Origin of the sequence: Desulfovibrio desulfuricans, from assembly GCF_024460775.1 — a bacterium.
Classification (GTDB): Bacteria; Desulfobacterota; Desulfovibrionia; order Desulfovibrionales; family Desulfovibrionaceae; genus Desulfovibrio; species Desulfovibrio desulfuricans_E.
The window spans coordinates 56,744-141,900 of record NZ_JANFYZ010000008.1; the positions used below are offsets into that span (position 1 = coordinate 56,744).

Genomic DNA, 85,157 nt, shown 5'->3' on the forward strand with positions numbered 1-85,157 from the left:
ATTGGCCTTGTCATTCTGGCCCGCTGGACCGGGTTGTACTGATGCCGCGCGCACGAGGGTCCGCTTCCGGGCCGCCTTCCCTGCGCGAAAGGCGCAAACCGGCTCCAGCACTGCCGCCGCCAACACGCAGCGCCAGCCTTTTGGTGCGCATTGCGCCGGAGCATACGGGGCTGTTCCGCTTTTTGCTCGAAGCTTATGAGCACATTGCCTATTTTACCGTGCTTGAAAACAAGACCGCCCTGCTGCGGGTTATTTATTCCCCCCACAGGGAGCGAGAGGCGCGCGAGGCTCTGGGCCAGATGGCCCAAAGCCTGCCCTTCACCGTGGAGGAATGGCCCAAGCAGGCATAATCGACGCTCTCAGGCTGCGTCTGTAGCATCTGCGCAGGACGGCTCAGGACTGGCCGGGACTGCTGCCGCAAAAACACTTTGAGCTGCGCGCAAATTCTGTTACAATTCTTTCGTTTTGGGGCAGGGCCAAAAGTCCAGCCCTTTTCCTGCGTCCGGCGAAAGCCCGCAACACCTCAGCCTTTACCAAGGCGGACTCATGCCCACACTGAAATACAAGCGCGTGCTGCTCAAGCTGAGCGGCGAGGCCCTGGCCGGAGAGAACAAGACCGGCATTGACCCGGAAACCGTAGCCACCATCTGCCGTGAAATCGGCACCGTGCTCGAAATGGGCGTGGAAATGGCCCTTGTAATTGGCGGGGGCAATATTTTTCGCGGGCTTTCCGGCTCGGCCAAGGGCATGGAACGTTCGTCCGCCGACTACATGGGCATGCTGGCCACAGTGCTCAACGCGCTGGCCGTGCAGGATATGCTGGAAAAGCTGGGTTACCCCACGCGCGTGCTTTCGGCCATCACCATGCAGGAAGTGTGTGAACCCTTCATCCGCCGCCGCGCCCTGCGCCACATGGAAAAGGGCCGCGTGGTCATCTGCGCCGCAGGCACCGGCAACCCCTACTTCACCACAGACACCACCGCCGCCCTGCGCGGCATGGAACTGAAGTGCGACGCCATCATCAAGGCCACCAAGGTTGACGGCATCTACGACAAAGACCCCAACAAATATTCCGATGCCGTCAAGTACGACAGCATCACCTATGACGAAACACTGGCGCGCCATCTGGGCGTCATGGACGCCACGGCCTTTGCCCTTGTGCGCGACAACAACGTGCCCATCATCGTGTGCCGCATGTTTGGCGGCGACATCTGCCGCGCCGTCACCGGCGAGTCCGTAGGCACCATCGTTCAGAACTGAGCCCCCCAAGGAGAATACTGATGGATATAGACAGCATCCTTCTGGACGCCGAAGACCGTATGGAAAAGGCCCTTGCCGCGCAGGAACGCGATTTTTCCAAGCTGCGCACGGGCCGCGCCTCCACCGCCCTGGTGGACGGCATCAAGGGCGACTATTACGGCACCCCCACGCCCATCAGCCAGATGGCCTCCGTTGCCGTGCCCGACAGCCGCACCGTGACCATCCAGCCATGGGACAAGGGCGGCATTTCTGTGATTGAAAAGGCCATTCTGAAGTCTGACCTGGGCCTTACGCCCATCAATGACGGCAAGGTCATCCGCATCATGATTCCGCCGTTGACTGAAGACCGCCGCAAGGATCTGGTCAAGGTGGCCCGCAAATACACCGAAGACGCCAAGGTGGCGGTGCGCAACGTGCGCCGCGACGCCAACGACAGTCTGAAAAAGCTGGAAAAAGACAAGGCCATCAGCGAAGACGAACAGAAGAAGGCTTCTGAAGACGTGCAAAAGCTGACGGACAAGTTTGTGGCTGATGCCGACAAAAAGTGCGCGGCCAAAGAAAAGGAAATCATGGAAATCTAGCCCGTGGCGGATTTTCCGCCCGGGTTGTGCGCGCCCCGCAAGCACTTTGCGGGGCGCGGCTTTGCCGCCGCAGACAAGGCCGCAGACCCGCAGGACTTTTCACCACAGGCTTTTGCATGACGGATCATCCAGACAAACTGCCCACACACCTCGCCATCATCATGGACGGCAATGGCCGCTGGGCTCAGGCGCGCGGGTTGCCCCGCGAAGCAGGTCACCGCGCTGGCGCGGAAACCGTGCGCAACATAGTGACCGAATGCCGGTCACTGGGAATACGCCACCTCACGCTCTACACCTTTTCCAGCGAAAACTGGAACCGCCCCAAGACAGAAATCAGCGCCCTTTTCAGCCTGCTGATGGAATTTTTGAGCCGCGAGGTGCCGCGCATGGTCGAACAGGGTATTTCCATGCGTGTTCTGGGCGATCTTGAATCCATGCCCCTTGCCCAGCGCACGGCTCTGCGCCATGCCATCAAACGCACCGAGGGCGGTAAGGACATGATCTTGAACCTCGCCCTCAACTATGGCGGCAGGGGCGAAATCGTGCGCGCCGTGCAGACCATGCTGCGCGAGGGCCTGCGCCCTGAAGACGTGACTGAACAGGCCGTTGCCGACCATCTTTACACTGCCGGGCAACCGGACCCTGACCTGCTTATCCGCACTAGCGGCGAACAAAGGCTGAGCAATTATCTGCTCTACCAATGCGCCTACAGCGAGCTGTATTTCACGCCCGTGCCATGGCCGGACTTCGACGCTGCGCAGCTCCGCATGGCACTTGACGCCTATGCCGCCCGTTCGCGCCGCTTCGGCAAAACACAGGAGCAAATTGATGCCCATTGATCCTTCAACGCAATCCATCGATATCCGCCGTATTTTCACAGGCCTTGCCCTTGCCGCGGTCCTGCTGCTGGCACTCTGGTTCAGGGGCCTGCCCTTGCTGTTCGTTATTTTGCTGGTATGCGCCCTCGGCCTGTGGGAATTCTACTCCCTGTTCTGGGGTTCCAGCCGTGTGCCCAGCCGCATTTGCGCCATCGTGCTTGGCTGGTGCATGATCTGCCTCACGTGGCTGCACAGGCCGCAAGATGCTCTGGTCTGCCTTGGCGCTGGCTTTGTGCTGGCCTCCATGAGTTTTCTTTTTCGGTGGGATGTTGTTGAAGACGACAATGCCTTTGCCTCCAGCGGCATCTTCATGGCGGGGCTGGCCTATGTGCCACTGCTGCTGCTTCCGGCGACCTACCTCTCCACAACCAAGCTCATCTTTGTTATTGCAGCGGTGGCTATTTCAGACACCACCGCCTACTTTGTGGGGACCCGATTCGGCCACCACAAGCTGTGGCCCCGCGTCAGCCCCAAGAAAAGCTCGGAGGGCGCGGTGGGCAGCCTTGTTGGCTGCGTGATCTTTTGCGCCATTTACGGCGAAATTTACGGCAAAACCGGCTGGTTCTCCTTTGCTCTGCTGGGCATTGCGGTCAATGCCTTCGCCCAGTTGGGCGACCTCTTTGAATCCGCCCTCAAACGCTCGGTGAACATCAAGGATTCCGGCAACCTGCTGCCAGGGCACGGCGGCATCCTCGACAGGGCCGACAGCCTGCTGTTTGCCATGCCCATGGTGGCCGTTGTTGACCAGTGGTTTTTCTTCTTTTAAGGCCTGTTGGCACTATGACTCTTTTGCCCCCTGCTTGCGCGGGGGGCGAAGCTTCTCATAGTGTTAATGGCCCTTAGAGCCTCTTTATTTTGAAATCCTCGGTTATCCCCACCGGGGAGCTTGAATTTTTTGCCGCAGTACCAATCTTATGCGCACACGCGCCGCGAACACCTGCGCGCGCCCATTAAAGGACAACGTCACCATGGCGCAACTCTGGCCCGGCCTGGGCGGCCCTTCCATCAATTACATTTCTGACGCCCCCGGTGAAAGCTGGCAGCAAACATGGCCGCGCAGTCTGGTGCTGCTGGGTTCCACAGGCTCCATAGGCCGCAGTACGCTGGAAGTAGCCGCGGCGCATCCGCAGGCCTTCCGCATGGTGGGTTTTGCCTGCGCCCGCAACGTGCAACGCCTTGCGGAACAGGCCCTCACATGGAGGCCGCCGCATCTGGCTGTGCTGGACGAGGAATCCGCAGCCAAACTGCGCGCGCTTCTGCCTGCGAACTACCGCCCCCGCATTCTTGTGGGGAGCGAGGGGTACGCGGAACTGGCCTCCCTGCCCGAGGCTTCCACCGTGCTTTCCGCACAGGTGGGCGCTGCGGGCCTTGCCGGAACGCTGGCGGCGGCTCTGGCAGGCAAGGTCATCTGCCTTGCCAACAAGGAATCACTGGTGCTGGCTGGCGACCTTGTGCGCCGCGTGTGCGCCCGCACAGGGGCCGTTGTGCTGCCTGTGGATTCTGAGCACAACGCCATTTTTCAGTGCCTTGCCGGGCGCGGGCAGGAAGTGGAACGGCTCATTCTCACAGCCTCCGGCGGGCCGTTTCGCGGCTGGACACTCGAGGCCCTGAGCGCCGTCACGCCCGAACAGGCGCTCAAGCATCCCAACTGGAGCATGGGGGCCAAGATCACCATTGATTCGGCCACGCTCATGAACAAGGGGCTGGAGGTCATTGAGGCTTTTCACCTCTACGGCGTGCCTGTCGAGCGCATCAAGGTGCTGGTGCATCCTCAGTCCGTGGTGCATTCGCTTGTGGAATTTCACGATGGCAGCCAGCTTGCCCAACTCGGCACGCCGGACATGCGCATGGCCATTGCGGCCTGCCTGCTCTGGCCGCGCTGTGTGCCGGTCAACGTACCGCCGCTTGACCTTACGGCGAAGCCGCTTACTTTTCATGAACCGGACGAAAGTGCTTTCCCCTGTCTCGGGCTGGCCAGACAGGTGCTGGAAAACCGTGGCGGACGTTGCGTAGTGCTCAACGCCGCCAACGAGGCCGCAGTGGATCTTTTTCTTACAGGCCGCTGCGCGTTTATGGACATCCCCCGGCTGATAGCCGCCGCACTGGAGGCGCACGGCGCTTCCAACCCTGGCCATCAGCCTTTATGCGCGCCTCTTGAAGGTGCCGCTTCTGCAACTGACAGCGAAGCCGCACTGACAATGGAGGCGCATACACTGGCGGAGCGCATGCAGCGTCTTGACTGCCAGAGCCGCGAGCTGGTCTACGGGCTGGCCCGTGACGGAGGTTCCTTGTGCTGACAACAATTATTGCAGTAGTGGTCGTTCTTGGCGGCCTGATCTTTTTCCACGAGCTGGGGCACTTTGCCGTGGCGCGTGGTCTTGGCATGGGCGTTTCCACGTTCTCGCTGGGCTTTGGCCCCAAGATTCTCAAATACCGCAAGGGCAAGACGGAATACGCCCTGTCGCTGGTGCCGCTTGGCGGCTATGTGGCCCTGGTGGGCGAAAGTGACCCCAAGGACATTCCCGAAGGCTTTACCGAAAAAGAAAGCTTTGCCCTGCGCCCCGCATGGCAGCGTCTGCTTGTGGTTGCCGCCGGCCCTGCCGCCAATATCATTCTGGCGTGGCTGCTCTGCTGGACCCTGGCCCTTGGCTGGGGCACCCCCGTGCTGCTGCCGCAGGTTGGCGGCGTTGTGCAGAACGGCCCTGCGGACAAGGCGGGCATTCAGCCCGGCGATACCATCGTGAGCATCAACGGCGCTGCCGTTGCCAACTGGCAGGCCATGGCCGACGCCATCACGCAGAGCAACGGCAAAACGCTTGCCGTCACGCTTTCGCGCCCGGACACGGCCCCCCAGGCTGACGATCAAACCCGCGCCGATGAAGCCGCGCAGCCCGAGCAGGGCATGATCATCAGCGTGGAACTCACGCCTGAACGTTCTATCCGCAAAACCATCTTTGGCGAAGAAGAAAGCGCATGGCTTATCGGCATCCGCAATTCCGGCGCAGTGCGGCTTGTGCAGCACGGCTTTGCCGACGCGGCCATTGCCGGAGCGGGCCAGACCGCAGACATGGTTTCGCTCACGTGGCAGAGCTTTGTAAAACTGGCCGAGCGTGTGGTGCCTCTGGATCAGGTGGGCGGACCCATCATGATCATGCAGATGGTGGGCAAGCAGGCCCACGAAGGTCTTGCCGGGCTGCTGGCGCTGGCGGCGCTCATCAGCATCAACCTTGGCATCCTGAACCTGCTGCCCATCCCCGTGCTGGATGGCGGGCAGATTGTTTTTTGCCTGTGGGAAATAATTTTCCGCCGTCCGCTCAACGCCCGGTTGCAGGATTACGCCATGCGCGCGGGCATTGCACTGCTGGTGGCTCTCATGCTGCTTGCCACCTATAACGACCTGTGGCGCATCCTCAAGAATACCGGCTGGTTCGGGAGCGGCTCATAATGCAGAACGGCACCGGGCTTGAGCTTGTCCTCAATGCCGCAGAGGGCGCGCTCCAGATCATTGTCACCGAAGACGAGCGGCTGATCTGCGTGCAGGAATGGCACAAGGCCGACAGAGCTACGGAAATTCTGGCTCCGGCCCTGGCAGAGATTTGCAGCAGCCTTGGCATCAAGCCCGCCGACTTTCGGCGCATTGCATGCGTGCGCGGGCCGGGTTCCTTTACCGGCATACGGCTGGTGCTGACCACCGCCGCAGCCTTGCGCCGCGTGGGGCAGGCCCGTCTGGCGGGCCTGGACTACATGCAGGCTCTGGCCACCAGCGCCGTGCTCCAGCACAACCTGTTTTACGGCACCCCAGTATGGGTGCTCACACACGCCCGCCGCAATCTTGTGCACTGCCAGCCCTTCATGTCGTATGGGCCGCAGATTCCGGCCCAGTCCACGCAGGCTGTTGACCTCTGCGCGCCGCAGGAGGCCCTGCGCCGTATCGAGGCCGCACAGGAAGCGCCCCTGCCGGATGGCACAGACAAGCACCGCCGTACGCACATCTGCGGCAGCGGCCTTGCCCGCAATGCAGATGTATTTGCGGCTCTGGAAGGCATGCGCATGGTTCCCGTAGGAGAGGAAACGGACTCTCCATTCGCCATGCCCCGGCTGGTCTGCCCGAATACGGACTCGCTGTGCCTGCTGGCCCGCCACGGCGATTATTTTGATGCAGATGTGGAGCCGCTCTATGTGCGACCCTGCGATGCCGTTGAAAATCTCCCCCAACTGGCCCCGCGCATGGGCATGACCGGCGAACACGCTGTCGCCGCGCTGGACACCATGCTGGAGCGCTCCCCCAAAAGCGAAATCTGAGCATTCTGTTGCAAAGGCATGCTTGACCGTGCGCGTTTGCGGAACAGGAATCTTGCCTGTATTTCATAGCGAACCGCTACTGGTACAAACCCAACCACCACACGGAGAACACCCATGATCCGTACCGTCAGACACTCACTGTCCCTATTGCTGTCATTGGCGGCTCTTGCGCTTATCCCCGCCGCTCCCACAACTGTGAACGCTGCGGACAGCAACGCCCGCATGGAGCTGCCCGCCCCCAATAAAACCGGCGGCATGCCCCTGATGCAGGCTCTGGCACAGCGCCGCTCCATAAAAACGGGCTTCAGCGGAGCGGCCCTTTCGCCCCAGCAGTTGAGCGATCTCTTGTGGGCTACCTGGGGCGTCAACCGCGAAGATGGACGCAGAACCGCCCCCACGGCCATGAACCGTCAGGATGTGCGCCTGTACGTGGCCCTTGAAAGCGGCGTATGGCTCTATGAACCCGCCCACGCCCTCGTCAAGGTGCTGGATGGCGACTGGCGCGCCCAGATGGGCGGCGGCTCGCTCACCCTGCTCTACGCCGTTCCGCAGGGCAATGAATGGGGCGGGGCGCATGTGGGCTCCCTGTATCAGAATGCCGGACTTTTCTGCGCATCAGCAGGCCTTGGCAACTATGTGCACGTGTCCGGCCTGCACGCGCTGGACGGCAAGCTCCCGCTGACCGAAGGCTGGAAGATATTTATTGTTCAGACTGTGGGCCTGCTGAAATAAGGCTTTGCCGGACACAAAAACGAATCCCCGTTCTTCATGCGAAGAACGGGGATTTTTCATGTCTTGCACACGCAGAGATGTGAGTAAAAGGGGCCACTAGGGCTAGAACGACAGTTCCCTGCGCTCGCGGGCCACGCAGATGCGGCTACGCGTAAAACCAAAGGACGCGGCATAGGCCGCCAATTCCGTGAAGTGCGAACCCGTGTCTTCCATATTGTGCGCGTCTGAACCAAAGCTGATGCGCAGGCCCAGATCTGCCGCCAAGCGCATGATGACCGGGCCGGGGTAGGGTTCGTGAAATGGTTTGCGCAAGCCTGCCGAAGAAACTTCCATGGCTGTATCTGTGGCGCGCATGGCCTCAAGCACAGCTGCTATGCGCTCTGTGCTGCCCGGCAGGGCCAGCCAAGCCTGAAAATCATCAAAGCAGCACACCTTGATGAAATCCGGGTGGGCCACCACATCCACCATGCCGCTGGCAGCCAGCCCCCGCATGACATCATAGTAGGCATCGTAGCGCGCAAAGCGCTCTTGGCGCTCAACCTCCGGCCCCCAACTGCGGGGAGAGCCTACAGGCACGTCGTCCACAAAATGCAGCCCGCCGATAATGTAGTCAAAGGCATAGCGGCTGACCATATCGCACATCCAGGGTGTGTTGACCGGCAGCCAGTCAAGCTCCATGCCCAGCAGCACACGCGGTTGGGCATGCGCGCCGGATCTGGGGCTGGATGTCTGCTCTCTCAAGGCCAGCACTTCGTCGGCATAGGCTGGGAAGGTCACAACGAGGTCGCCCTTGTACAAGGGGCAGGAATAACCGGGCGGCAGTGGGGAATGCTCTGAAAAACCGTACCAGACCAGATTACGCGCCTGTGCGGCAGCAAACATTTCGCCCACTGTGGCAAGGCCGTGCGAAGCAACGGTATGGTTATGAATGTCGGCGCAGATCATGGTTTCTCCAGCCGCCCCCGGCCCTCCTAAAATGCAGCCTGTGCAAGCAGGGAACGGGCGTCCTTCACGTCCTGGGCAATGCGCTGCTTGAGGGCGTCCACCGAAGCAAAGCGTTCTTCACCACGCACACGGCCCACAAACTCCAGGCGCATCATCTGACCATAAAGGTTTTTGCCGTCTTCCAGCAAAAAAGTTTCAACACCAAGCTCGTTGTCGCCAAAGGTGGGTTTGCGGCCCACGCAGGTCACTGCGGGCCATGCGTGGCCCTCCAGGGTGGCGCGGGTGGCGTACACGCCTTCCACAGGAAGCACCACTTCGGGCTTGCGCTGGTTGGCGGTGGGAAAGCCCAGGCCAGCCCCGCGCCCATCGCCGTGCACAACTTCGCCGCTGAAACCGTGGAATCGCCCAAGCAGGCGCGCGGCCCTCGCCACATCCCCCTGGCCTATGAGCCCGCGCAGAGACGTGGAGCTGACAACCGTGCCTTCTACCAGCACGGGTTCAAGCTGCTCCACGGTAAAGCCGGTCAGTGCGCCAAGCTCGCGCAGCACCGTGACCTGCCCCCCACGGTTGCGGCCCAGCGTAAAATCGTAGCCCACCACAAGGCGGCGCAGATGCATGGGTTCAAGAATGGTCTGCACGAATGTTCCGGCATCCAGCGAGGCCAGTTCGCGCGTAAAGGGCAGCTCAAGCACAAAGGGAACACCCAGCGCTTCAAGCAGGGCGAACCTGTCTTCGCGCGTGGTGAGGGGCATGTGCCCGCGCTCGGGAAAGAGCACCTGGCGGGGATGCGGCCAGAAGGTCATGACCACCGGGGTCAGGCCTTCCTGCGTAGCAACCTCGAGGGTGCGGCGGATAAGAGCCTGATGCCCAAGATGGACGCCGTCGAAATTGCCGATGGTGACGGCGGCACCCGCGAGGGCGCCCAGCGCGTCAACTGAATGGACGATTTTCATTATATATGTCGGTTCCCGAACAGATAACGCACGCCCGGCGGCTAGATGAGCCGGTCGAAAACGAGTTTGTAAATCTTGCGGATATGCAGCACCAGCTTGAGATTGATGCTCTTGGCCTGACCGGGATCCTGCGTGGAAAAGGAGCACAGGTGCCGGGCAACTTCGCTGAAGTCGCCATCGCCCCGTGGCTCAAGCATGGCCCAGTATTCATTGGCCCGCTGCACAATATGGCTGCTGTGCTTGTCCTTGTGCGCCTGCACGTATTCCTGCTGAAAAAGCTCAAACATACGCGGAGCGTCAACAGGAAAAGACCGCGCCAGCGCCAGTCGCCACAGGGCCATGTAGAGCCCCATGAGTTCCGACTGCATCTGGCGGCGACGCATGAACTGCATGCGCTTGATGCCCAGCAGTTCAAGCTCAAGGGTAAAGTCGGCATCGGCCAGCAATGCCTTGAAATTCTCCAAAGCCGCTCGCGCGGCTTCAGACGGGGCACCGTCTGTCGATGCCTCCTGCGTGGTGAGATCGTCACTGTTCTGCATGGCTGTCACACTTAACTGTTTGCTCGTAAGATCCCAAAATGCCTAGTCTCCGCCCTCGCGGGACGAACCCTGGCCCTGCCCGTCGGCAGATTGCCCTGCAGTACCCTCGGTTGCATTGCCGCCACGACGTCGCGAGGAACGGCGACGGCGTTTGCCGGAATGCGAAGAATTGCCCTCGCCAGCGCCGGAATCAAAACCGGAATCCGCTGATCCGCCCTGCCCTTCAGGGGCAGCGGGGCTGGCTTCCACTTCGTCCGCGCTGCGGCCACCGGATGGCTTTGGCCGGCCACCGCGTGAACGGCCCGGCTTTGCCTGACGCGACTGACGCTGCTGGCCCTCGGCGGCGCGAGGCCGCCCATCGGGAAAGCGTGTTTCGCGCAGGCTTTCCTGATGGCAGGCATCCAGCAGCATGGCCAGAAGCAGCACGTTGTCTTCCTCATCGCTCTGCGTGGCCAGATCGCGCGCAAGCTGGGCATAGCGCCCAACGCGCATGCGTTCAAGCCCGGTCAGATTGCGGAACCGCCCTTCAAGAATGGCGGTCAGTCTGGCCCCGGCTACCCGCGCCACGTCTTCGTCCGAAGGCAGAGGCAGGGGCATTATGCCGATCTTGTAGTGTTTTGCGATGCGGTCAAGCTCCATGCGCTGCATCACGTCCACCAGCGAAATGACCGTACCGGCGGCACCCGCGCGGCCAGTGCGGCCTGCGCGATGGATGTAGCTTTCGTGATCTTCCGGCGGCTCATAAAGAAAAACGTGCGAGAGCTGCGCGATGTCAATGCCGCGCGCCGCAACATCTGTAGCCACAAGATATTGCAGCTTGCCCTCGCGGATTTTTTCAAGCACGGCCTCGCGGCGCGACTGCGAAAGATCCGCGGAAAGCTCGTCGGCGCTGTAGCCAAAGCCCTGCAAAACGCCCGTCACATAATGAACGTTGGACTTGGTATTGCAAAAAATAATGGCGGAGGCGGGGTTTTCCGTTTCCAGCAGGCGCACGAGCGCCCGGTCTTTATCCATGGGCTTCACCTCGCAAAAGAGGTGCTGCACTTCGGCCACGTGCACTTCTTTTTGCGAGAGGGAAAGCATGGCCGGTTCCGCCATGAATTCACGCGCCAGCTTGAGCACATGGGGCGGATACGTGGCGGAGAACAGGCAGGTATGAATGCGCTTTTGCGGCAGATAGCTCTGGATTTCCTTCATGTCGGGATAAAACCCGATGGAAAGCATGCGGTCGGCCTCGTCAAAAACCAGAACGCGCAGGTCGCGCAGTTCCATGGTGCGGCGCAGCAAATGGTCAAGCACACGACCGGGCGTGCCCACAATAACCTGCGCGCCGTCGCGCAGGGCATCCATCTGCTTTTTATAGCCCACGCCGCCATAAACAGCGGCAGTACGGATGCCTGTTTCTGCAAAAATTACAGCGGCCTCGCGCTCAACCTGAACGGCGAGCTCGCGCGTGGGGGCCAGCACCAGAGCCTGCGGGGCCTTGAGGTCGGCAGAAATATGGGGAAGCATGGGCAAGAGGTAGCAGCCGGTCTTGCCGCTGCCAGTGCGGGACTGCACCATGATGTCGCGCCCGGCCAGCAGATAGGGCAAGGCCAGCGACTGCACGGGCATAAGGCTTTGCCAGCCGGCCCGGCGGCAGGCCGCACTCACGGCCTCGGGCAATTCGTCAAGGGTAACCCTGGGCAGGGCGTCATCGGGTTCGCTGACGGAAATGCCGTGCAACGCGGCGTCAGAAGCGGAATCCGCACACTCATTCACAGTGGAATCGTAATCGGCCATGTATTTTCCCGGCGGCACACCCGCCATAACTAAGAGTTTTGCTAACGTGCCAGCATGCCACACCCGGCATGGATTCGCAAGTTGCGCCTTTTGCGGCAGACCATGCCGCCTCAGGAACGCCGCGCTTGCGTCCTGCGGCTCTTGCAGGTAGATTTAACTGTTTGCGCGGAACAAACCGCACTATTAGACACCGCATTTTGTCGGCACAACGCAAGCGCGCACAGCCCTGCCAGCCGACACAACAAAGGAGGCCCCATGTCCGCTACCCCTGACGGCAGCGCGGCTCTGGAAGGCAACCCCGGGTTTCAGCCCGACTTCAGCAAGGGGCTTTTGCCCGCCATCGCACAGGATTGCGACAGCGGCGAAGTGCTTATGCTGGCCTATATGAACGAAGACGCATGGCGCAAAACCCTTGAAACCGGCGAGGCCCATTACTGGAGCCGTAGCCGCAAGGAACTTTGGCACAAGGGCGGCACATCGGGCAATGTACAAAAAGTGCGTTCCCTGCGGCTTGATTGTGACAATGACACAATACTGCTGCTTATTGAGCAGATCGGCGGGGCCGCCTGTCATACAGGACGGCGCTCCTGCTTTTACAGGGAATTGAAGCAAGGTTCGGTGCGGGAATGCTCCCCGCAGGTTTTTGACCCCAAAAAAGTCTACGGTCGATAGAAGGAAACTGTCATGAGCGCGGATACCATGCCCATCATCAAGCTTGGCGTGCCCAAGGGCTCGCTGGAAGAAGCCACCATCAACCTTTTTGAACGCGCGGGCTGGAAAATCCGCAAACATACGCGCAACTATTTTCCCGACATCAACGACCCGCAGATCACTGCCTCGCTCTGCCGCGTGCAGGAAATCGGCGAATACATCGAAGCTGGCGTGCTGGACGTGGGCATCACCGGCCTTGACTGGCTGACCGAGCGCAACCACGAAGACAAAGTGGTGCGCGTTTCCGACCTCGTATATTCCAAGACCTCCAACCGCCCCTGCCGCTGGGTGCTGGCCGTGGCGGGCGATTCGCCCTACCAGAAGGCCGCCGACCTCGCGGGCAAGCGCATCGCCACAGAGCTTCAAGGCCTGACGCAGCGCTATTTTGACCGCGAAGGCGTTAAGGTTGACGTGTTCTATTCGTGGGGCGCGACCGAAGCCAAGGTCGTGGAAGGTCTGGCTGACGGCATTGTGGAAGTGACCGAAACCGGCACTACCATCCGCGCTCACGGCCTGCGCATTATTGACGAGGTCATGGTTTCCTACCCCGTGCTCATTGCCAATAAAAAAGCATGGGAAGACCCCGCCAAGCGCGCCAAAATCGAACAGCTTGATCTGCTGCTCCAGGGTGCGCTCAAGGCAGAAAATCTGGTGGCCCTCAAGATGAACGCGCCAGCAGACAATCTGGCAGCCATCCTTGAAATGCTGCCCTCGCTCAATTCGCCCACGGTTTCGCCCCTGCGCGACACCCACTGGCTCTCGGTGGAATCCGTGGTGCAGATTGATGTTGTGCGCGATCTGATTCCCCGTCTGCGCCTTGCTGGCGCAGAGGGCATCATTGAATACGCGCTGAACAAGGTCATTTAGCATTAGCCGTCCGCACGGGCGGCAACACAAATAACGGCAAGGCGGCCTGCGCAAGCGGGCCGCTTTCTGCCCGCGCGGCGGGCATTTATTGTTTCCCCGCCCCGCGCCGCCGCGCCACGGGCACGCAACCAGGAGCGCCCATGTCCTCTGACGCCAGCCGTGAACTTCTCGACAGCCTGCCCGAACTGAAACCTGACGAAACCTTCTGCTTCGACTGCAACCCCGATGTCCCCTGTTTCAACCGTTGCTGCGCTGAGCTCACCCTGCCCCTCACCCCATATGACGTGTTGCGCCTGCGCCGCAATCTGGGCATTGGCAGCGAAGAGTTTCTTGGAACCTTTACCACCATGCGTTCCTTTCCCGACACGGGCTTTCCCCTGCCCATGCTGCGCATGCTTGACGGCCCGGACGAACCCTGCCCCTTTGTGACCCCCGCGGGCTGCTCAGTGTACGAAGACAGGCCCGGCGCTTGCCGTTACTACCCCTTGGGGCGCGGCACAAAGATGGCGACAGACGGCGTTTCGGAACGCTTCTTTGTGGTGCGCGAGCCGCACTGCCTTGGCTTTGACAAAGGTACCGTGCGTACCCCCCATCAGTGGCTGGAAAATGAGGAACTAAAACCCTTCAACACTTCCAACGACCGCTATATGCGCCTCATGGCCATGGTGCGGGCAACGGGTCAACCACTTGAACCCCGACTGGTAACTATGATAGTGCTGTGTCTGTTTCAGATCGACAAGTTCCGTGAGCTTATCACAAACATGCGTGTATTCTCGCATGTGGACATAAGCGATCAGCGCAAGGCCGCCATCATGGAAGACAGCCAGCAGGGCGATGAAGCCGCTCTTGATTTCGGGCTGGACTGGATGGAACTTGTCATCTTTGGTCAGAGCCAGGGCCTGGCCAGAAAATAGATTGTTTTGAATTTCACAAATACGGCGAAAAAGCGCCCCCCACAGTAATGCGAGGGAGCGCTTTTTCATATCTTGCCGAGGTTATTGAGCATTCCAGCATAGCGAAAAACTGGCGAATTCCGGGACTATTTTTGGAAAGTTTGCAGACCGAGCAGCCTTGCTCGTGATAAATTTCTTTTACAAATTCCGGCTAATATGTCAGAGTGACTGGGTACAGGATATTTTGAGCTGGAGATTGATAAAAAACCAAAGAATTCAAGCATATCTACTGACAGAACCCAGCTGTGTGTGACGCGACGCACGGCATTGCCTTAGACGGTTTGTTTGTATTGGGGCCACGACCTCGGCCATTGGCCGGAACAATCGTATTGGAGGAGAGTATGAGTTTTGGCAGACAGGTGTATGAGTTTCTGCTGAGCAGCTCCCAGGCTTATGCCAAATGGGATTTGGAAGTCTCCACTTCCATTCTCAAAAGCAGGAAAAAGCTGCTCATCTTGTTGGCTCTTGCAGTTCCCATTCTGGCGGGCTGCCTGGCCGAAGCCTATGAGTATCACGAAATGCTGGGCGGCAAAACCGCCTATGCCCCGGCTTTTTACACCAACACCATCTTTTTGGCTTCCATCGCCGTGGGCCTTGCAGCCGGTCTGATCACCGGGTGTATCGGCGCTGGCGGCGGCTTCATCATCACCCCCGCGCTTATGGCTGCGGGCGTGAAAGGTATTTTGGCGGTGGGCACTGACCTGTTCCACATTTTCGCCAAAGCCATCATGGGCACCACGGTGCACAAAAAACTGGGCAACGTTTCCACCAAGCTGGCCATCGCCTTTCTTGTGGGTTCCGGCGTGGGAACAGTCATTGGCGGCGCGATCAACAAAGGGTTGTACAACTCTGACCCGCTGCTTTCCGAACTGTTCATCAGCACCATTTACGCAGTGCTGCTGGGCTTTCTTGGTTTCTATGCCCTCTTTGACTTTTTGAAGAGCTCCCGCGGCGGCGCCGCAGCAAATCAGGACGCGCACGGCGGCAGCGCCGGTATGACAGGCGTTGCCCTGAAGCTTCAGGCTCTGGCCGTGCCGCCCATGATTACCTTTGACGAAGACCTCGTTCCCGGCGGCCGCCGTATTTCCGGCTGGATCGTTGCCGCGGGCGGCGTCATCGTGGGCCTTTTGGCTGCCATCATGGGCGTGGGCGGCGGCTTCGTCACCTTCCCCATGTTCGTGTACATCTTCGGCGTGTCGTCCATGACCACCGTTGGCACCGACATTCTGCAGATCATCTTTACCGCTGGTTTTGCCTCCATCGGCCAGTACGCCATTTACGGCTACGTGTTCTACACGCTGGCAGTCGGCATGCTGCTTGGTTCGCTGCTGGGCATCCAGGTGGGCGCTCTGACCACCAAGGTGGTCAAGGGCATTCACATTCGCGGTTTTTACGCCATCTCCATCATTGCCGGTTTCATCAACCGTGCGGCCACCCTGCCCAAGAAGCTTGTTGAGCTTGAAGTGCTGAACTGGTCGCCCAGCGTGGTGGGCATTATTGAAGACGTGGGCAACGTGATTTTCTGGGTTGTTGTTGCCTTCTTCGGCATCTGGGTATTCAGCAAGTTCTTCTTCAACCTCGGCAAGCTTAGAGGGGAGGCCTGATCATGCTTATTCATGCCAAAGCCCCTTTCTTCCGGGGCAGCTTGATGCTCATTTCGTTTCTGGTTCTGTTTGCCGCCCTGCTCATGCCCATCTTGCGTGACGAGAACGGCAAGCACGTTACCGGCCTTGAATACGCCGATAACGTCTTCAACGAACTTTCCAAGGGGTCATCCTACTTTATCCCTGGCGTTCGTGAAAACCTGAAAAAGGTTGACGGAAAGATCGTGACGGTTACCGTCAAGCTCAAGAAGGCCGCCCTTGCCCCCGTTGCCGCCATGGCCCTGCAAACTGCGGGAGCCACGGATGTCAGCGCCACTGACGGCAAGGTTACCTTTACCGGCGACCTGGGCAAAATCCTCGCCTCCGCCACTGACGATTCCGATGCCCTGTATCACAACGATGCAGACAAGGTTTCGCAGAAATACGGTGGGGAGAATGCCCTTAAAGTGGCCTCCGCATGGTGGTACCTGCTTTCGCCCAGCATCAAGGAACTGCAGAAGCAGCGCCTGATCGCCGAGTCGCAGGTGGTGGACCATGTGCTGCGCCGCGCCATTGAACCGGGCAACAACTTCTACAGCGTGACCGCCGCCAAGGTGTCCGAGCACGTTATGTTGATGGTTGGCATGCTGGTTTTCTACGTGCTTTACACCCTGTGGTACGGCTTTGCCATCTTCGAACTGTTCGAAGGCATTGGCCTTGCCATGACCAAGTCAAAAGTCAAAAAAGAAGGCTAAGGCATAAATCCGGAGACGCACACATCCCCATAGCTCGCGTCTGCTAAAAAATGGGGATATGCCGGCTTGCCTGGTTGGATATTGAAGAAGGCCGTCTCCCTGTGGAAGACGGCCTTCTGAGCGTTGATGCCATCAACGCGACCAGCAATCTGGAGCAGGCTGAGGCTTGCCCGCGCCGTCGCGACAGATTGATGGCTTCTTATTCCCGTTGACAGCCGTCTTCCTGTGGAAGACGGCCTTCTGAGCGTTGATGCCATCAACGCGACCAGCAAGCTGGAGCAGGTCGCGGCTTGCCCGCGTTCCCACCAAACACAACATATGCAACCTGATACCTTTCACAAAAAGTCTGTTACAAGTAACAGCTTAGGCACAATCGGACTGCATATTATACAAGTAAATACCACTAACACATTGACATAATAACAATATTGATATATCTACACAGCTTTACCAACCCATTCAAGGCTGTCCCATGAATTCAGACGCTTCATTCTGCCTCTGGAACTCAAGCTGCCATGAGGCACTGGCCGATGCACAAAACACCGGGGCCAATGTACACCTTGAATGCTGCCTTATCTGGTGCGGCGAAACTGCCTGCATATCTGTGGAGGGTCTGGTACGCGAGGTCAACGGCCGGGAGGCCCAGCTTGTTGTGCGTTCCATGACCATGCAGACCCAGAACCACAAGGCGGTGGTAAACCAGGGCAAATTTTACTTCAGCGTCAAACGGCATATTGCGCAGGATACGACGGCGCGTCTTGGCGTTTACGGTACCGCGCAAATTCTCGAAACAGCTGTCGGGCCCAGTGGCGAAATGCTGTATTTGAGCCTGCGCTTTTCACGCCATGTGACGGTACGGCAGTTGCGCAGCAGCAAGCGGATACCCTGGCGCGCCGAATACAGCCGCATGTCGAGCGTGCTGCTCGCGCCGGAGCGCCCCGACACCACCAACGATTTACGCATCATGCTCGAGGCGTACAGTCAGGTGGCCCCGCCAGCCACCCGCATTCTGGATGTTTCAGAAGGCGGGGCATGCGTCTGCATGCCGGAAGAACTGGCGATGCCCTCCTTCACCTCCGATGCAACCTACCTGTTTTTTCTCCAGCCCAGCGTAATGCCAGTTACTGTGCCTCCCTACGTTTTTCTTGCCAAGCGGGCAGGTTTTGGCAAGGCCCCTGACGCCCAGGGCGTTGCCGTGCGCCTGCGCTTTCAGGAAGAACTGGACTGGAGCGCCCGCCGCGCCCGGCTGCGCTGGCTCAACGTCAAGGGCGGCTCCCCCCGTTTGCGTCAGTGCCTCACCCAATACACCGATGCGTCAAAGGATCAGCAAGACTCCGCCTAAACGCAAGTACTCGTATCATCCCTGCATTTACCACGGCCTCACCCCCTGTGCTTTCTCCCAATCCGGGGTTTATGGCCCTAAAATTGCATTCATTATGGCAGTATTGCCGCCATGCGGAAAATTTGACCCATGCAGGTCATCAACATAAAGGATACCGCCATGAAAATTTCCGGACTCAACCCCACTCCGGCCTTTGCCTTCCCTGCCATGGAAAAAGATGACAACACAGCTGCCAGCGCGCCTTCCCGCGATGTTGTCAGCCTGAGTGCCCCCAATTTGCTGGCAGATGACGAAGTGGACGGCGTGCTTGACGACACCATGAGCATGATCTCGCAAAATCCCATGGACGCGCTTTCCGTTCACAGCGGCCTGAGCGCCAGCCGCGTCGCCTCCCTGCTGAGCCTGTAGGCTGGCTGATTCTCTGCGGCATGGTTTGACACTATCGCCGCCTTGGGGGTATCACTTTCCGTCTACGTCGGCGCATATTCTTTTTTTGGTCCGGCGTTTTTTACCGAAGCCAGCACAGAGGTAAGGGTGATGACGGATATTGACCGCCAAATGGCCACCATCAAGCGCGGCATGGCCGAGCTGATTGACGAGAACGAACTGCGCAAAAAGATAGCGCGCGGCAAGCCGCTGCGCATCAAGGTGGGCTTTGACCCCACCGCTCCTGACCTGCACCTCGGGCATACGGTTGTTATGCACAAGATGCGTCATTTTCAGGAACTGGGGCACCATGTCATCTTTCTTATCGGCGACTTTACGGGCCGCATAGGCGACCCTTCCGGCCGCTCGGAAACCCGGCCCCCCCTCACTGAAGAGCAGGTTCTTGCCAACGCGGAAACCTACAAAAAGCAGGTTTTCAAGATTCTTGATCCACAGAAGACCGAGGTTGCCTTCAACTCGGCCTGGCTGGGCAAGATGGACGCCACGGGCTTTATCAAGCTGGCTTCCAGCTATACCGTTGCCCGCATGATGGAACGCGATGATTTTGAAAAGCGTTTCCGTGAGCAGCGTCCCATATCCATCCACGAATTCCTGTATCCGCTGTGTCAGGGTTATGACTCCGTCGCCCTCAAGAGCGATGTGGAAATGGGCGGCACTGACCAGAAGTTCAACCTGCTGGTGGGCCGCACCCTCCAGGCGCACTACGGCATAGAAAGCCAGTGCATCCTGACCCTGCCCCTGCTCGAAGGCACCGATGGCGTGCGCAAGATGTCAAAATCTTACGGTAACTACATTGGTATTGACGAAGCGCCTTCCCAGATTTTCGGCAAGGTCATGGCCATCTCTGATGAGCTTATGTGGCGCTACTATGAGCTGCTCTCGGCCAAAAGCCTTGAAGACATTGCAGCCCTCAAGGCTTCCGTGGCCAGCGGCGAGCTGCACCCCAAGGCCGCCAAGGAAAATCTTGCCCACGAGATGGTGGCACGCTACCACAGCGAAAAAGATGCCGATGAAGCAAAGCAGGGCTTTAATGCCGTTTTTGCTGGCGGCGGCGTGCCGGACGACATGCCCGAGCACCAGTGCGCCTGCGGCGAAGACAGCACTCCCCCGTTTTTTCTTGAGGCCGCAGGCCTTGTTAAAAGCCGTGGCGAAGCCAAACGCCTGATGAAAGAAGGCGCGCTCTCCATTGATGGAGAACGCTGCGAAGACGCCATCACCCCGCTTGCAGCCGGGGAATACGTGGTCAAACTCGGCAAAAAGCGCTTTCTCAAGCTGAAGGTGCGCTAAGACGCAATCCCTCTGAATACTTGAAGAAACGCCCTTGCGCGGCAGGTCTGCACCTGCCGCGCAAGGGCGTTCTTTTTATGCGCCAAAACCCTGACCCTCCGAATTATCCACGGCAGGCGGCAACAAATTGTCCGCAAGGCATACGCGATTTCGGCCACTGTTCTTGGCCCGGTAGAGGGCAAGGTCTGCCCTCTTCACCATGTCTTCCAGGGGATTTTCCACATCTGCCTGTAAATCCGCCAGACCAATGCTGACTGTAAAGCGAATGTCCTTTTCGTTGTGCCACACGACCATTTCTTCCACGCGCCTGCGCAACCGCTCCGCAATGGCTTCTGCCTGCTCGGGCACAACACTGGCCAGAAGAATGCCAAATTCTTCCCCGCCAAGGCGTCCCACATGGTCAGAGGTACGCATGGTGTCATGCAGCAGGGCGCCAAGCGCTTTCAGCACGGCATCGCCCGTATCATGCCCGAAAGTATCGTTGATCTTTTTGAAATGGTCGATATCGAGCATGAAGAAGACCATGTTCAGGCCGTAGCGCTTGGCCCTTTCAATCTCGAACTGAATCTTTTCCAGCAGATTCCTGCGGTTGTTCAAGCCCGTAAGCGCGTCTGTGGTCGCCAGCGAGTACAGGTCTTCAATGCGTTTTTCCAGGCTTTGCTGTGTCTGCTTGAGTTCTGTAATGTCAGAGGCAATAACAAAAAAACCTCGCACCTCCCGTCCATCCATATCCGGTATGTAGCGGGACAGCACATAGCCTGTTGAACCGTCGGCCCTGGCCCTTTCCTGTTCAAAATTCTGCGGTTCGCCGCGCAGGGTCGCATCAATGAGGGGGGCGCATTTGGCAAGCAGCTCCTCGCCCAACAGGGATTGCAAATCAATGCCGATGATCTCCTCCTCACCTTTGCCAAACCATGCCCTGTACATTTTATTGGCGTAATGGCACCGCCGCTCCGCATCCCAGTAGGATACCATGATGGGCGCGTGGTCCATCAGGATACTGATGAACTTGTCGCGCGAGCGCATGGCGCTTTGCAGTTTTTCTGTGGAAAGTTCAGAACGGCGACGGCGGCGCGCTTCTATCATCAGGAGTAAAGTCGAAAGCACTGCCGCGGCCAGCCATATCAACACCTGAATGAGCAGGTCGCTATGCCAGTGGGCATAACTGTTCTCGCTGCTGATGATTGTTCCCACCACCAGGGGGCCGCCCGCCAGAAAGGGCGCTGCCGCCTGCTGCAAGGTGAGCATGGACCGCGCGCCATCAGCCCGCAGGGACTGGGTGTGCAACGCTGCCGCATCGGGTGCCATGTTTGCAATACTCTCCGCCAAAAGGGCATTTTCAGCGTTGCCCAGGTTGGCAAAGGGCAGCAAAGGGCGGCCAGAGGCTGTATATACGGCAACTTTGGCATCTGCGCGGTTGAACGCATACGCCAGTTTGTATCCCCAGAATTCTGGTTTCAAGGCAATGCTTACAGATACGGATGGAAGCCCGTCCTTTGCTGTGGAACGGGAGAAAAGGGCTGTGGACGCAGAAGAAATTGCGCCAGTGGAGGCCCGTGGTGCACCGTTGAGCTCGACAGCAATGGCGGCGACAAGGGGGTTATCCCGCACCAGACCTTGCAGTTGGTCGGCAAGCTGGCCTTCGTCCCGCTGGGCCATGACAGCGTTTTCCACCGTGTCCAGCAGATGGGTGATGCCGCCCACTTCCATTTTGACAATATTGACGGCAATGCTGCTTTCAGAGAGCAGCAGACGCAGCTCATTTTCCTGGAGCTGGAAATAACCATCCACCACGTTGGCGCACAGGACGCCAGCAAGCACGACCAGCCAGACACTGTGGATGGCCCAGTGTGACCGGGAAGCCAGCGTTCTGAAAAAGGCCGTGATGCTCATGGCAAAACTCGGCAGGTAAATATGTTTATTGCATGATACTACCGCTATTGCGGGCAGGCAAGGAGCGACCCGCCCCATCCCGCAGAGTTCTTTTATTTTTTTCTCTTTTCTCCTACCATGCTGCAACGGAGGTCGTATGCAGAAACTTTATGTCGCCATGGTCGGTCTGCCCGCAAGGGGAAAATCCACTCTGGCAAAGCGCATCCGCGATGGGCTTGTGACCGAGGGCATTGCCGCAAAGCTGTTCAATAACGGCGACATGCGCCGGGCGCTCATTGGCGCGGAATCCACCGACCCCAATTTTTACGATCCCAACAACAAGCTGGGACGTGAAGCGCGCGAAATGATCTGCATGCGCAACATGGAGATTGCCCGCGAATGGCTGGCCAAAGACGGCGAGGTGGCCATTCTTGACGCCACCAACGTCAGCCGCGCACGCAGGCACCTCATAGAAACCACGCTCACCGACTACCCGGTACTCTTTGTGGAATGCGTCAACGAAGACCAACTGCTGCTCAATGCCTGCATACGCCGCAAGACCACCCTGCCGGAATACGCCTCGTATACAGAAGAAGAGGCCCTTGCCAGCTTCATGAAGCGCATCAGCTACTATGAAACCATCTACGAGCCATTGCAGGACGAAAAATACTGGCTGCGCGTTGATTCCACAGCCAACCGCATTCTGGACGAGCGCCCCTGCGAAAGTTCACCCTACTATCCCGCTATCCGCGAGATGGTTGTCAGCGTGTGGATTCAGTGCCTGTATCTGGCGCGCCATGGGCAGACGGAATTCAACCTGCGGGGGCGCATCGGCGGCGACCCGCCGCTCACAGCCACGGGCCGCGCCCAGGCGCTTGCGCTTGCCGCCCACCTGCGCGACAAGCCCATTGAGTGGGTGTTTACCTCCACGCGCATACGCTCGCACGAAACGGCAACACCGTTGCTGACCGAACGGCCAGAAGCGCATGCCATGGCCTTTAAGGAATTTGACGAAATCTGGGCGGGCGATTGCGAGGGCATGCTCTACAGTGAAATCCGCGAACGCATGCCCGAGGTCACCCAAGGCCGCAACGCCTGCAAGTACACCTACACCTACCCCAATGGAGAAAGCTACGCCCTGCTGCGCGAGCGGGTACAACGCGGTTTGCGGCGGGCGCTTTTTCTGGCTGGGGATGCACCCCTGATCATTGTGGGGCATCAGGCCATCAACCGGGTGCTGCTTTCGCTCTTTCTCCGGCAGCGCAACGAAGACGTGCCCTTTATCTACATTCCGCAAAACCAGTACTACCACATCAGCCTGACCCCGCGCCGCAAGGTCTTTGAACGCGTGCCCTATGACGGCGGGCGGGGGGCCAGCCTGCTGGCTGAATAAAAAAGGGCTGCGCCCCGATCTGCCCGCGCGTCCATCAAACGCAGGCAGACAGGGGCGCAGCCCGTGGACAGCCTGTTACGCGAGGCGCGATGTTACGTAGTTACGCACCGCGCCCTGCTCTTATTCAGCATTCAAGGCAACCGGCCAGGCGGTTGAAAACCGTCGGTTCCGCATGCCCCACCTGCACATCCAGCACATCGTGCAGCTTGCGCACCTGCTTTACAATCTGCTCCATACGCCCATCGTCCTTGACCACCAGCCACATGCGGCAGGTATCGCCGTCTGCTTCCGGCGTGACAAGCACGCCCTCAAGGTTGTAGGCGCGGCCAGCAAAGAGGCCGCACACGTGCGAAAGCACACCGGGATGATTGTTGACGCTCAAGTGCAAAGTTGTAAGCGCGCTCGTCACGGAACCGTTCATGCGTTAACCCCCTCTATCATCTGACTGTTTGCCGCTCCTGGCGGCACCATGGGAAAAACCTTTTCTTCTGCGCTCATGCGCACTTCAAGCAGGCATGGGCCGGGCGTGCCCAAGGCCTTTTCCAGCACGGCCCTTGGGTCGCGCTCGTTGTTAAGGCAGATGGCCGGCATGCCAAAGCCCTGGGCAATGCGCACAAAGTCCGTGCCTGCCGTAAAGGTCGAGCCGAACAGCCGCCCTCCAAAGAACAGATCCTGCTGTTGCTGCACCAGCCCCAGTCCATCGTTGTTGCACAGGATAATCTTGACGTTGGCCTGATTTTCAACAGCCGTGGCCATTTCCTGAATATTCATGAGCAGGCTGCCATCGCCGGAAAAACAGACCACGGTTTCCTCCGGCTTTGCCAGCGCAGCGCCTATGGCGGCAGGCAGGCCAAAACCCATTGTTCCCAGCCCGCCGGATGTGAGCCACTGCCGGGGCTGCATCATGGGGTAGGCCTGGGCCACGCGCATCTGGTGCTGGCCCACGTCTGTGCTCACAATGCCCTTGCCGTGCAGGGCGTCCGCCACGTGCCTGATGATGCCGTAGGGCGAACAGACCTCATCCGTGCGGTCAAAACGCAGGCCGTGCTCCGCCTTGCATGCTGCCACGCGCTCAAGCCACGGCTCGTGGTCGGTCTTGCGCAACAGGGGCAGCAGGGCCGTGAGAGCCTCTGCCGCGTCCGCTGTAATGCCCACCTGCGGAATGCGCAGCTTGCCCACCTCGCAGGCATCAATATCGATGTGGACAAGGCCCGTCTTGGGGCAAAATCCGTCCAGCCTGCCCGTGGCGCGGTCGCCAAGGCGAGCGCCCACAACCATGAGCAGGTCGCATTCGTCTACCAGCATGTTGGAGGCGCGCGCTCCGTGCATACCCAGCATGCCCACGGCCAGCTCATGCCCATGCGGCACCGTGCCCAGCCCGCGCAGGGACATGACGGCGGGGATGCGGCGAGCCTCCATAAAGGAAACCACCGCCGCCGAGGCCTCGGGAGAAGACGTGCCGCCGCCCAGCAACAACAGGGGGCGCTTTGCGGCGTTCATCATTTCCGCCGCGCGGGCAAGGGCCTGCGGGTCTGGCTGCGGCATGGGCGCGGGGGTTCCGGCGGCGGGCAGATCCTGCAATTCAGCAACAGCCACCTGCACGTCACGCGGGATGTCCACCAGCACAGGGCCGGGGCGGTCGCCAGCGGCAATGGCAAAGGCCTCGGGAATCACGCGCAGCAGTTCGTCAATGGAGCGCACAATAAAGTTGTGTTTGGTGGCGGGAATGGACATGCCGTAGATGTCCACTTCCTGAAAGGCATCGGTACCGATCATGCTCAGGGGCACCTGCCCGGTGATGCAGACCAGCGGCACGGAGTCCATGCGCGCATCGGCGAGCGCCGTGAGCGTATTGGTAGCACCGGGGCCGGAAGTGGCAAAGATAACGCCGGGACGGCCCGTAACCCTCGCCATGCCCTGCGCTATAAAGCCTGCGCCCTGTTCATGACGGGCAAGGATATGCCGGATGGTTCCACTGCGCCCGAGGGCATCGTAGAGAGGAAGATTGAAACCGCCCGGGATGCCCGCAATGTGCGTGACACCCTGGTTCTCCAGCAGGCGGATGGTGAGTTCTGCTCCCGTAAGACGTAACATCGCCGCAAGACTCCTTTTCGATGGTGAGGCTTGTCGGCGGCGGTGCGGACTAAAAAACCCCGCCGACTCGCGCCGGCGGGGTTTGCAATACTACCTTGGATCTTCCCTGCTCAGAACGCGCGCAAAGTGTGACACCGTACTACTACGGCGCACATAATGGATAGCAGCGCTACGTGGCGGAAAGAAGATTGTGTGTTCATGCTCATGTTTGAGACCCTACGCTGGCACCCGGCAAGATGTCAACATATCAGACCAGTGCGGACCAATAATTTTATTTTTTGCGCTTTCTGCCATCGGTATGCGGCAGCAGCAGCTTGACCGCGCGCACCTCGTCAATACGGCGACGATCCATGCGTGTTATCTCCAGATCCCAGCCCTGATAGCGCAGGCGCGCGCCTTTTTCGGGTATACGGCCCAGGCGCTCCATAATGAGCCCCCCGAGGGTGGCGCTGAACAGACGGCGCGGCAGGCTCACCCCAAGCCAGCTTGCAAAAAGGTCAACGGCAAGACGCCCCGGCAGGACCCAACTGCCGTCAGGCCTGCGGCAAACCTCCGGCCCGGCGGGCATATCGCCCATCTGGCCCGCAAGCACGCTCAGCAGTTCCGCGGGGGTGATGATGCCCACAACACTGCCGTATTCATCCCGCACAAAGGCCAGCGGCGCGGGATTTGTACGAAAATCTTCCAGCAGGGTCGTCAGCGGCGTGTGCTCAAATATGGTGGGCGCGGGGCGCACGTAGGTCTTCAGATCCCACTCGCGGTTGCCTATGCCCTGTTGCTCCTGTTGCAGGATTTCACCGGGGTGCACCACGCCCAGCACTTCGTCCGTATCGCGCCGCTGCACAGGCAGCCATGCAAGGCGCGAGGCAGCCGCAAAACGCGTGACCGTGGCGCGGTCGGCATTGCTGTCCAGCCAGTCCACGCGCTGACGCGGAATCATGATAAAACGCGCCGTGCGCCCGCCAAGGCGGATCACACGGGCCACCATGTCCCGCTCCATGGGAGCAAAGAGCTGCCCCCCGGCATCACCAGCCAGCGCCGCCGCCTCAAGCTGGGCCTCGCCGCCGCCGGGTACGCCGCCGCCGAGCAGGTTCAGAATGACCCGCGCCGTGGATTCGCGCATGTCGCGCATGCTGTAGCGCCTGCGGCGGCTGCGCAAGGCCCACTGGTTGCAGGTCTCCACCAGCACGGAAAAACCAATGGCCGCGTACATATAGCCCTTGGGGATATGGTAGCCAAGTCCATCGGCCAGCAGGCTCAGACCGATCATCAGCAAAAATCCCAGACACAGCACAATGACTGTGGGGTGACGCTCCACAAACTCCAGCAGGGGGGCTGCGGCAAGCACCATGATGACCATGGCAGCCAGCACCGCCAGCATCATGATGAACACATGGTCCACCATGCCCACGGAGGTGATGATGGAATCCAGCGAAAACACGGCATCCAGAATGATGATCTGAAAAATCACCTGCCAGTAGCCAGCCTGCGGCCCGCTGGTATCGAACCTGCCCGCATGGCCTTCAAGCCTGTCGTGCAGTTCCATTGTGCCCTTGAGCAGCAAGAACACGCCGCCAGCCATAAGGATAAGATCGCGGGCAGAATAGCCGTGCCCCCCCAGGGTAAACAGGGGGTCGGTAAGGGCAACCAGCCGCGCCATGAAGGCCAGCAGCACCATACGCATGAGCAGGGCAAGCCCAAGGCCGGTCATGAAGGCCTGACGCTTCTTTTCCTGCGGCAGCTTGTTCACAAGTATGGAAATAAAAACCAGGTTGTCTACGCCCAGCACCACTTCCAGCAGCACCAGCGTACCCAGGCCAGCCCAGGCTGCGGGGTCAGTTACCCATGCCAGATCCCACATATTTTCTCCGGCGGCCATGCCGCGTTTCCGTAATAAAAAAGGGGCCAGAGGCCCCAGCAGACAGCAATTCCCGCCTGGCGGGATTTGAAGAAACCATTCGCGCCCGACAACACCGCAAGGCGCTGTCAGTGCATGATTTCTGGTTGCGTTGACTTTGTCAAACGCAATGGGGGGCCAAAGGCCCCCCATAAAACCGTGCTTGGCCAGAAGGCGTACACTTATGTGCCGGAATCCGGCGCAGCGCTGTGCCTATTCGGCAGCAAGCTGGATGCGTTCGAAACCGGTAACCGTGATTTCGTCGCCGATGGTCTTGCCCGTTTCGCGCACGATGTCGGAAATGGTCTTCTTGTCATCGCGGATGTAGGGCTGTTCCATGAGGCACACTTCCTTCTGGAACTTCTTCACCGCGCCGTCGGCAATCTTGTCCACGATCTGGGCGGGCTTGCCTTCTTCAAGGGCCTTCTGGCGGTAAACTTCGCGTTCACGCTCCACAGCTGCCTGATCAAGGCTGGCGGCGTCAAGGGCCAGGGGGCTGGCGGCGGCAACCTGCATGGCGAGGTTCTTGGCCAGTTCCAGCACTTCGGGCTTGGCGGCGCTTTCAGCCTTGCCGCAGGTCAGGTACACAAGAACGCCGATCTTGCTGTTGGCGTGGACATACTGACCCACCACATCGTTGGCGCTCTTTTTGCTGAAGCGGGCAAACTTGCCGAGCTGCATGTTTTCGCCCACGGAGGCGATGAGCTGGGTCACTTCTTCGCCCAGGAGGGCTTCAAGAGCGGCGGCGTCGGCAGGAGCCTTTTCAAGGATAACCTGGGTCACGCGGGTGGCCATGGTCTGGAACTGATCGCCGCGAGCCACGAAGTCGGTTTCGCAAAGCAGCGAACCCATGGCGATGTGCATGTTGTCGGCAGTGGCGGCCACGGTCACGAGGCCTTCGCTGGTGGCGCGGCCAGACTTTTTGGCAGCCTTGGCCATACCCTTCTGGCGCAGCCAGTCAACGGCCTTTTCCAGGTCGCCTTCCACTTCCACCAGGGCTTTCTTGCAGTCCATCATGCCTGCGGCGGTCATGTCGCGCAGTTCTTTAACCAATTGTGCAGTGATAGCCATAGTATACTCCACACGCTGTCCGGCCCCAAGCCGGAGTTTTGTAAATGCCTGATCGGTTGCGCGGCCTCCGCGAAGCGCGGCGCGCAATCTTTCATCCAGACGGGGGCAGCGCAGCCCTTACAGGTTGCGCCGCCCCCAGGATACGGAATATGGAAAGGCCTGCTATTCGGCGGGAGCGGCTTCCGGAGCGGGAGCGGCGGCTTCAGCCTTCTGCATGGCTTCTTCGGCGTTGACGGCTTCGCCCTTGTGATCCTTGTTCATGGCTTCGCCTTCCATGCAGGCTTCGGCGAAAGCAGCCACAAACAGCTTGATGGCGCGGATGGCGTCGTCATTGCCGGGGATGATGTAGTCAATGACATCGGGATCGCAGTTGGTGTCGGTCACGGCCACGATCGGGATGCCGAGCTTGCGGCATTCCTTGACGGCGATGTCTTCACGGTGCGGGTCGATGATAAAGGCAAGCTGGGGAATGCGGTCCATGTTCTTGATACCGCCAAGGGTTTCCTCGAGCTTTTTCATTTCGCGTTCCAGAAGCAGAATTTCCTTCTTCTGGTAGCGATTGATGGTGCCGTCGCCAAACATGGCTTCCAGCTTCTTCAGACGGTCCACGCTCTTCTGGATGGTGACAAAGTTGGTGAGCGTGCCGCCCATCCAACGGTTGGTCACGTGGAACTGACCGGCGCGGCCAGCCTCAGCGGCCACTGCTTCCTGAGCCTGACGCTTGGTACCGATGAACAGCACCTTGCCGCCCTTGGCAACAGTGTCGACCACTTTGTCGTAGGCGACGCGGAACAGCTTGACGGTCTGCTGCAGGTCAATGATATGGATGCCGTTGCGGGCGCCAAAGATGTAAGGACGCATCTTGGGATTCCAGCGGCGGGTCTGGTGACCGAAATGCACGCCGGTTTCCAGCATTTGCTTCATGCTGACATAAGCCATTGGGATTCCTCCAAAGGGTTAACTTCTTCCACCCATGCCCTGACCCTGCAACCCGATGTCCACACCCAGGAGGGACAAGCCGTCCTTGGGCGCAAAAAATGGACGACGCCACACGCGCCGTCCCACCGGGCACCCCGGGCCGCTGCCTTTGGGTGTGCTTGATGGAAAGGGAGTCAATACACTATCACCTTGCGAATAGCAAGCATTGATGCGGAAATTTCCGCGCAAACCGCAGATCAGCCTAACGGCTCAGCCCCTGCACAAGCTCAGGCTGGGTTTCGCTCAGCCCCTTTCCTGCATAAATGACCAGAACATCACTGTTCTTTACGCGGACAAGATCGGGATGCGCGTCAAAAAACGCTGCCGCCCGTTCAAATTCCCCACGTGATACCCCGCCCCCGCCGCCCGCAAGATAGGCCGTGCCCGCATAGGGTGAAATCATCACCACACTGTCGCCTAGCGGCCCGTCCATATGCGATATGTCGGCGATATAGCGCTGATAGGGATAAAATACGTGCGGCCCAAGGCCGGACTGCGCCCACACGCGCACAGTCGGAGGAAAGTTCGGCAATTGCCCCAGAGCTTCGCGCAGGCGCGTATAAGACTGCGCCTCGGGGTGTTGCAGCAGCCGCGCCACTGTCACAGCCGGATTATACCAACCCGTCTGCGTAGCGAGCATGATGACGGCCATCGCCACACCGGCGGCGGGCAGAAGCTTTTTCCACAATGCGGGGCGCAGTTTGCCCTGCACCCACATGCAGGCGTGGCAGATGGCGAGCATCAGAAACACGCCGGGCAAATCCTCATACTGCCCGGCCATGGCCCACATCTGGCTGTAGCCGGAAACAGCCACCATGGCGAGATAGGGCAACGTGCACAGCAGGCAGAGCAAGGCCTTGCGCCCAAGCAGGGGCAAAAACCACGAGTACGCCAACAACTGGATATAGTATCGCAGTTTGAGATCCCACTGCCCGCGCACATCTACAAAATGGCTGAAGGCATAGCCCGTGCCCGCGCCTGCAAGCTGGCGCATGTAGGGCAGCCATACCTTTGTGACCGTGACAAACCACAGGCCGGAACACAGGCATAAAATAGCGCCGACACGCCGCTGCCCCAACAGCAAAAAGGCATACATGCCCAGGCAAAAAATACTGGGCGCGGCGCGCTCCTGCGCCAGAAAGACCACAAGGCAGCATCCGGCTAGCGCCCACCAGCGGCGCTTGTGCAGCATGAGCACGGCCAGCATGAGCATGGGCGTGACGAGCGTTGTGTAGTGAACCTGCCGCGACCACGGCGTGAGCACCGGACGGAAAAAAAAGAAAAGAAGCAGCGCAAAACCTGCCGTCCACACCCAGTTGCCAGAAGGCGTATCGCCTTCCGCTTCTTCATGCAGGGTGCGCACCAGCCGGGGCAGAATAAAGGCCATTGCCCCCACCGCCACGCCTTGCAGAACGCTGAGGGGGTACGGGCTCTTCCACGGCCCCACAAGGGGGGCCAGCAGGGCCGTCAGGGGGGTGCAATGGTGGGCGTAAAAGGGTTTACCCTCATAGACGTTGGAAAAAGGAGCCTGCCAGTCCCAGCCGTTCCAGACCCGCCAGATCTGCGTAATAAAGTAGCCAAAATCCGCATCATTGATGACAAAGCTGCGCATTTGCAACACGCTGCCCCATATGAACAAGGCGGCAAAAGCCAGAGGAATGTACCAGAGCACCAGCTTTTCCGCCAGTGCAGACCCGCCTGTACAGGACTTGCAGTTCATGTTCATATCATCTCGCTCAATCAAAAATTTGCGGCCCCGCGCAAGGGCATGGGCTGATTTCAGTATCACGCCGGGAGCCGGGTCACAAGCCGGGCATGACGCGCCCGCTGGCAGCGCCCCTTTTCAAACGGCGCATCTATACTTATAGTTAGAGTTCACGCTGCGCCTCAAGCGGCGCTGCACATCAACACTTCAGGATTCATCATGAACAAGCACGGATTCACTCTTCTTACAGAACAGCATCTGCACGAAGTGGACGGCACCGCCCGTTTGTGGCGGCACGAGGCCACGGGAGCGCAACTGCTTTCCATTAATAACTCTGACGAAAACAAGTGCTTTGGCGTCAACTTTCGCACGCCGCCAGCCGACTCCACAGGCGTTGCCCACATTCTGGAACACTCCGTTCTTTGCGGCTCGGACAAATATCCCGTCAAGGAACCCTTTGTGGAACTGATGAAGGGATCGCTGCAAACCTTCCTTAACGCCTTCACCTTTCCCGACAAGACCTGCTACCCCATCGCAAGCTGCAATCTGCGCGATTTTTACAATCTCATTGACGTCTACATAGACGCAGTGTTTCACCCGCGCATCGATGAAGATATCTTCCGGCAGGAAGGCTGGCACGTGGAGGCCGAAACGCCCGATGGCCCGTGGTCGTACAAGGGCGTGGTCTACAACGAGATGAAGGGCGTCTACTCCTCGCCCGATTCCGTCCTCGCGGAGCAGAGCCAGCAGGCGCTCTTCCCCGATACGCTCTACAGCCTTGATTCCGGCGGCAATCCGGAAAACATCCCCGACCTCACCTACGAGGCCTTTTACGATTTTCACAGCCGCTACTACCACCCCAGCAACGCCCGCTTTTTCTTCTGGGGCGACGACCCGGAAGACGAACGTCTGCGTCTGACGGCAGCCGCGCTTGAGGGCTACACGGCCCGACCGGTCAATTCCGACGTGCCTTTGCAGCCGCGCCTGGAAACCCCGCGCCAGATTGAAGTGGCCTATGCCGCCTCCAAGGGCGAAAAACGCGCGCTGTTCACGGTCAACTGGCTTTTGGGCGAGCGTGGGGACGTGCATCAGGCCCTGCTGATGGAAATGCTCGAGCATATCCTTGAAGGCCTGCCCGGCTCCCCCCTGCGCAAGGCGCTCATCGCCTCCGGCCTTGGTGAAGACACCACCGGCTGCGGGCTGGAGACTGACCTGCGCCAGATGTACTACTCTACCGGTCTCAAGGGCGTGGCCCCGCGCGATGTGCAGCAGGCCGAACTGCTCATTTTTGACACCCTGGCCCAACTGGCGGAAGAAGGCATCCCCCGCTCGGCAGTGGAAGCCGCCGTCAACAGCGTGGAATTCGCCTACCGTGAAAACAATTCCGGGCGCTTCCCCCGTGGGCTTTCGGCCATGGTGCAGTCGCTGACCACATGGCTGTATGATGGAGACCCGCTGGCCCCGCTGGCGTGGGAAGCCCCGCTCAACGCCCTCAAAGCCCGCATTGTGGCTGGCGAACCCGTATTTGAACAGGCGATTAAGGACTGGTTCCTCAACAACGAGCACCGCGCCACCGTGGTGCTGCTGCCCGACACCAAACTGGGCAAAGCCCGCGAAGACGCGGAAAAGGCCCGCGTGGACGCCGTACAGGCCGCCGCCGGTGCCGAGGCCCGCGCCAGGATGGTGGAAGAAACCACCCGCCTCATGGAAGCCCAGAGCGCGCCCGACAGCCCGGAGGCTCTTGCGACCATCCCGGCCCTGGGGATTGAAGACCTGCCGCGTGAAAACGCCTTGCTGCCCCGCGCAGTGGCAGAACTGCCCGAGACGTTCCTGACGCACGAGCTGCCCACACAGGGCATTGCCTACGCAACCCTGTTGCTGCCCCTTGCCAATGTACCGGACAGGCTCGTGCCCCTGCTGCCGCTCTTTGCCCGTTCCCTCACCGAAACAGGCACCGCCAAACGCGACTTTACGGAGCTTGGCGCACTCATGGCCGCAAAAACGGGCGGCCTTGGAGCAGAAACGCTGGTGGGCCTTGTGCGCGGCAGCCGCAAGACTTTTGGCTACCTTGGCGTGTCTGGCAAGGCCGTGTACGACAAGCTGCCTGACCTCTTTGCCCTGACCCGCGAGATTCTGCTGGAACCCCTGACGGACGCCGACGTGTTGCGCGAACGTCTGGGCCAGATGCTGCTGGAAGGCAAGGCCCGGCTGGAGCACGGCTTGCAGTCCGCCGGGCATGCGGCGGTCAGCGCCCGCCTGCGGGCGCGCTTCAACGGCGCAAGCGCCATTGCCGAGCGCACCTCGGGCCTGAGCTACCTTGAGAGCGTACGCGGCCTGCTGGAACGCATGGACACGGACCCGCAGTCTGTTTTGAACGATCTTGAAGAACTGCGCTCACGCATCATCGCCCGGCCCGGCGCTGTTATGGACTGCACCGCGGAGGCGCAGGGCCTCGCACTGGTAGAAACGGAAGCCCGCCAGTTGCTGCGCTCGCTTTCACCCGCACGGGCAGGAGCGGCAACGGACTTTGGCAACGCCCCTCTGGAACTGCCCAAGGGCGAAGCCTTCATTGCTCCGGCCCAGATCAACTATGTGGGCAAGGCCGCCAACATCTATGATCAGGGCTATGTGTACCACGGCTCGGCCAGCGTTATCCTGCGCAGCCTGCGCATGGGCTACCTGTGGGAGCGCGTGCGCGTGCGCGGAGGCGCGTACGGCGCGTTCTGCAATCTTGACCGCCTTGGCGGCACCCTTGTGTGCGCCTCATACCGCGACCCCAACGTGGACGACACCCTGGCGGCCTTTGACGGCATGGCCGAATACCTGCGCACCTTCAGCCCGGACAAGGCCCAGCTTACCCAGGCCATAGTGGGTGCGGTGGGCGATCTGGACAGCTACCTGCTGCCCGACGCCAAGGGTGCCCAGTCCCTCTCGCGCTGGCTCACGGACGATACCGATGCAGCCCGCGCCCTCATGCGCGAGGAAATCCTTTCCACCACCGAAAAGCACTTCCGCGAATTTGCCGAGGTGCTGGCCGAGGTTGCACGCAACGGATCCACTTGCGTACTGGGTGGCCCCAAGACCGAAGCAGCAGCCAAGGAACACGGCTGGAGCAGCACCAAACTGGTGTAGCCTCCTGCGATTATAGAATGATAAAGGGGGAGATTTTCCAGAAATCTCCCCCTTTGCGCATGGTGGCTGCATGCCGACGCCACATGCCGCCCACAAGGAACACCCCCATGTCCCGAGATTCAGGCGACCAGACGCTCCAGCCAGACACGCCGCATCTGCGGCCCGCACGCTTTGCAGGCCGTCTGGCCGCTCCGTCCTTTGTGCTGCCCGCCGGAGTGGCGGAAAACGCGCGCTTTCTGGCTGGCAAGGTGGACGAGGTAGGTCTGTGTTTTTTTGAAGCTCAGTCCTGCCTGAACTACGGGCCGCAGGACTTGCCGCCCGATCTGGAAACCCTGCCCCTGCGCTGGCATGTGCATCTGCCCGTTGACCTGCCCTGGCCCGCCAGCAAGAGTACTGCCGCCTATCCTGCCCGCGCTGCCGCCCGCCTGGCCCATGCCGTGCTTGGCAAGGCGGCTTTTCTTCAGCCGCGCTGCGCCGTGCTGCACCCGCCCCAAGGATCGCCGCAAGTGCAACGCCGCCTGCTGGCAGGTTTTGCGCATCACTGGAAAAACTGCTGCGATATTCAGTTGTTGCTGGAAAACGTTGCCCACAGTGATATTACCTGCCTTGGACAGGGATTTCTTCAGGATCACGGACTGGGCCTGTGTCTGGACGTAGGGCACCTCCTGGGCTATGGTCAAAAAAACCTGTTGGTTTCGACCCTGCCAGAGCAGGCGACCATGACGCACTGGAGCGCCCCCGGCGACGGCGACCGGCATCTGCCCCTCACGGCTTTTACGCCCGGGCAGGCGCAGACCGCAGCCGTCCTCATGCAGCGCATCCCCGCTGCGGCAGTGCATATGATCGAGATATTCAACTGGAATCGTTTGGCCGCTTCCCTGCCGGTGCTGGAGGCACTTGCGCAACCGCATTCCGGCAGATGATGAACATTCGCGCATAAACGTTTAAGGAGAATCATGGCTGGCGCCACAGACCACATCGCCCTGCTGCAAAAATGGCGGGCAGGTCTCAGCAAGGACGACCACTGGTGCATCCTCATCAATGCCGACCCCGATGCCCTGGCATCGGCGCTGGCGCTCAAGCGTATTATGATCCACAAGGTGCACAGCGTGGATATTGCGCGCATCAATGAGGTGACCCGCCCCGACAACCTGGCCATGATCCGCTACCTGAACATCCCCGTGCGCCCCTGGCAGCCTGAAAATGCCGACCAGTACACCCACCTTGCAATGGTGGATTCCCAGCCGCACCACAGCAAGGCTTTCCAGGGCCTGCACTTTGACTGCATCATCGACCACCATCCCCTGCCCCGCGCCGCCAACAATATTACGGCATGTTCACTGGCTGGCCCGGCTTTGTTGCGCGATATCCGCCCCAACATGGGCGCCACCAGCACCATGATGGCCCGCTATCTCAAGGCTCTGCGCATGCGCCCCGGCCCAAGGCTGGCCACAGCCCTGCTCTACGGCATCCGCACAGATACGGCGGCGTTTGAGCGCTCTGGCGGCGAAGACGATTTCCGCGCCTATCAGTGGCTTTCGCGCCATGCGGATAACGGCCTGCTGCGCCGTATTCTGCGCAGCGAATACCTGCGGGAATGGCTGCCGCTGTTTTCACGCGCATTCCGTTCCCTTGCCGACTGCCGCGGCGGCGGGGCCTTTGCCTCGCTCAACGAGGTCAACAGCGCAGACCTCTTGGTGGCCGTGGCGGACTTTTTCACGCGGGTGCATGGCCTGCGGTGGATAGCCGTAAGCGGCGTGGTGGACAAAACCGTTATCGTGATATTTCGCGGCGATGGCGGCCGGGACATTGGCCGTCTTGCGGACGCCTGTTTTTACGATGTGGGCGAGGCCGGCGGGCACCGCAATCTGGCCCGCGCGGAGTTTCCCCTCTCGGCAGTGCCAGAAGGCGTGAAACCCGGCGACTTTGTGCTCAAGCGCATTGAAACGCGCAAGCTGCGGCGCAAAACAACAGCCCCGGACGCCCCCTCAGACCCCGCAGAGCGTGGCGCAGCCTGACTTTGCGAATAATTTGCATGCAAACTTCAATTTTCTATTGACAGGCTTTTGCATGCCGCGTAGCTTTTTACCTAGAAAATTTTAAGGATACTTTCATGCAGCGCATTTCTTCCAACCACACCTCCTCCTACGCCGCCGGCATCTTTAGCTGGTATTATTTTGCGTACTTTACCGGAGCCTGTGGTCGGGAGCTTTGCTGACGCGTAAAAGTTAGAAAGTTCAACGGGCCGCAGGCAACAAGCCAGCGGCCCTTTTTTTGTATGGGCCGCCGGAAAAGATGCGGCAAACCCCGCTCCATGCGGGTCACCTTAAAGCAGCAGACTGAAAGGAGCGAGCCCATGTACCTTGGAAAAAAAATCCGCCTGGAACGTATCATCAACCGCGCAAATGGCCGTACCATCATTGTTCCCATGGACCACGGCGTGACCATCGGCGCGGTTGAAGGCCTGGTGGACATGCGCGACACCGTCAACGATATGGCCACGGGCGGCGCTGACGCCGTTCTCATGCACAAGGGCCTTGTGCGTTGCGGGCACCGTAACGCGGGCAGCGACATCGGCCTTATCATCCACCTCTCCGCCTCCACCGCTCTTTCCCCCCTCGGCAACACCAAAACCCTCGTAGCCACAGTTGAAGAAGCCATCAAACATGGCGCGGACTGCGTTTCGGTACACGTCAATCTGGGCGACCCCAATGAACGCCTCATGCTGGCCGATCTGGGACGTGTGGCCGAATCGTGCGACAACTGGGGCATCCCGCTGCTGGCCATGATGTACGCCCGCGGCCCCCAGATCCAGAACGGCTACGCCAAGGACGTGGTGGCCCACTGCGCCCGCGTGGGCGTTGAGCTGGGCGCGGACATCGTCAAGGTGCCCTACACCGGCGATGTGGAAAGCTTCTCTGAAGTAGTGGCCGCCTGCTGTGTGCCCGTGGTTATCGCTGGTGGCGAACGCATGGATTCCACCCGCCAGATCCTCCAGATGGTTCAGGATTCACTGAGCGCTGGCGGCGCGGGTATTTCCGTGGGCCGCAATGTCTTCCAGCATCCCAACCGCGTTGCTCTGGTCAAGGCCCTGCGCGCCATCGTTCACGACAACGCTTCCGTGGATCAGGCCATGGAAATTGTAGGAGAATAAGCCGCATGTCCCGCATCTATTTCAACTGCGTTCCCTTTGACAAGGGCGATGTGACACTGGCGCTGGAATCCGGCGTGGACGGCGTTATTGTGCCGCGCAAGCATGTGGAAGAAGTTTCCGGTCTTTCGCGCTGCCCTGTGTGGGCTGCCGAAGATACCGCCATGATGGCGCTCAGCGTCAAGGCTGACGAAGAAGCCGTGCTCGAACGGCTGCATAAGGGCGAGCGTGTGGTTCTGGCTCGCGGCTGGGAGGTAATACCTGTGGAAAACCTTCTGGCCCAGAGCGACAGCGTTCTGGCTGAGGCCGCTACGCTGGACGAGGCCCGCCTTGCCGCAGGAATTTTGGAACGCGGTGTGGCGGGCATTGTTGTATCCAGAGAGGCCGTGGCCGATCTCAAGACCATTGTCAGCCAGTGCAAGCTCGCGCAGGGGCATGAAGAACTGCAGCCCGCCGTGATCACCCGTGTGGAATCCGTGGGCCTCGGGCACCGCGTCTGCGCCGACACGCTCTCCATCCTGCGCAAGGGGCAGGGCATGCTGGTGGGCAATTCCAGCGCCTTTACCTTTCTTGTGCATGCGGAAACCGAGCGCAACGAATATGTGGCCGCCCGCCCCTTCAGGGTTAATGCGGGGGCCGTGCATGCCTACGTGCGCCTGCCCGGCGACAAAACCACCTACCTTGGCGAGTTCAAGGCGGGGCAGGAAGTGCTGATCGTGGACGCCAACGGCGAAACAAGCCTTGCCACCCTTGGCAGGGTCAAGATTGAAGTGCGCCCCATGCTGCTGGTTGAAGCCCAGGTCACCACCGAAGACGGCGTCAAAACCGGCGCGGTATTTTTGCAGAATGCCGAAACCATCCGCCTGACCACCCCCGGCGGCGAACCGGTAAGCGTAGTGGGCCTGAAGCCCGGCGATACCGTGCTGTGCCGCCTGGACGAAGCCGGCCGCCATTTTGGCATGCGCATCCGCGAAGACATCCGGGAGATATAGCATGGACGACAGCAACAGCCACTGGCCCAAAGGCCACCCCGCAGCCGCAGCAGACCGTCAGGCAGCCTCTCCCGATGAGGCGGGCGCGCGCCTTGCCGCCATCCGCCACGAGATTGACGCCGTGGATCAGGATCTGCTCACGCTCTTTAACCAGCGGGCGGCCCTGAGCCTTGAGGTGGGACGTATCAAGGCCGACGTGCCGGGCATTATCTTCAAGCCCCTGCGGGAAAAGGAAGTGCTGGACAGTCTGGCTACGCGCAACCCCGGCCCCCTGCCGGAGGATCATCTGCGGGCCATCTGGCGCGAGATATTTTCTTCCTCCCGTTCCTTGCAGCGACCCCAGAATGTGGCCTATCTCGGCCCGGAAGGCACGTTTTCCTACTTTGCAGGCGTGGAGTACCTGGGCCATGCCGCCCAGTTCCGCCCCTGCAACGATATTACGCAGGTCTTTCAGGAAGTGGCTTCCGGTCAGTGCGAGCTCGGCGTGGTGCCGCTGGAAAATTCCCTTCAGGGAACCGTGGGCGTGAGCTTTGACCTGTTCCTCAAGTACGACGTGCATATTCAGGCCGAGCTGTTTTCCCGCATTTCGCACTGTCTGCTGAGCAACGCGCCCTCGCTGGCCGCAGTGCGTACCGTGTATTCCCACCCCCAGCCCCTGGCCCAGTGCGGCGCGTGGCTGCGCGCCCATCTGCCCGGCGCTGGCCTTGTGCCGGTGGAATCCACCGCTGCCGCCGCACAGTACGCCGCTGGCAAGGAAGACGCAGCCGCCATCGGTCACGGCAAGCTGGCCGACCTCATGGGCATTGCCGTTCTGGCCCGCCGCATTGAGGACGAGCCGGGCAACTGGACGCGCTTTGTGATCATCGGCCCCGGCGATGCACGCTCGGGTAGCCGCACGGGCGGCCCGCAGCCCGGCCATACCGGCGCGGACAAAACCTCGCTGCTGTTCACCACGGCAGACAAAGCTGGCGCGCTCTCGAGCGTGCTTGACCTGCTGGCAAGCAACGGCATCAACATGCGCAAGCTGGAATCGCGCCCCCTGCGCGGCCAGCGCTGGAAATACGTTTTCTTTGCCGATGTGGAAAGTGATCTGGAAGATCCCCGCTACGCCCCCCTGCTGGAAAAACTGCACGAAGTCTGCACCAGCTTCCGCATACTGGGCAGCTATCCCACAGGGCCGCAACTGGACCGTCTTGACCTCCACTCGGAAACACCGGAGCAGCCAGCCTCATGAGCCAGAGCACCATTATCATCACCGAGGCCGAAAAGCAGGCCACGGCAAGCGTTACCGCACCCGCTTCCAAATCCGTTTCACACCGCTATCTTATTGGCGCGGCGCTGGCGCAGGGTGTTTCCACCGTGCGGCATACCCTTGAAAGCCGCGACCTCGAACGCACCCGCGCCATCCTGTGCGGGGCCGGGGCGGGCATGGAAACCCTGCCCGAAAGCACTCAGGCCTCCGGCGCGTGGCGCGTGACGGGCATGGGCGGCAAGCCGCTCGGCGGCGCAGAGGGTGCGCCCCTCTCCTGTGATGTGGAAGAGTCCGGCACCACTTGTCGGCTACTTACCGCCGTGCTGGCCGCTGGCGAGGGCGAATTTCGCATACACGGCGCGCCGCGCATGCACGAAAGACCCATTGCCGAACTGACGGACGCACTCAAAAAGCTGGGGCTTGCCGTCACCTTTGAAGGCAAGCCCGACTGCCCGCCTCTGGTGCTGCACGCCAAGGGCCTCAACCCCGCGCTGTGCGAGGGAGAGGTGACCCTGGGCATGGATATTTCGAGCCAGTATTTCTCGGGTCTGCTGCTGGCTGCCCCCATGGGGCCTGCGCCCCTGTCCGTAACGCTTGGCGGGCAGAAAGCCGTTTCCTGGCCCTATGTGGGGCTGACCCTGCAATGCCTGACCGACTATGGCATCCGCTTTGATGTGGAAACCCGCGCCGAGGCCGATGCCCCGTGGGAAATGCTGCCTCCTGGCGCATGGCGCGAGCTCAAGGCCGCGCATCCCGGCTGCCTGCGCGTGACAGTCCATCCCGGCGCGTACCGCGCGGGCAACTACACAGTTGAAGGCGACTGGTCTGGTGCCTCCTATCTGCTGGCCGCTGGCGCACTGGGCCTTAAGCCCGTGAGGGTCGAAGGTTTGCGCACGGATTCCCTGCAGGGCGACCGCGCCATGCTGGGCATTTTGCAGCGCATGGGCGCGCGTATGACCATGACGGAGGATTCCGTCACTGTGTACCCCTCCGCCCTTCATGGCGTGGAGCTGGACATGGGCGACTGCCCCGACCTCGTGCCCACAGTGGCCGTTCTGGCGGCCTTTGCGCAGGGTTCCACGCGCATCAGCAATGTGGCCCATCTGCGTTATAAAGAGTCGGACCGCATCAGCGCCCCGGCGCAGGAGCTTGCCAAGGCTGGCGTGGTCATTGACCAGCTTTCAGACGGCATGCTCATTCACGGCCTGGCCGGACGCGGCAACGGCAAGCCGGACTGTCCGCGTTTGCCCGAGGGCGTTTCCCTCTCGGCCCACAACGACCACCGCATCGCCATGTCTCTGGCCCTGCTGGGGCTGCGCCAGCCTGAAACAAACGTGCGCGACCTGCTGGACGACCCGCTGGTGGTGCGCAAATCCTTTCCGCAATTCTGGAATATCTGGGAGCAACTGGCATGAACGGCAATCAAGGCAGCAACGGCGTCCCTGCCGCCCAGAACGGCGGGGAATCCGCTGCGGAGGATGGATTTGACGGCTTTACCGGCTTCTGCCCGCGCAATCCCGTAAAAACCGTCATTGTCGGCTCCACCGGCCGCATGGGCGCCATGCTGCTGGCCCGCGCCAAGGCGGCAGGGCTGAACGTGGCGGGCGCGGACGTGCCCCTGACGCCCGAAGCTCTTGCTCCCGCCTGCGCGGGGGCCGATCTGGCCATCATTTGCGTTCCTGCCGCTGTATTCAGCGAGGTTGTTGCTACGGTCTGCCCGCATCTGCTCCCTGGGGCTGTGCTGGCGGACATAACCTCGGTAAAGGAAATCCCGCTGCAACAGATGGAAAAAATCTGGGCAGGGCCAGTGGTGGGCACGCATCCCCTCTTTGGCCCCAAGCCGGATCCGCAGGCAGACCAGCCCGTGGCCATTGTGCCGGGGGCCCATGCGGTGCAAGAGCATGTGGAGCTGGCCTCGGGCTTTTTTACAGCCCTTGGCTGCCGTGTATTCTGCACCACTGCTGAAAAGCACGACAAGGCCATGGCCAGCATCCAGAACATGAACTTCATCACCAGCCTGGCTTATTTTGCCCTGCTGGCGGAGCATGAGGATCTGCTGCCCTTTCTTACGCCTTCGTTCCGCCGCCGCCAGAACGCGGCCCGCAAAATGCTGACAGAAGACGCGCGCATGTTCGCTGGCCTGTTTGAGGCCAATCCATACAGCTATGAGGCTGTGCGCCAGTACCGGCAGATGCTCAACCTCGCCGCCGCTGGCGATATTGACCTGCTCTGCCAGCGCGCCCGCTGGTGGTGGCAGGAGGAAGAGGATCGGCAAACTCCCTGATTTCAAAGAGCTCGCAACAGATGGCGTACATGAGGAGGAAGCCCATGCGCCCAATGACCGTTGCGCCCATATCTGATATGCCCGCCAGTTCTCTGACGGGCATATTTCTTGCTATTGCCAGGGCAAAGCGCTTAACAGCGCCAACCAAGCCAGGGCGGTAAGAGCATGTTCGGTTCACAGCAAGATCCAAGCAGAACAGAAGAAGCCACTCCAAAACGTGTCAGCAAACAGCGTGAGGAGGGCAATGTTCCCAAAGCGCAGGAGCTTGGCAAGGCCGTGAGCCTGCTGGGGGGCATGTGTATTATTTATGCCTGGATCGGCCCTATGGCCGACAACATCAAGCGCCTCTTCCGCCACTTTCTCAGCCACTCGTGGGAGTTCGATCCCAATCCTGAAAACGTCTACAGCCTCAGCATTGACGTCACGCTTGAAATTGCCCGCATGATCATGCCAATCCTGCTGACTCTGGGATTTCTGGCCTTTCTGGCGCAGCGCTTACAGGTGGGCAAACTCTGGACAACCAAGGTGATGCGCCCCAACCTGAAGCGCTTCAACATAGTTCAGGGCCTCAAGCAGATGCTGGCATCGCCGCAAACAGCCCTGCGCACCATCAAGAGCCTGCTGTTTTCTCTTGTTCTCGGCATTATCCCCGGCTGGATCATCTTCAAGGAACACCAGAACTTTCTGCCCATGTACTACGCCAGCACCGAAGGCGTGGCGACCTACATGCTGCAAATGGCCTTCAAGCTGACCAGCTATGCACTTCTGCCCATCATTGCCATTGCCATTTTTGACGTATGGCAGTCGCGCTATGCCTATAACGAAGGCATGAAGATGACCAAGTCAGAAGTGAAGGACGAGCAGAAACAGACCGATGGCGACCCCGTGATCAAGGGGCAGCAACGCAGAAAAATGATGGAAATGATGAGCAAGCGTATGCTTGCAGACGTGCCCAAGGCGGATGTGGTGGTCACAAACCCCACGCACATAGCCGTGGCCCTGAGCTATAATACATCGGAAGCTCCCGCCCCCATCGTGCTTGCCAAGGGCGCAGACCATCTGGCCGAAAAAATCAAGGAAGTAGCCCGCGAAAACCGGATTCCCATTCGCGAAAACGTGCCTCTGGCACGGGCTTTGTATAAGTCCACAGAGGTGGGCGACATGATTCCCGAAGAGCTTTACAAAGCTGTGGCTTCCGTGCTGGCCAGCATCTGGAAGATCAAGCCCAAAGTGGTAAAACACTAAAAAGACATGGACTTTTTCCATCTTGCCCATACGTTCCAGGGTAAACCCGCTTTCGGGAACCAACGCAGAGAGGTGTCATAAAAATGGCTGCCGCAGTAATCCCCCAGCTTGATTACGCTCGATTTTCAAAAAACGGCGAAATATTTCTTGCAGCCGGCGTGGTCATCATCCTGTTTGTCATGTTGGTGCCTCTGCCCACGTTTTTTCTCGATTTCATGCTCTGCGTCAGTATTTCCATTTCACTGCTGGTGCTTGTAACCACCATGTTCATGACCTCGCCGCTGGAATTTACCATCTTTCCTTCGTTGCTGCTGGTCACGACCCTTCTGCGGCTGGCGCTCAACGTGGCGTCCACCCGCCTTATTCTGCTCAACGGCAATATGGGCGCAAACGCCGCGGGCGAAGTCATCCGCGCGTTCGGCCAGTTTGTTGTAGGCGGCAGCTACGTTGTGGGCGCAGTTATCTTTATGATCCTGTTCATTCTGAACAAGACCGTTATCACCGCTGGTACCACGCGTATCGCAGAAGTGGCGGCCCGCTTCACCTTGGACGCCATGCCCGGCAAGCAGATGGCCATTGAAGCCGACCTCAACGCTGGCTTGCTGGATGAAGAACAGGCCAATGCCCGCCGTGCAGGGCTGCGCAAGGAAGCAGATTTTTACGGCGCCATGGACGGTGCCTGCAAATTTGTTTCGGGCGACGTAAACGCAGGCATGTTCATCACCCTGGTGAACCTTGTGGGCGGTATCATCATCGGTATGGTCCAGAAGGATATGGACTGGAACACAGCCCTCACCACCTATTCCCTGCTGACCATCGGTGACGGTCTGGTTTCCACCATACCTTCCATCATTGTTTCCACCGGCACAGGCCTGCTGGTTTCGCGCGCCGCCTCCGAAGCCAAGATGGGCGAAGAATTTCTGGCCCAGCTTACCTTCAACAGCCGCGCGCTCAAGATGGTCTCGGGCGTGTTGCTGTTGTTTGCGCTGGTGCCCGGCCTGCCGACCATCCCCTTCCTCTGCATATCCATCCTTATCTTTGTGGTGAGCCGCCTCACGGAAAACAAGGATCAGGAGGCCGCCAACAAGGCCAAGGCAGACAAGAAAAAGAAGAGCGGTTCAGGCACTGCCGACACGCCGGAAGAGGTTCAGGCACTGTTGCCCCTTGATACACTTGAACTTGAAGTGGGCTACGGCCTCATCCCTCTGGTGGACGAAGAACAGAGCGGCAACCTGCTGGCCCGCATCCGCTCCATACGCCGACAGTTCGCGCTGGACATGGGCGTGGTCATCCCCTCGCTGCACCTGCGCGATAACCTTCAGCTCAAGCCCGGCCAGTACGCCCTGCTTATCAAGGGCAATCAGGTGGCTTCGGCAGAAATTCTGGTCGATCACTTTCTGGCCATGGATCCCGGCAACGTGACCACCAAGATCAGCGGCATTGAAACGCGCGAGCCTGCCTTTAACCTGCCTGCCCTGTGGATTCCCGACAGTCAGCGCGAGGAAGCCATGCTTGCGGGTTACACGGTGGTTGACCCGGCAACGGTTATCGCCACGCATCTGACGGAAGTGTTCAAGCGTCAGCTGGCCGACTTTCTTGACCGCCAGGGCGTGCAGGGTCTGCTGGACACGGTCGCAAAGCATGCGCCCAAGGCAGTGGAAGACCTGGTGCCCAATGTGCTGCCCCTTGGCGTGGTGCAGAAAGTACTGCAACTGCTGGTGCGCGAAAGCGTCAGCATACGCGACATGCTCACCATTGTGGAAACTCTGGGCGACTTTGGCACAAGCGTCAAAAACCCCGACACGCTGGCAGAATATGTGCGCGAAAAACTCTCCCGCGCCATTGTGCGGCCGTATCTGGACAGCCAGGGAACGCTTTCAGTGCTGACCCTTGCGCCCAATGCCGAGCGTATGGTGCAGGAAGGCATTCGCCATGCCGACAACGGCGTAACCTTCCTCTCCATGAATCCGGCGGTGGCCCAGCGGCTGGTGAACAACATCAGCACGGCTGCCGACAATGCGGTGAATACCGATGCCCAGCCCGTGCTGCTGGTGACGCCGCTCATCCGCCCGCATCTGGCCCAGATTGTCACGCGCTTTCTGCCCACGGTGCCGGTCATCTCGCAGGCGGAGATTCCGCCCGACATCCGGCTGCAATCTGTGGGCGTGGTAAGCGCCGAATAATCCGGCCAGCCCCAACGTTGCGCGGCGCTCCGACCCCTTGTGTCAGAGCGCCGCTTTATTTTTTATATTCCTCTCCAGCTATCAGGATTCGTTGCCTTTTACTTTTCCACCAGCTAGTATTGTCTATGCCAAAAGCTGCATTCCCGTGATTGTAACCGCATGGGCCAATACTGGCCAACAAGTTGGCCCCGAATTTGCAACTACTGGTCTGTCGTCAAACAAACGGCACAGATGCGCCGCTGGGCGATATAGAACCGTTAGGCAAAGGAATGGGCCATGCAGGTAAAGACGTTCACAGGGGCCACATCACAGGAAATTCTGGCCAGAATCAAGGCCGAGATGGGGCCTGACGCCGTTATCCTGGGCAACCGCACCTATCGTAAGAACGGTGCCGTCTGCCATGAAATAACTGCCGGGATCGAGCGCCCCAAGGCCGAAGCAGCGCAAGCCGCAGGCGCGCCTGCTGGCTGGGGCGAATGGCACAAGGAATGGATGCATCTCAAGGATCAGATTTTTGCCTTGATGAAGCCAGCCATTCAGCTTGAACGCCTTACGCCCCGCCAGCGTGTTGCTCTGGAATATTTGCAGCGCGAAGGTGTTTCTGACTCTGTGGCGGTTGACCTTTATCAGCGCTTGCTGGCGGAACCCGGAGCCTCTGTGCTTGAATGCCTCTGCGGCATGGTGCCGGTTAAGGCCTGGGGCGCGGAACAGTGGCGGCAGCGCATCCACCTGATGGCCGGGCCTTTCGGTTTTGGCAAAACCACAACGGCCCTGCGCTTTGCACTGCACCTGCGCAAACACGAACCAGAAGCGCGCATTGCCTTTATCAACGCCGACTGCCTGCGCGGCAACGGCAGGCTGATTTTGCGCCACTGGGCGGAACTTTCCAATTTTACGTATATGGAAGCGCCCGACAAGGCCGCCATGGAGCTTGCCCTGGCCGCCACACGAGAGGCCCGCGCCGTATTCATTGATGTTCCCGGCCTTGACCGCAACGGCAATCTTGCCCACTGGCGGGCCGACATGGGCCTGGATACTGTGGAAGCAGCTACGCACCTTACGCTTTCGCCATTTTTTGACGCGCTGCAAACACAGGCGTTTTTACAAAGATATAAATTTGAAGGGCCTGGCTCCCTTGTATGGACCAAGCTGGACGAAGCCGTAAGCTTCGGCAATATTGTGAATGTGGCCTGCGCTGCCGGATTGCCGGTTTCAGCACTGTCGTTCGGCGCGGAACTCAAGGAAAGCCTTGCCCCGGCCACCGAGCCGCTGGTCTGGCGTCTTATTTTCAAAAGGCAACTTCCCGGCCAGGCCGCCTAGCGCGGCATGAGCCATAACATGTGGAGCAGACAGATGAGCGGCACTTTCCCTCTGGTTTTTTCCGTCACCTCTGGCAAGGGCGGCGTAGGCAAGACCAATATCTCGGTCAATCTTGCCATTTGCCTTGCGCAGCTGGGCAAGCAGGTGGTGCTTATTGACGCCGACCTCGGCCTGGCTAACGTAGACGTGGTGCTTGGTCTGACCCCGCAGAAGAATATTTTTCATCTGTTTCACGAAGGGGCCACCATTTCGGACATACTCTTTCCCACGCCTTACGGCTTTTCCATCTTGCCTGCTTCCTCCGGCATGAGCGAAATGCTCACCCTTTCCACGGGTCAGAAGCTTGAACTGCTTGAAGCCGTTGATGAAATGGAAGACGGACTTGACTACCTCATCGTGGATACAGGTGCAGGCATCAGCGACAACGTGCTCTATTTCAACATGGCCGCGCAGGAGCGCCTGGTGGTGCTCACACCGGAACCGACCTCGCTCACTGACGCCTATGCTCTCATCAAGGTGCTGAAAAACAATCACGGCGTTGAACGCTTCAAGGTGTGCGTCAACATGGCCCCGGACCTCAAGACGGCCAAGGACATGTTTGTGCGTCTGCATCAGGCCTGCGACCATTTTCTCAGCGGCGTCTCCCTGGAACTTGTGGGCGTCATCCCGCGCGATACAGGCGTACGCAAGGCCGTGGTGCAGCAGTTGCCCTATTGCATAAGCGAACCGCAAAGCCCGGCGGCAAAGGCCACCATGTCGCTGGCCAAGAACATCAGCGCATGGGAAGCCCCCGAAAACCTCGACGGCAACATCAAGTTTTTCTGGAAAAAACTGCTGTTCCGCTAGAATTGCGGATGGGATTCCGGGCCTGAAAAGCCTTTTGCGACAGAAACAACGCTTCATAACCTCAACGAGTCAATAACGCAGCGCAACCAGCCTTGGCGGGCAGGTGGAGCGAGGCACAACAGGCATCCAGATGCCACGGGGTAGAAGAGGCAAATCCGAAGGAAACCAACATGAAGACCGGCACAGCGCAAGCGCAAGCTCCCTGCCCCTGGGAAGCGCTCGAAACCGGGGCAACCCCTTGGGAGAGCTTTTCACCGGCAGAGCAGGAATCCGTGGTGCGTCACTATGCGCCCAAGATCCGCTTTCTCGCTTTGCGGCTCAAAGCCAAACTGCCGCGCAGCATAGAACTTGGGGAGCTGATCAGCTCCGGCACCCTGGGCCTCATGGAAGCCTTGGGCAAGTTCAGGCCGCAGCTCGGCATCCGCTTTGAAACGTATGCCGAAAGCCGCATCAAGGGAGCCATGCTCGATGAATTGCGCCGCCTTGACTGGTTTCCCCGGTCGTTGCGTCAGCGTGTGCGGGTGCTTGATGAAGCCATGCGCAAGGTTGAACACGAGCAAGGCCGTCAGGCCACCGAGGACGAGCTGCAAAAGATCACCGGCCTCGACATGCGTGATGTGCGGCAGGGGCTTGAAGCCCTGCAAAACCAGCTCTGGATTTCACTTGACGCCATTCAGGACACGATTTCGGGCGAAGGCCCCGAAGGCGGAGAACCCTTCCGCAGCACTGCCCTGCAAGAGCTTGTGGAGCGCGTGGCACCGCTGATCGACCGCTTGACGCCAAGAGAAAAGTTGGTACTCTCGCTGTATTATACTGATGAGTTGAATATGCGTGAAACTGCCGAAGTCATGGGCATCACTGAAGGCAGGGTTTCACAATTACATTCACAGGCCCTGAGCCGCCTTCGCAAGGAATTTCATAATCTCTACGGCGAAGGCACAGAAATATAAGCTTACGACAGACAGTGGCGCACGGCTGCAACGTCTGTTGCAAACCGATATTGACGGCGCTTCAAGGAGTTCTTCTCATGCCTTACAATCCGAATATGCGTGTTCTTGTGGTTGACGATTTTTCCACCATGCGCCGTATTGTGCGCAACATTCTGCGCCAGCTTGGTTTTCAGAACGTGGTGGAAGCCGATGACGGCACCTCGGCATGGGAAGTTCTGAACCGCGAGAAGATCGACTTTATCGTTTCGGACTGGAACATGCCCCAGATGACAGGCATTGATCTGCTCCGCAAGGTCCGCTCAAGCGAGCAGTTTGCCAACATCCCCTTTCTGATGGTCACTGCTGAAGCCCAGCAGGAAAACATCATTGAAGCCGTGCAGGCCAAGGTTTCCAACTACATCGTCAAACCCTTCACTGCGGACACGATGAAGCAGAAAATCGACAAGATTTTCCCCTAGAGCATTCCATGTTGAAAAACTTGCCAGAGGCGATGTGCATTCGCCCGGCAAGCATGCGTGGCGCGGATATACATAAATAACCACGCAGGGCAGCCAGCCTTTTCGCAGGCAACCTGCCTTTGGCCACAGCGCCAAATTTCCCTGGCTTTGACGGCCCGCTCCTGGCCGGGGTCAGCGCTGCATGCGCTCACCTGGTTCGGGGCGGGTTTTTTGTTCTTAGTGGTTGCGGTAGTGTAGTGCTGGTCACGGCATGGAACAGATGAACAGGCCGTGATTGTCAGGAGAGGCGCGTGGCTGAAAAGCAGGATTTGAAAGACGCCCCCGTCAAGGATGAACTTCAGGTTGCGGTCAGCCAGGACACAAGCCTGCGCAAGGTCGAACTTGATCTTGACGATGCCCCGTTCCTTGTGGAACAGGCGCCTCCTCCCCCGGCCAAAACCGAGGAAGCCCCACTTCAGGTAGCCGAAGAAGGGGCCGAACCACCCAAGAAGAAAAAAAAGCTGCTGCTCATTGCTGCCGCTGCTGGCCTGCTCGTGTTGCTGGTGGCAGGCGCTGCAATCTGGTGGTTTGTACTGCGCACCCCCCCGCCGCCGCCTCCGGAGCCAATCAAGCCAGACGTGATCGTGGTGCCTTCTGCGAAAACACCGACTGCCCAGCCTGACAGCGTCAAGGAACTGGCACCCTTCGTTATTCCCCGGCAAACACCTACTGGGGCGCGCTTTTTGATCTGCAAATTTTCAACAGTCAGCCAAAGCCCCAGGGTGGGCATGGAGATTGACCACAAGCTCATCCCTCTGCGTGATGCCCTGTATTATTACCTGAGCAGCAAGTCGGACGAGTTTTTGCTGAATCCGGCCAATACGGCTACCATAAAAAAAGACCTCAGCGGGGTGCTGAACGATTACCTGACGCAGGGGCGCATTGATGACATTTTGTTTGAGAGTTATCTGAACGAATAGCCACAGCAGCATCTGCAGGCCAGTGGAGCCAGCAGACGACAGCGCCCGTGGCCCTACGCAAGGCACACCCGCTGCTGCTGCACAAGCGACCTGCTGAAGGTCGTCAGGCCCCCGGAACCGGCAACAGGAGGCCTCCATGAGCGTTGACGCCACCATGGCCGTGCTGTATGCCCAGACCAGCCTGGCCACATCCGTAAGCAATGCCGCCGCTGTCGCCCCGCAGGCATCGGCTGCCATGTCGCGCGTTCTTGCCGCCGCCATGGCAAAGCAGGAGCAGCAGCAGGTAACGCGCACAGAACCCGGAACCCAGACGGCGCTGAACCCGGATGCCGATCACCAGGGCGCACCCCATTTTGGCAGCCGCAGAAGGCGGCGGCCCCCCCCTGAACCGGAAACCCCAGCGGGTGAAACTTCATCCCCGCTTGTGGGCAACCTTTTGAACATAAAAGTATGAACGACACACTGCTTTACGCACTTATCATGCTCTTTTCCCTCTTCGAGCTTGCCATCCTTGGCGGTGTGCTTGTTTTCTACATGCGTTTGCGCCGGTCAGAGGGCCTGCTCAACGCCTTGCAGGGCAATCAGGACAGCCTGCTGGCGCGCATAGAAATGAACGCACGGCTGGAAAAAGAAATAGTGGCTACGTTTGCCCAACGGCAGGCGGAGTTGCGGAATCTGGATGAAAAGCTGGAAGCGCGCACGCATGAACTGCGCCGCCTGCTGGAACAGGCCGAGGGCATCAGCCGTTCGCCCCAGTTTTTGCGGGAACTGATTTTAAATGGACACCGCAAAGGCCTGAGCAGTCGGCAGATCGCCAAAAACGCTGGCCTCAGCGTGGATGAAGTGGATCTTATCCTTGCGCAGAACGTTCAGTAAGGCCCCATACGGCCCTTCACCCGCTGTGGGGCAGCCATTCCTTACGCAACCCCGCACGCACAGACAAACAATTACCCACTCCTGCGGCAGGGCTAGAAGTCAAGCTTGAACTGCATGCCCAACCCCAAGGCGGATTCGGGCTGTTTGTTGGCATTGGCGCGCTCGCGCTGCTCATCCTTGAGGATCAGCTCCGGCCCGACCCTGATGCTCAGGTCATCGCCCGCGTCCACATCCGCATAGGCCCGCACAACATGGCGGCTTTGCATGGGGACATTTTCGTCCGCCTCTAGTTCATGCTCTCCCTTCTTACGCCACGCGGAGTCTTCCTGCCCCACGCTCACTGCCATGCCGCTTTTGTGTTCTTCTTTTGCTGGCGGCCCCTTGAGGGCGGAATTGATGCTGGCCGTTGTATTTACTGATTTTTCCTTGGGCGCGTCATCCCCCACGGCCCGCTTTTGCAGATCGTTGGTGCTTGTGCCTTCCCGCCATGCATCCCGGCTCTGCGCCCCGCCGCCAAACGCCCACGCTGGGGCGTGAATACCCTTGGAGTTCTTTTCCTTCTGCTTGCCCTCGCGCCGGTTTGCCTTGGCGGAGGCCCCTTTTTTCTCGCCAGAACGCTGGGCGCTGGATTTGGGGGGGGCACTTTGAGGTGTGCTTTTGTCAGTCTGATCTGTCGAGGCCGGATTTTCCTTGGCGCATGCCAAATCCGGCGCAGAGCAGCACAAACCCAGCGCAACGCAAAGAGAAAGAAAAATCAGGGGCAACTTTTTATCCATGTTTTTCCCTTTACGACAGGCCCGCCCCTTCTGTAAAGCCCCCGCGAGCGGGCCGGGCTGGCTTCAGTTCCCAGATACGGACGAATATGCACATAAACGCACAGTGGGGGAAGCGCCGTCAGACGCCTCCCCCCCCTGTTTATCAGTCAGCGGCAGCATGCCGCTTCAGTTCGTATATTATTCGGATTTAGCCGCAGGCGCGCTTGCCCGTCCGCCAGCCTGCTCCTGCAACAGCTTTTCTGTGTTCACCACAGGGAAGCTGGGGCTTGTGCCGGGGTCCTGCCAACCGCCGCCAAGGGCCATGCACACGCTGACGACGCTATCAAGTCTGTCGCGCAGCGCTGTCGCCAACCGCAGTTCGGCAGCAAAAAGCTGACGCTCGGCGTCCAGCACCGTCAGGTAGTCCGTATAGCCGTTGTCGTATTGCAGGCCAGCAATCTGGGCGGCACGCCGCAGGCTTTCAACCTGCACCTGCATGCTGCTCACGATGTGGTCGGCCTCACGCTGCGATGTCAGCGCCGTGCGGATGTCTTCAAAGGCCGTCTGCACTGTTTTACGATACACGGCGATGGCTGCCTTTTTCTGGGCTTCGGCATCCTTGAGGTTATACCAGTTGCGGCCAAAATCCAGCAAGGGCACCGTACCGCTTGCGCCATAGCTCCATGTACCAGCGGGGCCGGTAAAGAGGTTGCCCATGGAAGCGCTCAGGGAGCCCAGCATGCCCGTGAGGGAGATGGAGGGGAAGAACTGTGCGCGGGCAACGCCGATATTGGCGTTGTAGGCCATGATGCTGAATTCTGCGGCGCGCACGTCAGGCCGACGCTCCAGAAGATCAGAAGGCAGGCCAGCGGGCAGCACAGGCGGCGCGGGCAACATGTGGATGCCCTGTCCGCGCTTCATGGCCCGATCCATTATGTCGCGGGGCGAGCGGCCAAGCAGCACGGCCAGACCGGCCTCTGCCTTGTCCACATCCACGGTGCTGGTGTGCACCTGGGCGCGGGCGGTTTCCACCTCTGCACGGGCGCGCTGCCAGTCGAGTTCGGTAATATCGCCCTGTTTGTAGCGGGCGGTATAAATCCGGAAGGATTCTTCACGCGATTTCAGGGTGCGTCGGGCCGTATCAAGCTGCATGTCCTGCGCCAGCAGGGCAAAGTAGCCCTGGGCCGTCTGCCCGGCCACCGAGAGGCGGAGGGCTTCGTGCCCAATAACCGTGGTCATCAGGATATCGCTGAGCATGGTGTACTGGTTGCGGATCTTGCCCCAGAAATCCAGTTCCCAGGAGGCGCTCAGAGCGCCCTGATAGGCTGTGGTAGAACGCGACAACTTGCTCTGGTCAAAAGGCACCGTGTTGGCGGCTTTTTCTGATGCGCCCTGAGCGGCGGCGGAACCGGTGCCGTTGATGACGGGCATCAACGCGGCCGTGCCTACGCCCACCTGCGCGGCGGCAGATTCAATCTTGGCCATGGATTCGGCCAGATCCTGATTGTTTTTCAGCGCTTCTTCAACCAGTTCTGACAGCACAGGGTCGTTAAACCTGTTCCACCAGTCGGTATGCAGAGGCGCTGAGCCCATATCCACTGCCCTCCACTGCTTGGGCATTTCCTGCTCCGGCCTGTCATAGCGCGGAGCAAGAGAGCATGCCGAAAGCAGCATGGCCAGCATCAGCACCAATGCAGGTGTCTTGAGCATTATGCCCGGGGCCTTGCCGGAAGCGCTCATATGTCGTCCTCCTGGTCTTCCGCAAGGTGGTCCCTGCCCGCATTCGGATCAGTTTTGCCCTGCAGTTTCAGTGAGAGTTGCATGATGGCCTTGAAGAAGAACGGCACAAACAGCGTGGCTATGCACGTTGCCGCCAGCATGCCGCCGATGACCGCCGTGCCGATGGCGTGGCGGCTGTTTGCGCCCGCGCCCGTGCTGATGGCCAACGGCACGCAGCCGAGGATAAAGGCAAGCGAGGTCATCACGATGGGCCGAAAACGCAGCTTGGATGCGTGGATGGCCGCCGCATCAAGGCTGCGCCCGGCGCGCCAGGCCTCAACAGCGAATTCCACGATAAGGATGGCGTTTTTAGCCGCCAGACCTACCAGGGTCACCAGCGCCACCTGGAAGTAGATGTCGTTGGAAAGCCCGCGACCCCAGGTCGCCAACAGGGCTCCGAACACGCCAAAAGGCACGGCCGTGAGCACTGAAAGCGGCAAGGACCAGGATTCATATTGTGCTGCAAGAATCAGGAAGACCATGACCAGCGCCAGCACAAAGATGACAGTGGTGTCGGCGCTTGCCATTTTTTCCTGAAGGGCGGTACCAACCCAGCCCAGCTGATAATCGGAGGACAAAACCACAGAAGCGGCTTTTTCCATTTCGTTGAGGGCCTGACCCGAAGAATACCCAGGCGTGGGCGCACCCATGATGTGGGCTGCGGGGAACACGTTGTAGCGTTCCACAACCTGGGGTGCGGTGCGGCGCTCAAGGGACATCACTGCAGTCAGGGGCACCATCTCGCCATTTTTATTGGGCACGTATATGTCGTTAAGGCTTTCAGGCAGCACACGGGTATCCGCCTCAGCCTGCAGACGTACCTGGAAGGTGCGGCCCATGAGGTTGAAGTCGTTGACGTATGAACTGCCGAATGTGGCGCTCATGGCCGAATACACATCGGCGATGCTGATGCCCATATCCTTGCAGCGTTCGCGGTCAAGGTTGGCGTAGAGCTGGGGCGAACCAGTAGTGAAGAGGTTGCGCACCATGCCCACAGCCGGGTACTTGGGCGTGCCGTCGGCATTTTTGGAGGTCACTTCAAGCACCAGCTTGTTGGCAGCTTCTTCCATGTCCTTGAGGCTGCCGCTGCCGCGCATCTGCACATAGCCTTCAAAACCACCGGTATTACTCATGCCGCTGATGGGCGGCGGCGTAAAGCCCAAGATAAAGGCCTCGGGCTGCATCACGGTTACAGCGCCCACGGTGTTCACGATGACGCTGGCTGCATCCTTGGGATCCTTGCGTTCCCCCCAGGGCTTGAGCAGGGCAAAGAAAGTGCCGTAGTTACTCTTGGCAGCCATGGAGGTGATGTCCAGACCGGAGAGCGTGCCCACGCTCAAGACCGCAGGGTTCTTGAGCATGAAGTCGGTAAGCACCTTGTTGACCGCGCGGGTGCGGGGCTGGGCCGCGCCATCGTCCAGAATGGCCAGACCAAGCAGGTAGCCCTGGTCTTCATCCGGCACAAGGCCGCCGGGCACTACGCGGAACAGCCCCACGATGCACAGAACCATGACTACGCAGAGCGCCAGCGCACGCCAGGCGGAGGCTTTGACAAAACGCACGGCGTTTACATAGCGGCGGGTAATGCGACCAAACACATAGTTGAACCACACAAAGCCCTTGGCAGGCGTGTGGTCATGGGCATGCGGCTTGAGCAGCAGGGCGCAGAGCGCCGGAGTGAGCGTCAGCGCCACAATGCCCGAAAGCACCACCGATACCGAGATCGTAATGGCAAACTGCTTGTACATCTGCCCCGCAAGGCCGCCCATGAACGAAACAGGGATAAACACGGCGCACAGCACAAGCACAATGGCGATAACCGGGGCCGTAACTTCGTTCATGGCCTTTGCTGTCGCCTCCCTGGGCGGCAGATGCTCCGAACTCATGATACGTTCAACGTTTTCAAGCACAACGATGGCGTCGTCCACCACGATACCGATGGCAAGCACCAGAGCGAACAGCGTAAGCGTGTTGATGGTGTAGCCAAAGGCGTACAGACCCGCGAACGTGCCGATAATGGATACCGGCACGGCAATGCAGGGAATGAGCGTGGCGCGCCAGTTTTGCAGAAAGACGTAAACAACGATGAACACCAGGATCATGGCTTCGACCAGGGTGCTCACCACTTCCTTGATGGATTCGATAACGAAGTCGTTGTTGTCCACCAGCAGGGTATACGCCAAGCCATCGGGCATGCGCGAGGCAATGTCCTCCAGCTTGGCCTTTACCATATCGCCCGTGGCGATGGCGTTGGCGCCCGGCAACAGATACACGGCGCCCATGCGGGCACCCATGCCGTTATAGCTGGAAAGAACGCTGTAATCCTTGCCGCCCAGTTCTATGCGCGCCACATCCTTAAGCCGCAGCATGGCGCTGTCATCACCGGAGCGGACGATGATTTCGCCAAATTCTTCGGGAGTGACAAGGCGGCCCTGGGTGTCGATCTGCCAGGTAAGCTGGGTGGAGTCAGCCGTGGGCATGTCGCCCAATCGACCAGGCGCGTACTGGGAGTTCTGCTCCTGGATGGCCGAGGTTACCTGCTGTGTGGTAATGCCGTACTTGGCGAGCTTGTCCGGCTGCAGCCAGATGCGCATGGAGTAGTCCATGCTGCCAAAAAGCGAGCAGTCGCCCACGCCGTTGAGGCGTTTGAGTTCGTCAACAACGTTGACCTGGGCCCAGTTGTGGATGAACACGTCGCTATAGCGCCCGTCGGGCGAATAGAAACAGAACACCTGCAACATGGCGGGCGAACGCTTGACGACCGTGACGCCCTGCCTGCGCACATCTTCCGGCAAGGTGGCCTGGGCCAGGTTAACCTTGTTGTTCACGTTGACCAGGGCCATGTTGGCATCACTGCCCAGCTTGAAGTACACGTTGATGTTGCCCGAGCCGGAACCCGAAGCGGCAATGGAAGTCATGTAGAGCATGTTTTCCACACCGTTGATATTCACTTCGAGGGGAGCCAGAACCGTGGAGGCAATGGTTTCCGCAGAAGCGCCGGGGTACGACACGCTCACGTTGACCGTGGGCGGCACAAGGTCGGGGTATTGTGCGATGGGCAGGGCCTTCATGGCCAGCGCGCCCACCAGGGTTATGACAATGGAGATAACGGCCGACAGAACCGGCCTGCGCAAAAAGAAATTCGGCTTTGTAGAAACAGCCATATGCTACCTACTTCTTCGGCGCGGCATCCTGGGGCTGCTGCCCACCGGCTTGCTGCACGCGCACTTGAGTCCCGGGGCGGGCTTTGATGATACCTTCACTGATGATGCGTTCCCCGCCCTTGAGGCCGGAACCCACCAGATACTGATCTCCCACAGCCACAGTCACAGTGATGGGAATGGGGTAGACCTTGTCGTCCTTGTCCAGCCCCATGACCACGGTACCCTTCTGGGTCACGACAACGCACTTTTGCGGAATAAGAATGGCGTTCTTGAGAATATCGCCTTCCACAAACAGGCGCACATACTGCCCGGGCATGATCTGCCCGTCGGCATTGGGAAACACCGCACGGGCCTTGATAACGCCCGTGGTGGGCTGCACCTGGCTGTCGATAAAGGTCACGTCGCCTTCCGTGCCGTACATGGTGCCGTCCAGCAGGCGCAACCTGGCCTTGTAGCGGTTGTCCTTGGGGAACACCAGAACGCCCGAGGCTGCAAGCTGCTGGCGCAGCATGCGGTCAGGCGCGGCGATGGAAAAGTCAATGTACATGGGATCTGTCTGGTTCACGTAGGTAAGCAGCGAATTGTTGCTCACCAGGTTGCCGGGGGTGTAGTTTTCCTTGCTGCTGTAGCCGGAAACAGGCGCCACCACCTGACAGTAATCCAGATTGATCTTGGCCTGACGCAGGGAGGCCTTGGCGCTGTCGTACGCTGCCAGGGCAGAATCGCGGTCTTTCTGCGAAACGGCGTTCTTTTCGTACAGAGGGCGAATACGCTTCCATTCACGTTCCGCGTTCACGTACTGGGCCTGCGCCTGCTGCACCTGGGCTTCGTACTGATCGCGTTCAAGCTGGAACATCTGCTGCCCGGCCTTAACGAAATCGCCTTCGTTATACAGGCGCTTTTCAATAATGCCCTGAACACGGGCGCGCACTTCAACAGCGCGTGAACCCGAGGCCTGCGCCTGGAACTGGCTGGGCCAGGAGGCATCGGCAACGGTTACTTCAACAGCCGACACCGGCAAGCGCATGTCGGGTTGTCCTTTTTTGTCGCTCTGGCAGGCGACAAGGGCAAGGCAAAGCCCCAATACAACTGAAATTTTCGCAATAGGTCTGATACTCATGAATAACTCCATATGGCGTGGCGCACGGCGCTCAAAACACGCACGGCGTAACGGCGGCGGCTTTATTTTCCACCGAGACGGGTCATCGCTAAACGTCGTTCCTGGGGGGGGGATCAGCATGAAAGATTTGGCGCGAACAAGCGCCTAATGACGCGTTGGGGGCGTCATACAGCCCCAGCCTGATAAACTCACCGACAATTGCAGTAAACCACCCCTTTAAAAAGCACAGTTCACGCCAAAAAGCAATGTATCGGGCTGTTGGGCAGCCAAATGTTGAATGCGATTATTCTTTGTAATTTCAGGTGGTTACGGTATCGTGGTATTTTTTTATAACATACTGAAATTATTAACTATTTTTTTAGAAAAATTCTCCATCAGAATCAGGGGGTTCACTCTTTTCAAAGTACTCTCTGATGTGTCTGGCATTGGCGCTTGCACTGTCCAGAAAGACCACCCACCACACGGTATCCTTGAGCAGCTCCATGCGCTTGAACTTGTGGCGCTCGTCAGTCATGCGCAGCACTGTTATCTCCAGTTGCTTCTCTGCACCGCTTTCGCCCGCAAAAACAATCCGCAGGCCAGCACGCAGCATGACGCGCAGGTCTGCCGAAGAATATTGAGAAAGTATTCTGCCTGCCACATCGGTGGCCTTGAGGAAACTGGTGGCCTGCGCGGATGAAATGCCCACATTGCGCACATCGCCGTTAATCAGCAGTTCCACACGCTTGATGTTGGCCAGATTGATACGGCTGCGGTTGATGACCTTGCCGTCGCGCAGCACACGGTAATAACACGCCCCGATTTCCTCAGAAACGCCCATAACAACAGTGGCGCTCACATCAGGATAAAAAACGCCGATGCTGGCCGTCATGCCGGAGGCCCTGGCAATATCGCCCTTCTCCTCTGTGATGCAGCGCAGATGGCGCGCAGTACGCATCCTGGCATTTATATAAATGCCTACAAGCAGGAGAAACAGCAGGGCGACAATTGTAAGGGTCATGCAAAGCGCCTTGGAGGGTAAGGGATGAAGTATCTGCGCACCCGGCAATCCGGCAGCAGGCAACTGCGCGGCGGAGCGGCGCACACTCGCCTTTCAGGGCCAGTTAGCACCTGGAATGCGCCTACAGCAGGCAAAAGCCTGCCCGCATTTCGCGGCCAGAATTTTCAAAAAAAGTCTGGCCGGGCAGTTAGATTATTTCATTCGCCAACGGCTCTAGTCGTCAAATCGCAGGCGCACCAGGGTCCCGGCACGGGCGGCCAGCAATTCGGCCACAATGGAAACTGCAATCTGCTGCGGTGTCTCCGCCTCTATGGAAAGGCCAATGGGGCAGCATACGGCAGCCAGTTCCGCATCTGGCACCCCCTGCTTGCGCAAAACGGCATACACCTGTTCGCGCTTGGTTCTGCTGCCGATCATGCCCACATACTGGGCATGACTTGTCAGAGCCTGAGCCAGGGCCTCGCGGTCAAAACTGTGCCCGCGCGTGATAATGGCCACAAAATGCCTGCGCCCGATATCGCAGGTCTGCACAAGGTTCTCGTAGCCAGGCAAAACCCGGCAATGGCGGGCCATGGGGAAGCGCCCCGCATTGGAAAACTCTTCGCGGTCGTCCACCACGTCCACCACAAAGCCGCAGGAATGGGCCAGTCGCGCAACTTCCAGCGACACATGCCCGCCGCCGCACAGCAAGAGCACGGGCGGCGCATCCAGAGGTTCCACGTAAAGGATGCGCCCGTCAACATCTACCAGCCCGGGGCGGCCCTTGCGCGTCTCCAGCAGGGGGGTTATCGCGTCCAGCCCCACGGTCACGCCTTCGGTCAAAACGGCATGTTCCGGCAAGGCGTCCACAAACAGCCGCCTCTGCGGGGTTTCCCCCTCGCCATGCAGCGAAACGCCGTCCTGGCGCAGTTCAACCAGCCATGCACCCCGACCGCCCAGCCGCAGTACTTCTGCCGCGAGGGCGAACATTTCAGCCTGACGGGGTGGAAGCACCTCGCACAGCACTTCCATGCCGCCGCCGCAGATCATGTCGCTGTTGGGCGTAAAGCCGCTCATGTCGCACGAAACACGCGCAGAAAGGCCGCTTGCAAGGCTGTTGCGGGCCGCTTCCATGGCGCGCGCTTCAAGCAGGCCGCCGCCCACTGTACCTTCAAATCCGTTGCGAGTCTGAAGGGCGCGGGTTCCGGCTTCGCGCGGGGCAGAGCCTGTGCGGCTCACCACGGTCACAAGCACCAGAGGTTCGCCCCCAGTCAGCAGGGCCGCAGCGCGGGCTTCAAGCGTGTCTTCCCACGGGGTTGTCACCAGAGATTCCGGCGTGCCCTTGGGGCCTTCGCCGGCTGAAGGCAACAGAGAGGCATCGTTTTTCTTACCCATCTCCATCCTCCTTCACATAGCCGCAGCCCTTGACCGGGCAGATGACCTTTGCGCCATCGCGGCTTTTCTTTTCGATCAGATAGGGCGAATTGCACCGTGGGCAGGGGCCGGGCACGGGCTTGTCCCACAGGGCAAAATCACACTGCGGGTACTGGTCGCATGAATAAAATATCTTGCCGCGCTTGGTGCTTTTTTCCACCAGAGACCCTTTGCCGCAACGTGGGCAAGGCACCCCGGTGGAAAGCGGAGCCGCGTACTTGCAATCAGGATAGCCCGTGCAGGCAATGAAGCTGCTGCCAGTGCGGGACTTCTTGATCACCAGGTCTTTGCCGCACTGCGGGCAGTCTCCTACCTTTTCATACTGGGGCTTTTCCTGGGCCACGGCTTCCACGGTGCCGTCTTCCGTACGCTCAAAATTGCTGGTGTAGCGGCATTCCGGATAGCCGGAACAGGCCAGAAAAGCCCCGGCCTTGCCAAACTTGATGAGCAGATCCTTGCCGCACTCCGGGCAGGGCAGGTTTGCGGGCATGCCCCCCTTGAGGCTCTTCATATTCTTGGACGCAGCAGCCAGCGTGGGATTGAAATCTTCCGAAAAACGCCGCAGCAGTTCGACCCACTGTTCTTGACCTTCGGCCACCTTGTCCAGGTTTTCTTCCATCTGGGCGGTGAAACCCACGTCCATGAGCTTGCCGAAATGCTCCACAAGCTGGGTGCATACCACGCGCCCAAGGTCGGTGGGCACAAAATGGCGCTCTTTCAGGCTCACGTATTCCCTGTCCTGAAGGGTGGAAATAATGGCCGCATAAGTGGAAGGACGCCCGATGCCCAGTTCTTCCAGCTCGCGCACAAGGCTTGCTTCGCTGAAGCGGGCCGGGGGCTGGGTGAACTTCTGCTCCTTGTCGAGCTTTTCGAGCGTGAGCGTCTGCCCTGCGGTCAGAGGCGGCAGTTCAGCGTCCGCCTCATCCTTGCCGCGCGGCATGGCCGCCAGAAAACCGGGGAACAACAGGCGCTCGCCCTTGGCCTTCCACTGCGTATGCGCGCAGGCAATACTGGCCGTGGTGTCGTGAAAGCGCGCCCCGGCCATCTGCGAGGCCACAAAGCGCGACCAGATGAGCCGATAAAGATTGTACTGCTCCGGCGGCAGGTGAGTTTTCACCTCATCGGGCGTGATGGTCACGTCAACAGGGCGGATGGCTTCATGCGCGTCCTGCGCGCCGCCCTTGGCCTTGTAGACCCTGGCCCGCTTGGGCAGATATTCCTTGCCAAAGCTGCCTTCAATAAAGGCCTTGGCTGCATCGCGGGCTTCATCGGCAATGCGTGTGGAGTCGGTACGCATGTAAGTGATGAGGGCCGTAAGCCCCCTGTCGCCCAGTTCAACGCCTTCGTACAGACGCTGGGCAATATTCATGGTGCGCTTGGCAGTGTACGAAAGGCGCTGGTTGGCAGCCTGCTGCAAGGTTGAGGTAATGAAGGGCGGCTGCGGGGCGCGTTCGCGCTCTTTTTCTTCCACGCTTTCTACCACAAAGGGCTTGCCCGCCATGGCGTCTTCAATATCCTTGGCCTGGGCCGCATTGCTGACCACGGCCTTTTTTCCGCCTACCTTGGCAAGCTCGGCCTTGAACGGCGGCGGCACGTCGGCTGCCAGCAAGGCTTTGAACAGCCAGTATTCTTCGGGCTTGAAGACCTCGCGGGCCTCCTCGCGCTCAACAATGAGGCGCAGGGCCACCGACTGCACGCGCCCGGCAGAAATGCCGCGCTTGATGGACTTCCACAGCAGGGGCGAAATTTTGTAGCCCACCAGACGATCCAGCACACGGCGGGCCTGCTGCGCGTCAAAAAGATGTCCGTTGAGCTCGCGCGGGTGCGCCAAGGCTTCTTTCACCGCCTTGGCCGTGATTTCGTTAAACTGGATGCGTTTGATATCCTTGGCTTTGTCGCGGATAAGTTCCGCCACATGCCAGGCAATGGCCTCTCCCTCGCGGTCGGGGTCGGGCGCGAGATATACGGTATCGGCCTTGGAAGCGGCCGCGCGGAGTTCGCTGACCACATTTTTTTTATTGTCTATAACCTCGTAGTGCGGCGCAAAATCGTTGGCTTCGTCCACACCAAGCGAGCTGGACGGCAGGTCGCGCACATGGCCAACACTGGCCTGCACCATGTACTGCGGCCCCAGAAACTTCTTGATGGTCTTCACCTTGGCGGGTGATTCCACAATGATAAGCTGTTTGCCCATGCTGCCCCTCGGTTATCTCGTGCTTGCCGGCAAAAAACGTGCGGCCCTGTTAACGTTCACGCCATCGCGTGGCTGCCGCGCGCACCCTGCACCGTCACTTATATGGTTGCCAGCGCGGCGTTTTCACGCAATTTTTCTTGCGTGCAATCGCAACGCAACACGCCCGCGCAACGATTATTTTCCGTTGCCAAAATCCATTGCAGCGCCATAACGCCCCGTTGGCGGCAATGCGCGACACAACCAATAGCGTCAAGTACGAAGCATTTGTCAAGTCCCGACCTGTCTCAGCTCCATACGCCAGCACCGCTTATCCTGGGGGCAACCGTGCCAAACTGGACAGCAAGGCCAATCTGCGCTATTTATGATAGTGTCGTTCAAAATTGCAAGGAAGCATATGACAATCTGTTTTCTGCCACGTAACTTTTTTGCGGCTCTGTGCCTGCTGACCATGTTTGCTTTTGGCGCGGGTTGCGCCACGCATCAGGAGCAGCCGGGCACCCCGCCTGCCGCAGATTCCGGAGCGCAGCCAGGCAGCGATACAGATGTTTCTGATGCACCGCTGCAAAGTGTGCAGGTGCGCAAAGGGCAGACCGTGCACGTGGCAGTGAGCGGCGGCGATGCCTCGTTTAACGCCGACTTTGAATCCATGCTCACGAGTTATTTGCAGAGCGAAAAAGATCTGACCCCCGCCGATTCGGCGCAAAAGGCAGACCTGCTCATACGCGTGAAGGTAGAGGACATATACCCTCTGGGTTCGCGCAACGCCCCTGTGAGCGCAGGGCATGCCCTGGGTTCAACCGCCACCGGAGCCATGCTGGGCGTGCTGCTTGGCGGCACAACCGGCGGCAGAAGCGGGGCAGCCTGGGGGGCAGGCGCCGGAGCGGCCCTTGGCCTGGGCGTGGCCCTACTGGACAGTTCCGGCAAAAGCAAAATATGGGGAATGAAAGCTCTCGTGGGCGTGGGCCGCAACGGACGGGAACCGTCAGATGCGGACATGCACCGCACCACGGTGCGCGCTGAGGGAGCCAACATGGGCAAGGAGGAAATCCTGCCCGCCCTAGAGGACACATTAAGCCGAAAGATTCTCGAGTCGCTGCGCTCCTGATTTCGCGCCAACGCTATCCGTATTCCAGCCCTCGCCCCGCGAGGCTGGTCGCAAATATTATCTCCCCCCCGAATACAACTCAGATCCGCGCCTTTTTTGGCGGCGGCATCTCAAAGGAGCAGTATGTCCTTTATCCGCTATATTCTGATGCTGTGCCTGGCCGTTGCCTCCCTGTGCGGGTGCGTGCGCCAACCGGCGGACGCCGCACGTGTGGAAGTGCTGCGTCAGGGCCAGATTGAGGAGCCGGAAGCCGATGTGAACATCCATCCGGCGGTTTATGTTAACGTGCGCGATAATACCAACAAGGTTTTCGGCCTGCGCACCCAGGTGGAAACATGGCTGCAACGCCAGGGCTATGCGGTAGTGCCAAACCCCAGCGAGGCTGGCTACATCCTCCAGATAGTCGTGCTTGCTGCCGGGACGACCGCACCGGAAACCGCCCGCCAGGTGGTGACTGCAGGGTATGACGCCCCCTCGCAACTGAGCGGCAAGGGCGGCACCGCCCTGGTGGCGGATGTTTTGCTGGTGCAGCGCCATGTCCCCAGCACTCAGGGTTCCCGCCGCACAAACCTCAAAAACATTGGCAAACGCAATGCCGTTGGCAGCAGCCAGATGCGCATTGCCCTGCTCGTCCATCAGGAATTCAAGACGGGCGCGGGCATGCCCCCGGTCTTTGCCGAAACGCTTGCCAAGGAACTGGCGACTTCCGTTCACAGCGCCAACACCGAAGAAGCACCAGCCCAACCCGCCAAGCAGTAACCGCTTCCGCTCGGAAGGGGCAGCCTGATCCCATACCCCATTGCCTTTCCCAAGGGCAACCGATGCTGTCGGTTGCCCTTGTTATTGATGGCAACCCTCACTGGTTCCTCCGCCAGCGTCAGCATTCCGGCGCAGGCCCGACCCGCAAAATATAACCTGTCGTTTTACCCGCGCATATCCAGAGTTGGCACTGTACTTGCTTTTTCCTCAACGCGGAGCCTCAGGCCCGCAGGAGGAACACATGGCACTTTCCAATTTTCTGATCCGCCCCCCATCTGATGCACAAAAGGCCCAGGCGGGAGCACCACGCCGCACTGCGCCTGCGCAGGCCGGAAACCCTGCGTCCTTTGCCAACATCATGAGCGGCCAGACCACCAATGCGGAAAACGCCAGCACGGCCGAAATGCAGCGTGCAGGCATGGCCCTGGCTGGGAATACGGGGCAGCAGGGCATGGTACTGGCAGGGCGTTCGCCCAGCGATCTTGCCCGCGCGCAGGTGTTCAGCAAGGCAGAAACCGACATGCGCCAGACCAAGGCCATTGACAGCCTCATGCAGACAGTATCCGGCGGCAACTCAACCCTTGATCTTGCCCGCAGCATGGGTACTGCCCGCCATCTGCGCTCCATGACCAGCGCCATGGACAACCGCATCAAGGGGCTCAACATGGGTGATTTTGTCCATTCGCGCACCCAGCCCCAGGCTCAGGCCCGCACCAAACCCTCGCATAAGGTAGAGGACATGGAGCTCGGTCAGCTTTCAGCCCGCTTTGAGTCTGGCAGCGACGGCATTGCCGCCGTGGGCTATGACCGCAATGGCGGCACCTCCTACGGCAAGTATCAGGTATCGTCCCGCGCGGGCAGCCTGAAGGATTTTTTAGATTTTCTGGATACGGAAGCCCCGGATCTTTCCAAGCGCCTGCGCTCCTCCGGCCCCGGCAACACGGGCAGCCGCAAGGGCGCCATGCCCGATACGTGGCGCGCCATCGCCAGCGAACAGCCCGAGCGTTTTGAGGATCTTCAGGAGGCCTTTGTGCGTCAGAGCCATTACAAGCCCGCGCTGGATTCCATCGCACAACGCATCGGCCTGAACCCAGACAAGGTTTCCACAGCCATGCGCGAGGTTATCTGGAGCACATCCGTACAGCACGGCCCTGCTGGCGCGGCACGCATATTCGAGCGGGCGCACGCCATGAGCGGCAAACCGACCGATGCGGCCTATGAGCGCAACCTCATCAACAACGTGTACAACATACGCGTGGGGCAGTTCGGATCTTCCGACAGCAATATTCAGGCAGCCGTGGCCAACCGCTTCAAGCAGGAAAAGGCCCTGGCCCTGAACCTTCTGAACGGCGGCAAAACCTCGGCGCTGGCATAAGGCAGTCAACCAATGGAGACCACCTGCTCTGCGGCTGACCGCTCAGGCACCACACTGGTCATCAACCTGACGCGATTTGGCGACCTGCTGCAATGCCAGCCCCTCATTGAAGATCTGCATTGTCAGGGCCAGGCAGTGCATCTGGTGTGCCTGGACAATTTTTCCAGCGCCCAGCCCCTGCTGCGCCATGTGGAGCGCACCTGGCCCCTGCCCGGCGCGCGGCTCATGGCCGACATGGACAAGGATTGGCGCATCGCAACGGCGCTTCTGCTGGAATTTGCCCGCGCCGTCAGGAGCGAGGCCAGGCCCGACTGCGTCGTCAACCTGACCACTACCCTGCCTGCGCGGCTGCTCACTGGCCTGCTGGCTGGCGGGCAGGTGGACGGGCAGGCCGAAATTCGAGGTTTCTGCCTAGACGCGCACGGTTTTGGGCAAAACAGGGGCATCTGGTCCACATTTCTGAACAGCGGCGCTACAAACCGACTGAGCGCCCCCTTTAATCTTGCGGATATGTTCCGCATGGTGGGCGCTCCGCACACGCCAGCAGCCGCAGACGTGCAACCACGCCAGCGGCTGGCTGATCCGCCAGGGGAAGCCCTGGTTGCGGCGGACGCCCTGCTTGCCGAGGCTCCGCCAGAGACATGCGGTTTTGTGGCCATGCAGCTGGGCGCAAGCGAAGCCCGGCGGCAGTGGCCCGCACATTTTTTTGCCGAGGTGGGCGACCGGCTGTGGCGCGATCGCAAGCTCTGCCCGGTGCTGCTTGGCTCACCTGCAGAACGCCCGCTGGCCGAGGCCTATGCCCAGGCTGCCCAAGGGCATTGGGTGGATGCCGTGGGCAAAACCAACCTCACCCAACTGGCGGCACTGCTACGCCGGTCAAAATTGTTGTTTACCAACGATACCGGAACGATGCATCTAGCTGCAGGCCTTGGCGTGCCCTGCCTGGCCATATTTCTAGCCACGGCCCAGCCCTGCGACACCGGCCCCTATTTGCCCGGATGCTGCTGCCTGGAACCTGCCCTGCCCTGCCATCCCTGCCCCTTTGGCCGCCCCTGCCCCAATAATCTGGCATGTGTGACGCACATCAGCCCCCGGAGCGTGGAATCCCTCGCCCTGTCATGGCTTGACGCTGGACGATGGGATGCCGCACCGCTTGACCTTGTGGGGCGCGAGGCCCGCGTATGGCTGACGGAACAGGATGACAAGGGATTTATGACCGTGCGCTGCCTTACGGAGCACGCCGCCGAGGATCGCAGCCTCTGGCTTGCGCAGCAGCGGACTTTCTGGCGTCAGATACTTGACGAACTGGACGGCGCGGCCCGGCCCGCAGCGGCGGAGCAAGGGAGCTCGGATACACGTCAGCCTGAAGAAAATGCCCCTTCATCATCTGCACATGGCACCGCCCATGCGGACGATTCGGCTGGCGCTTTTTCTGCCGGATTTTCGCACCGTATGGCGGCATCGCTGGAGCAGGCCGCACAACTTTTTGAAATGCTTACGCAACAGGGGCAACTGTTAGGCAAAAGCCCCAAGGCAGGGCAATTGTTTTTGCGTAATTGCGAACGCCTGCAAACGGTTTTTGACGCCTGCCCCGAGCTGCGCTCGTTGGGGGCCTTCTGGCGTGAACTGCGCCAGGAACGCGGCGACCGGCTGGACGACCTGCTGGAGCTTACTGCCCAGCTTGGCGCGCATTTCGTTATCTGGCGCCATAAATTTACCGATGGCACGTCATTTGCTTAAACATACTCAGAACACATTACGGTAAAATCTTCCCTGTGGGGAGAGGAGGGAACTGGAATGATAATCATAGACGGCTCACAAAGCGAAAAAAGTATTTCTGCCTTTGCCAACCTTGAGGAACTGCTCAAGGATGTCATGCAGGAAGACCAGATGACCAACCGCGTGGTCACGGACGTTCTGGTAAACAACGAAGCGTTTTCCGAGATCTATCCGCATCAGGCCGAAGACATCGCCTGCTCCGAAATTTCTTCCATTGAGGTGCGCTCCGTGCCCATGGCTGAAATGGCTGTGGATATGTCCGCCGAAATGGGCAAGGTCGCCCAGATGATGGCCCACGGTTCGCGCGAAGTGGCCCGGTTGTTCCGCGCCGCCTCCGACACTGACGCCCTGGAACTTTTTCAGGATCTGCTGGACGTGACCCGCGACTTCATGGGCATGCTGGGTGAACTGCGCACCAACTACACGGATGGCGCTCTGCCCGATTTTGCCGAAAAAACCGAAAAATTTTCCAGCCTGCTTTCTGAAATGGGCGACGTGCTGGAAAACGAAGACTGGATTCTCCTGGCTGACCTGCTTGAATATGAATTCATCCCGCTGTGCGACGATTGGCGCGCCACCAGCGAGATTCTGCACAAGCAGGTTGCCGAACACATGGCCCAATAGGCCTCAGGAGCTTGCATGAATCAGGGAGTATGCCTTCTTGATGAAGCGCTGAACCTTGCCCGCCTGGAAATGGCGGCACTGGAGGACGGCGCATACGACAGGGCGGTCGAGCTTGCCGAAAGGCGGGGCGAAGTGACCAGCATGGCCTGGCACATGCTGGAAGACAGCCAGGCCGACCAATACAGAACTCACCTGATTGAGCTGGCCCGTGTGCAGGATCAGCTGACGGAACTTGCCACCAGGGCGCACAGCGAAATCAGGTCGCAGTTGCAACGCTCACGCCTTGAAAGTCGCCGCATGCGCGGCTACCACAGGGCAGTGGGCCAGGCTCTGCAATAGCGCACCGTGCGTTCAGAATCATAAGTGGCGGCATACGCAACAGCGTGTGCCGCCACTTTTTTTGATGCTGGCCCGCTCCAGGTGTAGAGTGTCAACACGTTGTTCACCCTTCCCTTCACTCGGTATGTTGTTGTCTGGTAACACCAGCTTTACCGATTTATGAAAGGTGAACAACCTATTGGAATATTACATCTAGGGGCTGTTTCTAAATAAAAGATTTTGCGCCGAGGACAAGGAAAACAGTGTTTTTTACGACAGGAGTGGACTCGCTTTAGCCGTTGCGACGCAGGAAGCTACGGATAAAGACAGCAGCGCTTTTTGTCCATGACTGGAGTAAAAAATGCTGGATGACGCAGTGATCGGCCAAAAGAATTATTTAGAAACAGGCCCTACCCCACCATGCCTTCACGCATGGCCTTGCGCACATCTTCCACTCTGGTCCGGATGTCGGGCGCGCCGACCAGTTCGCTCACAAGCGAGCAGCAGCGCGCGCCGTGCCGCGCGACTTCCGCAATGTTATGCCGCTTGATGCCGCCAATGGCCACAAAGGGCAAATCCCCATTGCGGGCGACCCAATCCAGATACTCGTACCCAACGGGATCGACCACGTCTTCCTTGGTGTTGGTGGCAAAGATCGGCCCCACGCCGATGTAGTCCGCACCGAGGCTGCGGGCTTCGCGGGCCTGCTCCGGCAGGTGGGTGGAAAGGCCGATGATCATTTCCGGCCCCACGAGGCTGCGCACGGCGGGAACAGGCAGATCCTCCTGCCCCACATGCACGCCGTCTGCCTGCACCAGCATGGCGATATCCACGTGGTCGTTGACGATAAAGCAGGCTCCGGCCTCCCTGGTCAGCCGCCGCAATAGGCGGCATTCCTCCAGCATGGCACCGGATTTCAGTTTTTTTTCGCGATATTGCAAAATGCGCACGCCTGCCCCCATAAGGGCGGAAACAACTTCTTCAAGCGGCCTTCCCAGTGAAAGACCGGCATCCGTGATGGCATAAATATCCGTTTCTCCAGGCAGGATTCTGGGCATATGAGGCTCCTTGGCGGCTATTTTCTGAACGCCGCAACAATGCGGCGAAAACAACTGTGTACAAAGCGGGCAGGATGAAAGGACGTGTGCGAAAGCTCCGCTGGCAACTGGAACCCGGCAGATGAAAAATCCGCGGGGGTTCGCAGGGGAAAGACAGCCTGAACGCCGTCATTTTCCTCTGCCGCGGCGCTGCCCCAGGCACGGCGGCGGCACAGGGCCGCACCAAGCGGCACATTCTGCGGCGCAAGACCCAATACGGCATACAGCGCCTCGTCCAGCGCCACGGCAGAGGCGCTGGCCCCTACCACGCCCAGGGCAAATGGGCTGCCGTTGCTCGGCCCTGTAACATGCATGGCCGTAACGCCGTCCGCAACTGCGGCAACAGGGGGCAAGGCCGCCCACAACGCGGCAAGGCAGTCGGCAAAAAACAGGGGGTCGCGCCCCTCGCGGGCGTGGGCAAAAGCCTTGTGCAGGCCGCGCACGCAACCAAAACAGTTTTTGACGGAGAGCGTCACCAGCATCTGCGCATGGGCCTTGACCCGGGGAACCGACACAATAAAATCGCTCTCAAGTGCCAGACGCGCCACATGAAATCGCGATCCGCCCGCCTGCAAACCTGCCTTTTGCGCCGCTTCCCCCTCAAGGGGCAGGGGTACCGGCTGCGCAGGGCCGATCTCTTCAACTTCAAGGCCCAGAGGGCGCAAAGCTGCTTCAAGCCCCACAGCCCGGGCCACAGAGGCCGCGCGTCCAAAACCCGGCGAATCCGCCACGCGCACCCGCGCACCGTGATCCATAAGCCAGGCGCATACTGCGGCCACAACCTGCGGCGAGGTGCAAGCAAGGGGCTTTGCCAGCAAAAGATTGGGTTTTACCAGCACGCGCGCACCGGGGCGCAGGGGGCAAAGCTCCGTCAGGCGGGCAGCGTCCATGACTTCGCCCACAGCCCTGCCCAAGCCGGGATCATGATAATCCTCTTGCTGCAACAAGGCCACGGGCAGTGAAGCCGGGGCGGCGACAGGGCTGTTTTCCAGCCCGGAAGGCGGGGTGTTGATGCCGTTTTCCATGTCCGGACTATGCCGCCCGTCCGGCTCCTTGTAAAGACCACGGCCTTTTCAAACGGCCTTTCTTGACGTATGGAAGGGCATCCACCTTCAGGGACAACCGACTGTAATCTGAGGATTCCATGCACGCACCCAAATTGCTGATAACCGCCCTTTTATTGACCCTGTGCTGTGCCCTGGCCTCTCCCGCCGTATTTGCGGCGGAACCGACCCCCGCCGCCAAACAGGATACCCCCAAGGCAGACGCCGCCAAGCCTGACACTGCCAAGCCCGATGCAGCCAAACAGGACGCCCCCAAGGGCGAGAAGGCCGACAAGTCTGACAAAGCCGACAAGCCCGCCGTCAAGACTGACGCCAAAGCCGATGCCAAAGCTGATGCCAAAGCAGACGCCAAGGCGGACGCAAAAGCGGACCAAAAGGCGGACGACAAGGCTGAATCCAAGGTTGACACCAACGAAGAACCCGCCATTGCCACACTGCCCCTGCGCGATCCATGGGAAATGGTCTGGAGCGGGCAAAAGGCCATGCTCGATGAAATTACCCAGAAGGCCACGGCCATGGGTGATACCTTTGCCCAGCGGTCAACCAATCTGAGCCAGAAAGTTCAGCCCTTCATGGAAGAAGCGCGGCGTCTGCTGGTGCTGCTCAATACGTATAAAAACTGGCCCAACCCCGTTGAGGCCGTCAGCCGCCGCATCACAGCCACGGTGCTTGATCTGCGCAAGATGCTTGACCCTGTGCTGGTTGCGCGCAGCGAGGCCCAGGCCCTGCTGGAACGCGTTGGCTATCTGGCCGACAGCATGCCTGAAGACCTGCACGATGGCAGCCTTAGCCCGGAAATGCAGGAATACGGCAAAACGCTGGCGCTCACCCGCCTGCGCCTTACAGCCGTTCTGGCCCAGTACGACTCGGCCCTTGCTCCTGCTCTGGCGCTCATCAAGCGGCTGGAAAAGATGCAGGACGAGATCAACGCCCAGATCCCCCTGCTGTGGAAAAACTATTATCTGCAAAGCCCGGTGCCCTGGCTCAGCCCTGATGCATGGGCCGACTTTGGGCGGCAGATGCACTATTCCGTTCAGGGCATGATCCTGCGCCTACCTGTGGAAGTTCCTGTCACGCTTGAGCGTTGGGGCACGGCAGTGCTGCGCTTTATCCTCGGCCTGCTGCTTACCGGCGTGCTCACCGTGTTGCTGTACCGCCGCTGGGCCGCGCAGGACAAGGACGAAAACAGCACCCTGCGGCATGTTTTCCGCGTCAGTCTACCCTGGCTGTGCGTGGGGCTGGCATTTCTCGGCAGTTCCATGTCCGCATCCGGTGAATTCTTTCGACTGTTTCTAGCCCTGGGCAATTTGTGTCTCATTGTGGCCCAGATACATCTGGCATGGGACCTGCGCCTGCTGAAATACCCTGAAGTGCCTCGCCAAAAGCCGCCCTTCTGGATACTTATCCAGCCAACGCTGTGTTCATACGTTCTGCTTTATCTGCCGCTGACCAAGCCTCTGGTGCTGGTTATCTGGCTGTGCATCGTCATCATTTCCATCGTGCGGCAGCACCGCAGGCCCAAGCTTGATCTTGGCCCCATGCATGTGGAAACCAGCGTGCTTGAATGTGAACCCATTGTGCTGTGGATATGCCTTGTGCTGACCCTGGCCGGGCTGCACATCTACAGCATGGTGCTGTATCTGCTCTTTGTTTCCTGCTCGCTGGCCCTGCAACTCTGCATGGGGGGCATGTCTCTTGTCAGCAGCCTCAACGACAAGCTGCCTCAGGAAGGCGTGCGCGCTGCCCTTGCTCACCTTGCCGTGGCGCTCTCCGCCCCTGTGGTGCTGGTTGCGGCCTTTGTGGGCGTTTCGCAGTGGGTCGGCACATTGCCCGGCGGCATGTACCTGCTCCAGCATTATGTCCTGCGCGGCGTCAACGTGGGCGCTACGCAGTTCAACGTTGTGCACCTGCTGCTTATCATCACCATGTTCTACCTGACCCGCACGGCGGTTGCCATGGGCTCGCGCTTTCTGGCGCGCCTGCCCAAGCAGGGGCTGGCTATTGACGCCACGCTCATCCCGCCCATGCAGACGGCCTTTACCTATGCGCTGTGGTGCTGCTTCGGCCTGTTCGCCCTGCGCGCCGTGGGCATGGAACTGAGCAACCTCGCCATGGTAGCCGGTGGTCTTTCTGTCGGTATCGGTTTCGGCATGCAGACCATCGTCAACAACTTCCTGTCGGGTCTGATACTGATCTTCAGCCGCACTCTCCAGGCGGGCGATGTGGTGGAAGTGGGCGGCACTCAGGGCCGTGTGCGCAAAATCAGCGTGCGCGCCACAATGGTGGAAACCTTTGACAATGCCCTGATCATTGTCCCCAACTCGGAATTTGTGGCCAGCCGCCTTATCAACTGGACGCGCAACAGCCGCACCGTGCGCAGGGAAATCAAGGTCGGCGTGGCCTATGGCTCCGATGCCAATGCGGTGATGAAAATCCTGCTGGCAACGGCCAACGCCAATAGCAACGTGCTCAAATATCCCCCGCCGAGCGTGGCCTTTGCGGATTTTGGGGCCAGTACGCTTGATTTCAGCCTGAGGTTCTGGGTGCGGGATTATGACGTGTCTGTTTCCACAGCCTCGGACATTCGCGTGGAAATTGAACGCGAATTCCGCGAACAGCGCATTGAAATCGCCTTCCCGCAGCTTGATGTGAACATCAAGGAACTGCCGCCTCGCACAAGGGCCCCCCAACCGCCGACCAAGCCGCGCGCAAGTAAAAGACGCGCGCCGCGCCGTCCGCACAAGGTGCTGCCTGCCGGGGCCAAAGGCAAGCCGGAGGCCAAAAATGCGCCAGCCGCTGCCCCCGATGACGGGGACGATGACGAGAACAACAACTAAGCGCTTTCCGCGCGAATGATCGCCGCAGCAATGCCCGGTTATCACGCGGGCATTGCGGGCGGGCCTTGCAAAGCAGGGAAACGCGCTCTTGCAGCCCAGTTTTAACCGGCGCATCCGCGCCCGAACCACAGGAGAACACCATGATCAACCGCGCTGACGCTCTGGAATGCTTTGAAAAGGAACTTTTTGGCGGACCGGGCGCCGTCCACTTTACCAAGATCGTCAATGAGAACGGGCTGGCTGGCAAAGGCCGTCTGTTCAACATCGGCACCCTCAAACCCGGCTGTGCCGTGGGCAACCACAAGCACAACGGCGAAATCGAGATATACTACATTCTTGAAGGCGAAGGCATGTACAACGACAACGGCGTTGAAGCCCCCGTCAAGGCTGGCGATGTGACCGTATGCAACGATGGCGAAAGCCACGGCCTGCTCAATACCGGCTCCACGGATCTCAAGATGGTGGCGCTGATTCTGTTTACCAAGTAAACAACGCCCGCCCCCCTGATATGAAAACGAGGCCCCTCACTGAGGGGCCTCGTTTGTTTTAGCATGTCTGCAATTATGCGTTAATACTGAATATAGGCCACATGGGTCTGGAGATATTCCATAAGGCCGTGCTTGCCGTCCGCGCCGCCAATGCCCGACTTGCGCCAGCCAGCATGGAAGCCCTGCATGGCCTCGAAGTTTTCGCGGTTCACGTAGGTCTCGCCAAACTTCAGGCGGTTCACCGCTTCCATGGCCGTGGATACGTTGGTGGTGTAGATGGAGGACGTCAGGCCGTAGTCGCAGTCGTTGGCAAGGGCCAGGGCTTCATCCAGATCGTGGAAGGTCATCATGGGCAGCACGGGGCCAAACACTTCGTTACGCACGATTTCCATGTCCTGTCGGCAGTTGCGCAGCAAGGTGGGCGTATAGAAGTAGCCGGAATCGCGTTCGGCGGGCGCGCCGCCGACAACGGCTTCCGCACCGTCGGCTTCCGCGCGCTTGACCATGCCGCTGATCTTTTCAAGATGCTCGGCGCTGATCTGGCTGCACATGTCCGGGGCCGGATCGTCAAAGGGATTGCCCAGTCGCACGGCGGCGAAGGCAGCAGCCAGTTTTTCGGCGAACATGTCGGCCACGCTTTCGTGCACGTAGAGGCGTTCCGCGCAATTGCACACCTGCCCGCTGAACACCGTGCGCGAGGCAGTAACGGCCTTGACCGCCAGATCCATGTCCGCATCGGCGCAGACAATGGCCGGGGCCTTGCCGCCCAGTTCCAGCGAAACCTTGGTGATGTTCTGCGCGCCAGCGGCAATGATGCGCTGCCCGGCCTCCACGCTGCCTGTCAGGCTGACCATGTCTGTCATGGAGCTGGAAGAAAGGGCCTCGCCCAGGGTGCTGCCGCCGCCCGTAACAAAGTTTACCACGCCAGCGGGCAAGTCCAGCTCCGTAAGCAGGCTGGCAAAATGCATGACCGTGGCCGGGGCAATACTGCTTGGCTTGATAACCGTGGTGCAGCCCACAAGCAGCGAGGGGGCGACCTTGCGCGCCATGACAAAGAAGGGGAAGTTCCACGGGCAGATGCCCACCACAACGCCAATGGGCTTGCGGTACAGCAGGATATTTTCGCGCGGGCGATCGCTCTGGATGATCTCGCCCTCGTAGATGCGCGCCCATCCGGCATAGTAGTCAAAATACTCAGCGGTGAGGTCGATCTCGACCTGTGCCAGAGGATGGGTTTTGGCCTGCTCCTCAGCGAGGATGCGGCCAAGTTCCAGCCTGTGCTTGCGGATGAGGTTCGCCATTTTTTTAAGGTATCCGGCACGGGCCACCGCCGGAAGCGCCGCCCAGGCATCCTGTGCCCTGTGTGCGGCTGCCAGTGCCGCCAGCCCGTCCTCACGCCCGCCGTTGGGCGTCTGGGCCATTATTTTGCCGGTGGAGGGATTCTCCACCTCAATCATTGCAAAGCTTGTAGGGGAAACCAATTTGCCGTTGATGAACTGTTGGTATGTACGCATGGTTGCTCCTTGGTTGGGGCAAGCATAGGCACACATGGCAACAAAGGTAAAGATACTCCCTTTTTTACGTATTCAGCAAACACGCATGGCCGCAAGGCGGGGCCAACCGTGCAACGGCTCCCACACCTTGCGGCCATGCGCAACAGATGTCACACAGGCGCTACGCTGTACGCGATCCTACATGCGCGAAATCACGGCCAATGCACCGTCCATAAAGTGCTGGTCAACATCCTCGATGGCGCCCTTGTCACAGGCCTGTGCAAGGGCAGGGTCAATGGGCAGGCGGGCAAGCACCTTCAGGCCGTGCCGCTGGGCTACGGCATCAATGTGACTCTCGCCGAATATCTTGTATTCCTTGTTGTTATCCGGGCATTTGAAGTACGAGTAGTTCTCCACCAGCCCAAGAATGGGAATATCCATCTGGCGCGCCATATCAATGGCTTTCTGCACGATCATGCTCACCAGCTCCTGCGGCGAGGTCACAACCACAATGCCGTCCACCGGCAGGGACTGGAACACGGTCAGCGGCACATCGCCCGTTCCTGGAGGCATGTCCACAAACATGTAGTCCACATCGCGCCAGACCACATCCGACCAGAACTGCTTGACCGCGCCGGCAATGATGGGGCCGCGCCAGAGCACGGCATCGGAATCGCCGGGCAGCAGCAGGTTCATGGACATGATGTCCACCCCGCCCTTGCTGCGCTCGGGCACAAGGCCGTCGCCCTCAACATGGGCCTTGCCCGTCAGGCCGAACACACGTGGAATGGAAGGGCCGGTGATGTCGGCATCCAGAATGGCGCAGTGTTTGCCCTGTTTAGTCAAAGCTACCGCCAGCAGGGATGTGATCAGCGACTTGCCCACGCCGCCCTTGCCGCTGACAACACCTATAACCTTTCCAATGCGGCTTTTTGGGTGTGGTTTGACGCGAAAATCCACCTGCGCCTCCTGCCCCTCGCTGCGCTCGTCGCACTGCTCGCCGCAGGAACCGCACTGATGATTGCAATCACTCATGATTCTTTGCCCTCTCAAGATGAACTGCTTTCAGAAGCATTTTTTTCAGACAAATTGGCCTTGCCTGATTTTTTGTTATTGACATATGTCGTAAACACACATACTCCTGTTTATGACATATGTCAATAACAACAACTCAAGGAGGACAATATGCCTCGTTTCGATCACACAGGGCCGGAGGGCAAGGGTTCGCGCACAGGGCGCGGTATGGGCAAGTGCGGCAAGGCTGCCAACGCGGCTGGGCGCGGAATGGGCGCTACGCCTGATGCAGGCCAGACAGCAGGTCAGGGAATGGACGCAAGCCAGAATATGGGCCGAGGCATGGGACAGGGCACAGGGCAAGGCCGCTGCTGCCGCCACGGACAACGACACGGCAACAGGGGCGGCAACTGCGCCATGAACGGGCAGGAAGCAGGCATGGGCCGCGGCGAAGGGCGTGGTATGGGTCGCGGCATGGGCCGTGGTATGCAGCAGGGCAACGGCCCCGTAGGTCAGGCCGAAAGCTGCGGCGCAGGCCCTGCGGCAGGCAGTGACGCGGCGGGCAATAACGGCTAAAGTGTCCGCATATGAATGAGCAAGGCCGCCCGGTCAGTGTGCGCATCCTGAGAGCGCATTGCCGGACGGCCCAAAGAGGATTGCATGCCAAGACCAAAAAAATGGCGCAAAGTCTGCTGCCTGCCGGAAAACCGCAATTTTGGGCCGCTGCCGGGCTTTGGGCAGAGCGCCCCGCAGGCGCAACAGGAAGTCATCATGACCGTGGACGAATATGAGGCCGTGCGCCTCATTGATCTTGAGGGCATGAATCAGGAGGCCTGCGCAGAAAAAATGCGCATTGCCCGCACCACCGTGCAGAGCATCTATGCGGAAGCGCGCAAAAAACTGGCAGACTCGCTGGTGAACGGCAAGCTGCTGCGCATTGAAGGCGGGGATTATGAACTGTGCGACGGGCACGGCGCACGCTGCGGCGTGGGCGGATGCCACAGACGGCGCGGCGGTTTTGGGCAGTAGGGCCAAAAAGCCAGCACATCGCGGGCGCTCTGAGGCAACAAGCCGCAGATAATCGCCCGCCCGCAGGGCGCGTCAAAAACACAGCGCCCGCAGGTTCACGCACGGCCCGTGCCGCAACGCAGTATTATCCTACGGGCGCATCAGAAAAAAATCAGAATTCTTCGTTCTTGCACACGTCCACCCACACGCCGCCCGTGACCCGCTCCAGCTCCGCCAGGGTGAGCTTGGCAGCATTGTTGGGCGCGCCCGCAGCCGGATACACGGGATCATAACGCCTGAGGCTTTCGTCCAGATACACGGCAACGCCCTCGGGCAGGGCAAAGGGGCAGACGCCGCCCATAGGATGCCCCACCTGGGCCTCCAGATCTTCGGGCTTGATAAAACGGGCCTTGGCGTGAAAGGAGTCCTTGAACTTGCGGTTGTCCAGCCGGGCCGTGCCCATGACCACCAGCACCAGCGGAGCATCGTTGACGCTGATGGACAGGCTCTTGGCAATGCGCCCCGGCTCGCAGCCAATGGCCTGAGCCGCCAGATCAACTGTGGCGCTAGAAACTTCAAACTCCCGATATGCCTCTTCAAGACCGTGGCGGGCCAAGAACTCCCGCACTGCATCAACGCGCATTTCTTTCCCTTATTTTTGCTGCAACGCGGGGATTCTTCCGTTCGCCGCAGGCATTATCAGCGGCGCACCACAAGGACGATGCCCGCCAGCACCAACACCAGACCAAGCATTCTGCGCCAGTCAAAAGGAAGGACATTAAGGCCGAACCAGCCGTTGTGGTCGATGATGGCCGCCATAACAAGGTTGCCAAAAATCATGGCGACCAGCGTAGCCAGCACGCCAATACGCGGCGCGGCCAGGGTGGTGCTCACAACCATGAACGCGCCCAACACCCCGCCAGCCCACTGCCATACAGGGGTTTCAATTACGCGGAACACACTGCCCCGCCCCATCAGCAGAACCGGGACAGCCAGAAAAACCGCGCCTATGGCAAAGGAAATAAGCCCGCTTTCCAGCAGCCCCACCGTGCGGCTCAAGGCCGCATTGATGGGCGGTTGCAGAGCCACAATGCAGCCCGCAAATACCACCAGCGCAATGTAGTACATGCCGCCTCCCTGCTCAGGCCGTTTCCTCCGCCGAAGACGCCTCGCGCAAAAAAGGCGTGTGCGTAACAGCCATGAGTATGCCCTCTGGGCTGAGGAATCTGGTGACGGTTTGCCCCCAGGGTTCTTCCTTCAGCCGGAGAAGCAGCTCATAGCCGTTCTGCTCAAGAATGCGCGTGGCGGAAACAATATCTTCCACATCAAGCTCTAGCCAGGCCTGCGGCACAGGCAGACGCTCCGGCCAGACCTCCTCGCCAAAGCAGGAGAGCGCGGCCTTTTCCAGCGGCCAGAGGGCGAAGTGTTTTACGCCCTCCAGACACTGGGAATGCCAATAGCCTTCGTAACCTTCTTCATGGCGCAGGGGCAGGCCCAGCACCTTTCTGTAGAGCTTTCCGCTTGCGTCCGGGTCGGCCACCACCGGGCCGAAACCAGCCACAAACAGAACCCGTATGCCATCAGGAAGCTTGTTCTGCATGGTTTGCTCCCGGCTTACAACCCGTTAAAATTATCTGCCGCAGGGGCGGCCTGTCGCTTAAGCCAGAATGCCTTCGGGCAGGGGGCCGAACACGGCCTCGTAACGCTGACGGAAAACTTCAGGCGAATACTCGTGTTCCTGCGTGCCCATTTTTTCAAGGCAGAAGCTGGCGCTCACAGAGCCGAGCTTGGCGGCCTCGGGCATGGCAAGCCCGTGCAGCAGGCCCTTGAGCAGGCCTGCGCGGTGCGCGTCGCCCGCGCCTGTGGGGTCGAGAACCTGACGCGGCGGCACGGAGGGAATGCGCGTTTCCGTGCCATCTGCACCGCGCACCAGCGCGCCGTCCGCGCCGAGCGTGGTAACAAGCCACAGGGTGCGGCCCACCAGTTCGTCTTCGCTCTTGCCCGTGGCCTTGCAGATCATGTTCAGTTCATAGTCGTTGGTGATGCAGGCAAAGGAACCTTCAATGGCCGCCAGCAGATCGTTGCCGGTGAGCACGGGCAACTGCTGGCCGGGGTCGAAAATATAGGGGACGCCCTTTTCGCGGTAAAATCCCGGCAGGCGGCGCATGTCTTCCACATTGCCGGGGGAGATGATGGCAATGTCCTTGTCCGCATCAATGGCGGGGAAGCTGTAATCGGCAGGGAGGCTCATGGCGCCGGGGTAAAAACCGGTGATCTGGTTGCTGTTGAGATCGGTGGTGATGTAGCACAGGGCGGTAAAGATTTCTTCCGCCCGGCGGATACCTTCCAGAGGCAGCCCCATATTTTCCAGCACAATGGCGTAAGGGCCAAAGTCGCGCCCAGCGGCTGCAACAATGGTGGGCTTTTCGCCAAGCAGGGCCAGAGAATAGGCAATATTGCCCGCGCAACCGCCGCGCCGTTCATCCATGCCGTCCACCATGAAGCTCACGTTGATCATGTGCAGCTTGTCCATCAGGATGTGATCCTGAAAACTGCCAGGGAAGGTCATGATGCGGTCAAAAGCCAGTGATCCTGAAACATAGATGGACATAGTTTCCTCTTGATGACGTGACGGATGAAGGTTGGTCAGGCCGTGGTCGGCAGACTGTTTTCTGTAATCCAGCGCAAAAAAGGCTGATGGCCGTCTGCAATGGGCATGGCGACCACGCAGGGAACTTCATAACTGTGCAGTGCGCGCGCCTTTGCCATAAAATCCGGCAATGCGGCTTCGCTCACCTGGGCCACCAGCAGGCATTCCCCGGCTTCGTGCACCTCGCCCTTCCAGCGGTAAACCGACTGCGCGCCGGGCACGATGTTGACCCCGGCGGCCAGCCGCATACGCACCAGCTCGCGCGCGAGCGTCAGCGCCTCCTCCTGGGTTGGCGTGGTCATATAGACCAGAAAAACCTTGCTGTTTTCCCCGTGTTCCATGAAGGCATGCTACACGTAGCCGAAAAAAAAACAAACCCTGCACCCAGGGCGCGATACTGTAGCCAAACGGAGGCGGGACTGGCTCCATTGCAAAGAGTTATGCCACGCTCACAGCCTGCGCCCTTGCTTGCGGGCATGCGCTCGCTGTGGCATAAAGAGACATGAGCGTAAAATCATCCCCACAGGCAACGGCCCGGAACGTTCTTGCCGCCCTGCAAAAACGCTATCCACACCCGCGCACTCATCTGGACGCCCAAAATGCATGGGAACTGCTGGTAGCCACAGTGCTGGCGGCGCAGTGCACAGATGCCAGGGTGAATACTGTTACGCCGGAGCTGTTCCGCCGCTGGCCCACCCCTGCCGCTCTGGCAGAGGCCCCGCTGGAAGAACTGGAAAGCGTTATCCGGCCCACAGGATTTTTTCACAGCAAGGCCAAAAACCTGTTGGGCGCGGCGCGGCGCGTGCGTGATGTTTTTGACGGGCAGATTCCCAAAAGCATTGAAGACCTCGTCACCATCCCCGGCGTTGCCCGCAAAACAGCCAATGTGGTGCTGTTTGGCGCATACGGCATCAACGAGGGCCTTGCGGTTGATACGCATGTGAAGCGCATCGCCTACCGCCTGGGGCTGACGGACGAAACCGATCCCATACCGATTGAGCGCGACCTCATGAAACTTTTTCCGCGCGAGGAATGGGGCGACGTGAACCACCGCATGGTCTGGTTTGGGCGCGAAGTGTGCGATGCGCGCAAACCCCTGTGCGACACATGCGAAATGTTGAGCTTCTGCCCCCGGCGCGAACCGCCCAAGGCCGCCAAGCCCGCGAAGGGGCGCAAATAGGTTTTTGAACATAGGCCTTAAGGGAATACATATCCTGCCGATACATCTCAACAGCAGTTCCCGTAAACGGAGCACACGATATCGGTGGAAAGCCACGCCTTCCGCAGCACAGGATGGAAAGCCATGTCGCAAAACAGCTTGCTGAACGTTAGCAATAACGAACTTGAAATTATTGAATTTATCATTGATGAAAAGCAGCCGGACGGCAAGGTTTACAGCGGGCATTACGGCATCAACGTTGCCAAGGTGCTTGAAATCATCCGCCTGCCCAATATCACCAGTGTGCCCAGCAAGTGCGACCCTTCAGTACTTGGCACGTTCAATCTGCGCGGCAGGGTGCTGCCCATATTGAACCTTGCCGCATGGCTGGGCAAAGAAATGGCCACGGAAGAAAACACCAAGGTCATTGTCACCGAATTCAGCGGCGTGCAGGCGGCGTTTATGGTCTCCTCCGTCACCAGCATCCACCGCATGACCTGGGATCGCATTGAACCGCCGAACCAGTATGTGCAGACATATTCGCGCGAAAGCATCACGGGCGTTCTGCGTATTCAGGATCGCGTGCTTTTTATTCTGGACATGGAAAAAATCCTCGCCAGCCTCGACAGCACCCTGGACATGTCGCAGGTTGAGGTGGACACCACCCCCGTGGAAGGCGCCGGGCAGTTCCACCTGCTGGTGGCTGACGATTCAAGCTCGCTGCGCAATGTCATGCAGTCGTCGCTGGAAAAATCCGGTTTTCAGGTCACGGCTGTGGGCAGTGGGCGCGCCGCTTGGGATTTTTTGATGCACACCCGTGAGGAAGCCCAGGCCAAGGGCAAGGAACTTACGGATGTGGTGCATCTGGTTATTTCCGACATTGAAATGCCGGAAATGGACGGGCACATGCTCACGGCAAAAATCCGTGAAACCCCCGGCCTCAGCACGCTGCCCATCATCCTGTTCTCCTCGCTCATCACTGATGCGCTGTATGAAAAGGGCGTAAAGGTGGGGGCAGACAGGCAGGTTTCCAAGCCTGACCTCCCAGGCCTGAACAAGATCATACGCGAAGTTATTTCCGAAAAACTGAACAAATAAAGGGCCGGAGCAACCTTGCTCCAACCAGCTCAGATCAGATTTGCCAGCGCCGCAGGAACATATCCTGCGGCGCTTTTTTTATATAAAAGATGTTTATGCCCTGTGCACCGAGGCAAAACTGCGTTCAATACCTTTGCCATAGTGGACGCTCGGATATCCAAACAGCACCACCAAGCCCTCGCGGCTTTTGCAGCGGATGCCATGCCGTTTGCGAAAACGCGCAGCGCTGCCGCCCCACTGCAACAAAGGGTGGATGGAACCTATCATGCAGGTGCCAAGGCCCAGAGCCTCGCCAGCCAGCATGGCAAGGGATGCGGCCACCAGCGGATCAGCGGGGTCTGCCCAGGGCGAATCATAAAAATACATGGCCAGCGGCGCGTCATAGGTAACGATATTTATTCCCGCATCCATTGAAGATGTGAACGCCGCCAGCGCAGGCCGCACAAAATTGCGGAACAGCCCGTCATTGGACTTGCCCCAGAATGGGCGCATGAGCGCAAGAAACCAGGGGGCAGTGAGCCAGCCAAGGGTTTTGAGGTGTGCGCAAAAATCACTGGTGAAGGCGCGGTTTTTCTCCCGGCTGTCCAGCACAAGCACATTGACGTCCGAAGGCGGTACTCCGGTGGGCGCGGTGCGGGCCGCGTCAAGGATGCGCTCAACCAGCTCCGGCTCAACCTCGGCGGGCATAAATTCGCGCACGCTTCTGCGCCGCCGCAACAGGGCGTAATAGGCATCAAAACTCGCGGAGCTGCTCAGGGGCGGCAGGGCAAACAGATCTTCCGGGCCCAACGCCCGGCCACGCACGGTTATGGCCCCGGCAGGGCAAACAGCCATGCAATGGGCACAGCCCACGCAGCCAAAAAGCGGTTGGGGGGCAAGGCAGGCCTTGCCGCCTTCAAGCCGCAGGCCAAAATCCTTGCACACGGCCACGCACTGGCCGCAGCCAGTGCAGAGCGCTGTTTCTATGCAGACAGTGGCCTCGCTTTGCGTGCGTGATGTGGGAATGGCCATAATGTCCCCTTGCAGCAATGATAGCAGTTGCGTCACAGTAGTGCCCAGGGCAGAACGCATCAAGCAAACCATACCGGGAACCGTTCGATACTGGTATCGCGTGGCAGCCATTTCAGGCTTGCCGCTCCAAACATTTCGCCCTTCTGCCCTTGGGCGTCACAAGCGTGACGAAATACTTGGCAACCTTTTTGCAAAACTTACTATATGGATGTTTATAACTACGATCCAGCCAGTGTGCTCAGCCTGCTGCTCACCATGATGCGTGTGAGCATCGTCATGTTCATGCTGCCCGTATTTTCCACCAACAACATCCCCACGCAGGTCAAGGCGGCCATAACCATTGTTTTTTGCCTGGGCGTATGGCCGCACCTCACGCTCCCAGCCGCCGCATTGCCCGCGCATCCCTTTGACGTGGCGCTCATGATGCTGGGAGAGATGGTGCTGGGTCTGGTACTTGGCATGGCCGTCAATTTTCTGTTTATGGGCATTCAGGCGGGTGGTGAGCTACTGGGCTTTCAGATGGGCTTTACCATGATCAACTTTGCCGATCCGCTCACCGGCAACCAGACGGGCGTCACGGCATTTTTTCTGTGGATGGTGTCCCTGCTCGTTTTTCTGAGCCTTGACGGGCATCTGTATATGATCAAGGGATTTGCGGCCTCATTTGACCTGGTGCCGCCGGGAGGGCTGTTTATCGGGCCAGTGGTGCTGCGCCAGATTCTGTATCTGGCCTCGCAGATGTTTGTGCTGGCCTTGCAGATCGCAGCCCCGGTCATGGTGGCCCTGTTCATGGTTGAAGTATCGCTGGGCCTCATGGCCCGTACCTCGCCGCAGATACCCATCATGGAATTTGGGTTCCCCATCAAGGTGATGGTGGGCTTTTTCTTTCTGGGACTGCTCATGGTCATCATGTCTGACCGCATCGCATCCTTTGTGCAGGGGCTGGACAGCCTGTTCATCAACCTGCTGCGCTCCATGAGCCCCTTGTACCAGTAAGCCCCTGACAAAATCCGAAGCAAGTCGCCCGGCTTCTCCTGTCGTCCCTACCCCAAAACACTGCCAGTGCAGAAGGCCCCATTAACGCGGTCAGCCCCCTCAAGCAGTTCAGGCGGCATGCAGGCTACTTCTGTTTTCTGAAAAGAAAGCAACCGCAGCCGTACTTCTGTTGCTGCGCTTCCGCTTCTGAAGCGTGCGCAATAAATTCTCCCCTGTCGGTGACAAGGGCAAATTCCTCAAGATACAGGAAGCCAAAGGCCTCCAGAACTGCGCTGTATGTGTAGATGCGGTGAGCGTTGTAGTGAATTTTTGCCACCCCGCCAATGGGAACAGCAAAGAGCAGACGCCCTCCCCTGCCAAGAACACGCGCCAGTTCGCGCATGGCCGCAATATCCCCCTGCGGAGAAAAAGGATCGCCGTAGCGCTCAAGGCCAATATGCTCCACAACGTGCATGCACGACAGGGAATCCACACTTTCGTCAGCAAAGGGGAGGCTGGTGAGGTCGGCCCGCTTGCAGCGCAGGTTGCCAAGGGTAAGGGGGGCGGGGCGATAGTCGTAAAACGTGATGGGCACAAAGGCCGACGCGATAGACACAAAATAGAGGCTCGAAGAAATGTCTATATGGCTTGCGGGCCGCGTGCGTGCAAGAACGCGTGCCGCCCACGCCGTATGGTAGATATAATGGGCGTCAAAGGGGGTTGTGCCCTGCGCATCATTCAGACAGGGGTGCAGATCTTCCTTGCAGCAGAGGAAACGCCCGCCATCTTGCAACTGCTCCGCCACTTCCAGAAACCGCAGAAGAAACTGTTCTTTCAGCGCCATTTCTTCACTTTTCACATATCCCCCAGTATCGCTGATCGTTGCCGCAAAAATGCAAAAAGCAGGGTGCGCGCCGCGTTATTCTACCGGGCACATATGCCAGCCTTCCACTCGCATGCACTCTCCCGGGATAGGGCTTTTGCCGCCTCGCCACTTGCTGGGCATGATGACGGTTTTATTCTCCGCCCGCTGCGAAAGCCAGGCCCCCCACCAGCTCAGCGAAGAATTTGAGATGATGAAGTGTTTACACTGCGTCATCAAAAAAAGATCCCCTGCGACATTGTCGTTGTCGTTGGCATCCACGTAAACAAAATCGTAGGGAAGACCGGCGAAGGCTTTTTTTGCCCACTCCATGCCGTTGGAAAACACAAAAAAAGTTGGCTTTGGCTGCAACGCCGCTGCCAAAACGCGGTTTCAAGTTCAAAGTGCAACACCCAGTCCTTGGGTATTGGCGTCTTCTAA

The 85,157-nt window shown here is 59.5% G+C and carries 79 protein-coding genes (1 of these 79 cut by a window edge); 49 read left to right on the forward strand and 30 right to left on the reverse strand.

Annotated features, from left to right (window positions below; genetic code table 11):
* From NE637_RS10800 to NE637_RS10845, 10 genes are all read left to right on the forward strand, one after another.
* A protein-coding gene (locus tag NE637_RS10800) for an AzlD domain-containing protein (RefSeq protein ID WP_215646676.1) crosses the window boundary here: on the forward strand, positions 1 to 42 show its 3' end. 309 nt of this gene lie to the left of the window's left edge; the window shows 42 of its 351 coding nt (coding positions 310-351); its start codon lies beyond the left edge, outside the window; the stop codon is at positions 40 to 42.
* Positions 42 to 350 carry a DUF4911 domain-containing protein gene (locus NE637_RS10805; RefSeq protein ID WP_192112232.1) on the forward strand — a complete coding sequence of 103 codons (309 nt, stop codon included), beginning with the start codon at positions 42 to 44 and terminating at the stop codon, positions 348 to 350. Before NE637_RS10800 ends, NE637_RS10805 begins: the two co-directional genes overlap by 1 nt.
* 196 nt (positions 351 to 546) lie before the next feature.
* The gene (gene pyrH / locus NE637_RS10810; protein WP_022657672.1) at positions 547 to 1,260 is read left to right on the forward strand and encodes a UMP kinase; all 714 of its coding nucleotides are present in this window, start codon (positions 547 to 549) and stop codon (positions 1,258 to 1,260) included.
* 20 nt (positions 1,261 to 1,280) lie between these two features.
* Positions 1,281 to 1,841, forward strand: coding sequence for a ribosome recycling factor (gene frr, locus NE637_RS10815; RefSeq protein ID WP_227118309.1), 561 nt, complete (start codon positions 1,281 to 1,283; stop codon positions 1,839 to 1,841).
* Between the two features lie 116 nt (positions 1,842 to 1,957).
* The gene (gene uppS / locus NE637_RS10820; protein WP_192112230.1) at positions 1,958 to 2,680 is read left to right on the forward strand and encodes an undecaprenyl pyrophosphate synthase; all 723 of its coding nucleotides are present in this window, start codon (positions 1,958 to 1,960) and stop codon (positions 2,678 to 2,680) included.
* Entirely contained in the window at positions 2,670 to 3,485 is an 816-nt protein-coding gene (locus NE637_RS10825) for a phosphatidate cytidylyltransferase (protein WP_192112229.1), read from the forward strand. Before uppS ends, NE637_RS10825 begins: the two co-directional genes overlap by 11 nt.
* 202 nt (positions 3,486 to 3,687) lie before the next feature.
* Positions 3,688 to 5,016 (forward strand): 1-deoxy-D-xylulose-5-phosphate reductoisomerase, encoded by a 1,329-nt coding sequence (gene dxr, locus NE637_RS10830; protein ID WP_227118310.1) that lies wholly within the window; start codon positions 3,688 to 3,690, stop codon positions 5,014 to 5,016.
* The gene (gene rseP, locus NE637_RS10835; RefSeq protein WP_227118311.1) at positions 5,010 to 6,164 is read left to right on the forward strand and encodes an RIP metalloprotease RseP; all 1,155 of its coding nucleotides are present in this window, start codon (positions 5,010 to 5,012) and stop codon (positions 6,162 to 6,164) included. The genes dxr and rseP overlap by 7 nt, the downstream gene beginning before the upstream one ends.
* Positions 6,164 to 7,021, forward strand: coding sequence for a tRNA (adenosine(37)-N6)-threonylcarbamoyltransferase complex dimerization subunit type 1 TsaB (gene tsaB / locus NE637_RS10840; protein WP_227118312.1), 858 nt, complete (start codon positions 6,164 to 6,166; stop codon positions 7,019 to 7,021). The genes rseP and tsaB overlap by 1 nt, the downstream gene beginning before the upstream one ends.
* Before the next feature lie 114 nt (positions 7,022 to 7,135).
* Positions 7,136 to 7,753 carry a nitroreductase family protein gene (locus NE637_RS10845; RefSeq protein WP_192112226.1) on the forward strand — a complete coding sequence of 206 codons (618 nt, stop codon included), beginning with the start codon at positions 7,136 to 7,138 and terminating at the stop codon, positions 7,751 to 7,753.
* Positions 7,754 to 7,855: 102 nt separating this feature from the next.
* Here the strand turns inward: NE637_RS10845 and NE637_RS10850 are convergent, their stop codons facing one another.
* From NE637_RS10850 to NE637_RS10865, 4 genes are read right to left on the reverse strand one after another with little or no spacing between them, the layout of a single operon-like run.
* Positions 7,856 to 8,698, reverse strand: a complete 843-nt coding sequence (locus NE637_RS10850; protein ID WP_227118313.1) for a histidinol-phosphatase — start codon at positions 8,696 to 8,698, stop codon at positions 7,856 to 7,858.
* 26 nt (positions 8,699 to 8,724) lie between these two features.
* Positions 8,725 to 9,651 carry a bifunctional riboflavin kinase/FAD synthetase gene (locus NE637_RS10855; protein ID WP_227118314.1) on the reverse strand — a complete coding sequence of 309 codons (927 nt, stop codon included), beginning with the start codon at positions 9,649 to 9,651 and terminating at the stop codon, positions 8,725 to 8,727.
* A gap of 41 nt (positions 9,652 to 9,692) precedes the next feature.
* Positions 9,693 to 10,190, reverse strand: a complete 498-nt coding sequence (locus NE637_RS10860) for a hypothetical protein (protein ID WP_225529886.1) — start codon at positions 10,188 to 10,190, stop codon at positions 9,693 to 9,695.
* A 42-nt stretch (positions 10,191 to 10,232) separates the two neighbouring features.
* Positions 10,233 to 11,972: a DEAD/DEAH box helicase gene (locus NE637_RS10865; protein WP_215646686.1), complete on the reverse strand. Its 1,740-nt coding sequence runs from the start codon at positions 11,970 to 11,972 to the stop codon at positions 10,233 to 10,235.
* Between the two features lie 255 nt (positions 11,973 to 12,227).
* On the opposite strand from NE637_RS10865, the gene hisI reads away from it, so the two are divergent.
* The 8 genes from hisI (at position 12,228) to tyrS (ending at position 19,917) form a co-directional block, all read left to right on the forward strand.
* The gene (gene hisI / locus NE637_RS10870) at positions 12,228 to 12,644 is read left to right on the forward strand and encodes a phosphoribosyl-AMP cyclohydrolase (RefSeq protein ID WP_022657658.1); all 417 of its coding nucleotides are present in this window, start codon (positions 12,228 to 12,230) and stop codon (positions 12,642 to 12,644) included.
* Positions 12,645 to 12,656: 12 nt separating this feature from the next.
* A complete protein-coding gene (hisG, locus tag NE637_RS10875) occupies positions 12,657 to 13,550 on the forward strand; it encodes an ATP phosphoribosyltransferase (protein ID WP_192112222.1) in 894 nt (297 codons plus the stop codon).
* Positions 13,551 to 13,690: 140 nt separating this feature from the next.
* On the forward strand, positions 13,691 to 14,464 hold the full coding sequence (locus NE637_RS10880; RefSeq protein ID WP_192112221.1) for a YkgJ family cysteine cluster protein: 774 nt from the start codon (positions 13,691 to 13,693) through the stop codon (positions 14,462 to 14,464).
* A 380-nt stretch (positions 14,465 to 14,844) separates the two neighbouring features.
* A complete protein-coding gene (locus tag NE637_RS10885) occupies positions 14,845 to 16,107 on the forward strand; it encodes a sulfite exporter TauE/SafE family protein (protein ID WP_192112220.1) in 1,263 nt (420 codons plus the stop codon).
* A 2-nt stretch (positions 16,108 to 16,109) separates the two neighbouring features.
* A complete protein-coding gene (locus NE637_RS10890) occupies positions 16,110 to 16,841 on the forward strand; it encodes a hypothetical protein (RefSeq protein ID WP_192112219.1) in 732 nt (243 codons plus the stop codon).
* A gap of 472 nt (positions 16,842 to 17,313) precedes the next feature.
* The gene (locus tag NE637_RS10895) at positions 17,314 to 18,183 is read left to right on the forward strand and encodes a hypothetical protein (protein ID WP_227118924.1); all 870 of its coding nucleotides are present in this window, start codon (positions 17,314 to 17,316) and stop codon (positions 18,181 to 18,183) included.
* A gap of 159 nt (positions 18,184 to 18,342) precedes the next feature.
* The gene (locus tag NE637_RS10900) at positions 18,343 to 18,591 is read left to right on the forward strand and encodes a hypothetical protein (protein WP_192112217.1); all 249 of its coding nucleotides are present in this window, start codon (positions 18,343 to 18,345) and stop codon (positions 18,589 to 18,591) included.
* 129 nt (positions 18,592 to 18,720) lie between these two features.
* Entirely contained in the window at positions 18,721 to 19,917 is a 1,197-nt protein-coding gene (tyrS, locus tag NE637_RS10905) for a tyrosine--tRNA ligase (protein WP_227118926.1), read from the forward strand.
* A 75-nt stretch (positions 19,918 to 19,992) separates the two neighbouring features.
* On the opposite strand, the gene NE637_RS10910 is transcribed toward tyrS, so the two are convergent.
* On the reverse strand, positions 19,993 to 21,810 hold the full coding sequence (locus NE637_RS10910) for a sensor domain-containing diguanylate cyclase (RefSeq protein ID WP_227118928.1): 1,818 nt from the start codon (positions 21,808 to 21,810) through the stop codon (positions 19,993 to 19,995).
* Positions 21,811 to 21,946: 136 nt separating this feature from the next.
* Between NE637_RS10910 and NE637_RS10915 the strand changes: the two genes are divergently transcribed.
* On the forward strand, positions 21,947 to 23,182 hold the full coding sequence (locus tag NE637_RS10915) for a bifunctional nucleoside/nucleotide kinase/histidine phosphatase family protein (RefSeq protein ID WP_192112214.1): 1,236 nt from the start codon (positions 21,947 to 21,949) through the stop codon (positions 23,180 to 23,182).
* A 124-nt stretch (positions 23,183 to 23,306) separates the two neighbouring features.
* Here NE637_RS10915 and ilvN read toward each other — a convergent pair whose 3' ends face one another.
* The 6 genes from ilvN to NE637_RS10945 form a co-directional block, all read right to left on the reverse strand.
* Positions 23,307 to 23,603 (reverse strand): acetolactate synthase small subunit, encoded by a 297-nt coding sequence (gene ilvN, locus NE637_RS10920; protein ID WP_022657648.1) that lies wholly within the window; start codon positions 23,601 to 23,603, stop codon positions 23,307 to 23,309.
* Positions 23,600 to 25,276: an acetolactate synthase large subunit gene (gene ilvB, locus NE637_RS10925; protein ID WP_227118930.1), complete on the reverse strand. Its 1,677-nt coding sequence runs from the start codon at positions 25,274 to 25,276 to the stop codon at positions 23,600 to 23,602. Before ilvB ends, ilvN begins: the two co-directional genes overlap by 4 nt.
* A 271-nt stretch (positions 25,277 to 25,547) precedes the next feature.
* A complete protein-coding gene (locus NE637_RS10930; protein ID WP_192112212.1) occupies positions 25,548 to 27,137 on the reverse strand; it encodes a TerC family protein in 1,590 nt (529 codons plus the stop codon).
* A gap of 249 nt (positions 27,138 to 27,386) precedes the next feature.
* Positions 27,387 to 28,244, reverse strand: coding sequence for a translation elongation factor Ts (gene tsf / locus NE637_RS10935; protein WP_227118932.1), 858 nt, complete (start codon positions 28,242 to 28,244; stop codon positions 27,387 to 27,389).
* A 162-nt stretch (positions 28,245 to 28,406) separates the two neighbouring features.
* Positions 28,407 to 29,183, reverse strand: a complete 777-nt coding sequence (gene rpsB / locus NE637_RS10940; RefSeq protein ID WP_192112210.1) for a 30S ribosomal protein S2 — start codon at positions 29,181 to 29,183, stop codon at positions 28,407 to 28,409.
* A gap of 241 nt (positions 29,184 to 29,424) precedes the next feature.
* Positions 29,425 to 30,942, reverse strand: a complete 1,518-nt coding sequence (locus NE637_RS10945) for a DUF2079 domain-containing protein (protein WP_256267733.1) — start codon at positions 30,940 to 30,942, stop codon at positions 29,425 to 29,427.
* A gap of 204 nt (positions 30,943 to 31,146) precedes the next feature.
* On the opposite strand from NE637_RS10945, the gene NE637_RS10950 reads away from it, so the two are divergent.
* From NE637_RS10950 to NE637_RS11030, 17 genes are all read left to right on the forward strand, one after another.
* Positions 31,147 to 34,059: an insulinase family protein gene (locus NE637_RS10950; protein WP_227118935.1), complete on the forward strand. Its 2,913-nt coding sequence runs from the start codon at positions 31,147 to 31,149 to the stop codon at positions 34,057 to 34,059.
* Between the two features lie 107 nt (positions 34,060 to 34,166).
* Positions 34,167 to 34,982 (forward strand): cobamide remodeling phosphodiesterase CbiR, encoded by an 816-nt coding sequence (gene cbiR, locus NE637_RS10955; RefSeq protein WP_227118937.1) that lies wholly within the window; start codon positions 34,167 to 34,169, stop codon positions 34,980 to 34,982.
* A gap of 33 nt (positions 34,983 to 35,015) precedes the next feature.
* Complete coding sequence (locus tag NE637_RS10960; RefSeq protein WP_256267734.1) at positions 35,016 to 36,077, forward strand: DHH family phosphoesterase; 1,062 nt, start codon at positions 35,016 to 35,018, stop codon at positions 36,075 to 36,077.
* Positions 36,078 to 36,415: 338 nt separating this feature from the next.
* On the forward strand, positions 36,416 to 37,213 hold the full coding sequence (locus NE637_RS10965; RefSeq protein WP_192112206.1) for a 2-amino-3,7-dideoxy-D-threo-hept-6-ulosonate synthase: 798 nt from the start codon (positions 36,416 to 36,418) through the stop codon (positions 37,211 to 37,213).
* Between the two features lie 5 nt (positions 37,214 to 37,218).
* A complete protein-coding gene (locus NE637_RS10970) occupies positions 37,219 to 38,202 on the forward strand; it encodes a 3-dehydroquinate synthase II family protein (RefSeq protein ID WP_215646704.1) in 984 nt (327 codons plus the stop codon).
* A 1-nt stretch (position 38,203) separates the two neighbouring features.
* Positions 38,204 to 39,436: a prephenate dehydratase gene (pheA, locus tag NE637_RS10975; RefSeq protein ID WP_227118941.1), complete on the forward strand. Its 1,233-nt coding sequence runs from the start codon at positions 38,204 to 38,206 to the stop codon at positions 39,434 to 39,436.
* Positions 39,433 to 40,869, forward strand: coding sequence for a 3-phosphoshikimate 1-carboxyvinyltransferase (locus tag NE637_RS10980; protein ID WP_227118943.1), 1,437 nt, complete (start codon positions 39,433 to 39,435; stop codon positions 40,867 to 40,869). Before pheA ends, NE637_RS10980 begins: the two co-directional genes overlap by 4 nt.
* Positions 40,870 to 41,006: 137 nt before the next feature.
* A complete protein-coding gene (locus NE637_RS10985) occupies positions 41,007 to 41,738 on the forward strand; it encodes a prephenate dehydrogenase (RefSeq protein WP_227118994.1) in 732 nt (243 codons plus the stop codon).
* A gap of 165 nt (positions 41,739 to 41,903) precedes the next feature.
* Positions 41,904 to 42,983, forward strand: coding sequence for a flagellar biosynthesis protein FlhB (flhB, locus tag NE637_RS10990; protein ID WP_192112201.1), 1,080 nt, complete (start codon positions 41,904 to 41,906; stop codon positions 42,981 to 42,983).
* A gap of 83 nt (positions 42,984 to 43,066) precedes the next feature.
* Positions 43,067 to 45,166 (forward strand): flagellar biosynthesis protein FlhA, encoded by a 2,100-nt coding sequence (gene flhA / locus NE637_RS10995; protein WP_192112200.1) that lies wholly within the window; start codon positions 43,067 to 43,069, stop codon positions 45,164 to 45,166.
* 276 nt (positions 45,167 to 45,442) lie between these two features.
* Positions 45,443 to 46,486 carry a flagellar biosynthesis protein FlhF gene (locus NE637_RS11000; protein WP_192112199.1) on the forward strand — a complete coding sequence of 348 codons (1,044 nt, stop codon included), beginning with the start codon at positions 45,443 to 45,445 and terminating at the stop codon, positions 46,484 to 46,486.
* Between the two features lie 33 nt (positions 46,487 to 46,519).
* On the forward strand, positions 46,520 to 47,332 hold the full coding sequence (locus NE637_RS11005) for a MinD/ParA family protein (protein WP_022657631.1): 813 nt from the start codon (positions 46,520 to 46,522) through the stop codon (positions 47,330 to 47,332).
* Positions 47,333 to 47,502: 170 nt separating this feature from the next.
* Positions 47,503 to 48,282 (forward strand): FliA/WhiG family RNA polymerase sigma factor, encoded by a 780-nt coding sequence (locus NE637_RS11010; protein WP_192112197.1) that lies wholly within the window; start codon positions 47,503 to 47,505, stop codon positions 48,280 to 48,282.
* A gap of 77 nt (positions 48,283 to 48,359) precedes the next feature.
* Positions 48,360 to 48,740 carry a chemotaxis response regulator CheY gene (locus NE637_RS11015; protein WP_192112196.1) on the forward strand — a complete coding sequence of 127 codons (381 nt, stop codon included), beginning with the start codon at positions 48,360 to 48,362 and terminating at the stop codon, positions 48,738 to 48,740.
* Between the two features lie 290 nt (positions 48,741 to 49,030).
* Complete coding sequence (locus tag NE637_RS11020) at positions 49,031 to 49,699, forward strand: flagellar basal body-associated FliL family protein (protein WP_192112195.1); 669 nt, start codon at positions 49,031 to 49,033, stop codon at positions 49,697 to 49,699.
* A gap of 136 nt (positions 49,700 to 49,835) precedes the next feature.
* Complete coding sequence (locus NE637_RS11025; RefSeq protein WP_192112194.1) at positions 49,836 to 50,153, forward strand: hypothetical protein; 318 nt, start codon at positions 49,836 to 49,838, stop codon at positions 50,151 to 50,153.
* Positions 50,150 to 50,575: a hypothetical protein gene (locus tag NE637_RS11030; protein WP_227118945.1), complete on the forward strand. Its 426-nt coding sequence runs from the start codon at positions 50,150 to 50,152 to the stop codon at positions 50,573 to 50,575. Before NE637_RS11025 ends, NE637_RS11030 begins: the two co-directional genes overlap by 4 nt.
* Positions 50,576 to 50,667: 92 nt before the next feature.
* Here NE637_RS11030 and NE637_RS11035 read toward each other — a convergent pair whose 3' ends face one another.
* The 7 genes from NE637_RS11035 to topA form a co-directional block, all read right to left on the reverse strand.
* Positions 50,668 to 51,351 carry a hypothetical protein gene (locus tag NE637_RS11035; protein WP_227118947.1) on the reverse strand — a complete coding sequence of 228 codons (684 nt, stop codon included), beginning with the start codon at positions 51,349 to 51,351 and terminating at the stop codon, positions 50,668 to 50,670.
* Between the two features lie 177 nt (positions 51,352 to 51,528).
* Positions 51,529 to 53,070 (reverse strand): efflux transporter outer membrane subunit, encoded by a 1,542-nt coding sequence (locus NE637_RS11040; RefSeq protein WP_227118950.1) that lies wholly within the window; start codon positions 53,068 to 53,070, stop codon positions 51,529 to 51,531.
* Positions 53,067 to 56,273, reverse strand: coding sequence for an efflux RND transporter permease subunit (locus NE637_RS11045; protein ID WP_215646712.1), 3,207 nt, complete (start codon positions 56,271 to 56,273; stop codon positions 53,067 to 53,069). The genes NE637_RS11040 and NE637_RS11045 overlap by 4 nt, the downstream gene beginning before the upstream one ends.
* A 7-nt stretch (positions 56,274 to 56,280) precedes the next feature.
* Entirely contained in the window at positions 56,281 to 57,393 is a 1,113-nt protein-coding gene (locus NE637_RS11050) for an efflux RND transporter periplasmic adaptor subunit (RefSeq protein WP_192112190.1), read from the reverse strand.
* 358 nt (positions 57,394 to 57,751) lie between these two features.
* Entirely contained in the window at positions 57,752 to 58,393 is a 642-nt protein-coding gene (locus NE637_RS11055; protein ID WP_227118952.1) for a thioredoxin, read from the reverse strand.
* Between the two features lie 213 nt (positions 58,394 to 58,606).
* A complete protein-coding gene (locus tag NE637_RS11060) occupies positions 58,607 to 59,767 on the reverse strand; it encodes an XdhC family protein (RefSeq protein ID WP_227118954.1) in 1,161 nt (386 codons plus the stop codon).
* A complete protein-coding gene (gene topA, locus NE637_RS11065) occupies positions 59,760 to 62,000 on the reverse strand; it encodes a type I DNA topoisomerase (protein ID WP_192112187.1) in 2,241 nt (746 codons plus the stop codon). The genes NE637_RS11060 and topA overlap by 8 nt, the downstream gene beginning before the upstream one ends.
* A gap of 394 nt (positions 62,001 to 62,394) precedes the next feature.
* Between topA and NE637_RS11070 the strand changes: the two genes are divergently transcribed.
* The 6 genes from NE637_RS11070 (at position 62,395) to NE637_RS11095 (ending at position 67,981) form a co-directional block, all read left to right on the forward strand.
* Positions 62,395 to 63,105, forward strand: a complete 711-nt coding sequence (locus NE637_RS11070; protein ID WP_227118956.1) for a hypothetical protein — start codon at positions 62,395 to 62,397, stop codon at positions 63,103 to 63,105.
* A 123-nt stretch (positions 63,106 to 63,228) separates the two neighbouring features.
* Entirely contained in the window at positions 63,229 to 63,864 is a 636-nt protein-coding gene (gene traT, locus NE637_RS11075) for a complement resistance protein TraT (RefSeq protein WP_227118958.1), read from the forward strand.
* Positions 63,865 to 64,105: 241 nt separating this feature from the next.
* A complete protein-coding gene (locus tag NE637_RS11080) occupies positions 64,106 to 65,239 on the forward strand; it encodes a VgrG-related protein (protein ID WP_227118960.1) in 1,134 nt (377 codons plus the stop codon).
* A 12-nt stretch (positions 65,240 to 65,251) separates the two neighbouring features.
* Entirely contained in the window at positions 65,252 to 66,979 is a 1,728-nt protein-coding gene (locus tag NE637_RS11085; protein WP_227118962.1) for a glycosyltransferase family 9 protein, read from the forward strand.
* Positions 66,980 to 67,036: 57 nt separating this feature from the next.
* Positions 67,037 to 67,642 carry a DUF8043 domain-containing protein gene (locus NE637_RS11090; protein WP_192112182.1) on the forward strand — a complete coding sequence of 202 codons (606 nt, stop codon included), beginning with the start codon at positions 67,037 to 67,039 and terminating at the stop codon, positions 67,640 to 67,642.
* Positions 67,643 to 67,657: 15 nt separating this feature from the next.
* Complete coding sequence (locus NE637_RS11095) at positions 67,658 to 67,981, forward strand: hypothetical protein (RefSeq protein ID WP_192112181.1); 324 nt, start codon at positions 67,658 to 67,660, stop codon at positions 67,979 to 67,981.
* Positions 67,982 to 68,370: 389 nt separating this feature from the next.
* Here the strand turns inward: NE637_RS11095 and thiE are convergent, their stop codons facing one another.
* Together thiE and NE637_RS11105 are read right to left on the reverse strand one after the other, a co-directional pair.
* Positions 68,371 to 69,018: a thiamine phosphate synthase gene (gene thiE / locus NE637_RS11100; RefSeq protein WP_192112180.1), complete on the reverse strand. Its 648-nt coding sequence runs from the start codon at positions 69,016 to 69,018 to the stop codon at positions 68,371 to 68,373.
* A 17-nt stretch (positions 69,019 to 69,035) separates the two neighbouring features.
* On the reverse strand, positions 69,036 to 70,082 hold the full coding sequence (locus tag NE637_RS11105) for a DUF362 domain-containing protein (RefSeq protein ID WP_227118964.1): 1,047 nt from the start codon (positions 70,080 to 70,082) through the stop codon (positions 69,036 to 69,038).
* A 119-nt stretch (positions 70,083 to 70,201) separates the two neighbouring features.
* Here NE637_RS11105 and NE637_RS11110 point away from each other — a divergent pair, with 119 nt between their 5' ends.
* Together NE637_RS11110 and NE637_RS11115 are read left to right on the forward strand one after the other, a co-directional pair.
* Positions 70,202 to 72,958: a mechanosensitive ion channel domain-containing protein gene (locus NE637_RS11110; RefSeq protein ID WP_227118965.1), complete on the forward strand. Its 2,757-nt coding sequence runs from the start codon at positions 70,202 to 70,204 to the stop codon at positions 72,956 to 72,958.
* 140 nt (positions 72,959 to 73,098) lie between these two features.
* Positions 73,099 to 73,446, forward strand: a complete 348-nt coding sequence (locus NE637_RS11115) for a cupin domain-containing protein (protein ID WP_192112177.1) — start codon at positions 73,099 to 73,101, stop codon at positions 73,444 to 73,446.
* 80 nt (positions 73,447 to 73,526) lie between these two features.
* Here NE637_RS11115 and aldA read toward each other — a convergent pair whose 3' ends face one another.
* On the reverse strand, positions 73,527 to 74,960 hold the full coding sequence (aldA, locus tag NE637_RS11120) for an aldehyde dehydrogenase (protein WP_227124449.1): 1,434 nt from the start codon (positions 74,958 to 74,960) through the stop codon (positions 73,527 to 73,529).
* A gap of 177 nt (positions 74,961 to 75,137) precedes the next feature.
* Positions 75,138 to 75,974, reverse strand: a complete 837-nt coding sequence (locus NE637_RS11125) for an Mrp/NBP35 family ATP-binding protein (protein ID WP_215646722.1) — start codon at positions 75,972 to 75,974, stop codon at positions 75,138 to 75,140.
* Positions 75,975 to 76,124: 150 nt separating this feature from the next.
* On the opposite strand from NE637_RS11125, the gene NE637_RS11130 reads away from it, so the two are divergent.
* On the forward strand, positions 76,125 to 76,529 hold the full coding sequence (locus NE637_RS11130) for a hypothetical protein (protein ID WP_227118968.1): 405 nt from the start codon (positions 76,125 to 76,127) through the stop codon (positions 76,527 to 76,529).
* An 84-nt stretch (positions 76,530 to 76,613) separates the two neighbouring features.
* On the forward strand, positions 76,614 to 76,982 hold the full coding sequence (locus NE637_RS11135; protein ID WP_192112174.1) for a DUF134 domain-containing protein: 369 nt from the start codon (positions 76,614 to 76,616) through the stop codon (positions 76,980 to 76,982).
* A gap of 151 nt (positions 76,983 to 77,133) precedes the next feature.
* Here the strand turns inward: NE637_RS11135 and NE637_RS11140 are convergent, their stop codons facing one another.
* Genes NE637_RS11140 through cutA form a run of 5 tightly spaced genes read right to left on the reverse strand, consistent with a single transcriptional unit; the run spans position 77,134 to position 79,952 of the window.
* A complete protein-coding gene (locus tag NE637_RS11140) occupies positions 77,134 to 77,604 on the reverse strand; it encodes a YbaK/EbsC family protein (RefSeq protein ID WP_227118970.1) in 471 nt (156 codons plus the stop codon).
* A 56-nt stretch (positions 77,605 to 77,660) separates the two neighbouring features.
* A complete protein-coding gene (locus NE637_RS11145; protein ID WP_192112172.1) occupies positions 77,661 to 78,089 on the reverse strand; it encodes a DMT family transporter in 429 nt (142 codons plus the stop codon).
* Positions 78,090 to 78,102: 13 nt separating this feature from the next.
* Positions 78,103 to 78,561 (reverse strand): VOC family protein, encoded by a 459-nt coding sequence (locus NE637_RS11150; RefSeq protein ID WP_192112171.1) that lies wholly within the window; start codon positions 78,559 to 78,561, stop codon positions 78,103 to 78,105.
* A 57-nt stretch (positions 78,562 to 78,618) separates the two neighbouring features.
* On the reverse strand, positions 78,619 to 79,572 hold the full coding sequence (locus NE637_RS11155) for a carbohydrate kinase family protein (protein WP_192112170.1): 954 nt from the start codon (positions 79,570 to 79,572) through the stop codon (positions 78,619 to 78,621).
* Positions 79,573 to 79,607: 35 nt separating this feature from the next.
* Positions 79,608 to 79,952, reverse strand: coding sequence for a divalent-cation tolerance protein CutA (gene cutA / locus NE637_RS11160; protein WP_227118972.1), 345 nt, complete (start codon positions 79,950 to 79,952; stop codon positions 79,608 to 79,610).
* Positions 79,953 to 80,113: 161 nt separating this feature from the next.
* Here cutA and nth point away from each other — a divergent pair, with 161 nt between their 5' ends.
* Both nth and NE637_RS11170 read left to right on the forward strand, forming a co-directional pair.
* Entirely contained in the window at positions 80,114 to 80,791 is a 678-nt protein-coding gene (nth, locus tag NE637_RS11165; RefSeq protein ID WP_192112168.1) for an endonuclease III, read from the forward strand.
* 123 nt (positions 80,792 to 80,914) lie between these two features.
* Positions 80,915 to 81,868, forward strand: coding sequence for a chemotaxis protein (locus tag NE637_RS11170; protein ID WP_192112167.1), 954 nt, complete (start codon positions 80,915 to 80,917; stop codon positions 81,866 to 81,868).
* 93 nt (positions 81,869 to 81,961) lie between these two features.
* On the opposite strand, the gene NE637_RS11175 is transcribed toward NE637_RS11170, so the two are convergent.
* A complete protein-coding gene (locus NE637_RS11175) occupies positions 81,962 to 82,879 on the reverse strand; it encodes a nitroreductase family protein (protein WP_227118974.1) in 918 nt (305 codons plus the stop codon).
* Between the two features lie 204 nt (positions 82,880 to 83,083).
* On the opposite strand from NE637_RS11175, the gene fliR reads away from it, so the two are divergent.
* Entirely contained in the window at positions 83,084 to 83,875 is a 792-nt protein-coding gene (fliR, locus tag NE637_RS11180) for a flagellar biosynthetic protein FliR (RefSeq protein WP_022657594.1), read from the forward strand.
* A gap of 124 nt (positions 83,876 to 83,999) precedes the next feature.
* Here fliR and NE637_RS11185 read toward each other — a convergent pair whose 3' ends face one another.
* Both NE637_RS11185 and NE637_RS11190 read right to left on the reverse strand, forming a co-directional pair.
* Positions 84,000 to 84,713, reverse strand: coding sequence for a DUF268 domain-containing protein (locus tag NE637_RS11185; RefSeq protein ID WP_227118976.1), 714 nt, complete (start codon positions 84,711 to 84,713; stop codon positions 84,000 to 84,002).
* Between the two features lie 60 nt (positions 84,714 to 84,773).
* Positions 84,774 to 85,100 carry an alpha-1,2-fucosyltransferase gene (locus NE637_RS11190; protein WP_256267735.1) on the reverse strand — a complete coding sequence of 109 codons (327 nt, stop codon included), beginning with the start codon at positions 85,098 to 85,100 and terminating at the stop codon, positions 84,774 to 84,776.
* Positions 85,101 to 85,157 lie beyond the last annotated feature (57 nt).

Bases quoted from the DNA above. Each gene is read 5' to 3' on its own strand.
- NE637_RS10805 (WP_192112232.1), top strand. From the start codon at position 42: ATGCCGCGCGCACGAGGGTCCGCTTCCGGGCCGCCTTCCCTGCGCGAA.
- pyrH (WP_022657672.1), top strand. From the start codon at position 547: ATGCCCACACTGAAATACAAGCGCGTGCTGCTCAAGCTGAGCGGCGAG.
- frr (WP_227118309.1), top strand. From the start codon at position 1,281: ATGGATATAGACAGCATCCTTCTGGACGCCGAAGACCGTATGGAAAAG.
- uppS (WP_192112230.1), top strand. From the start codon at position 1,958: ATGACGGATCATCCAGACAAACTGCCCACACACCTCGCCATCATCATG.
- NE637_RS10825 (WP_192112229.1), top strand. From the start codon at position 2,670: ATGCCCATTGATCCTTCAACGCAATCCATCGATATCCGCCGTATTTTC.
- dxr (WP_227118310.1), top strand. From the start codon at position 3,688: ATGGCGCAACTCTGGCCCGGCCTGGGCGGCCCTTCCATCAATTACATT.
- tsaB (WP_227118312.1), top strand. From the start codon at position 6,164: ATGCAGAACGGCACCGGGCTTGAGCTTGTCCTCAATGCCGCAGAGGGC.
- NE637_RS10845 (WP_192112226.1), top strand. From the start codon at position 7,136: ATGATCCGTACCGTCAGACACTCACTGTCCCTATTGCTGTCATTGGCG.
- NE637_RS10850 (WP_227118313.1), bottom strand. From the start codon at position 8,698: ATGATCTGCGCCGACATTCATAACCATACCGTTGCTTCGCACGGCCTT.
- NE637_RS10855 (WP_227118314.1), bottom strand. From the start codon at position 9,651: ATGAAAATCGTCCATTCAGTTGACGCGCTGGGCGCCCTCGCGGGTGCC.
- NE637_RS10860 (WP_225529886.1), bottom strand. From the start codon at position 10,190: ATGCAGAACAGTGACGATCTCACCACGCAGGAGGCATCGACAGACGGT.
- NE637_RS10865 (WP_215646686.1), bottom strand. From the start codon at position 11,972: ATGGCCGATTACGATTCCACTGTGAATGAGTGTGCGGATTCCGCTTCT.
- hisI (WP_022657658.1), top strand. From the start codon at position 12,228: ATGTCCGCTACCCCTGACGGCAGCGCGGCTCTGGAAGGCAACCCCGGG.
- hisG (WP_192112222.1), top strand. From the start codon at position 12,657: ATGAGCGCGGATACCATGCCCATCATCAAGCTTGGCGTGCCCAAGGGC.
- NE637_RS10880 (WP_192112221.1), top strand. From the start codon at position 13,691: ATGTCCTCTGACGCCAGCCGTGAACTTCTCGACAGCCTGCCCGAACTG.
- NE637_RS10885 (WP_192112220.1), top strand. From the start codon at position 14,845: ATGAGTTTTGGCAGACAGGTGTATGAGTTTCTGCTGAGCAGCTCCCAG.
- NE637_RS10890 (WP_192112219.1), top strand. From the start codon at position 16,110: ATGCTTATTCATGCCAAAGCCCCTTTCTTCCGGGGCAGCTTGATGCTC.
- NE637_RS10895 (WP_227118924.1), top strand. From the start codon at position 17,314: ATGAATTCAGACGCTTCATTCTGCCTCTGGAACTCAAGCTGCCATGAG.
- NE637_RS10900 (WP_192112217.1), top strand. From the start codon at position 18,343: ATGAAAATTTCCGGACTCAACCCCACTCCGGCCTTTGCCTTCCCTGCC.
- tyrS (WP_227118926.1), top strand. From the start codon at position 18,721: ATGACGGATATTGACCGCCAAATGGCCACCATCAAGCGCGGCATGGCC.
- NE637_RS10910 (WP_227118928.1), bottom strand. From the start codon at position 21,810: ATGAGCATCACGGCCTTTTTCAGAACGCTGGCTTCCCGGTCACACTGG.
- NE637_RS10915 (WP_192112214.1), top strand. From the start codon at position 21,947: ATGCAGAAACTTTATGTCGCCATGGTCGGTCTGCCCGCAAGGGGAAAA.
- ilvN (WP_022657648.1), bottom strand. From the start codon at position 23,603: ATGAACGGTTCCGTGACGAGCGCGCTTACAACTTTGCACTTGAGCGTC.
- ilvB (WP_227118930.1), bottom strand. From the start codon at position 25,276: ATGTTACGTCTTACGGGAGCAGAACTCACCATCCGCCTGCTGGAGAAC.
- NE637_RS10930 (WP_192112212.1), bottom strand. From the start codon at position 27,137: ATGTGGGATCTGGCATGGGTAACTGACCCCGCAGCCTGGGCTGGCCTG.
- tsf (WP_227118932.1), bottom strand. From the start codon at position 28,244: ATGGCTATCACTGCACAATTGGTTAAAGAACTGCGCGACATGACCGCC.
- rpsB (WP_192112210.1), bottom strand. From the start codon at position 29,183: ATGGCTTATGTCAGCATGAAGCAAATGCTGGAAACCGGCGTGCATTTC.
- NE637_RS10945 (WP_256267733.1), bottom strand. From the start codon at position 30,942: ATGAACTGCAAGTCCTGTACAGGCGGGTCTGCACTGGCGGAAAAGCTG.
- NE637_RS10950 (WP_227118935.1), top strand. From the start codon at position 31,147: ATGAACAAGCACGGATTCACTCTTCTTACAGAACAGCATCTGCACGAA.
- cbiR (WP_227118937.1), top strand. From the start codon at position 34,167: ATGTCCCGAGATTCAGGCGACCAGACGCTCCAGCCAGACACGCCGCAT.
- NE637_RS10960 (WP_256267734.1), top strand. From the start codon at position 35,016: ATGGCTGGCGCCACAGACCACATCGCCCTGCTGCAAAAATGGCGGGCA.
- NE637_RS10965 (WP_192112206.1), top strand. From the start codon at position 36,416: ATGTACCTTGGAAAAAAAATCCGCCTGGAACGTATCATCAACCGCGCA.
- NE637_RS10970 (WP_215646704.1), top strand. From the start codon at position 37,219: ATGTCCCGCATCTATTTCAACTGCGTTCCCTTTGACAAGGGCGATGTG.
- pheA (WP_227118941.1), top strand. From the start codon at position 38,204: ATGGACGACAGCAACAGCCACTGGCCCAAAGGCCACCCCGCAGCCGCA.
- NE637_RS10980 (WP_227118943.1), top strand. From the start codon at position 39,433: ATGAGCCAGAGCACCATTATCATCACCGAGGCCGAAAAGCAGGCCACG.
- NE637_RS10985 (WP_227118994.1), top strand. From the start codon at position 41,007: ATGGGCGCCATGCTGCTGGCCCGCGCCAAGGCGGCAGGGCTGAACGTG.
- flhB (WP_192112201.1), top strand. From the start codon at position 41,904: ATGTTCGGTTCACAGCAAGATCCAAGCAGAACAGAAGAAGCCACTCCA.
- flhA (WP_192112200.1), top strand. From the start codon at position 43,067: ATGGCTGCCGCAGTAATCCCCCAGCTTGATTACGCTCGATTTTCAAAA.
- NE637_RS11000 (WP_192112199.1), top strand. From the start codon at position 45,443: ATGCAGGTAAAGACGTTCACAGGGGCCACATCACAGGAAATTCTGGCC.
- NE637_RS11005 (WP_022657631.1), top strand. From the start codon at position 46,520: ATGAGCGGCACTTTCCCTCTGGTTTTTTCCGTCACCTCTGGCAAGGGC.
- NE637_RS11010 (WP_192112197.1), top strand. From the start codon at position 47,503: ATGAAGACCGGCACAGCGCAAGCGCAAGCTCCCTGCCCCTGGGAAGCG.
- NE637_RS11015 (WP_192112196.1), top strand. From the start codon at position 48,360: ATGCCTTACAATCCGAATATGCGTGTTCTTGTGGTTGACGATTTTTCC.
- NE637_RS11025 (WP_192112194.1), top strand. From the start codon at position 49,836: ATGAGCGTTGACGCCACCATGGCCGTGCTGTATGCCCAGACCAGCCTG.
- NE637_RS11030 (WP_227118945.1), top strand. From the start codon at position 50,150: ATGAACGACACACTGCTTTACGCACTTATCATGCTCTTTTCCCTCTTC.
- NE637_RS11035 (WP_227118947.1), bottom strand. From the start codon at position 51,351: ATGGATAAAAAGTTGCCCCTGATTTTTCTTTCTCTTTGCGTTGCGCTG.
- NE637_RS11040 (WP_227118950.1), bottom strand. From the start codon at position 53,070: ATGAGCGCTTCCGGCAAGGCCCCGGGCATAATGCTCAAGACACCTGCA.
- NE637_RS11045 (WP_215646712.1), bottom strand. From the start codon at position 56,273: ATGGCTGTTTCTACAAAGCCGAATTTCTTTTTGCGCAGGCCGGTTCTG.
- NE637_RS11050 (WP_192112190.1), bottom strand. From the start codon at position 57,393: ATGAGTATCAGACCTATTGCGAAAATTTCAGTTGTATTGGGGCTTTGC.
- NE637_RS11055 (WP_227118952.1), bottom strand. From the start codon at position 58,393: ATGACCCTTACAATTGTCGCCCTGCTGTTTCTCCTGCTTGTAGGCATT.
- NE637_RS11060 (WP_227118954.1), bottom strand. From the start codon at position 59,767: ATGGGTAAGAAAAACGATGCCTCTCTGTTGCCTTCAGCCGGCGAAGGC.
- topA (WP_192112187.1), bottom strand. From the start codon at position 62,000: ATGGGCAAACAGCTTATCATTGTGGAATCACCCGCCAAGGTGAAGACC.
- NE637_RS11070 (WP_227118956.1), top strand. From the start codon at position 62,395: ATGACAATCTGTTTTCTGCCACGTAACTTTTTTGCGGCTCTGTGCCTG.
- traT (WP_227118958.1), top strand. From the start codon at position 63,229: ATGTCCTTTATCCGCTATATTCTGATGCTGTGCCTGGCCGTTGCCTCC.
- NE637_RS11080 (WP_227118960.1), top strand. From the start codon at position 64,106: ATGGCACTTTCCAATTTTCTGATCCGCCCCCCATCTGATGCACAAAAG.
- NE637_RS11085 (WP_227118962.1), top strand. From the start codon at position 65,252: ATGGAGACCACCTGCTCTGCGGCTGACCGCTCAGGCACCACACTGGTC.
- NE637_RS11090 (WP_192112182.1), top strand. From the start codon at position 67,037: ATGATAATCATAGACGGCTCACAAAGCGAAAAAAGTATTTCTGCCTTT.
- NE637_RS11095 (WP_192112181.1), top strand. From the start codon at position 67,658: ATGAATCAGGGAGTATGCCTTCTTGATGAAGCGCTGAACCTTGCCCGC.
- thiE (WP_192112180.1), bottom strand. From the start codon at position 69,018: ATGCCCAGAATCCTGCCTGGAGAAACGGATATTTATGCCATCACGGAT.
- NE637_RS11105 (WP_227118964.1), bottom strand. From the start codon at position 70,082: ATGGAAAACGGCATCAACACCCCGCCTTCCGGGCTGGAAAACAGCCCT.
- NE637_RS11110 (WP_227118965.1), top strand. From the start codon at position 70,202: ATGCACGCACCCAAATTGCTGATAACCGCCCTTTTATTGACCCTGTGC.
- NE637_RS11115 (WP_192112177.1), top strand. From the start codon at position 73,099: ATGATCAACCGCGCTGACGCTCTGGAATGCTTTGAAAAGGAACTTTTT.
- aldA (WP_227124449.1), bottom strand. From the start codon at position 74,960: ATGCGTACATACCAACAGTTCATCAACGGCAAATTGGTTTCCCCTACA.
- NE637_RS11125 (WP_215646722.1), bottom strand. From the start codon at position 75,974: ATGAGTGATTGCAATCATCAGTGCGGTTCCTGCGGCGAGCAGTGCGAC.
- NE637_RS11130 (WP_227118968.1), top strand. From the start codon at position 76,125: ATGCCTCGTTTCGATCACACAGGGCCGGAGGGCAAGGGTTCGCGCACA.
- NE637_RS11135 (WP_192112174.1), top strand. From the start codon at position 76,614: ATGCCAAGACCAAAAAAATGGCGCAAAGTCTGCTGCCTGCCGGAAAAC.
- NE637_RS11140 (WP_227118970.1), bottom strand. From the start codon at position 77,604: ATGCGCGTTGATGCAGTGCGGGAGTTCTTGGCCCGCCACGGTCTTGAA.
- NE637_RS11145 (WP_192112172.1), bottom strand. From the start codon at position 78,089: ATGTACTACATTGCGCTGGTGGTATTTGCGGGCTGCATTGTGGCTCTG.
- NE637_RS11150 (WP_192112171.1), bottom strand. From the start codon at position 78,561: ATGCAGAACAAGCTTCCTGATGGCATACGGGTTCTGTTTGTGGCTGGT.
- NE637_RS11155 (WP_192112170.1), bottom strand. From the start codon at position 79,572: ATGTCCATCTATGTTTCAGGATCACTGGCTTTTGACCGCATCATGACC.
- cutA (WP_227118972.1), bottom strand. From the start codon at position 79,952: ATGGAACACGGGGAAAACAGCAAGGTTTTTCTGGTCTATATGACCACG.
- nth (WP_192112168.1), top strand. From the start codon at position 80,114: ATGAGCGTAAAATCATCCCCACAGGCAACGGCCCGGAACGTTCTTGCC.
- NE637_RS11170 (WP_192112167.1), top strand. From the start codon at position 80,915: ATGTCGCAAAACAGCTTGCTGAACGTTAGCAATAACGAACTTGAAATT.
- NE637_RS11175 (WP_227118974.1), bottom strand. From the start codon at position 82,879: ATGGCCATTCCCACATCACGCACGCAAAGCGAGGCCACTGTCTGCATA.
- fliR (WP_022657594.1), top strand. From the start codon at position 83,084: ATGGATGTTTATAACTACGATCCAGCCAGTGTGCTCAGCCTGCTGCTC.